This window comes from Kibdelosporangium aridum, assembly GCF_900176515.1.
Lineage (GTDB): Bacteria > Actinomycetota > Actinomycetes > Mycobacteriales > Pseudonocardiaceae > Kibdelosporangium > Kibdelosporangium aridum.
This window is the reverse complement of the sequence record NZ_FWXV01000001.1, coordinates 1,708,699-1,822,441: the sequence shown is the minus strand read 5'-3', so window position 1 is coordinate 1,822,441 and position 113,743 is coordinate 1,708,699. Positions and strand designations below refer to the sequence as shown.

Here is a 113,743-nt window from a genome sequence, read left to right as displayed (position 1 = left end):
AAGCCGCCACCGGACGCCAAGCCATCGACACAGCCGCCGCCGTCACCCCCGACGTCGTGCTGATGGACCTGCGCATGCCCGACCTCGACGGCATCGAAGCCACCCGCCACATCACCGACAACCACCCCGGCGTCCGCGTCCTCGTGCTCACCACCTACGACACCGACGAAAACGTCGCCGCCGCACTACGAGCCGGCGCGAGCGGATTCGTCGTCAAAGACATCCGCCCCGCCGACCTCCTCGACGCGATCCGCGCCGTCGCCGCAGGGGAGCGGCTGCTGTCACCGGGACCAACCGCCACGCTGATCGCCCGGTTCCTCCGCGCCCCCGACCACACACCCGTGACGAAACGCATGGACGGGCTGACCGAGCGGGAACGCGAAGTCCTCACACTCGTCGCCAAAGGCCTCAGCAACCACGAAATCGCCGACACCCTGGTACTCAGCCCGCTCACGGTCAAGACACACGTCAGCCGCATCTTGACGAAACTCCACGCCCGCGACCGCGTCCACCTGGTCATCGCAGGCTACGAATCCGGGCTCGTCACCCCCGGCTCCAACCCCGACAACGCCCGATAGGTCCGGTTGCCCGCAGCCGCCGCCCGGCGTTCCTTCCCCGTGGCCTCAATGTAGTTCTGGCTCGTGTTCAAATTCGCGTGCCCCAACAACGCCATGATCTCCGCCGCGTTCGCGCCATCCTCAGCCAGCCGCGTCGCGAACGTGTGCCGCAACGCGTGCAGGTTCGCCCCCGTCGGGACCTGATCACGGATCCCCGCCCACCGATAACTGGTCTTCACCAGGTAGTCCAGCGCGCCACGACCGATCGGCTCACCCCGATAATCCAGCAGCAGAGCCGAATTCGGGCCGAATCGCTGATGCGGGAACCGCACCGCGCACGACGCCAGGTACGCGTCGATCACACGCTCCATCGACGGCTCGATCGGGATGGACCGTTCCCGGCTTCCCTTGCCGTGCACATGAAGACGCTGCTCCCCAGGCCTGCCGACCACCGAAGACCGTTGCAGCGCACGGACTTCCGCCGATCTGAGACCCGCGACAAGGCCAAGCGCGATCACCAGGACGTCCCGCTCCGGCCACGGATCACGAGCCTTCCGCGCCCCAGACGCCGCCGCGGCAAGGAGTCTCTCCGGGGTGTCCTCACCGCGCAGCGGCTTGGGGGAGGGCGGCGGCGCCTTCGGCCGGACGACCGCGCCCATCGGATTTCCTTCCAGCAAGCCGTCGGCGACACAGAAGTTGAGAAACTGATTCCACGTCGACCAGGCGCGTGCCACGGACGTTTTGGCATGTCCGTCGGCGAACTCGCCGAACGCCGCCCGCAGCGCCGGCACAGTCAGATCCTCGATGGTTAGCTCAGCTATGGATTTGCTGGCGGTGTCGGCGAGTAGGGAAGTGATGCCGTGCAGATCGCGACGGTAGGCGGCTGTGGTGTGCGGGGAGTCCTTACGGGGTTTGCGGGCGAGGAAGAACGCGTCCTGGGCGTGGAGCAGCAGCACATGATCTTGATACCGGGACCCACCGACAATCCACATTTCCACACCCGTTGAATTCATGCATAACAGTCATTATGCATCAAACCGGACAGAACTCCGATCGGCGACGTCCGGACACCCGTCGGACTTACGTCACGGTGACGATTAATAAGAGGTGTTGAACCCGAGCCTGGGGGCCAGGGCGCGGCCGCTGACGGCTGAGCTGTCCGACCAAGTCGAGTGCCATCTGTAGGACGTTGGAACGTCGGGATGCATCCGTTGGCATCTCCAGCCCGCCAAAGAACCAACTCGTCCGCCGGCTCGGCCAGTCCGGCTCGGTTGACCGGTGGAAGGTTCGTCAGGAGCCAACGACAGAGCGTTTGAGTCTTCCGGGCAGCCCGAAACACGGCCCGGCATGCCTCTCTCGGCGCCTGATATTCGATCTTCGCCAAGTTCGATAATCTACATTATGTCAAGTAACGGATGACGGGCCCTCCCCGGAGCCGGAATCGGTGCCGAACCGCTCGGACGCCAGATCCAGCGACGCCTTCTGCAGGATCGCTGGGATGTCCGCGTCCGGGCAGTCCCGCTCGTAGGCCATCGCGACGTCCACGAACGCCTTCACGCATCCGTTGACCATCAGCTGTGCCCGCTTGCTCAACTCCTCGGCGACTTCCTGTGCTATCCGACGGACTGCCTCGTTCTGGTCCGGCGGGACTGCGCTGATGTCGATCTGAAGGTCCAGCACGCCGTGCCGGAGAAGCGACAGCGCCGCTTTGATGTCGGTCTTCTCGGAGCCACGGATGGCGCCGTGGGCGACGGTGAGGATGCCGACCCCGGCCTGCATCGCTTCGATCCTGTTGATCACCAGCTCAGCATGTCACGCGGTGGGCTGTGCTTCAGTCGCCCGACTGGGCGGTGTGTGCTCCCCTGATGTCCACGTAGTGCGGGTTGTACATGATGCCGAGGATGTTGCCGAAGGGGTCGATGACCGATGCTGTCACGAATCCTGCTTCGCGTGGGGTGATCGGCTCGTGCACGGTGGCGCCGTGTGCCACCAGGCGGCGCATGGCTTCCTCGATGTCGTCGACGTGCCAGAAGGTGACTGAGCCTGCGGGTTCGGTTGCTTTGTGGGGTGCGTATTTTCGGTCGATGAAGCCGAGTTCGTGTTCGTAGTCCCCGATTCGGTATTCGATGTACGCGGGTGGGCTGTCGTGTGGGAACTGGTAGTACGACTCGATGCCCAGCAGTTCGGTGTACCAGGTGCGGGCGTCGGCGAGTGAGTCGGCGAAGAAGCTGACGGTGGCGAGTCCTCGTAGCATGGGGTTCTCCTTTCCGGTTGGCTCTGAGCCTGCCGGGTAAAGTGCTCATCAATTGAGCACTTTGTTTGCGAGACTCTCCCCTATGCGTGCTGATCGGCTCGTTGCCGCCTTGTTGTTGATGCAGTCGCGGGGTCGGGTGACCGCGGCTGAGCTTGCTGAGGAGTTGGAGATCTCGGTGGCGACCGCGCGCCGGGATCTTGAGGCGTTGTCGGCTGCTGGGATTCCGGTGTATCCGCAGGCTGGTCGTGGTGGCGGGTGGCAGTTGGTCGGTGGTGCGCGCACCGACTTGAGCGGGTTGTCGGCGGCTGAGGCGCAGGCGTTGTTTCTTCTGGTGGGGCCTGCCGCGGCGATCGCGCCGGAGGCGAAGGCGGCGTTGCGGAAGTTGGTGCGGGCGTTGCCGGATACGTTCCGGGCTGATGCGGAGGCTGCGGCCAGTGCGGTGGTGATTGATTCGAGCCGGTGGGGTGAGCGGCAGAAGGTTCGGCAGGGTCCGGTTGAGGTATTGCAGTCTGCGGTGGTGCGCCGGGTGCGGGTGCGGTTCACGTACAAGCAGTCGGTGCGTGTGGTGGATCCGCTTGGGTTGGTGGACAAGGACGAGGTTTGGTATTTGATCGCCGGTACGGGTTCCGGGCGGCGGACGTTCCGGGTGGATCGGATGACCGATGTGGAGGTGACGGACTCCCCTGCTGATCGTCCGGATGATTTCGACTTGTCGACGGCGTGGGACGAGGTGGTCGAGCAGGTTGAGCGTCGGCGTGGGTTGGTGTCGGCGGTGGTGTTGGCGCAGGCGAGGCATGTGTTCGTGTTGCGGGATCAGTTCGGGCGGCATTGTGAGGTGTTGGAGGAGTTGGCTGACGGGCGGGTGCGGCTGCGTCTTGCCGCGTCGATGCCGATCATGATCGCGCAGGTGTTGGCTGGGTGGGGTGCGTTGGTGGAGGTCGAGGAGTCGGATGCGGTGAAGGCGGAGTTGGTGCGGCTGGGTTCGGAGTTGGTGGCGCAGTACGGGTGAGCAGGTGCGATGGGGTCAGGCGACGCCGAGCAGCAGTGTGACGGTGACGTGTTCGGTGTATGGCTGGTGTGGTTCGAGTGTGTGCTGGAGTTTTGTGGCGAAGGCGTCGCGGTCGGTGGGTAGTTGTTCGGGTGAGAGTGCTGAGTAGATGCCGCCGAGGATGTGGTCGATGTTCAGGTGCCTGGTGTAGCTGACTGTTGCGGTGTGTACGGCGTATCCGGCGGTGGTGAGGCTGTGGGTGTAGCGCTGGTGGCTTTCGGTGTCGGTGCCGCAGGTGGCGGTGACGGGGTGGCCGAGCAGGTCTTCCACGCAGGTGCGCAGCGCGCGGGACCAGGTGGTGTCTTGGAGCCAGAGTGGGGTTCCGTTGGTGATCACGGCTACTCCCCCTGTGTCGCGCAGGAGTGGGCGTGCGTTGTGGAAGAGGGTGTTGTGGTCCATCCAGTGCAGGGCTTGGCCGATGGTGATCACGCCGACGGATCGGTGGCCCAGGAGGGGTATCAGGTGTGGGATGTGGGTGTCGCCGGCCAGTAGCCAGGTGATGGGCCGCTCCCCTGCCGTGGTGCGGGCGTGGGCGAGCATGTCGGGTTCGATGTCCATGCCGATGACGCTGCGGACGCGTTCTGCGAGTGGGATGGTGAGTTGTCCGGTGCCGCAGCCGAGGTCGATGGCGGTGTCGTTGTCTGTCAGTGTGAAGACGTCGGTGAGGGTGTCGAAGACTTCGGCTGGGTAGCCGGGTCGGTAGCGTTGGTAGTAGTCGGCGACCTCGCCGCGGAATCCCCTGCTCATGGGGTCAGCGTGCCGAGTGTGTCGGCTGGTGTGCCAGTGATTCTGCTCAGGGCGTGATGGTCCAGGGGCTCAGGCCGAGTGTGGTGGTGTTGCCGAGGTCGATGCCGCCGTCGGGTTCGATGGTTTGGGGTGCTGCTGTGGGGGTTGGGGTGATGGTGAGGTAGACGCCGAGGGTGGCTTTGCGGTCGGTTTCGGTGACGAGGTTGCGCCAGAGCAGTCCGGCGTGGGCGGTTTGGCCGGGTTGGAGGGTGATGGTTTGGGGTGGGCGGTCGAAGTGTTGGAGGCCGGTGGTGATGCCGTTGGATCCATGGCCGATGGTGGCGTTAATGGGTGTGCGGTCTTTGTCGAGGATGCGGATGTCGGGGTAGCCGTTGATGTGGGTGGTGGCGGGTCCGTGGTTGGTGAGTTGGATGTCCAGGACGCGTAGGCCCATGGCGGCGTCGACGGTGCCGGGGCGGATGATGAGGCCGGTGGGTTGTGGTGGTGTGGTGCTTGGGGGTGGCGGCGTCGGGTTGGGTTTGGGTGTGCTGCATGCGGTGAGCAGCAGCAGGGTCAGGATGATCAGAGGTCGCACATGATCATCCTTTCAGGCGATACTTTCCGTTTACATGTGACCACCGTTCGTAGGTTCTAATCACATGCATGTCACCTCATACTCGCGTTCGGCGCGGCGGTCCGTTCGTCCCCTGCATTGACCGTCGGCCCGTTGTGGAGGTGTGTCGATGAAGGTCCGGATCGGTGTGGTGGCTGCCGCGTTGGCGGTGCCGTTGGTCCTGGTCAATACCCCGTCGAATGCTCCGTCGGCGGCCCAGAATGAAGTGGTACAGCCAGATCCGGCGCCGTATTACTGGCAGGTTCCTGGTGCCAGTGAGCGGGCGTTGAAGGCGGCTGGGTTTGATGTCGAGCACGGTGACGGCGGTGCTCTGCAGGTCGTGGGTGATCAGCGGGTCGCGGATCAGTTGGCTGGGTTGGGTTTCCGGCCGGTCAGGCACGACACGGTTTACAAGGACGTGCTCCCCCGTGTCGCGGATGTGGGTGTGCAGACGTTCTATGGCGGGTATCGCACGGCGGCTGAGAACGCGAAGCGTCTGACGGATGCCGCGGCGGCGTTTCCGGCGTTGACGCAGGTGTACGACATTGGTGACAGCTGGTTGAAGACGCAGGGCCGGGGTGGGCATGACATCCGGGCGGTCTGTATCACCAAGAAGCAGGCTGGGGATTGTGCGCTGAACCCGAATTCGGCCAAGCCGCGGTTCGCGATGATCGCGCAGTTGCATGCGCGGGAGTTGGCGACGAGTGAGTTGGCGTGGCGGTGGATCGATCATCTGACCAAGGGGTACGGGTCGGATCCCGAGGTGACGTCCATTATGGACACCACGGAGATGTGGGTTGTGCCGGTGGCGAATCCTGATGGGGTGGACATTGTCGCCTCGGGTGGGAATTCGCCGCGGATGCAGCGTAAGAACGCCAACAACCCGACGGGGTGCGCGGTGCCGACGGGTGGGGTGGATCTGAACCGGAATTCGACGTTCAAGTGGGGCGGCGCGGGCACCAGTCGGTGTGGTGAGACCTACCAGGGCACGTCGGCGGGTTCCGAGCCGGAGACGAGGGCGTTGGAGGCGTGGTTCAAGCAGTTGTTCCCGGACCAGCGTGGGCCTGGTGACACGGATGTGGCGCCGGTGACGACCAAGGGTGTGATGATCACGGTGCACAGTTACGGCAACTTGATCATGCCGCCGTGGGGGTGGACGTGGAACGCGAATCCGAACAAGGCTGGGCTGGACGCGTTGGGCCGCAAGATGGCGGCGTTCAACTCCTACACGGTGCGGGCTGAGGGTGACACGACCGGGACGACGGACGATTTCACGTACGGCAATCTGGGGATCGCGAGTTACACGTTCGAGTTGGGTTCCAGTAGCGGCAACTGTGGCGGGTTCTTCCCGCAGTACTCCTGTGTGGACAGTTTGTTCTGGCCGCGCAACAAGGGTGCGTTGCTGACGGCGGCGAAGGCCGCGAAGGCTCCTTACGCGAGTTGACCTCAACCGGGGTTGAGGTTGCAGGCTGGGCCGTATGACATCACGTGCGATTCGGCAGTACGAGTTCGGCCCGGCTGAAGTGTTGCGGTTGGAGGAGGTGCCTGCCCCGGTCCCGGACCGGGGCCAGGTGCGTGTGCGGGTGGCGGCGGCGGGTGTGCACCTTGTGGACACGTCGATCCGCAGTGGTGCGGCGGGTGGGCCGTTTGCGTTGCCGCAGTTGCCGATGACGCCTGGGCGTGAGGTGGCGGGTGTGGTGGACGCGGTGGGTGCGCAGGTGGATCAGGCGTGGCTGGGTAAGCGGGTGGTGGCGCATCTGGGGCAGGCCAGTGGTGGGTACGCGGAGTTGGCGGTGGCGAATGTGGCGTCGCTGCATGAGCTCGCGGACGGGGTGGAATTCGACAAGGCCGTGGCGATGATCGGCACGGGTCGTACCACGATGGCGGTGTTGGAGCAGGCGAATCTCACGGCGGAGGATGTGGTGCTGGTGCCTGCGGCGGCGGGCGGTATGGGCGCGTTGTTGGTGCAGGCGGCCAGGAATGCGGGGGCGTTCGTGGTGGCGTTGGCGGGTGGGGCGGCGAAGGTCGAGGCGGTGCGGGGGCTGGGTGCGGACGTGGTGCTGGACTACCGGGTGGATGGCTGGCCGGAGCGGGTGCGGCAGGCGTTGGGTGGCCGTGAGTTGACGGTGTATTTCGACAGTGTGGGTGGTGCGGCGGGGCGGGCGGCGTTCGATCTGCTGGGTGTGGGCGGGCGTGTGGTGATGTTCGGGTTTTCCTCGGGTGAGCAGTTGGAGTTGTCGGCTGGGGATTTGTGGGCGCGGAGTTTGACCGCGACGGCGGCGATCGGGCCGCGGATCCTGCGTCGGCCTGGTGGGATGCGTGACTTGGAGAGCGCGGCGTTGGCTGCGTTGGCGGCGAAGGAGCTGGTGCCGTTGACGCAGACGTTCCCGTTGGCGCAGGCCGCGGCGGCGCATCGGGCGTTGGAGACGCGCGGCACGGTGGGCAAGGTGGTTCTGCTGGCGTGATGCGATGATGTCGCGCATGTCTTCCGCCGAGTTCCAGTCGTTGTCGATCGGTGTCGAGCAGGGCCCGTCGGGTCCGGTGTTGTCGGTGCGGGGTGAGGTCGACACGGTGACGGCGCCGCAGTTGCAGGTCAGTGTGGAGCAGGCGATGCCGTCGGCCGGGCGGGTGCTGGTGGTGGATTTGAGTGGGGTGTCGTTTCTGAGCTCGGCGGGGTTGTCGGTGTTGGTGCAGGCCCATCAGCAGGCGGATGAGGCGGGGTGTGCGGTGCGGATCGTGACCAACGCGAACACCGCGCGGGTGTTCCAGCTGACTGGGTTGACCGAGACGTTGCGGTTGTACGAGTCGGTCGACGAGGCCCGGGGCTGAGCCGGATGTGGGTGTGTCGGGAGCAGCCGGGTGATGTGGCCGGTGCGCGTGCGGTGCATGTCGAGGCGTTCGGCCGGGAGTTGGAGGCGTCGCTGCTGGATGAGTTGCGGGCCAGTGACGCGTGGATCCCGCAGTTGTCGTTGGTGGTGCGGTTCGGGGTCGAGGTGGCGGGGCATGTGGTGGTGACGCGGGCGCATGTGGACGATTGGCCGGTGGTGGCGTTGGGGCCGATCGGGGTGCTCCCGCGTTTCCAGGGCCGGGGGTTGGGTGCCGCGTTGATGCATTCGGTGCTGGGTGCGGCGGACGCGTTGGGTGAGCCGTTGGTGGGGTTGCTGGGTGATCCGCGGTTCTATGAGCGGTTCGGGTTCGAGCTGGGTGCGATGACGCATGTGCTGCCGCCGGATCCGGATTGGTTGCAGCATTTCCAGGTGCGCAAGCTGGCCGCGTACGAGGACAAGATCCAGGGGACGTTCCGGTACGCGGCGCCGTTCGACAACGTCTGATGGTCAGCGCGAAAGGGTCGCATCCCTCCTCGGGTGATCCCGCGAGCGCGAGTCGGAGCTGCCCTGGTTGGCGTTGCTCTCCTAGCTCTGCTCGGTGAGCCAGCCGTCGACGAGGAAGCGTTCGATGGAGTCGCTGTGGTGTTCGGCGTCGCGTAGTGCGCGGACCTCGGTGGCGGTGAACCAGCGTGCGTCGTCGAGTTCGGTGTGGTCGACGTTGATGTCGGGGCTGGCGGCGTGGGCGCGGTAGCCGATCATCAGTCCGGCGGGGAACGGCCAGGCTTGTGAGGCTTGGTAGCGCACGTCGGCGAGCCGCACGCCGGCTTCTTCGCGGACTTCGCGGTGGACCGCGGTTTCGAGGTTCTCCCCCACTTCCACGAATCCGGCCAGCGTCGAGTAGCCGTTGGCGCCGCGGTGGCGGGCGAGCAGGCAGTGGTCCTGCCAGGTGACCAGGACGATGATGGCGGGTTCGATGCGTGGGAACAGCAGTTTGCCGCAGTTTCGGCATTGCCGGTGGTGTCCGCCGTCGCGGGGGTCGGTGGCGCCGCCGCAGGCGCCGCAGAAGCGTTGGTTGCGTTGCCAGTGCAGGATTCCGCGTGCGTAGGCCAGGGTGGCGGCTTCGGCGGGGTCGAGGGTGCTGACTAGGGCGCGCAGGTCGTGGGGTTGGCCGGTGGGGCTCGGCAGGTCGGTGGCGAACACGGCGGTGTCGCCGTCCAGGCCGAGGAATACCGCGTCGGCGTCGGGTTGGGGGTGGGCGTCGGGCAGGAGTTTGTCTTGCCAGAAGCCGATGACGCGGGTGGTGGGGTGTGCTCGCTGGGCGGCGATCCAGTCGGGGTCGGCGCGGCGGCTGGGTGCGCGGTCGAGGGTCAGTCCGTTGTACGCGAGCATGTTGCCACGCTACTCACGGTGCGGCCGTTGACGAGGACTAGCCACGTGCCGCAGACGCATTGGCGGTAGTCGACGACGCCTTCGGAGGTGCGGTGTGCCGATGTGGACAGTTCATCGATGGGCCAGCCGCAGCTGGGGCAGGTGGTGGTCACGCGCCCAGCCTGGTGTAATGGGTTAATGCATTTCAACCCTTACGGTGGGCCGGCGGCGGAGCTGGCCGCGGCCCTGGTCAACATCGACCGGGGCGCCGAGGACACGGTCGAGTTGATCGGGCAGATCGTGCCGAAGTACCACCGCAGCGCCGAGGCGATCACGCCTGAGTCGGCGGCGCAGATCCTGGCGTGGGCCGACCGCCTCTCCCCCGTGTTCGGCCAGGCGGATCTGGATCGGCTGGTGGACGCCGTGAACGGCCTGCTGGCGGACTCAGCGAGCAGGCCGTACATCTCCCGGCATGACGGGCGGGACCCGCACATCCATTACGCGCACGAGCACGACGACATCGTCACGCGGGTGAAGGCGTTCACCGCCGCGGGCCTGGCGCATGTGCTGTGTCTGGATCCGGCCCGGTTGGGCCGCTGTGACAACGACGGGTGCGAGGTGGTGTATGTGGACACGTCGCGCAACGGGCGTCGCAGGTTCTGCTCAACCCGTTGCGCGACAAGGGTGCATGTGGCCGATCACCGGTCACGGGTTGCGCGGGTCGTCTGACAGTTCCGGTGAGTCGGCCAGGTCCACGCCGGGGCCGGGTGGCAGCGGCGGCTCGAGCGGCTGGCGGCCGGCCGGGGTGGGCCGGACCTGCAGCGGGCTGGGGACTTCTTTGCGGGCGACGGCTTCCGCGGCGCGCACGGCTTCGGCGACGTGCGGGTCGGGTGCGGTGTCGAACCAGTCCTTGATCTCCTCGTCGTCCTGTTCGGGCTTGGACAGCGGGATGTCTTCCTTCGGTGGTTCGTAGCGGAACACGCCGTCGTCGCCGGGCGCGCCGAGCATCTTGGCGAAGCCTTCGAGGGCTTTGCCGTAGTCGCTGGGCACCAGCCACACCTTGTTCGCATCGCCCTGTGCCATCTGCGGCAGGGTCTGCAGGTACTGGTAGGCCAGCACTTCCGGGGTGGGCTTGCCCGCCTTGATCGCGGTGAAGACCTTCTCGATGGCTTTGGCCTGGCCTTGGGCCTGCAGGTAGCGCGCGGCTCGTTCACCCTGGGCGCGCAGGATGCGTGACTGCCGCTCGGCCTCCGCGGCGAGGATCGCGGCCTGCTTGGCGCCTTCCGCGGACAGGATCTGGGACTGTTTCTGGCCTTCGGCGGTCTTGATCGCGGCTTCCCGCTGGCCTTCCGCGGTGAGGATCATGGCGCGCTTCTCCCGGTCGGCGCGCATCTGCTTTTCCATCGAGTCCTGGATGGACGGTGGCGGGTCGATCGCCTTGAGCTCGACGCGCGCCACCCGGATGCCCCACCGGCCGGTGGCTTCGTCCAGCACGCCACGCAGCTGGTTGTTGATCTCGTCGCGGGAGGTCAGGGTCTCTTCCAGGCTCATCCCGCCGACGAGGTTACGCAGGGTCGTGGTGGCCAGCTGCTCGACACCGACGATGTAGTTGGAGATCTCGTAGACCGCCGCGCGCGAGTCGGTGACCTGGAAGTACACCACCGTGTCGATGGACACGGTCAGGTTGTCCTGGGTGATCACCGGTTGCGGCGGGAACGACACGACTTGCTCGCGCAGGTCGATGCGGGCGCGGACCCGGTCGACGAAGGGGGCGAGGAAGTTCAGTCCCGGCTCGGCGACCTTGGTGAACTTGCCGAGTCGTTCGATCACCGCGGACTGTGCCTGCGGGATGACCAGGATCGATTTGACCACAATGGTCAGCACGAAGATCACGATGACCGCGACGATCACGATCGCGACGGCGTCCAAAGCTGTACCTCCACCTTCCGCGCGCTACTTGAGGTTCGTTCTACTCGCTGCCGTGCGATCGCGCCGGGTCTTTGAGCGCGTTTCAGGGTCACGGTTCGGGCGCGACGATGGCGGTGGCGCCGGAGATTTCCACCACGACGACCGGTGTGCCGGGTTCGGGGATGGTGTCGTCGGGGTTGTGCACGCGGGCTGACCAGATCTCGCCACCGATCTTGACCTGGCCTTGGTGGCCGTCGACTTTCGTGACGGTCAGCGCGCGCACGCCGATCAGTGCTTGGGTGTTGGTCTTGTGGTCGCCGCCGGCGAGCATTTTGCGTTTCAGCATCGGGCGCAGGCCGCCGACGAGCGCGATCGTGGCGATGGCGAAGATGACAGCGCTGACCACGAGGTTGCCGCCGAGTGCGGACGCGGCGGCGCCGCCGAGCGCGCCGAGTCCGATCATCAACAGCCACAGGTCTCCGGAGAGCACTTCGGCCGAGATCAGGATGAAACCTGCGATCAACCACACCAGCCAGGCCGCCATGGTCACATCCTGGCAGAGAATGGGGTCATTTCGATGGTGTTGTCACCCGAAGTTACCCACGAAGTCGATGAGCCGCTCGACCGAGCCGATCAACGGGGTCTCCAGGTCGCGGAACCCTTTCACGTGGTTGAGCACGTGCCGCCAGCCCTCGGCGGGCTCGCCCCAGCCCAGCTGGGCGCAGATGCCTTCCTTCCACGGCACGCCGCGCGGGATCACCGGCCAGGCCTCGATGCCCACCGCGGCGGGTTTGACCGCCTGCCAGATGTCGACGTACGGGTGGCCGGTGATCAGGACGTTCGGGTCGGTGACCGCCTCGACGATCCGGGATTCCTTGCTGCCCGCGACGAGGTGGTCGACCAGGACACCGAGCCGCCGCTGCGGGCCGGGCGAGAACTCCGCGATCCGGGCGGACAGCTCGTCGATGCCGTTGAGCGGCTGCACGACGATGCCTTCCACGCGCAGGTCGTGTCCCCAGACGCGTTCGACCAGTTCGGCGTCGTGGATGCCTTCGACCCAGATCCGGCTGGCCCGGGCGGTGCGGGCCTTGAGGCCTTCGACTTTCACCGACCCGGACGCCGACATCACGGGTTTCTTCGGCGCGGCGGCGGGTTTGACCAAGGTGACGGGTTTGCCCTCGACGAGGAACCCGGCGGGGTGCATCGGGAACACGCGGTGGCGGCCGTGCCGGTCTTCCAGGACCACGGCGCCGTGCTCGATCTTGACCACCGCGCCGCAGAACCCGCTGGCCGGATCTTCGACCACCAGGCCTGGCTCGGCGGGCAGCTGCGGGACCTGGCGTTTCGGTTTGCCGGCGAGGATGTCGCCGTAGTCCTGGGAGCGCACGCTGGGCACGCTATCGGGTGAGGCGGGCCAGAGCGGTCTCAACTTGCCGGATGCGGCCGGGCAGATTCAGGCCGCGCCACAGCGCGAGTGCCTCACGGTAGGTCTCGGCGGCGCGGCGGTTCTCGCCGCGGCGCGCGTACACCTCGCCCAGGGTCACCAGCGCGCGCCCGGCACGCCACCGGTTGCCGGTGCGCCGGGCGGTGTCCAGTGTTTCGGCGGCCAGCCGTTCGGCCAAGTCGTAGCGGCCGTGTACGACGGCCACGCCGGCGAGGTCACCGCCCGCGTGGCGGGCCATCGACTCATCGCCCAGGTCCCGCACGAGTGTCTCGGCGCGCCGCAGGCACGACAGGGCGTCGTCGATCCGGCGCTGCCGCAGGCAGGTCAGGCCGATGTGTTTGAGCGCCCAGAGTTCCAGCAGCGGTGCGCTACTGGCCCGGAAGGCGTCCCTGGCCTCGTCGAACAGGGCGAGGTAGTCGGCTTGTTCACCGGCCGCGCGCATGCTGACCGCCAGGCGGGCGGCCTCGAACCCGACCGCGAACGCGTCACGCTCACGGCGCGCTTTCTCCAGCGCTGGGCTTGAGCGCGACGGTGCCGGGTGCTGGTGGACCGGTGAGGCGTCCAGTGCGTGGTAGGCCGCGATGGTCAGGGCGGCGTAACGGAGGCTGTCGCGGTGGTCTTCGCCTTCGGCCACCGCGTACATCAGCAGCCCGAGCATGGTCGCTTGTCCTTGCCGGTCCCCGGCGGCGTCGGCATCCCGCAACCCGGCCAGCAGCACCTCGCGCCAGTCCTGGTAGTGGCCGCGCAGCTCGAAGTAGGTGGACATGCGCTGCGCCAACGGCCACGTGGGCGCGGCGTGCACCAGCGTGGCGCGTTCCTCGTCGAACCAGCGCATCGGGTCCGCGGCGGCCGCGGCGAGCACGTCGGGGGCCGGGCGCCACGCCGGGGCCGGTTCGGGGTCCAGGCCGCACCAGTGCGCCAGCCGGTCGTCGGCGGCCGCGGCCAGCGCGTGCCAGCCGCTGGTGACACGGGTGTGCGCGTCGCTGTCGCAGGCCACGTCGCGCACGGCCAGGCGCACCAGGTCGTGGATGCGGTAACGCGGCCCGGTCAGTCCCCGGCCCGCCGGCTCGACCAGGTGTGCTTCGACCAGGTCGTCCAGGACACGCTCGGCCTGGCCGGGTGGCTGGTCGAGCACGGCGGCCGCCACCCAGCCGGGGAATTCGAGCTGGTCGGTGGCGCTCAGGCCGCGCAGCAGCTGTTGCTGCACGGGCCGCAGCACGGCGTAGCTGTCCAGGACCGCGGCCCGTACTCCCTGCTCACCCAGTTGCAGCCAGTCCAGCCGGCACTGCCGGTCGGTCAGGCGGCCGACGAGATCAGCGGGGGTGAAGTTCGACCGCGCGGCCAGGCGTGCTCCGGCGAGTGTGATGGCCAGCGGAAGACCTCCGCACAGCGTGACGATCTGCGCCGCGGGCCCGGGGCCGATCCGGGTGCTGCCCGCGGCGGCACGCAACAGCGCCATGCCCGCGTCGGCGGGCAGGACATCCAGCGGCAGCACCCGCAGGCTGTCCAGTCCGGCGAGCCGTCGGCGGCTGGTCACGATCAGGCCGTTGCCCGCCGCCACGGGCAGCAGGGGGCGCAGGCTGGCCTCGTCGGGTACGTCCTCGAGCACGATCAGCATCCGTGTGCTCGCCAGCAACTCGCCCGCCAGCTCGGCCATCTCGGGCAGTTCGCGTGGCGCGTCGGTGACACCCAGCCGCCACAGCAGCCGGGCCAGTGCGGCGCGCAGCGTGCGGCCGCGGCCCAGCGTCGCGTGGAACTGCCCGTCCGGGAACAGGCCGCTGGTCTCGTGCGCCAGCCGCGCGGCGAACGCGGTCTTGCCGATCCCGCCCTGGCCGGTGATCGCGACGCACGGCGTGGGTGTGGCCATCCACGCGGTCGCGGTGGCCAGCTGCTCGTCGCGGCCGATCAGCACGGGCCGTGGTGCCGGTGGCGGCCGGGGTGCCGCAGGTTCGCTGGCCAGCAGGTCGCGATGCAGCCGCTGCAGGGACCCGTCGGGATCCACACCCAGTTCGTCGGCCAGCAGTCCGCGGATCTCGCCGTACGCGGCCAGGGCTTCGGCGCGGCGGCCGCTGTCGCGCAGCGCGATGATCAGCTGCCGCCACAGCCGTTCCCGCAACGGGTATCGCCGGGTCAACACCCGCAGCTGCGTGATCACCTCGGCGTGCTGGCCGCCGGCCAGGTCGGCCGTCAGTTTGGCCTCCATCGCCAGCAGCCGTTGCTCGTCCAGTCGCGCGGCCGCTTCCTGCACCAGCGGCGTGTCCGGCACGTCGGCGAACGCCTCCCCGCGCCACAACTCGAGTGCTTCGGCGATCTGGCCTGTGTCGCCGCGGCGGATCAGCGCGGCGAAGCGCGTGGTGTCGATGTCGTCCTCGCCGACAGCCAGCACGTAGCCGGGGGCGCGAGTGACCAGCACTGTGGCGGCGCGGTCGTCGAGCAGGCCACGTAACCGGCGGACATATCCGTGGACCAGGTTGCTCGCCGACGCGGGCGGGTCGCCGTTCCACACCTCGTCGGTGATGCGGTCGACCGACACCACCTGCCTGGCGTCGATCAGCAGGATCGCCAGGACTGACCTGCATTTCGCCGAGTTCACCGGCTGCCACGCCGTGCCGTCGAAGACCTCCAGTGATCCCAGTGCCCGAAACCGCATCCGCCACCGCCTCCCCTCGGCCAGCCAGTTCGTGCAGGTCCTACTCGCCCGCGCTTGCAGTCGTCTTTCGATCCAGGTCCGTGCCAGGCCAGTTCCAGGCCACCGGGCCACGGTGGCCGCAGCCGACGAGACGGGCCGAGGGGTGGATGGGGATGGGGATGATCAGAGCGCGGCGGACAGTGCTCATCGTGCTGACGGCGGCTGGGTTGAGCGGGGCGTGTGCCGCACCGGATCGTGCCGCGGACACACCACCGCCTCTAGGCGAGGTCCGCCCGGTGTCCTCGGGAGCCGACATTGTGCTGCCGTTTCGCGACTACCAGATGTCCGCGGCACAGCTGGACATCGTGGAACGGGCGACCACGGTGATGGCGCGGACCTGCGTGCAACGGTTCGGACTGGACTGGCCGCTGCCGCGGACCGAACCCACAGAGGCGGCCGTCGTCGGGGACGCGAACAGGTACGGCATCATCGACCGGGCCGAGGTCGTGCAACGCGGATATCACCCGCCGCCCGAACCACAGCGCGCCCCGGATGACACGCCGCCGTCGCTGGATGCTGTCGCCGTGTACGCCGGCAAGGGCGCATCAGTGGTGGCAGGCCGTCCCGTTCCCGAAGGCGGCTGTGTGGGAGAAGCGCGCCGCCAGCTCGCTCAGGGCGCGCCCGCCGGTTTGTCCGGCGCGGAGTTCGCGGATCTGGACCAGCAGATCTTCCTGCGCGCACAGGCCGACGACCGGGTCAGTGCGGCGATGGCGAATTGGCGTGCTTGCATGGCCACGTCGGGCTACCACTACACGGATGTCTGGGCGGCCAACAACGACGCCCGGTGGGCCACTGCGCAGCCCGCGCCCGGGGAGATCGCCACCGCGACGACCGACCTGGACTGCCGGGACGCATCCAATCTGGTGGCTATCTGGCTGGCGGTGGAGAGCGCCTATCAACGCCAGGCCATCGCCGGGCGATCCGCCGAATTCGACGCCACCGCGACGAAATTGCGAATCATGGTCGAGAACGCGTCGCGAATCGTGGCGGCGCCGATCTCGAATTAAGCGACCCCTCTTGACGAATCAACAGGGGCGTTCTGTATCTGAAAGGAAATTGCCATGAGAATCAAGGCGGCATTTCTCGCCGCGACCGCGGTCGCCGGTCTGACCACCGTCGGACTGGCCACTACCGCGACCACCGCAGCCGCGGCACCGTGCACGTTGAACAACGCCTGCCTGTGGTCGAACCCGGGGTTCGGCGGGTACCGGTTCAACAATTTCTACAGCCAGCCGAACTGGGGTGCGGTCAACTATGACGGCACGACGGTGCGGATGTGGCGCGGCGACGGCGTGGCGACGAACGTCAGCGCCCTGGACAATTGGGATTCCGACTCGAGGATCGCCGTGTACTACAACTCCGGCTACCGCGGGCCGTGCTTCACCGTCGCGAACTTCGGCAGCGCGAGCGACTTCCGCCGAGTCCGCCTGACCGACGGCAGCAATGCCAACGAGCGCATGAACTCGCACCACTTCAACCGCACCTGCGGAACCGTTTACAACTTCTGACTCGCCGGTGTGCCGGCGGTATCCATCCGCCGGCACACCACTGCCCGAGGGGTGGACTCATGAAACTCAGCTCTGTCCTCGCAACCGCCAGCATGGTCGCGGCGTTCACCGCGACCGGCGGCACCGCGACCGCCGACACGGTCGAGTCGCCATGCCAGCAAGGCCACTTCTGTCTCTGGTCACAGCCGAATTTCACCGGCTTGACGCACACCAGCACCCGCAGCGCGCCCAGCTGGGGTGCCCTCACCTACGACAACACACAGGTCCCGCTCACCTCGGCGGCGCATCCGGTCAGCTCGTTGGACAACCGCGGCAACGGATTCCGCGTCGCGCTGTACTACAACTCCGGTTACCGCGGACCATGCTTCACCGTCGCTGCCCACGGCACGGTGAGCGACCTGCGGCACGCACGGCTCTCGGACGGGTCCAGCGCGCACCGGCGGACGACCTCGCATGTGTTCAACCGCTCGTGCGGACCGGTGTACGACTTCTAGCGGGGCCGTCCCACATCCGGGCGCGTGTAGTCGCACACCCCGGTCGGGAAGATCTGCTTGAGCCGTGCCCGTTCGGCCGACGAGGGCTGCCATGGGCCGTACACGCCGCGCGCGATCGCCCACTCGACCGGTTGCAGCGCGCACTTGTAGTGCTGCTCGTCGAACGGTCCGCCCGCCACCGTGCGGGCTGTGCTGTACAGCGGGAACCGCTGGGTGCACGGCCCGGCGGGGCCGGAATCGAGGATGCCGCGCCACGCGTCGGCGCCGCGGTGCTGCAGGGTGCCGTCGGTGGCGAAGCAACTGTCGGCGGCCTCGGCGGGTTTCGCGCCCGCCACGCCGAGCCAGGGCCGGGCGCGCAGTGTGGTCAGCCAGGTGTCCATCACCGTCAACGCCATCGGGGTCTGGTCGAACGCACGGGCCGGGCGGGCGTCGGTGAACCACACGACCTGGTTGTCCGCGCGGTGGTGGCGGTCGAGGATGCGCTGGCGGGTGGCGAAGGACTGCCGCGCGTTGTGCATGTCCAGCTCGGCGTCCAGGTAGTGGCGCCAGTCGATGACCGGGATGCCGATCCGGCCGTCGAACACCAGCCCCGCGCGGTAGGCCGCGCGCATCGCCTCGACCGACCCTTCGGTGCGCGGGGCGACACCGTCGGGGCCCGGCGCGGTCTGGTTACGGGCGCTCCACACGTCGATGTCCGCCGGGCAGGCGGTGGCGATGAACGGGCAGCCTTCCTGGACGTTGTCCTGCGGCGGTTTCCACCCGCCGGCCGCCGCGTTGAGCGACAGGAACTCGGCGGGGCTGATCTTGTTGTCCCGCAACGCTTTCAGCCCGTACTGCACGCCGACGTTGTCCCATGTGGAGCGGGCGTAGCCGGTGTGTGGGTCGCGGCCGTAGACGTTGACCGCGTCGTTCCAGTGTGTCCATTCCACCGCCGCTTGTTGCTCGGGGGTGATGCCTGGCGCGGTGCCGAACTTCGGGTTGAGCGCCAGCGGTGACAACCCGCGCCAGCCGTTGACGCATTCCGACGAACCGGGAGCTCGCAGCCACGGGGTGAGCGGCTGGTACTGGTTGGTCACGGTGTCCGAGGCGGCCAGGCCTTCCAGCAGCGACCGGTTGGACCAGGTGGCCCACTTCGACGCCGGGTCGGCCCGGACCTGGCCGTCCATCCAGCGTTCCAGCAGTTCGCAGTCGCCGACATGGATGGTCTGGGTGACCATGTCCGGGTAGGAGTACTGCGGGATCGCGCCGTCCAGCAGCCCCGGGTGGTTCTGGGCGTAGACGTACTGCTGGATGCCGCCGCCGGACCCGCCGAGCCCGACGGTGTAGAGCGGGTCGCCGTACTCGGTGACGAACCGTGATTTGACCATCAGCGCGGTCTCGCCGCCCAGCACGAGGTTGTAGTGCGTGCTGGTTTTCGTCCCGGTCGACCACGCGATCGCGTAACCCTCGCTCAGGCCGTGGATGTAGCGGGACTCGCCGCGGTTGTTCGAGCCCTGGTAGTGGCCGACGCCCACGCCGCCGCCGAAGTAGTAGATCAGTTTGCGGTTCCACGCCGAGGTGCCTGTGCCCGCGGGGTCCAGCACGGCGATGGTGTAGATGAACCTGTTGATCGTGCCGCGTTCCCAACGGATGACGAAGTCCACGCCCGTGTTGGTGCGGGTCATGTCCGGTGGGCGCGGCGCGGTCCGGTCGTAGGGTTTCCAGGCGCCGCCGGCGGTGAAGTAGTAGTGGCCGGTCTGCGTGGCCAGTGCGCAGTCGGCGTCCAGGAACGGCGGTGCCAGGTCGAATCCGGCCAGGTGCTCAGGCGTGGAGCAGAAGAAGTCCGGCTGCTTCGGCCCGGCGAACATCGGGCCGCTGACCGGGTGGTTGACCAAGGTGAGCTCGGCCCGCCGACCGGACACGCGTGCCTGCACACGGCTTTGCCCCACCGGCAGGCCGCGCAGCACGCCCTCCAACGCGTGCTCGGCCTGGTCGTCGCGGGTGAACGCGGAGCTGACGTCGGTTCCGTTGACCGTGACGGTCGCGCGCAGCGGCGCGGAACGCGGGATCACCACGCGGATACGCGCAGCGCCGCCGCTGACGTACTGCGCCGGCCCGGACAACACCTCTAATCGCAGCCCACCGTGCCTGCTTTCGGACGCCGTGTCGGCGGTCGCGGTGGTGGCGGCCAGGCCGGCCAATGCCAGTGCTGCGATGACGGTGACTCGGCGACGGCCCACGACGTCCTCCCTTGCCGCATTGCAAGAGCTGTTCACGATATCCGCCCCGATGCGCTGTCAACAGCGCCCTTTGGCTGGCACATCACCGGTATCGCGGAAACGAAGTTTTGATTCCGTGTAACTGTCGCGTGCCTACGCCCAGCAGGGACAGGCGCGCATTCGATCCCGGCGCGATACTCGAGGCCACCGGCTGGGTTGAACCTCGCCCAGCCGCGCGGAAAAGAGGAGATCCCCGACATGAGTAGCAGCGACCCGGCGGCCGGCTCCGCGGCGCGATCCGGGCACTGTCTGTGCGGCTCGATCAGCTACCGATTCGATGCGCGACCAGAGATTGTCGTTCTGTGCCACTGCGATGATTGCCAGCGCCACAGCGGCTCGGCGTTCTCGGTCAACGTTCTGGTGGCGCGGGATGCCGTGGACATCAAGGGCACACCGAAAACCGTCCAGACAATCGGATCAGAGAACGGCCACCCGCGGGACAGGCTGTTCTGCGGCGATTGCGGAACCCCGATTTTCACGATTCTCCACGAGCGGCCGGATATCGTGATCGTCAAAGCGGGAACTCTCGATGACCGGACAGGGCTGGCGCCGTCGGCTGAAGTGTGGTGCCGCCGGGCGCAGGACTGGCTGGAACACAGCCCCGCCCGAGCGCGGTTCGACGGCGACGCCGCGTAATCCACGGCGGGCATGACGCGGCCGTCGCTTAACCGTGGTGCTGGGTCAGAACGCCGGCCACGGGATGGGACGGCCGTCCGGGTTGGGTGCCGGATAGACCGGTTCACGCAGCAGCGCGTCGGTCCGCTCGCGCAGAGCGTGGATCTCGCGGCGGGTCAGGTGCGGCCGCAGCGCCTGACCGAGGGCACCGTCGAGGTGTTCACGCATCCGGGTCAGGCCCTCGATCGCCTCCTGCGGCACGGGTTCGCCGAGGAATCCCCACAGCACGGTGCGCAGTTTCGGGTCCGAGTGCAGGCAGATGCCGTGATCGACGCCGTAGACGTTGCCGTCGGTGCCGTGCAGTACGTGCCCGCCTTTGCGGTCGGCGTTGTTGAGCACGACGTCCAGTGCGGCGAGCAGTTTCACGCTGGCGTGATCGGCGTGGGTGAGCACCGCGGGGTCGCCGTAGCGGTCGTGCGCGTGCAGTACCGTGCGCCACCCGTCGGGGACCTCGTCGGGCGGCAGGACGTCGACCAGGTCGTCGCCTTCCTTGGTGTCGATCCACAACTGGACCATGCCGCGCCCGAACGGCCCGGCCCGCAGCACCGTCGGCGGGACCAGGCCGAGCCCGGTCGCCTCGGACACCAGATAGGACGCCACCTCCCGGCCGGCGAGCGTGCCGTCGGGGAAGTCCCACAGCGCGCGCTCGCCGTTGATCGGCTTGTACACGCAGTGCGCGACCACCCCGTTGTGGCTGATCGACCCGTAGAGGGTGGCGTTGGAGGCGTCGACCAGCCTGCCTTCCACGTCGATCTGGCCGTGGGTGATCAGCTCGAGCGCTGCCGCGTCACCCGGGTGCACGCTCAGCCTTCTTCGTTTCTGCGGTAGCCGTTCTGGCGCGGGCAGACGTGGCCGTCGGTGTCCAGCGGTTCACCGCACAGCGGGCACGGTTTGCGCCCGGCGCGCACCACCCGGTCGGCGCGGTCGGCGAACGCCTTGGCCGACGCCGGGGACAGGAACACGCGCACCGCGTCCGGTCCTTCCTCGGTGTCGTCCAGCACGACCGCTTCGTCCACTTCGGCCTCGCTGACCGCGAGCAGTTCGATCACCACCGCGCGGGTCTCGGCGTCCCAGCCCAGCCCCATCGTGCCGACCCGGAACTCCTCCTCCACCGGCACGGCCAGTGGTTCGGAGTCCAGCAGATCATCGGGGGTGTCGGGCGGGACTTCGGCGCCGAACCGGCGGCCGACTTCGTCAAGCAGTGACCCGATCCGTTCGGCGAGCACCGCTACCTGCTGTTTCTCCAGTGCGACGCTGATCGTGCGGGCGTCTTGGGACGCCTGCAGGAAGAACGTGCGGTCACCTGGTTGCCCGACGGTCCCGGCGATGAACCGGTCGGGCTGACGGAAGACATGTATGACACGAGCCATGGCACCTTCGACCCTAGGGCACGCGGCCGGTCACCAGCAGCCCGGCCCGTGACGGATATGTGTCGGTGCCGACCGTTGCCGCGCGCGGTGCACCGGTGCGTCTCGCGTGTCCCGGCGTGTCCGGATACCGACTGTGCCAGGTACTAGGCGTCACAGGGGAATCCGCCTCACGGTCGGTGACCGCGGCAGGTCTGGCCAGTAGGGTCGCTGCTTGTGGTGAAGATCGCTTCCTACGGGACCTGGGCCTCGCCGATCACCGCCGAGCAGGCGGCGGCCGCGGGCCCGGACTGGGTGGACCTGTACGGCGCGGACGTGTGGTGGACCGAGACCAGACCCGGCGAGGGCGGCCGGGTCGCGCTGATGCGTAAACCCGACGGCGGTGACGCGCGGGAGGTGCTGGACTCGCGGTGGAGTGTGCGTAACCGCCTGCACGAGTACGGCAGCCGCTCCTGGGTTGTGCTGCACGACCGGGTTGTGTTCACCAACTGGGCGGATCAACGCGTCTATCAGGTGTCCTGGGACGGCGGTGAACCCGAGCCGATCACCCCGGTGCCGCAGCGGGAACACGGGTGGCGTTTCGGCGACCTGGTGGCTGGGCCGGACGGTCAGGTGTGGTGCGTGCGGGAGACCGTCACCGGCGAGCGGCCCACCGACATCCGCCGTGAGCTGGTCGCGTTGGCCGGCGGCCAGGTGCGGGTGCTGGGCGCGAGCCACCATTTCATGTCCGGGCCGAAAATCAGCCCGGACGGCCGGCACGCGGCGTGGATCGGCTGGGATCACCCGGCGATGCCGTGGGACGCCGCGCACTTGTGCGTCGCGCCTGTGCTGGATGACGGGACGTTCGGCGCGCACCGGGTGGTCGCGGGCGGCCCGACCGAGGCGGTGTGCCAGGCCGAATGGGAGGACAGCGCGGCGCTGCTGGTGCTGACCGACCCGGACGGCTGGTGGAACCTGCACCGCGTCGGCATCGACGGCACCACACGCAACCTGGCGCCGTGTGAGCTGGAACTGGGCGGCCCGTTGTGGCGGATGGGCTGCCGCTGGTTCACCCCATTGGGGTCCGGCCGGTTCGCGGTGCTGCGGTCCGGCGCGCAGCTGGCGATCCTCGACGAGCGCAGCGGCACGGTGACCGATGTGGACACCGACCTCACCGCATGGCGCCCGGATCTCATCGCCGCCGACGGGGTGCTGTACGCCGCGGCGGGCAGCGCGTCACTGCCCACGGCCGTGGTGAGCCTGGACTTGTCACGCGGCGAGGTGACCACGTACACGCCGCAGGAGGCGCCGTTCGACCCGCAGCTTCTGCCCGAGCCCGCCGAGCGGATGGTCGGCGCCGTGCCGGCGTACGTGTATCCACCGTCCAACCCGGACTTCGCCGCGCCCGAGGGCGAGAAACCGCCGTATGTGGTGTTCGTGCACGGCGGGCCGACGGCGAGGTACACACCGACGCTCAACCTGGACTTCGCGTACCTGACCAGCCGCGGTATCGGCGTGGTCGCGGTGAACTACGGCGGGTCGACCGGCTACGGGCGGGCGTTTCGCGAGTCGCTGCGCGAGCAGTGGGGTGTGGTCGATGTGGACGACTGCGCCGCGGTGGCGCTCGCGCTGGCGCAGGAAGGTCTGGCGGACCCGGCGCGGCTGGCGATCATGGGCGGCAGCGCGGGCGGCTGGACCTCGGCGGCGTCGATCACCAGCACCAGCGTGTACGCGTGCGCGACGATCCTGTACCCGGTCCTGGATCTGGCGGGCTGGACGCATCAGGGCGGCGAGGTGCACGACATGGAATCGCGGTACGTCGAGGGCCTGGTCGGTGCCTGGCCTGACGAGCGGGACCGGTACGCCGAGCGTTCGCCGATCAACAACGTGCACCGGCTGGCCGGGCCGGTGCTGGTGATGCAGGGCCTGGAGGACAAGATCTGCCCGCCGGAGCAAGCCGACCGGTTCGTGGCGTTGCTGGCCGGCAAGGGCATCCCGTACGCGTACCTGACGTTCGCGGGCGAGCAGCACGGGTTTCGCAAGGCGGAGAACCAACGGACCGCGCTGGAGGCGCAATTGTCGTTCTACGGTCAGGTGTTCGGGTTCACGCCGCCGGGTGTGCCGGTGCTGGAGCTGCGGTCGTGAAGATCCATCCCGCCCGGTTGCGGCCTGGCAGCCGGGTCGCGCTGGTGGCCCCGGCCGGGCCGGTGCCGCCGAAGCTGCTGACCGCGGGGATCAAATACCTGGAGTCGTGGGGGCTGCGGGTCGAGGTCGGCAAGCACGTGCTGGACCGGCATCCGACGCTGCCGTACCTGGCGGGCGCGGATGCTGATCGGGCGGCGGATCTGCAGCGCGCGTGGTGTGACCCGGCGGTGGACGCGGTGTTCTGTGTCCGCGGCGGGTACGGCACGTTGCGGATGGTGGACTTGCTGGACTGGGACGCGATGGCCGCGGCGGGCCCGAAGCTGTTCGCCGGGTCGAGCGACGCCACCGTGCTGCACGAGGCGTTCTTGCAGCATTTGAACGTCGCGACGCTGTTCGCGCCGATGCTGGCCACGGACGCGTTCGTGCTCGACGCGGCCGCGCGGGAGCATTTCCGGCAGACATTGTTCGAGCCGGAGAAGGTGCAGGTGCTGACCGGCCCGCAGACCGCGACGATGGTGCACGGGGTCGCGCGCGGCATGGTGGTGGGCGGCAACGCGAGCCTGCTGGGCTCGGGGCCGCCGCCGCAGGACGCGATCGTGGTGATGGAGGACATCACCGAGGACACCTACCGGCTGGACCGGATCCTCACCGGGTTGCTGCGGTCGGGCTGGTTCACCGGCGTGAACGGCATCGCGCTGGGGTCGTGGACCGACTGCGGGGATCCGCCGGTGGTGGAGGCGATCCTGCAGGACCTGATCGGGTCGCTGGGCATGCCGACGGTGTGGGAGCTGGGGTTCGGGCATTGCCGGGCGCAGTTGACGGTGCCGTTGGGCGTGCAGGCGGAGCTGGACGCCGACAACGGCACCTTGACGATCCTGCAGCCGGCGCTCAGCCCAGGCGGTAGTCCAGGCTGATCTCCCCGTGCTGCATCCGGCACGTGCCGGTCAGCGTGGCCAGCTCACCTGTCGCGGTGCCCGGCACGATGAAGCCGTACTGCTCGGTGCCGTCCGGGCCGCCGCACGCGCCATGCTGCAGCACGAACGTGCCGGTTTTGCCCTCCAGGGATCCGGTGACGCGTTCCTGGGCCATGTACCCGGCGCCGTCGGAGGGGTTCTCGCCGGTTTGGCAGGCGAGCATGCGGACCTCGCCGGTGCCCTCGAGCGCGCCGGTGTAGGTCTTGCTGAGCTGGGCCTGGATCAGCGCCGGGCCTTCGGCGGGCTCGTCGTAGGCCGTCTGGTCCCAGCTGGTGACCTCGAACTTCGCGGTGAGCTTCATGCCGGTGATCCTGCCGCAGGTACCTGACATCCCCTGTCAGGCGGCCTCTCGCTGAGCTATGCACCGTCGTCGCCGTCGCGCAGGGCGCTCGACGCCTCTTTCAGCAGGTAGCCCAGTGACGTCCGCAGGTCGACACCGGCCTCGTCCGCTCACAGGCCGGACCTGCGCACGCCGTCGTCTTCGAGACGAAGCCGATCGCGTTCGCGCTCCGCGACGTCATTCCCGGCACCGATCTCGCATCCGTTGCGCAGCCCGGCATCGGTGCCGCGATCTGGCTCCACATCCGTTAGCGCTTCGTCTGCCGTGTTGCGGGGGAATGGTCATGGTGCGGATGTCGCCAGGGTGAATGTCCGGGTCAGCTCGCGGGCGATTTCGTCGAGGTCCAGCGCGGGGTTGGCGACGTATTGGCGGGCGACTTCGTCGAGTGCCGCGCGGATCGTCCAGGCCATCAGTCTGGGTGAGAAGGCGCGGAATTCGCCGTCGCGTTGGCCTTGGCGCAGTCGTTCTTCCAGTGGGGTGGTGTCTTCGTCCAGGATGATCTGGGTGCGGTGGTAGATCAGGATTTCCGAGACGGCGGCGACGTGTTTGGGGTGGCTGCGCATGAAGTCCAGGTGGGACTGGATGTACGCGCGCAGCATGCCTGCCGAGGTTGTTTCGGCTTGTACGCGTGGCCACATCAGCGCCGCGCCTGCTTGGCTGACGTCGGCCAGTACTTGCTGGATCAGTTCGTCCTTGCCGGCGAAGTGATACGAGATCACGCTTTTGGAGATGCCTGCCCGCTCGGCGATCTGGTTCAGCGACGCCTGGGCGTAGCCGACGGCGGCGATGGTCTCGATGGCGCATTCCACGATCTGGGCGCGCCGGGCCACCTCGATGAACGACGGGCCGTCGCGGCCGATCGTGCGGGTCTTCGACTGCATCGCCGCAACCTAACACCCATGATCAACCACCCTGTGTGCAGGTCCGGTTACTGCGCGCGTCAGACCGGGTGGCCGGTTTTCCGGCCGTCGGGCCGAGTGGGCCTTGAGGGTGATCCGGTTCGTCCTGAGTGGGGAGGTTTGCCTGCATACGCCGGAGAATCGTCGGTGTCATGATGACAATGCTGCTGGCGGCCGGGTTTGTGGTGGGTTACGCGCAGATCGATACGGCGACCGAGCCGGTGACGGTGTTCGAGTTCGCCGTGGATGCCCGTGACGACCGGGGTGTGGTGTGGATTGCGCACCGCGGCGACACACAGATGGGATGGTTGGTCGCGCGGGTGGACTGTGTCCGCACCGACGACCAGGTGGGTGTGGTGACCGGGGTCGTCAGTGCCGCGCACGATGTTCCCGCTGTGCGTGGGGATCGGATCGCGGTGACGGTACGAGACAGTGTCATCGACCGGGTCAGCGTGGGGCCTTCGACAGGCAGGTGTCATGCCGGGCCTGCGCAGGAGCTTGCGGTCAGCCGGGGCGATTTCCGGGTCCAGTGAACGCGCAAAGCCCCGGCGGGTTGCCGGGGCTTTGCGCGTGTTCTGTAAGTCAGTCCGCGATGGGGTCTTTCCTGGGCGCGGGCCCGACGTCGACCAGTGCGGGGCGTTTGTGGCCGAACGCGTTGAGCGGGTCGATTATGGTCAGTGCCTTGGCCGCGAGGATGGACACCACGATCGCGGCGGCCATGAACGGGTAGTTGTAGAGCTGGTCCTCACCGGCCGGTGAGTAGGTCAGCACCAGGAACACCGACAGGCCCACGACGAACGGCAGCCGGTTGACCTGCCACGGCAGCGCCGCGGCGATGACGAAGCCCCACGTCAGATACCAGGGCAGGGTCGCCGGGGACAGCAGGGCGATGCACAGCAGCACGATCGCCATGCGGCGGATGGCGTCCGGGCCGCCTTCCCGCGCGGCCCACCACTGCCGCACGAAGATGTAGACCAGCAGGACCGCGCCGATGGCCCGGGTGACCATGATGAACGGTTCCTTGGACACGTTGAACAGCAGCGACGTCAGCCAGTGCAGGAATTCGCCGACCGCGGTCGGCGGGGACATCCAGTTGACGATCATCGCGGGTGCGCGCAGCGCGGGGAACCAGCCGAGGTTCACCCCGGCCGCCAGGGTCACCAGCGTGAAGGTGGTGGCGAAGATCCCGATCGAGATCGACGCGGCACGCACGAACCGGCGCCAGAACGTGCCTTTGAGGTGTTTGGCCCAGATCCACACCAGGAACGGCAGCGCGGGCGCGGCCGAGGCTTTCACCGCCATCGCCAGTGTCGCCAGGATGATGCCGATGACGTGCTTGCGGTTGAGCATGCACAGTGTGCCGGCGGCGAGCAGGCCGACCATCAGGATGTCGTTGTGCGGGCCGCCGAACAGGTGCACCACGGTCATCGGGCTGGCCACCGCGAGCCACAGCGCGACCGGCAGTTTCCCGCCGAGGTGTTTGACCAGTCCGGGCAGTGCCCAGATCAGCAGGCCGAGGCCGACCGCGAGGGTCAGGCGCATCAGGATGACGCCGAGGATGGCGTCTTCGCCGGTGATCGACACGACGCCTTTGGCCAGCAGGATGAACAGCGGCCCGTACGGCGCGGGCGTGGTCTGCCAGAACGCGTGCACGTTCTGGGAGATGTCGGGCATGTCCTTCAGCTGCGCCGGGCCGACCACGTACGGGTCGAAGCCTTGCAGCGGCAGCATTCCCTGGCCGAGGTAGGAGAACACGTCGCGGGTGAACACCGGCGGGGACACCAGCAGCGGCGCCATCCAGCACAGGGCGGCGATGAGCACCGCGCGGGCGTCGACCCGGCTGGCCAGCACGTGCCTGCCCAGGCGCACCCAGGCCCACACCACGAGCGCGAAGCCGATGTAGAGGATCGCGGTGGCGAGCATCTGGCCGTGGCCGTAGCGGATCCACGACAGCGGGCCGTCGCCCAGGATCGGGTCGCGAACGAGGATCCCGGCCGCGCCGACGGCCGTGAGCAGGATCAGGAGTGTGCCGAGTGTGCCGAGCGCGATCGTTCGCACCGGCATGCCCGTCGCGGGCTTGCCGACGCTCTCGTCGGTCTTCTCGAAGTCAGCACCCAAAGTGGTATCCAGGTTCGGCGCCGGATCTGTGGTGGTGGCCATGGCGTCTAGCAGGTTACACACCGTCTCTGACCGTGCGATGAGGGCCACCCGTGGTCAACATCACTGTCACTCCAACTGTGCCATTGGTCTTAACACCGGGCTAACACGACTATGCCGGTGTTGCGACAACTGGCACAGCGGCCAGCAGCGATTTGGTGTAATCGTGCTGCGGCGCAAGCAGTACGTCGGCCACGTCGCCCACTTCGACGATATCTCCCTGGTACATCACGGCCACCCGGTCGGCGATGTTCCACGCCAGGCCCAGATCGTGCGTGATGACCAACGCGGCCAGGCCCAGATCGGCGCGCAACCGCAGCAGCAGAGCCAGGATCTCGCCGCGCACCGAGGCATCCAGCGACGCCACCGGTTCGTCGGCCACCAGCAGCCGCGGTTGCAGCGCGAGCGCTCCGGCGATCACCACCCGCTGCCGTTGACCGCCGGACAAATGGTGCGGCAGCACGGACATGAACCGTTCCGCCGGGCGCAGTTCCGCTGCCTGCAACGCCGCGGCGACCAGTTCGCGTTCGTCGCCGGGCATGCGGTGGATGCGCAGGCCTTCGGCGATCGACTCGTACACGGTGTGCCGCGGGTTGAGCGCGCTGGCGGGGTCCTGCAGGACCAATTGGGCTTGTTTGCGGTATTCGCGCAGTCCCCGCGAGGAACGCGGCAATGGTTGCCCGTCGAACAGCACCTGCCCGCTGGTGGGCTGCTGCAGGCCGAGCACGGTGCGCGCCAGGGTCGTTTTGCCGGATCCGGATTGGCCGACCAGCGCGACGATCTCGCCGTGCCCGACCTCGATGCTGACGCTGTTGACCGCGCGAGTCCAGCCACCGCCGCGTTTACGGAAGTCCACCGTGAGGTTCTCGGTGCGCAGCAACGGTTTCCCAGGTTCCGGGATGACTTTCGGTGGCAGCCCAGCAGGGTTGGTGGTCGCCGGCGCGTAACGCGAGGCGGGGTCACCGACCGTCGGGAACGCCGCGGCGAGCGCCTTGGTGTGCTCGTGCTGCGGCTCGTGCACCACGGTGGGCGCGGTGCCCAGCTCCACGATCTGCCCGTCGTACATGACCGCCAGCCGCTGGCACATCGACCCGAGGACCGACAGGTCATGGCTGATCATCACCAGGCCGATGCCGTGCTCGGCGACCAGGCGGGTCATCAGCCGCAGCACCTGGGCTTGGACGATGACGTCCAGCGCGGTGGTCGGTTCGTCGGCGATCACCAGCCGCGGCTGGCACGCCAGGGCCATCGCGATCATCACGCGTTGTTTCTGCCCGCCGGACAGCTCATGCGGATAGGCCTGGGCTTTCTCGGCAGGCAGTTCCACCTGGCTGAGCAGTTCGGCCACCCGCGCGCCGATCTTGTCCTCGGGCACGCTGGCGTGCAGCCGCAGCGGCTCGGCGATCTGCCAGCCGATGGTGCGCACCGGGTTGAGCGCGTGCATCGCGCCCTGGAACACCACTGAGGCCGACGCCCAGCGCACCGCCCGCAACCGGCCCCAGCTCATCGTGCCGGTGTCTTCGCCGTCGAGCAGGATCTCCCCGGTCACCTCGGCGTTCTTCGGCAGCAGCCGCAGCACCGACATCGCCAGGGTGGACTTGCCGCAACCGGACTCCCCCGCCAGCCCGAGGGTCTGCCCCGGCTGCAGCGTCAGATCCACCCCGCGCACGGCCTCGTGCCCGCCGGCGTAGGTCACCCGCAGGTCACGCAGCTCCAACACCGGTGTGCTCATCGGCGCTCCCGCAGTTTCGGGTTCAACACAGTCTCCAACGCGCGTCCCACCAGGGTGAACGCCAATACCAGCAGCACGATCGCGATGCCGGGCGGCAACAGGTACCACCACGCGCCCGCGGTGATCGCGCCGCTGGAGCCCGCCGAGCGCAGCAGACCACCCCAGGTGATCTCGGTCGGATCACCCAGGCCGAGGAACCGCAGGGTCGACTCGGCCACGATCGCGGTGCCCACAGCCAGGGTCGTGTTCACGAACACCAGCGGCAGCACCGACGGCAGCACGTGTTTGAAGATCACGTGCCCGTGCCCGCCACCCAACGCCCGGGCCCGCTCGATGTACGGGCGCGCCTCCACCGCCAGGGTCTGGGCACGCACCAGCCGGGCACTGGTCGGCCACGCCACCAGGCCGATCGCCAGGATGATCGTGCCCGCACCGCCCTCCAGCACCGCGGACAGCGCGATCGCCAGCACCAGCGACGGCATGATCAAGAAGAAGTCGGTGAACCGCAGCAGCACCGCCGAGAGCCACCCGCCGAAGTGCCCGGCCAGGATGCCCACGGTGGTGCCGATCAGCATCGACAGCAACGCCGCGGCCAGCCCGACCACCAGCGAGAGCTGCGTGCCCCACAACGTCAGGGTCAGCACCGACAGGCCGTTCTCGTCGGTGCCCAGCCAGAAGTTCCCGCTCGGGGCCTCCAGCCGCGCCCCGCTCGCCCTGGTCACGTCCAGCGCCGACTCGCTGATCAGCAGCGGCGCCAGGATCCCGGTCAGCACGAACAACACCAGCACGACCAGCCCGGCCAGGCCGCCCTTGTTGGCCGCGAACTCCCGCCACACCTTGCCCGCCGCCGCCCGGCGGCGCGCCCACGCAGGACTGGTCATGACGCACGCACCCTCGGGTCAAGCACACGCAGCAGGATGTCCGCGATCAGGTTCGCGATCACCACGGTGATCACCAGCACGATGAAGATCCCTTGCAGCAACGGCAGATCCTTCGCCGCCAGCGCCTGGGCGGTCAGCTGCCCCAAGCCCGGCCACGAGTAGACCGCCTCGACCGTGATCGCCCCGGACACCACCATCCCCAAGTGCAGGAACACCAGGGTCGTGGTCGGCAGCAACGCGTTGGGCAGCGCGTGCCGGCGCCGCACCAGATCGTCACGCAATCCCTTGGCGCGCGCGGTGGTCAGGTAGTCGGAGTTCATCTCCTCCAACAGCGACGCCCGCATCACCAGCTGGTACTGCCCGTAGACCGCCAGCACCAGCGTGAGCACCGGCAGCACCATGTGGTGCGCGACGTCCAGAGCGTGCGGGAAGAACGCCTCGGGCGAGTCGGGGCTCTGCATGCCGCCGGACGGGAACACCCCGCCCGCGACCATCAGCAGCACCACACCCAGCCACCACGGCGGGATCGACCAGAACACCAGCGCCACACCGCTGGAGCCCCGGTCGAGCGGGCCGTTGCGGCGCCACGCGGTCTTCACGCCCATCCACAGCCCCAGCGCGGCCGCCAGCACCGTCGCGGTGCCCATCAGCAGCAACGTCGGGCCGATCCGCTCGCCGATGACCGCCCCCGCCGGCGCGTTGAACGCGTACGACGGGCCGAAATCACCGTGCAGCAGACCGACCAGGTAGTCCCAGAACTGCACCAGCAGCGGCTTGTCGAACCCGTAGGTGGCACGCAACTGCTCCAGTTGCGCGCCGGACACCGGACGGCCGCGGGTCATGGTCACCACCGGGTCGCCCGGCATCACCCGGAACAAAAAGAACCCCAGCACCACGACCATGAGCACGCTCATGACCGCGCCACCGATCTTCGTGAGCAGATAGCGAACGACCCCGCCACCGCGCTGCGGCGGCGGGGCCTCCGCGATCGACTCCTCGACAGGCGCGAGGAAATCGGTCACCGCTGCCTACTCCCGTTCGTCAGCAGAGCCACGGCGGCGCAGCCGCGCGAACACCAACGCACCCGCGATCAGCACCACCACACCGCCGCCGACCAGGCCCAGCACCAGACCGGTGTTGCCGCCACCACCGTCCTCGCCGGTCGAGGCCGCCGCGCCGTTGGTGCTCTTGCCCGGAGTGGCGCTGTAGTAGCCCCAGTAACCCTGCTGGTTCATGATCACGCCGCCGTCCGCGGGCTGGGTCTGGAACGGCGCCCACCGGTCGGCCCGGTAGGCCTCCAGCGGGTTGTCGTAGCCCAGCAGCACCAGCGTCGCCCGGTCGGCCAGCACCTGCTGCATCTTCTTGACGATCTCCACCCGCTTGGCCCGGTCGGTCTCCGCGACCTGCTGGGCGTACAGCGCGTCATACTCCGGGTCGCACAGGAACGAGTCCGGTGTGGCGCCCTTGCCGTCGGCGTTCGGCCGGTTGCCGCAGGTCTGCAGCGACAGCACGTAGTCCGGGTCGGGGTTGGCGCTCCACCCGGAGAACGCCAGGTCGAAGTTGCCGCCGGTGGTGGCGTCGTTGACCTTCTGGTCGGACACCATCTGCGGCTCGACCGCGATGCCGATGTCCTTGAGCCAGTTGACGATGTACTTCGAGGACTGCTCGTCCAAGTTGGTGCCCGCGTGCCCCAACAGCCGCAGCCGCAACGGCTTGCCGGTCTTGTCCACCCGCACACCGTCCGGCCCCTTGGCGTACCCGGCCGCGTCGAGCATCTGGTTGGCCGCAGCGGGGTCGAACTTCTGCTTCTGCGGCCAGTGGAACTCCGAGAACCCCGGCGGGATGTACCCGGCAGCCTCCACCGCGTACCCGCCCCACACCTTGTCCACGATCGTCTTGGAGTCGACCGCCAACGCGATCGCCTTACGCAGCTGGATGTCCTTGAGCGCCGGGTTGCCGTCCCCGATCGGGCTGCCGTCCTTGGCCGCGGCACCCGGGTTGATCAGGATCTCGTTGAGCCTGCGGCCCGCCCCCGTGTTCAGCTTGACGTTCGGGTCGTTCTTCAACGCGTCGTACTGCGCGGGCACCAACCGGCTCATCAGGTCGATGTCACCGTTCTTGAGCGCCTGCACCTCGGCGTCGACGTTCTTGTAGTAGACGAAGTCCAGCGCGTCGATCTTCGGCGCGCCCCGCCAGTAGTCCTTGTTGGCCTTCAGCTTGATGAACTGGCTGGCCTTGTAGTCCTGCACGATGAACGGGCCCGACCCGACCAGCGGCAGCGGCGGCTCGGCCTTGAAGTCGGTGACCTTCTCCCACACGTGCTTGGGCACGATCGGGATGTCCAGCGCCAGCATCGTCGACCGCGGCTGCGTCGTCTTGATCACCAGCGTCTGCGGGTCCGGCGCGGTGACCGACTCCCAGCCCTGCACGAAGCTGCCGTTCGCGGTGGCCGCCACCGGATCGGTCATCATCTTGGTCAGCGTGAACGCCGGGTCCGCCGCGGTGACCGGCTGCCCGTCGGACCACTTCGCACCCGACCGGATCTTGAACGTCCACGTCAGCTTGTCATCCGAGGTCGACCACGACTCCGCCAGACCCGGCACCGGCCGATAGTCCTTCGGGTCGTACGTGGTCAAGTACTCGTAGGTCAGCCGGGTCAGATCCGTACCCACCCGTGTGATCGTGATGAACGGGTTGAGCGAGTCCAGATCCTGCGTGATCCCCGCCCGCAGCACCTTCTCCCCCTGTGCCTGACCGGCCCCGGCCACTCCCGGCGCGATGACCGCCACCAGCGCGATCACCCCAGCCGCCCCAGCCAAGCGACGTCTGACCAGCACGACGTACCACCTCTCCTCCGCAATTCGGAAAGAAGTAACCATTCATCAACCTGAGAAGTCAATGAGTACCGGCAGATCGTGCCAAGACGTAACTTAAGGCTCTACGGTGTGCCCGTGCGGATCATGATATCGGCCGATATGGAAGGCGCGACGGGGGTCACCTATACCCAGGACGTCGTCCCCGGCACCGAGCAATGGCAACGGATGCGGCGCATGTTCACCAGCGACGTCAACGCCTGCGTCGCAGGCCTGCACGACGGCGGCGCGACCAGCGTATTCGTCAACGAAGCGCACTCATCCCAGCGCAACCTCCTGCTGGAAGACCTCGACACCCGCGCCACCATGCTCACCGGCCGCCACAAACCACTGTCGATGATGCAAGGCATCGACTCCGGCGTGGACGGCGTGGTGTTCCTCGGCTACCACACCGGCGCCGGCGTCGACGGCGTCCTGGCCCACACCTACCTGGAAAACTCCATCACCGGCGTATGGCTGGATGGCGTGCACGCCAGCGAAGGACGGCTCAACGCCGCCATGGCCGCCGAACACGGCGTCCCGGTCCTGCTGGTCACCGGCGATGACAAGGCATGCGCCGACGCACGCGATTACGTGCCCGACGCACGGGTAGCCGTAGTGAAGGAATGCGTCAGCCGGTACGCGGCCATCTGCTCACCGCCGGCCCGGACCGCTGAACTCATCCGCACCGAGGCAGCCGAGGGGATGAAGCACGCGGGCCGCTACGCCGGTGAAGCCACACCGCACCGCGTCGAAGTCGAATTCGACGCCACCCACCTCGCCCACGCCGCCGCGGTCGTCCCGACCGTGGAGCTGACCGGCGTGCGCCGAGTCGGGTTCGACGCGCCCACCATGACCGAAGCCATGAAAGCGTTCAAAGTGGTGACCGCCATCGCGGCGGGCGCCGTGGAGGGAATCTATGGATGACGTTGAAGAGTTGTGCTCACGGCTGATCCGCCTGGACACCACCAACTACGGCGGTGGCGAATCAGCCGGCGAACGCGACGCCGCCGAACTGGTCGCCACCGTGCTGTCCGCAGCGGGCATCGGGTCGAAAATCCTCGAACGCGACACACGCAGAAGCAACGTCATCGCCCGGGTCTCCGGAACAGACACCACCCTGCCCCCACTGCTCGTGCAAGGACACCTCGACGTCGTACCCGCCGATCCCGCCCAGTGGTCACGCGACCCGTTCTCCGGGGAAATCACCGACGGCTACGTCTGGGGCCGCGGCGCCACCGACATGAAGGACTTCATCGCCATGGTCCTCACCGTGCTGTCCACCTGGGCACGGGAAGACCGCAGGCCACGCCGCGACATCGTCCTCGCGTTCGTCGCCGACGAAGAAGACACCGGCGCATACGGCGCCGAATGGCTCGTCAACGAACACCCCGGCCTGTTCCACGGCTGCGGCGCCACCATCAGCGAGTCCGGCGGCTACTCCTACCACGTCACCAACGCCACCGGCGCCCCCGTGCGGCTCTACCCGATCGGCACCGCCGAACGCGGCACAGCCCACCTGCGCCTCACCGCCACCGGACGCGCAGGCCACGGCTCCCGCCGCAACGACGACAACGCCGTCATCAAACTCATCAGCGCACTGGACCGCATCGCCCACCACGACTGGCCCATCCGCCTGACCCCCACCGTGACCGCGTTCCTGCAACGCACCGGCGCCGCACTCGGCGTCGAGGTCGACCTGTCCGACGTGGACGCCACCCTCGCCCGGCTCGGCAAAGCCGCACCACTGGTGGAAAACACCGTCCGCAACTCCACCCGCCCGACCGTGCTCAAAGCCGGCTACAAGGTCAACGTCATCCCCTCCACCGCCGTCGCCGAAGTCGACACCCGCACCCTGCCCGGCACCGAACAGGAACTGCTGTCCACCATCGACGCACTGCTCGGCCCCGGCATCACCCGCGAATTCGTCTACCGCAACCCCGCCATCCAAGCCCCGGTCGACTCACCCTGGTTCGACGCCATGGCCGCCGCCATCCACGCCCAAGACCCCGACGCGGTCGTCGTGCCCTACTGCATGGGCGGCGGAACCGACGCCAAAGCCTTCGCCCGCCTGGGCATCCCCGGCTACGGCTTCGCACCGCTGTCGCTGCCCGAAGCCTTCGACTACCGCGCCATGGCCCACGGCGTCGACGAACGCGTCCCCGTCGAAGGACTGCGCTTCGGCACCCGCGTACTCGACCACTTCCTCTCCAGCGTCTAACCCAACTCCAGCTCGGGGTACCGGGCCGCGGCCGCACCATCACCAGCCGAAGCCCGGTACCAGCCATGCCCACATAACGGCAGGTCAACCACGATCTGACAAACCAGCGGCAATAATCGATTTGAGTCTCCAGTCGCTGGAAGGTTGAGGCTGATCGATGTGACCGAGTTGTTCAGCATCGGGCAGCTCGCCCGAACCACCGGCCTGCCGGTGCGCACCGTACGGTTCTGGTCCGACCTCGGCCTCGTCCCACCCGCGGGACGAACCTCCGGCAACTACCGGATGTACGACGCCGAAGCCGCGGCCCGGCTCGACCTCGTGCGCACCCTGCGCGAACTGGGCATCGACCTCGACACCGTCGAACGAGTCCTGCGCGAACAGGTCACCGTCGCCGACGTCGCCCAAGCGCACGTCCGCGCACTGGACGCCGAGATCCGCACCCTGCGGCTACGCAGAGCGGTACTCAGCTCGGTCGCGAAAAGAGGCAGTACGACCGAGGAGATGAAACTGATGCACGAACTGGCCAAGCTGTCCGCGCAGGAGCGGCAGCGGATCATCGACGAATTCGTCGATGAGGCCTTCGCGGGCGTTGAGAACAGGCCAGAAGGCGCACGCATCGCCGAAGGCATGCGCACCATGCCTGCCGAACTGCCCGACGATCCCACACCCGAACAGGTCGACGCCTGGATCGAACTGGCCGAACTCGTCGCCGACCCGTCCTTCAAAGCACGCGTCCGCGAAATGGCCGTCGCCGGCGCCAGCAACACCGAACCACCCGCACAGGCCGATCCGCAGAAGGTGTTCGAACACGCCGAACCAGCACTGGCCGCAGGCATCGACCCGGCATCACCAGAAGGCCAGGAGATCCTGCACCGGATCATCCCAGCCGACATGCCCGTCGACGAGCGCCGCACGCTCGCCGACACACTGGCCACCTTCAGCGACCGACGCGTCGAGCGCTACTGGAACCTGCTCGGCAAGATCAACGGCTGGCCCCAGCGCCCGCCATCGGTCCCGGTCTTCGAATGGGTCATCGACGCACTGCGCGCCTGACCACGCCAACCCGGGGCGAGCGTCCTTCGCGACGCTCGCCCCGTTTCTTCGACGCACACCCACCAGACGACCTGATCAACAGATACGGGCACTGACCAGCAAGAGGTAATCCCGCCCGGCGTGGCGCCCGATATGCCAGACATGTCCAGCGCCACGCCGCTCGAGCTCCCGGACCCCGCGCGATCCCAAGCGGTCCTGATCGGCACATCCATGGGCCGCCGCGAGCACGACAAGCAAGCCGAACGAGGGTTGCGCCATCTCCGAGAAGCGTTGTGTGACAAGCACATATGGGGCCTGCCGGACAAGAACTGCCACCTGCTGATCAACGCCGCCACGGCAGAAGATGTCGTGAACTACTGCCTCGCCGCCGCGAGTCGAGTAGGCAGCAACGGCAGCCTGCTCCTGTACTTCATCGGCCACAGCGAAACGGACTATGAAGGCTTCCTCCATCTCGGAGTCGACAGGACCGCACCGACCAGGACGCTGTCCATGCAACGAGTGACGCAGTTCCTCGAAGACGAGAAATCACTCAACGTCACGGTAATCCTCGACTGCTCACATGCCGGTGCCGCGACACGCTCAGGACTCTCCCCCAACATCGCCCTACTGGGAGCCACCGAAGCCCACACCCTGGCGGCCATCCACCCCGACGAGCCATACACAACATTCACCGGCAACCTGCTCTGGCTGCTGCGCAACGGAATCGACGACAGACCAGAAATCCTGACCCTGTCCGACATCCACCACGAACTGGCCAACATGCTCGCACCGAACCACCATCCACGGCCAGTCCTGTCTTTCTCCCAGCACGCGCCCAGCCGACCTCTGGTCCGCAACACAGCCAGACACCCCTCAACCAAACGCACCACCCGGGGACCCATCGAACTGGGCATCAAACCGACGCCCACCCGGCGAACACCCACCTACATCCCACGCCAACACGACCGGGCACTCCGGGCTTACCTGCTCGACACCGCATCCAGCAGCGGCCAGCTGATCGTCCTGGTAGGCGACCCCAACACCGGCAAGACCCGCAGCGCCAACGAGGCAGTCAACGCCGCTCTGCCGAGCCGGAAGGTCATCATCGCGCCACACCCTGAAGTGCTCGGCGACCTCGCCGACTTCACGTACGTCGACGAACAGGCCGTGATCTGGCTCGACGACATCGGCGCCTACCTGCCGCCCCATGGCTCTCCTGATGTCCTGGAACACCGGTTACGCACCCTCGCCGATCGCGGACTTCGGTCACCGGTGATCGCCACAGCCACCACCGAAACCTGGGCCAAACTGGCAGCTGCCGGGGGATCCAGCGTCATGTCAGCGATCGTCGTAGCCGTCGAGGCATCCTTCAACGACGAGGAAATGGCACGAGCAGCGGAGATCGCCAACACCGACCCGCAGATCGCCGAAGCGCTGGACAACGTCCAAGGGAACCGTGTCATCCAGGCCCTTATGGGCGAAGAACTGCCGCGTCCGGTTACCTGGGAACTGCGCACCCGCGGCTACGGCGACCGGCCGCCCACCACCGACCTGCTGCACCGCGACGCCATGATCGGCGCACTCACCGACCTCATCTCCCCCATCACCACCGAAGACGACGACAAATCCGGCCCGACCGTGATCGCACTCGACGGTGCGTGGGGCATCGGCAAAACCTCACTCGTCGACCTCGTCGTCCGCGAACTCAAATCAACCCCACGGCCCACACTCCAAGCCACAAAAGCAAAACCACTGAAAGTCCACGAAGCCGACCGCGCCCTCAGCGGACACGGCGATCCACTGTGGACCAAAGAGATGATGCCACGCGCCGACCCCGCGTCAGGCGACCCACCGCTCATCACCGCCCACTTCGAACCGTGGGCGCACCAGACCAGCGAACAAGTCTGGGCCGGACTGACCACCACCGTGCTCGGCGCCGTGGAGAAAACCCTTCTCCCACACCAAACCCCGGCGACCGGACGCTACTGGTTCCAACGCAACCTCGACCGCGTCGACCGGATGCGCCTACGCCGAGCCCTGCGCAAAAGCTGCCTCTCACCGCTGCTGGCCGTGTCCGTCCTCGCACTCGCCATCCCCGTCGTCGCGCAAATGGCCCGATCGACCGACACGTATCGGCTGTTCGACTGGGTGATCGCCGGATCCAACATCGCACTGCTCATCGCGGGCATCGCGTTCATCACCGGGGTAGGGCACTCCATCTGGCGATACCGCACACGCCCAGCCGCCGACTTCCTTCCCGCGGAACTCTTCGTCGGCCCCGTGCCAAGCGGAGCCACCGACGACACCATCCGCGACCCCTACCACAACGCACGCTCAGGCCAGCTTTATCTCGCCCAGCACGACGTCTTCGCCGTCCTCGACGACGTCAGACGCAGCGGCCACCACATGGTCGTGTTCATCGACGACCTCGACCGCTGCACCCCACGCACCACAGCCGAGGTGTTCGAGGCCATCAACCTGTTCGTCACCAGAACCTTCCCGGTCACCCGGTTCGTGCTCTGCCTCGACGCGACCACCGTCGCCGCGCACCTCGACGAGGTTTACGGTGCCCTCAAAGGAAAACCACTGCACGGCGACGACCCCAGCCCAGGCTGGAGCTTCCTGCGCAAACTCATCCAGCTGCCGATCACGATCCCGCCGATCGCCGCCGACAGCATTGACGGCCTGCTCAACAGCCTCCTCGGCGAGGTCGTCCAGCAGCCGCTGCCAGCACGGCCAACCACGCAAACACCGGCCAACGGCCTCCGGAAAATCACGACCGAACCGCAAGTCCTCGCGGCCTCCCCCGCGTCACCTCTGGCCACGTCGATGGTCAACGCCGTCGCCGAAGTCCTCGAACACGACGAAGACATCCGCAAACTGCTCGCCGAACGCCTCAAGGAACAATCCGGCCTCTCAGTCCGCGAAACCAAACGCATCCTCACCATCTGGCAGTACTACGTCCGCGTCCTGATCCGGCTCGATCCCGGAAACCTCGCAGAGCACGCCCGCCACCTCGTCATCCTCGCCGAGATCATCGCCCGCTGGCCCGCAGCCCAACGAGCCGTGCACCGGCGCTTCGACGGCAACCATGGCCTCACCCTGCTGGCCAGCGCCGACGGCGACTGGGAATGGGCCAAGGCAGTCCGCAGAGTCGGCCTCGACCACAAGTGCGCCGACGGCATCCGCGCCCTGCTCGACCGCTACGACGGCAAACGAGTCGCCTCAGTCGCGGAACGGCTGACCTAATACCGCCAACGGATGGCACCTCGGGGTATCCGCTCTTGTCTGCCGCGGCCGTCAAGACAGAGCACCTCGCAGGCTCGAGTTCCTTGTCCAGCACGGGAAGCGTGATACCCACAGAGAGCTGTTCCCGCTGCCGGGACCCGGTCGGGGGCTTGGGTTTTGTTTTTCGTCACGATGAAAGGTACATGGGTTGTAGTATTCAGAGCAGTCATAGGTCAGCGTCCACAGTGACGGGTTTGCCGAGGTCAAGCCCACGGAGCAACCCGCAGCTCTGGCCATTCGCGCTGCCAGCGAACCGCCTTGGCCTCGTAGACCTCGCGTGGTGCCAGCGCCCGGTTCGGTCTCAGGACCAGGTTGAACGCGTCCGCCACCCCGTACGGCGCGTAGACCTGCCACTCCCCTCCCCCATCGAGCCGAACGCCCAGACAGCAGGCAATCGACGGGAACGAGTCGATGGCATCCTCACTGGACGTGTACGGACGGCACGGGATACCGAATTTCTCCTCGTACCACAGGTGAACTCGCGCCTCGTTGCGCACCTCGACCGGAACGTCCCCGAACACCTCCCCCGCCGACCGGATCACCGCGTCCTCCGCCTCCCACGACAGATCCGTGTCGTCGAAGTAGATCAGGTCGTAGTCCTTGATGCCGTTCGTCGGCCGCCGGCCGGTCAGCACGTTCCACACCGTCTGACACACGCACCCGGCCGCCAGATACCACCCAGGCAGCGCCAGATCCGCGGCACGCCCGAGCACTTCCATCAGCGTCTCGTTGCGAGACAACACATCCCGAAGATCCACCGCGCCCCTTGTCTGTGCGTTGTGTTTGCTTTTTCGTCACAAGGTAATTAACTGTGTCCGTAGTCCCGAATGAAGTGTATGCACGTGCTTGCTAAAACCCGACTATGACCTCCCGAATCACCTGCGTGGTGCCTGCGCCAGTAGAGGTACACCCCTCCACCGACAGTTTCCGTATCACCGAGGCCACCAGAGTCCGTATCACCGACGACACCGCCACCGTCGGGCACTACCTCGCCGAAACCCTAGGCCTCACAACAGGTTCGACCGGCGAGATCACCCTGTCCCGGCAGAGCACCGCCCCGGCAGACGGTTACCAGCTCACCGTCACCAACACAGCCATCACCCTGCGCGCCAACACCGAAACCGGCCTCTTCATGGCCGTACAGACCCTTCGCCAGCTGGTGTCGGACGAAGGGATCGTGGACGGCGGCGAGATCCTGGACTACCCGAGGTTCGCCCACCGGGGCGCGATGCTGGACGTCTCCCGGCACTTCTTCACCGTCGACGAGGTCAAGCGGTTCATCGACCAGATCGTCCAGTACAAGATCAATGTCCTGCACCTGCACCTCACCGACGACCAGGGCTGGCGGCTGGAGATCACCAACTGGCCCAAGCTGACCACCATCGGCGGCGCAACCCAGGTCGGCGGCGGGCCAGGCGGGTTCTACACCCAACAGGAGTTCCGTGAGCTGGTTGCCTACGCCACGAGCCGCCACATCACGCTCATCCCCGAGATCGACATTCCCGGTCACGTCAACGCGGCCTTGGTCGCCTACCCGGAACTCACCTGCGACGGCGTCGCGCCACCGTTGTTCACCACGACCGGAACGGCCACCGGATTCAGCTCCCTGTGCACTGACAAGGAAATCACGTACCAGTTCATCGACGACGTCCTGCGTGAGGTCGCCGCCCTCACGCCCGGGCCGTACCTGCACATCGGCACGGACGAAGCCCATGCCACACCCGAAGAGGGCTACGCCAAGTTCATCCGCCGGGCCCTCGACATGGTCCAGCGGTACGGCAAACAAGCCATTGGCTGGCACGAAATCCTGCGCGCCGACCCGCCGACCGGAACCATCCCCCAGTTCTGGAGCAAGGCCGACGACGACCCCCGCGTCGCCGAGGCGGCCGCACGAGGGCACAAGATCCTGCTCTCCCCCGCCAACAAGGTGTACCTCGACATGAAGTACACCCCCGACTCCCCCATCGGGTACAAATGGGCCGGATATCTTGACGTACGCGACGTCTACGACTGGGACCCCGGCACCTATCTGCAGGGCGTACCCGAAGAGGCCGTCATCGGCATCGAAGCTCCACTGTGGGCAGAACACCTCAAACACCGCGGCCACATCGACTTCATGGCCTTCCCCCGCCTGCCCGCGGTCGCCGAGCTCGGCTGGTCACCGCGAGAAACCCATGACTGGCAAGACTTCCGCAGGCGCCTGGCAACCCACGGGCCACGCTGGACGGCCCAAGGCATCGAGTTCTACCCGTCCACCCAGATCCCCTGGGCCGTCTGAGCGTTGTGGAGCTATTTTGTCACATTGTTAATCACATAGGCCGTAGTACTAGCTACTGCACCGCTGCCGAGAACGAGTCGACGGACAGGCCGACGCCTCCGCTCCACGGTTCGAAACCGGCCTGAATGCTGGTGAGGTACCAGGAATTCGTGATCGCCCCACGGGCGCGCACGTCATTGATGAAGTCGAGCACGCTGAACGACCACGACGGGATGGGCGACGGCGCCACATACGAGATGACGTTGTTGGAGCCGTTGCTCCCCTGCCAGACCTGCCAGCTGCGGCCGCCGATCGTGGTCGTGCCGACGACCTGGCCGATCGGCTGGATCGAGCCTTGGCGGTTGAACCAGATCATGATCTCCATCTGGTTCACCCCGTCGCGCCGAGGCGTGGGGTCGAGCCAGATGTCGTAGGACGCGTTGTAGATCCCGCTGGTGTAGCGGTAGTTGATCGACGAGGTGGCGCTGCTGATCCGGCTGACCTGGATCGGCAGGTTCGTTCCCGGCGAGCAATTGGTGTAGTGGCAGCCGATGAACGCCGACGGGTACGACAGCGGCGCGCCGTTGGTCGGCTTCGAACCTTGCTGCTGCGTGATCGAGAACCCGGTCGAGGTCACGTTGATGCACTGGGTCGCCGACGAACCCCACCGGTTGTTCTGCACGACGTAACGACCTTGGATTGTCGTCGAGCCGTACTGGTCGCATATCTGCACGTCAGCCTGGGCTGGACCGGCAGGCAGCACGAGGCCGCCGAGCACGGCCAGGCTCGCCACGATGGCGCGGACTGGTTTGCGCATGGGACTCCTTCGCAGGGGTTTCTCAGGAGTGCCCCAGCATTCTGGGAGCGCTCCCAGAATGGCACAGCCCAGCAGGACTCACCAGTCGGGCTAAGCGATATTGCTATGTCCGTACCCCGCGCGATGCATGCCCAGGACGCGGTACTGGTTCGCCACCAGCAGCTTGGCCACTGGGGCGAACCAGTCCGCGGAAAACGACCCGTGCTACACGCCCGTGTACGCGTCGAGGCGTTTCACGCGTCCGGCAGGCGGTCGCCGGTGTCCTTGTCGAACAGGTGCACGGCACCTGTCCGCGGCCGCACCCCGAGCTGCTGGCCGCGACTCCAGTCCGACATGCCGGGCGTCCGCACCACGACCGGGTGCGGGGCCTCCTTGTGCTCGGTGCTCTCCCCTGCCGCGACCAGCTCCGCGTCCGACGAGCCGTACAGGTACTGGTCTGAGCCCAGTTCCTCGACCGCTTCGATGGTCATCGACAAGCCCTCGGCAGCCGCCACGATGTCCCAGCCCTCCGGCCGGATCCCGACGATCACATCCGAGCCCGTGACCGCGGCCTTCTGCGCCGGTGTCAACTGGATCGTCGCGCCGCCCAGCGCGACACCGGAGTCCGAGACGCGTGCGGGGATCAGGTTCATCGCGGGCGAGCCGATGAACCCGGCCACGAACACGTTGCGGGGCTTGGAGAACAGCCCGATCGGCGTGTCGCACTGCTGCAACAGGCCGTCGCGCATCACCGCCACCCGGTCGCCCATGGTCATGGCTTCGACCTGGTCGTGCGTGACGTAGATCGTCGTCGTGCCCAGTCGTCGCTGCAGCGACGCGATCTGCGTACGGGTCTGCACGCGCAGCTTGGCGTCCAAGTTGGACAGTGGTTCGTCCATGCAGAACACCTGGGGCTGACGCACGATCGCCCGGCCCATCGCCACGCGCTGCCGCTGGCCACCGGACAGCTTGGCGGGCTTGCGGTCCAGGTACTGCTCGAGGTCGAGCAGCTTGGCCGCCTCCTGCACGCGCTCGTCGCGCTGGTCCTTGGGCATCTTGGCGATCTTGAGGTGGAACGCGATGTTCTCGTGCACCGTCATGTGCGGGTAGAGCGCGTAGTTCTGGAACACCATCGCGATGTCCCGCGACCGCGGCTCCATGTCGGTGACGTTCTTGTCGCCGATCCAGATCTGCCCCTCGTCGACGCCTTCCAGCCCGGCGAGCATCCGCAGCGTTGTGGACTTCCCACAACCCGACGGGCCGACCAGTACGAGGAACTCCCCGTCGGCAACCTCGAGATCCAGCCCGTCGACCGCAGGCTTGTCGTTGCCGGCGTAGTACCGGGTCGCGCCCCGGAACGAGACCGTAGCCATCTTGGAGCTCCCTACTTTCCGGCGCCGAGCGTGAGGCCGGTGATGATCCGACGAGCAAGCAGGATGTACATCACGAGCATCGGCAGCACGATGATGGCCACACCGGCCAACAGACCGCCGTACTCCGACTGGTAGGACGCGGCGTTGTAGAAGGTGAACAACGCCCGCGCCAGCGTGAAGTTCGCGTTCTCCTGCAGGAACACGATCGCCAGCAACGTCTCGTTCCACAGCCCGATCGCGTTCAGGATCAACGCGGTGATCAGGCCGCCCCGCGCCAGCGGCAGCATGATCGACCAGAACGTCCTGGTGGCCGACGCGCCGTCGATCGACGCGGCCTCCTCCAGCTCGTCGGGCAGCGACCGGAAGAACCCGGTCAGCAGGAACACCGTGAACGGCAACGACAACGCGATGTAGATCAGCGCCAGCCCGAACAGGTTGTTGTTCAGGTCGATTTCCGCCATCGCGATGAACAGCGGGATGATCACCGTCTGGAACGGCACACCCATACCGATCGCGATGAACGCGGTCATCGGCCCGGAACCACGCACACCCAGGCGCGACAACGCGTACGCCGCGGGCGCGGAGACCAGCACGATCACCACCGAGCAGATCGCGACCAGCAGCACGGTGTTGAGGAACGCGGTCCCGAAGTCCGCGCTGTCCCACGCGTAGATGAAGTTGCGGAACGGCGTGCCGCGCTCGAACAGCGTCGCGGGCAACGACAGCGGCTCACGGAAGATCTCCAGCGGCGTCTTGAACGCCGCCATGATCAGCCAGTACAGCACCAGCAGGTTGAACGCGGTGAACAGCCACACCACGGTCAGCCCGATCACCCGCATCGGGCTGATCCGCTTGGTTCCCGGCGCGGGTTTGGGCCGCCTCGGCGCTTTGCGGCGCGGCGGAGGTTCCACAGTGGATCCTGTGGACGATGGCACAGCGGTGGTCGACACAGCCGCCTCTCAGAACTGGATCGCGTCGCGCCGCAGCAACCTGCGCAGCGCCACCACGAACACCGACACCAGCGCGATCATCACGACCGCGCACGCACAGGCCGTGCCGAAGGCGGGCGTGCCGCCGAACGACCGGTCGAACACGAAGATGCCGAGCGTCCACGTGTGGATCGGCGGCGCGTAGGTCCCCGAACCGGCCATCACGAAGACCAGCTCGAAGATCTTGATCGCGTTGATCGTCCACAGCACACCGGCGATCCCGACCACGTCCCACGTCAGCGGGAGCGTGATGTTGCGGAACTTCTGCCACGGCGACGCGCCCGCGATCGAGGCGTCCTCGTACAGGTACGGCGGGATCCGGTCGACCGCGGCCATCAGGATCGTGATGTAGAAGCCCGCGCTGGCCCAGATGATCGAGCCGAGCACCACCCACGTGACCGAATCGGCTTCGAGGAACTTCACCGCGGACAGCCCGAAGCTCTCCAGCAGGAAGTTCGCCAGGCCCTGCCGGTTGGGCTGGTAGCGGTACACCACGCCGAAGAACATGCCCAGCGCGACCGGCGCGACGATGTTCGGGAAGAACAGGATGGCACGCACCATCTTGTTGCCCCGCATGTCCCGCAGCACCATGGTGAACAGGAACGCCAGCACGAACGTGCCGACACCGCCGAGCGTGATGTAGATCAGCGTGTTGACGAACGCGCTCTGGAACCCGTCGTCGCTGAACATCTGCACGTACTGCGTGAACCCGTTGAACTCCGGCGTGTCGCCCGCACCGCGCCAGTTGGAGAAACTGAGCACGATGGTGGCGATCGTCGGAGCGACCAGGAACACCCCGTAGAGCACCAGAGTCGGTGCCAGGAACGGCCAGAACAGCTTCTTGCGCCGGGCGACGTGCGCGGCGGGTGTACTGGTACCGCCTGCCCCCGGCTTGTGGCCGGAGGCAGGCGGCGTGGCCAAACCAGTCGTCATCCCCTGGACTTCCAGAAGTCGGCGGTCTTCGGGCCGATCTGGTCAATGAACTCACTCGCGGTGATCTTGCCCTTCAGCAGGTCGTTGTTCAGCGGGTAGAAGACGTTCTTGACGTAGTTGCCCTCGTAGAGGGAGTCGATCGAGTCCATGAAGATGACCTTCTCCTTCTTGGGGTCGGTCAGCGCCGTGTTCAGCTGCTTCAGGTCGTCGGGCACCGGCAGTTCGGCCCGCGGGTGCAGGTTGTCGGCCACCGCGGGGATGCCACGGGCGAGGTCCTTGTTGGAGAAGTACGCGATGAACGCCTTGGCGGCCTCCGCGTTCTTCGCCTTCTTGGTCACCGACCAGCCGATCGGCAGGAACTCGATGGTGTCGTGGGTGGCGTCGTCGGGCTTCGGGAACTGGAACGAGCCGTAGTCGATGCTCGCGCCACCGCCCTGCTTGCCGAGGTACTCGCGGGTCTCACTCGGGCCCCACGAGCCGACGAACAAGAACGCCGCCTCGCCGTCCGCCCAGCGCTGCTGGACCTGCGGGAACTTGCTGGCGTCCCAGCCGTCGATGAAGTACTTGCCCTTGGCGAGGCGCTCGACGTACTGCGCGGCCTTGAGGAAGCCGGGCTCGGACTTCCACAAGTTGCCGCTCTTGTCGTCAACAGCCTTCTGGATGCCGCCCGCGCCGACGTACTTCTCGGCGATCTGGGTGAGGAAGTAGGCGTTGTAGAAGTCGATGTCGCCGTCCTGGGCGATCGCGCCGCCCGCGGCCTTGGCCTTGTCCAGCGCCGCGAACAGCTCGTCGGTGGTCTTCGGCTCGACGAAGTCCTTCTGCCGCTTCCTGTCGTACCACCAGCCGTTGGACAGCACCTCGTAAGGAACGGAGAAGAGCTTGCCGTCCTTGTCCTTGGCCTGCGGGATGTCGTAGAGGAACGACGGGATGACGTCCTTGACGGTCTTCTCGCCCTCGCCGATCTTCATCGACAGCACGTCGTCGAGGCCCTGCGTGCCGCCCGCGTCCACGACGGCCGCCTTGACCTGGCTGATGTCCTGGTCGATCAGGTCGGGCACGGTGTCGGTGTTCAGCGCGGGCGCGACGTTCTGGGTGAGGAACTTGCGGCCGAACCACTGGACGTTGACCTTGACGCCGGCCTTCTCCTCGAAGCACTTGAAGGCCTTCTGCAGCACGCGGCCCTGCGGTTCGTCCTTGGTCCACATCGACCAGTAGGTGAACTCCTTCTGGGTGGGCTTGACCGCGGCCTCCGGGCAGGGAGCGTTGATGTACTCCTGCTCGCCGACGAGCTTGCCGTCGTCACCCGCCGGCGCATTGCCCGAGCCGCCACCCGCGTTGTTGTCTGACCCGGAGCCGCAGCCCGCCAGAACGAGCGAGACGGCAGCGGTCAGCACCAGAGCGGACGTGCCTCGTCTACCGCCATAGATCGATCGCATCCAGTCACCACCTATGAAGCCTTGTTGGCAAGACGAACCCAGCCGCCTTGCGCGGATGTGCAACTATTCCGGCAGTTTCAAGCAGAAGTCAACACAAAGATGCACTCTCGTTGCATTGGTCTGTACCAACCTAGCTCGGGGGCAGAGCATGCCTCGCAGGCCCCCACTTGTCCAGTCCTGGGCATCCCCCGCATGAGCGGCCGATTTGCACCCAATGTCCCTCTTTCGCGCCTGTCTGCACGCGTCGATCCTGGCCGCTCAGCCCGCGGCCAGCCACCGCACGCGGAAATCGCAGCCTAACCGTGAAGGTCTGCGCTCTGGCCCATTTCGTTGGGGAATGTCCAACGCGTCGTGCGCGGTAGTGTCAGTCCGTTTGCTGGCCGAAGGGGAGAACGGCTGTGACGCGTTGGATGGGCGGGGCCGCACTCCTGGGCTGCGCGGGCCTGATCATCGCGGTGCTGCTTGGCGAAGGCGGCCTGTCGGTCGCGGCGAACATCGCCCAACTGGTGTCGATCATGCCGATCGGCGTGGCGCTGCTGTTATGGCTGTGGCAACGACCGCCCGCGCCGACCAAGGTCCGGCTGTCCGACCAGATCGACGTGTTGAGCTCCGCAGTGACCGCGCAGTGGAAAGCCGAGAACGCCCTGCGAACCCAGCACGGTCTGATCATGCCGATCCACTGGCGGGTGACCACCCGTGACGAGGTACAGGCTCACCCCGCCACGATCACCAAACGGCCGCTGTTCCTCCTCGACGCGGTCGCCGACGACCTGGCCGGCTTCGTGGACGACTTCCGTGCACTGTCCGCGCGGCGTGTGGTCCTGCTCGGCGACCCCGGAGCGGGCAAGACGACCGCGGCCGTACGGATCCTGTTGGCGCTGCTGGCAGCCAGGACGGCCGACGAACCAGTGCCTGTCCTGGTCACCGCGGCGGGATGGGATCCCAACCAGGACCTCCGGCAGTGGTTCATCACCAAGTTGTCGTCGGACTATCCCGCCTTGCGCGAGGCGAAGGCATTGGTCGAAGGCGGACATGTGCTGCCGATCTTCGACGGTGTGGACGAACTGCCCACTGCCGCGCAGGCCGCGATGATCACGCAGGTGAACCGGTCCTTCGCCGCCGAACCCGTCATCCTCACGTGCCGCACAGCCGAATTCACCGCCGCTGTGCACAACGCCCGGCAGGTGGTCGACCGAGCCGTGGTGCTGGAGCCAGAACCGCTGAACGGCAACGAGATCGCGGACTACTTGGAACGGTGCATGCCCCCTCGGCCGCATCCAGGGTGGGCGGCGGTGTGCCGATCCTTACGCAGCGAAGAGTCCGCACTGCGGGCGGCCACCAGCACGCCGCTCGGTCTCTGGCTCATCTGCGAGGTCTACCTGCTGCCTCGGACAGAGCCGGACGACACGCCGCTCCCCTTTCCCGATCCGATGCCGTTGCTGCGGTTCGATCGCGGTGACGACTTGATCGACGCCCTCCTCCACCAGTTCGTCCCGGCGGTCGTCGCGAGCCGCCCGCCCAGTGCTGATGCGAACGAGCCGTTCCGGCCACGACAGCGCCGTGATCCGGAACGCACCGAGCGCTGGCTGGGTTACCTCGCCACGATGATGGGCACCTCACGAGACCTGATGTGGTGGCGACTGACTGGCGGCATCCCCATTCAGCCTGCACGGTGGCCTGTCTGGGTGCTCGCCTTGATCGGCGGTCTCGCGGTCGCCATCCCGTTCGGAAGCCAAGTGTGGGTGACCTCGCCGTTGTTCGCTGTGCTTTTCGCCGCTCTGCTTGGCATTGTCCTCACGGTTCTGCTCGGCAAGACAACGCTGACAGCGCTTGTCGATTGGCAACTGGAGTCGCCCGCTTCCGCGGAGTTTCGGCTGCGTGGCCGTAGCGAACACGTCGGCAGGCAAGTGCGCGCTGGGGTGCCCGTTCTCGTACTGAGCATCGTGGGTATAGGCGCCATCGGCGCAGTGGTCGCCTCCGTCTCCGATGACCTGTCGGTACCGATATTCGCGGGCGCCAGTGCCCTGGTTCTCGGTCTGCCCCTGGGGTTGTGGGCGGCGGGACTGATCACCTTCACCGGGTACCTTGCCGAACCCGGCGGCGCGGATTCAGCGGGTACGCCGTTGCAGTCCTGGAAAGCAGAACGTGCCCTGCAGGATCACCTGGCACGCAAGTGGCGCGATGACTTTTCCCGGCAGCCCGAGTCCAACCGGTGACCGACCTTCATGAGGAGAACCGATGGACATCATGGCCGCGATCCACGCCGAACGCCGTTCCCTGGCCGACTTCCTGACGACGCTCGAGGAAAGCGACTGGAACGTGCAGTCGCTGTGCGCGGAGTGGACCGTGCACGAGGTCCTCGCGCACATCACGTTGTCGACGCGCCAGTCGCTGCCGAAGACACTGTTCAGGGTCCTCAAGGCGAAGGGCAACTACCCCAAGGCCGAGGCCGGCTGGGCCAAGGAACGCGCCACCCGGTTCACGCCCGAACAGCTCATCGCCCAACTGCGTGATGACGTCCACAGCACGAAGAAGTTCGCACTCAGCGGCACAGTGGATCCCCTGGTCGACCTGCTTGTGCACGCGCAGGACATCGCCAGACCGCTGCACCGCGAGCGGGAAATGCCCATCGAATACGTCGTTCCCGCGCTCAACCACGTCTGGCCGAGCAGTTTCTACGGCGGCAAGAAGCGGTTCGCCGGCATGAAGCTGATCGCCACCGACGCCGACTGGCAAGGCGGGGACGGCCCACTTGAGGTGCACGCTCCTGCGTCGGAACTGCTCATGCTGGCCACCGGGCGCAAGGCTAGGGTCAGTGGTCCAGGTGCGCAGGAAGCGACAGCGAGGGTTGCATGACCGATCCGTGGTCCGAGATCGCCGGGACCTGGGCTGAACTGTGGGGCGGGTTCGCTGGACCCGCCCAGCGGAAGGTCGCCGAGGTGACCGGCATCGGACCTGGGACACGGGTGCTCGACGTCGGCTGCGGCAGTGGCGAGTTCCTTGCCTACGTGCACGAACTGGGCGGTGAGGCGGCGGGGATCGACTCGTCGCCACAAATGGTGGCGCTGGCCAGGAAACGGGCGCCCCACGCGGAGGTCAAGGTCGGTGATGTCGACCAGCCATTGCCGTGGATGGACGACAGCTTCGACGTGGTCACCGCGTTCAACGTGCTGCAGTTCGTCGGCGACCCGGTCAAAACCGTCGACGAGTTCGCCTTCATCGGCAGGCAGGTCGCGCTGGCCGGTTGGGCGGAACGCGCCAGAAACGACTTCAACGCGATCGACGACGCACTGGCCGACGAACCTGCCGAAGACGGCGAGTTCCGCAGGCCCGGTGGCTTCGAAGCCGTGCTGCGTGAAGCGAAACTCGAAGTCACCGCGAGCGGCATCGTCGAAGTCGTCTGGGCCGCACCCGACGACGACACGCTCATCCGCGGCATCCTCCTTGGTGAAGACGAAGACAACGCGCCCGCAGTCCTGCGAGCCGCGCAGCCCTTCAAGACAGCCGACGGCGGATACCGTCTGGTGAACCATTTCCGTTATGCCGTCGGGGTGCAGACTTGACCGGTGGACGGTGAACTGGCGATCACCCGTCTGAGCGGTCGGCGCAGGCGGCGCAGGCGGTCTACGAAGCTCTGGTCGACCGTACCGAGATGACCCCGGCCGACCTGCCCGAGACGACCAACCTCAGCACACACCAGGTCAGACGGGCCTTACGGCAGCTGATCGACCGTGGCCTGGTCACCGCCAGCGCCGACCGGCTCGCGGTGACCCCGCCGGACGTCGCCCTCAACGTGCTGCTGATGGAGGCCGAGACCGAGCTGGAACGGGCGAGGCTGCACGCGGTGCGGCTGGCCGACCGGCACCGGCAGGCGGCGGGCAGCCGGTTTCCGGCCGAGCTGGTCGAGATCGTGCACGGCAGCGCCGAAATCACCCGGCGTGCCGAGCAGATCAGTCCAGACAGAACTCGTTGCCCTCGATGTCCTGCATCACGATGCACGACTCGTTGACGCCATCGGCCTCCAGCAGTTGGAACCGCACCGCGCCGAGCGCGACCAGTCGTGTGCACTCGGCCTCGAGTGCGGCGAGGCGCTCTGCACCCACCAGCCCGGTGCCGGCCCGCACGCAGAGATGCACCCGGTTCTTGACGACCTTGCCTTCCGGGACGCGCTGGAAGTACAGCCGGGGGCCTTCGCCTGTGGGATCAACGCAGACGGCCGCTGCCCCCTGATTCTCAGCCGGCAGCGTGCGGTCGTAATCAGCCCAAGTGGCGAACCCCGCCGGGGGCGGCGGCGGGACGTATCCCAGCACCTCGCACCAGAACTGAGCGACGCGCTCAGGTTCTGCGCAATCGAAGGTGACTTGGAACTTCTTGATCGACCCCATAGGCCCACCCTAACGGCGTGCCCTAGGCGTTTTCGGCGCGGGCGCGGTTCTGCTCCGCGGCTTCCTCCATCGACTGCGGCCGCTGTGGCCAGCCCACGTTCGGCCGGGACAGCAGCGCGTTCAGCGGTTCCGGCCTGCCGAGGTGGAAACCCTGCGCGACCCTGACGCCGAGCCGGGACAGCGCCTGCACCTGCGTCGGCCGCTCAACCCACTCCGCCACCACCGAAAGGCCCAGCCCACGGGCGATGTCCACGATCCCGCTGACCAGCACGGTGTCGCGGCTGCCGTAGTCGATGCCGTGCACGAACTCGCCGTCGATCTTCAGCCCGGTGATCGGCAGCTGCTTGAGGTGCACGAACGAACCGAACCCGGAACCGAAGTCGTCCAGCGTGATCCGGCAGCCGCTGGCCCGCAGTTGCTGCGCGAGGCTGCGGGCGGCGTCCAGGTTGGTCACCGCCGCGGTCTCGGTGATCTCGAACCCCAGCCGTCCCGGCGCCACGCCGGCCGCCGCGATCCGGTCGAGCACGAAGTCGCCGAAGTCCTCGTCTTCCAGGGTCCGGCCGGACACGTTCACGTTGAACCGCAGACCCGGGTACGGGTGCTCGACGAGCGCGTCGATCGCGGTCCCGGCCACCCACCGGTCGATGTCCAGCACCAGGTCGCTGCGCTCGGCCGCGGGCAGGAACTCCCCCGGGCCCAGCCGTGGGTGCTTGTTGTCCTCCAGCCGCAGCAGCAGCTCGTGGCCGACCACGCGTCCGCTGGCGAGCTTGACCATCGGCATGGCGTGCAGCGCGAACCCGCCGTCCTGCAACGCTCCCCGCAGCCGGTCCAGTACGGACACGCGCAACGCCGTGTCCTGGTAGTGGCCCTGTTCGTAGACGGTGACCCGGTTGCGGCCCGCGGCTTTGGACGCGTACAGCGCCAGGTCGGCGTTGGCCAGGATCGCCTGCCAGCTCTCCCCCGAGTCGAACCGGGCAACGCCCGCGCTGATCGTGGTCCGAGTCGCGCCCGAGCCACCGCTGAGCGGGATCGCGGCCACGGCTGTGCGCAGCCGGTCGGCGACCGCGACGGCTTCGCGCTCGTCCGCCCCGGGCAGCACCACCGCGAACTCGTCACCGCCGAGGCGCCCGACGATCTGCCCGTCGGTCAGCCGGTCGCGCAGCAAGTTGGCCAGCGTGCACATCACGCGGTCGCCCGCCGGGTGGCCACGCAGGTCGTTGATGTCCTTGAAGTTGTCCAGGTCCAGCAACAGCAACGCGCCCCGTACACCCAGCGCCAGCTGCCGTTCCAGCTCCCTGGTCAACGCCCGGCGGTTGGGCAGGCCCGTGAGCGGGTCCTCCTCGACCATCCGCAGCAGGTCCTCGTGCCGGTGCCCCAGTTTCGCCGCCCGCAGTTCCTGGTCACGCCAACGGGTCACGTCCACCGCGCGGAACAGCAGATCGGTCTCGGCCATCGCGGTGCAGGAGATCTCCAGCCACCGGTGGTCCAGCTCGTCACGGGAGCGCCACGAGACCACGACGGCCTCGTCGGTCGGCGACTCGGGCGCGCCTGCCAACAGCGCAGGCAGGGACCGGCCCACACTCTGCTCGGCGCTCAGGCCGAGCAGTTCGGCCATCCGGGGGTTGGCCCACTTCACCCGGCACCGCTGGTCGGTGACGGCAAACGCGATATCGCTGGCCGCCAGCACCTCGCCCAATGAGGCGCTGTCGTCGCTCACTAACACCCTCGCAGGATCTCAACAAAGCAGGTTGTCTTCACACGCGCGCACGAAGCGTAGCCGACCGGCTTCGTCAGCGCAGACGCTCCAGCGCATCCGCCGAACGCAGGATCTGCGCCGCCAGACGGCCCAGCTCCGCCGCGTCCGCCCCATCCTGCGCCGCAGTCACCACATCCTCTGCCGCACACCGCAATTGAAACAACCTGTCCTGCAGATCCGCCAGTTCCGCGGTGGACAACACGACCGCGTCGTCCGGCAATCCGCTGCGCTGAAGAGCGGACCGGCGTTCATAGGCACGTTGCCGGCATGGTTGAGCACAATAGCGCCTCGGCCTGCCGACTCTGTCCTCATCGGGCAACCTGCGGCCGCACCAGCCGCAGTGCTTCGGATCCCCGCGCAGCGGGTCCCGCTGCAGGCCGGATTCCGTCCCGGAAACCACCGTCATGACAATTGACCGTATCTGGACATCGCGTCGCCACCCATCCGCCACGCCGCCGGTGCACACTCGTATTGTGCGCGACCACGACTATCTGGCCGGACCCTACCCACGGGCATTCGCCCACCGCGGGTGGCATCTCGGCGATCTGAAGGACATGGAGAACTCCCTCAGTGCGTTCAAGCGGGCGGTGCAGGAGGGCTATCACTATCTTGAGACCGACGTGCACGCCACGTCGGACGGGGTCGTCGTGGTGCACCACGACGACGCGCTCGACCGCACGACCGACAGCCGGGGCATCGTCGCGCGGCTGCCGTGGCGCAGTGTCCGCAACGCCAAGATCGGCGGCAAGGAACCGGTGTGCCGGCTGGAGGACCTGCTGGAGGAACTGCCGGACGCGTTGATCAACATCGACGTGAAGTCCGACGCGGCGGTCGAACCGGTCGTGCGGACGTTGCGGCGAACCGGCGCACTCAACCGGGTCTGCCTCGCGTCGTTCTCCGACTCACGGCTCCAGCGGCTGCGCACCCGCATGGGCCCGCGTCTGATGACCTCGATGGGCCCACGGTCGGTCGCCGCCCTCTGGGCCGCTGGACGGGTATGGGCGCCGCGGGCGTGGCGGGCGATCCGTGGCCGGATGGCCCAGGTTCCGGTGAACCAGGGCCGTTTGACGGTGGTCGACCGCCGCCTGGTCACTGCCGCGCACCGGCGGGGCATGGAGGTTCACGTGTGGACCATCGACGACGCCCCGCAGATGCACCGGCTGCTGGACCTCGGCGTCGACGGCCTGGTCACCGACCGCCCCGAGATCCTCCGGGATGTCCTGCGCGCACGGGGCATGTGGCCGGCGGCCCAGACGGTGTAGCGGACAGCGGGTGATCCACGCCTGACAGACTGCGGCCATGCAAGCTGGGGCGGGGACCTGGACACTCGGCGATCTCACGGTCAACCGCGTCGGATTCGGCGCGATGCGCCTGCCCCAACGCGGTCCTGCGTTCGCGCCGCGGGCCGTCCCCGGCGACCGGGACCAGGCGATCAAGGTGCTGCGCCGCGCGGTCGAACTGGGCGTCAACCACATCGACACGGCGGCCTTCTACTTCTCCTCGTTGCGGTCGGCCAACGAGCTGATCAACGCCGCGCTGTCGCCGTACCCGGACGACTTGGTCATCGCCACCAAAGTCGGTCCGCGCCGGGACACCTCCGGCGGCTGGCTGGCCCCCGCGACGCCCGGGCAACTGCGTGGTGACATCGAGGAAAACCTGCGCCAGCTCGGCCGCGACCACCTTGACCTGGTGAACCTGCGGCTGTCCAGGCAGGACTCCATCACCGACCACTTCGGCGCGCTGGCCGAACTGCGGGACGCCGGGTTGATCCGCCACCTCGGGTTGTCCAACGTCCACGCGGAGCATCTGGCTCAGGCACAGCAGATCGCGCCGGTGGTGTGCGTGCAGAACGCCTACGGCCTCGGCCACCGGGCCGAAGAGGATCAGTTCGTACGCGCCTGCGGCGAGCAAGGGGTGGCGTTCGTCCCGTTCTTCGCGATCGCTGGCGCCGGCCGGGAAGCCGGTCTGGGCGATGGCGAACACGAAGACGTCCTCGCCATCGCCCAGACGCACCGAGCCACGCCCGCTCAGATCCGCCTGGCATGGGCGCTGCACCGCGGACCGCACGTCCTTGTCATCCCCGGCACCGGCGATCTCGGCCACCTTGCCGACAACATCGCCGCCGGTGCGCTACGGCTGACACAGGAGGACCTGACGCGGCTCGACGCCGTGCACTCCGGATGATTCAGCCGATGTACGCCGACTCCGCGTACGTCGGGACGCGCTTGCTGCGCGCGTCGGCGTCCTCACGCAGTTTCAGCTTCTTCGCACAGCCCCACGGGGACCAGCCGCGCATCCGGTAGAGGTACAACGCTCGGTAGTCCTGTTCGTCCGGCGTGGCCAGGTGCGGATGGCCTTGTCCGCCGACACTCCGCCACGTTTCGAGGCTGAACTGGTACGCGCCGTAATACTTCCCTTTCGCGTCATATCTGCCATTCGACTCACAGTTCCGCAGCCGCGCCCAGTCACCGGCCGGTGGATCTGCCCACGCTTGCGGCGCCAGTGCGGTTCCGAACACAAAAGTGGCAATAACGAGCCGTTTTCGCATGGTCACCGAAGGTAAAACACACCGTTATCAATCGCCTGTCCAGTCACTCTGTCGTGAACATTCGGTACCGCATCGACAAGCCGGTCACAGGGCGTGGAAATCGACCAGTACAGTCCGCGTACCAGCCGACTGGGAGGACCTGAGTGAGCACTGAGACAGAGGCCCTGAGCCGCAAGCGGGAGCAGCGGGGCTGGGTGTGGTACGACTGGGCCAACTCGGTGTTCCCGACTTCGGTGACAACGGTCTTCGGTTCGCTCTACCTCACCGCGGTCGCCGCGACCGCCGCCGAGGCGGACACCGCGATGAACGGGCCGACGCCGTGCCCGGGTGGCGACAAACTGCGTGACTGCGACATCTCAGTGTTCGGCTTGCAGTTCCCGGCCGGCTCGCTGTGGGGCTATCTGCTGTCGTTCGCCACAGTCATCCAGGTGCTGATCGTGCCGCTGATGGGCGCGATCGCCGACCGGACCCAGAACAAGAAGCGGATGCTGGCCGTCTTCGCGTTCTCCGGTTCCGTCGCCACCGCGCTCATCGCGCTGGTCGCGGGCGGGAACTGGGAGCTCGGCGCGCTGCTGTTCATCCTCGGCAACATCTGTTACGGCACGTCGGTGGCGATCTACTACTCGTTCATCCCGGACATCGCCAGCGCGGACGAACGCGACGATCTGTCCACCAAGGGCTGGGCGTTCGGCTACCTCGGCGGCGGCGCCGCCCTCGCCGTGCAGCTGGTGCTCGTGTTGTTCGGTGACAGCATCGGCATCTCGGAGAGCAACGCGGCCCGGATCGCGTTCCTGCTTTCGGGCATCTGGTGGGCGATCTTCACGACCATCCCGCTGCGGCGGCTCAAGAAGCACCAGCCCGCGCACACCTCCCCGCGGGACAAATCGGTGCTCACCGCCGGGTTCAAGGAGCTCGGCGACACCTTGCGCGGCGCCAAGGCGTTCCCGCTGACCCTGGCGTTCCTGGGCACGTACTTGATCTTCACCGACGGCATCTCCACCGTCGCCAACGTCTCGGCCCAGTACGGCAGCGAAGAGCTGAAGTTCGAGCAGCAGGTACTGATCACCACGATCCTGATCGTGCAGTTCGTCGCCTACGCCGGCGGCCTGGTGCACGGCCTGGTGGCCCGCAGGATCGGCGCGAAACGCACGATCCTGCTCAGTCTTGGCGTGTGGGTGCTGGTCATCGGCACGGCCTACTTCGTCCAGGCAGGCCAGCAGCTGCAGTTCTACGCGGTGGCCGCGGGCATCGGCCTGGTGCTGGGCGGGACCAACGCACTGGCACGGGCCCTGTTCAGCCAGATGATCCCGCCGGGCAAGGAGGCGCAGTACTTCTCGGTGTACGAGGTCGGCGAGCGGGCCACGTCCTGGCTCGGGCCGTTGTTGTTCGCGTTCATGGCCCAGCAGACCGGGTCGTACCGCTACGCGATCATCTCGCTGGTGATCTTCTTCGCGGTCGGGTTCGTGCTGATGATCTTCGTGCCGGTGAAGCGGGCGATCGAGGCAGTCGGTAACGCCGTGCCACGGACACTCGAGAGCAAGGCGTGACAATCGATAAACGCTGAGTGGTGTTCGTATTCGAGTACGAACGACTACTTCACGTCATCATTTCTCACCCGTCCGATCGACGTTTAGAGTTTGATCGGACTGGGTACCTGCACAACTTGGACTGACCTGTGACATAACTCCTCCGAACGGGTGAGATGTTGGTGTCGATTGTGGGATAACGCGTCACTTTCCCGCGCCGATTGCCTCCCTTAGGAGGAAGCTGTTGTTGACGGGTGAAACATGTCACTGTCTGCGACGAAGTGCCGGGTGGAGGGAATCTCCCGGCCGTTCCGTTCGTTGCAGACGGTGAGCACCACCCTGGCCCGAGGGCACTCGGGCCGAACGAAAGGACACCGCCATGGCCGACCGTGTTCTCCGTGGAAGCCGGCTGGGAGCGGTCAGTTACGAGACTGACCGGAACCACGATCTCGCGCCGCGTCGTACGGTCAGGTATGCGTGCCCGAAGGACCACGATTTCGAGGTGCCCTTCTCGGACGACGCCGAAGTGCCGCCGGTGTGGGAGTGTCGGCTGCACGGCCTTGAGTCGAAGATGATCGACGGCTCCCTGCCGGAGCCGAAGAAGGTCAAGCCGCCGAGGACGCACTGGGACATGCTGCTCGAGCGCCGGACCATTCCGGAGCTCGAGGACCTGCTCACCGAACGGCTTGAAGAGCTTCGTGGCCGGCGCAGCCGGACCGCCTGACAAGCTTGTGACGTAACTCCCACCACGAGACAGCCCCGCCCAGACCTCCCGCCTGGGCGGGGTTTCTTCGTGCCCAGCGTCTGCAGCTTCCTGCAAGAAACGGGGCTATTTCGGTTCGAAAAGCCCGGTCTGCTCATTCCAGACAAGTTCCGCGGCGTGTTCCGCGACCCATGCCGCCACGCCGCGCGGGTCGCTGAGCACGTCGCCACCGGTCGGGATCAACGCGTCCACCGCCCGTGCGAGGATCCGCGCCGGATGCCGGTCCGGCGGCATCCCCGCCACGATGTCGGCGACCACCTCGATGTGCCCGAATGTCAGCAATCCGACAGCGAGCACGAACCGTCCGATCCCCGAGGCCGCCGGGAATTCCCGGACCAGGTACGCGTGCAGTTCCTCATCGCCGGACGGCGCCTGCGACATCCCCTGACGGACCGTCGCCCGCCACTCCTGCGCCGGTGTCACGGCGCGGGTGGGACAGTCAGCGACGGACCGACGCCCGGTGGCGAATCGAACCGCAGCGGCGGAGCCACGGTCGGGCTCATCGTGCGCACCACCATCCCGTTGGGCAGCTGGTGGAAGAACACGATCTCCTGCTCGATCGCCGACTGCATGCCCCAGCCGGCCTGTCCGACGGGCACGCCTTGTCCTCGGGGCACGCGCAGAACATAGATCACGCCCGTGGGCGTCTGCGCGAAATCGGACGCGACGTTCGGCAGGCGTGTCGTGGGGATGCCGACGCTGCCCAGCGGCTGATCGGCCATGCCTGGCGGCGCGTCGAACGCGGGCACCGGCTGGTCGTTCCACCGCGCGGTGTACCCGGCGATCTCCAGGTCGGTCAGGCCTTGGGCCCGCATCGAGTCGTACAACGCCCGCGACGAGTCCACTCCGCCCGCACGCGCAGCCGGGCTCAGGATCTCGGCCGTCGGCGCGCCCTGACCCCGGTACACCACCTGGAACCCGCGCATCTCGGCCCAGCCGTGTGCCATCCGGCCGACCAATCCGGGCTGCTGCAGCTGCAACAGCTCGGCTTCGGCCACTGGACCGGCCAACGCCCGCTGCGCGATTCGCTGGGCGATCTGGACGTCCGCGGCCGTGATCGCCCGCGTCGCCGCCATGTCCATCACGCCCGGCCCCACCGCCGCGATGGTCGCGGCCGCCATGCCCATGTTCAGAACACCGGAAGCCATCATCCCGCCGGCAGCGTCCTGTTGATCACGCGTGAAGACGTTGTTGGCGCCCACACCGAGCTGGTAGGTGCTGCCCTGCTGGAACTGCTGGTAGCCCGACGCGAACTGGATCGCGGCCAGCGCCAACGCCAGCGGCGGGAACACCAACGACAGCAACGACAGGATCAGCGTGCCGCCGATCATCACGATCGACCACGCGTGCTCGTCGTCCTGGTCGTCGCGCACGGCCGCTTGCACTTCGGCGTCCGCAGTCGGCAACAGGTCCTGCAGGATCGGGCCGAGCTGCAGGTAGTCCACGTCGCCGTCGGCGATCCGCGCGCTGAGTTCGGCGTAGTTGGCGCGGCGTATCGCGATGCGCCCGAAGATCGTCTCGCGCAGCTGCTCCGGAGTCAGGCCACCGCGCAGGCTGAACACGTCGTCGGGGATGATCCGATACCCGCTGTCGCCCAACGGCGCGACAACCGGGCGGATCGCGTCGATCGCGGCCTGCACACGCGCGGTCTCCGCACCATCCCCCTGCGGCAGGCCGGCGAATCCGGACAGTCGGTCCGCGGGCGACGTCCAATTCGGACCCATGTGGTCCTCATGCCGGGACAACTCGTCCGCACGGACCATCTCGTGGCATCCCGTGCAGGCACGCCACTCCCCTCGCGCCTGATGCTCGTACACGTTGCGGCGGAACGGATTCGGATCGCCCGCCCACGCGTCGTACGCGGGCATCCCGCTGGTGCGCTCAGCCGTCTGCCGAAGATCCGCGGCGGACTGCGCGAGCACGTGTGCCTGCAACGCCTCCGGCGACATCTGCGCCTCGATCACCGCACGCCACTGCTCGAGGTTCTGCTGGTTCTCGGTGAGCCGATGCTGTGCCGAGAGCAGGACGGCCTGTTTGAACCGCGCGTGCCGGGCCTCGACCGTGTCGCCGCCCGACGAGGTGCCCGGGCCTTCGACCAACCGCCGAACCTGCTCACGCTGCAGGATCGCCTGGTTCTCCCTGGCCGCCTGATATTCCGGGCCGTTCTGCGGCAACGACAGGATGTGCTGCCCGAGCGACCGCAGCTGCTCGGCCAGTTCGTTCTCGGGCAGGCCCTGGGCGAACTGCGGCGTGATCGACATCGTCCGAACGTCCGTGAGCGGGTCACGCTGAACGGTCAACGCCCGGGTCATGGCCCGGTTGCCCACCAAGCCCGCGAGCGCGACTCCCGGCGGTGGCGCGGCCGAGCGAGTTTCCGGCGCTGCCTGGGCGGCGGATACGTCCTGCGTGGCCAGTGGCCGGGTCATCGGGCCTCACCATCCCGGTGAGAGGGAATGGGTGTCAGCCCATCCTGGCCACAATCACGGCGGAGGCTCCTGCCCGATCGGGCACCTATTCGAACAGCCCGCCGGACAGATACTTCAGCCCGCTATCCACCTGCACCGTCAGCACACGATGCCCTGACCCCAGACGCCGGGCCAGCCGCGCGGCTGCCACGAGGTTCGCGCCCGTCGAAGGTCCGGAGAACAAGCCGTACTCCGCGGCCGCCACACGTGCCATCTCCCGCGCGTCCTCGCTCGTCACGCTGATCACCTCGTCGAAGTCGTACGACTCCAGCAGCGGTGGCCAGAAACCGATACCCGCGCCCTCGATGCGGTGTGTGCCCGGCTCGCCGCCTGACAGCACAGGCGACTCGGCCGGCTCGACCGCGACACGAAGCATCGCCGGGAACCGTTGCCGCAGGGCCCGTCCCGCGCCGATCAGGCAGCCGCCGGTGCCCACGGACACGCAGAACGCGTCGATCTGGCCCGGCACCTGCGCGGCCACCTCGTAGCCCAGCGGCTTGTAGGCGTTGATCACGTCCGGGTTGTGGAACTGGTCCGTGGCGAACCCGTCCACCTGGTCGGCGACCAGCTTGGCCAGCTCGATCAGCTGCGGCCACAACTCGGGCCGGAACCCGCCGGGCGGGCTGGTCACCAGGTCGACCTCGGCACCGAACGCCCGCATCGCGGACAGCTTCTCCAGCGCGAACGCGTCCGACGTCACCACCCGCAACGGGTGCCCAGTCACCGCGCACACCATCGCCAAGGACGCGCCCGTGCTCCCGCCAGTCGCCTCCACCACGATCTGCCCGGGACGCAACCGGCCGGTCTGCTCGGCACCGCGGATCATCGCGAGCGCCATCCGGTCCTTGTACGAGCCAGTCGGGTTGGCCGCTTCCAGCTTGACCCAGACCTCGGCGTCGTCCTTACCGGTCAGCCCGTCCAGCCGGACGGCCCGGGTCCAGCCGACGCCGGCGAGTAAGCCCTGCTCCGCCATGACCTCAGGCGGGCTTGCTGCCGCCCTTGACCAGCGAACGCAGCTGGTTGCCGCGGACCCGCACGCCCCACTTGAACACCCGCCACAGCGCTTCGCGGACGATCGCGCCGTCCATCTTGGACACGCCGATCTCCCGCTCGGTGAAGGTGATCGGGGTCTCCGAGATGGTGAACCCGGCCTCAAGGGTGCGCCACGTCAGGTCGATCTGGAAGCAGTAACCGGCCGAGGCGACGTTGTGCAGCTTGACCTTCTCCAGCACCGCGCGGCGGAACGCGCGGAAGCCGGCGGTCATGTCGTTGACCTTGGCCCCCAGCCAGATCCGCGAGTACAGGTTGGCGCCCTTGGACAGCAGGAACCGGCGCTTGGGCCAGTTCACGGTCTTGCCGCCGGGCACGTACCGCGAGCCGATCGCCAGGTCGGAGTCGTGCAGCGCGTCGATGATCCGCGGCAGGTCCTCGGGCGAGTGCGAGCCGTCGGCGTCCATCTCGACGATGACGTTGTAGTCGCGCTCCAGCGCCCAGCTGAACCCGGCAACGTACGCGGCGCCAAGACCGGCCTTCTCGGTGCGGTGCATCACGTGCACGCGCTCGTCGGCCGCGGCGAGCTTGTCGGCGATCTCCCCCGTGCCGTCCGGGCTGCCGTCATCCACCACCAGGACGTGTGCCTTGGGCAGCGCGGCGTGCAGCCGGGTGATGATCGGTGTGATGTTCTCCCGCTCGTTGTACGTCGGGATCACCACAAGCACCGGCTCGAGCTCCGCCATACGTTCCTCTCCTACTCATTTCCTGTTCGGCTCGAGTCACCGACCCGACGCTGACGCTGCTGGATCCGCGAACCGATGGCCCACAGCAACGCCGCGAGACCCCCGAGCACCATGACTCCCTCAGGCCAGGCGCCGATCCGGGTAGCCAGGGTAACGGTCGACCTTTTGGCCACTGTGGCCACCAGCGTGTCAGCTGTGTACAACTCAGTCTGACGGGTGATGGAGCCATCCGGTTGCACGATCGCGCTGACGCCGGTCGTGGCGGACACCACTACCGCGCGACCGTGTTCCACCGCACGCACCCGGGACATGGCCAGCTGCTGGTAGCTCATCTCCGTGCGCCCGTACCAGTTGTTGTTCGTCGGGACGGTGAGGACTTCGGCGCCGTCCCGCACCGCCTGCGTGAGGACGTCGTCGTAGGCGACCTCGAAGCAGATGCCGACGCCGAGCTTGGTACCCGCCGCGGTCAGCACTGGCGGCTCGATGCCGGGTCGCATATCGACCTGACCGTCCACGAAAGGAGTGAAAAATCGCGCGATCGGGCGAACGGGGACAAACTCCCCGAACGGCACGAGCTTGTTTTTCGCGTACTGTTCCCCCGGTCCAGCGGCCGGGTCCCACACGATCATCACGTTCTGGTCGGTGCCGTCGGCGGTTCGCTGCCGCGCCCCGACCAACGTCGGCACACCGAGGTCGGCCACCATCCGGTTGAGTGCGGCGTCACGGGCCGGGTTCGGGCCGAGCCCGGTGAACGTCTCCGGCATGATCACCACGTCCGGCTTGGGCACCCGCCCCGCCTTGATGTTCGCTGCGAGCTCTTCGGCGCGCGCGATGTGGTTGCGCCGCATCTCGTCACCGGAGTTGAGCGCCCCCAATCCTTCCGGCGCGTTGCCCTGCACGATGGCGACCGTCAACGTGCCGTTTTGCGCGTCGGTACCGACGAACGGCAGCGTCGCGAACGCGACGGCGAGTGGGGCAATGGCCATCAACGCAGGAACAACCCGCTTCCGGAAGAAGAATTCGGTGATCGCGCACCCAGTGAGCACCACAGCGAACGTGAGCAGTGGCGCGCCCCCCAGTGACGCCAGCGGCAGGTACCACCCTTCCGGCTGCCCGAAACCCACCCGGGACCAAGGAAATCCGCCGAACGGGAACCTGCCCCGCACCGCCTCGCAGGCGAGGAACAACGCGGCCATCCAGATCGGACCGCCCGGCATCGTGCTGACCACGGCCATCCCGGCCGCCGCCAACGCGATGAACAAGGCCAACACCGCCGACAACGAGATCCACGGCGTCGGCCCGAAGCCCTCCCCGAGGAAGTTCTGCAGCCAGAACAGCGACGGCATGAAGAACGCGACCCCGAACAGCCAGCCGTAGCCGAACCCCGCCCTGGCCCGCCGTCCCCGGATGACCACGGCGAACAGCGCGAACGCCACGATCGCCAGCCACCACGTACTCCTCGGCGGGAAGCTGAGACAAAGCAGTAGCCCGGCGACCACGGCAGTCACTGACCGCCAGATCACCCCATGCCTGCGGACGTACGAGACCGTGCGCTGACCAGGCGTCGGCTCAGGCGACACGGGAGCGGCGATCACCCTGTCAGCCTACGGGCGAGGTGTGAACGCTCTGTGACGACCACGCCCCTGCACGATCTCCGCACACAACCTTCACGCCGTCTAGGCGATCTGTTGTTTTTCGTCACAGGAGTAATCAACTGTGTCAGTAGTACTAGACGAAGTCCAGATGGGAGAGGCCTTGCCCGCGGCGACATCGGCGCCGCGGATGATCTGGATCCGGTACGGCCGGAGTTCCCATGCCGCGAAGTCGGCCGACTGAGGCCCGTCCGGCCACAGGGTCGACGGGTCGTAGCCGGCGGCGAGCCGGTCCCACACCTCCGGCCCAGCCCACGACACGTGACAGTCCAGGAACGCGGCATCGTGCGCTGGTGACCAATAGGCGCAGGTCACCCACGGAGACTTGGCGATGTGCGCGGTCTTGACCGGCGTCCGGCGAGTGCCGACGAAGCCGACGACCGACGCCGGCGTGATCTCCCAGACCGGATGCATGATCCGGACTCGCGGCCGGCCGAGACGGTCGGTGGTGGAGACGGTGCTCCACACGATGCGGCCGGTGATCTCGGCGAGGTCGTCGACGATCGATTCCAGGGTTACGGGACGTCCGGCAACCATCAGTGCACCTCCGAGCTAATATTCAACCTGAGTTGCACAACCATGGTTGCATATCAGAGGCTGGAATGGTGACCGCCCCTGAGCCGATCGCCGAAGATCTGGTCTTGCTGTTCACCGCGCTGGCCGCGACCACACAGGCACAGGTGACCGCCGAGATCGCCGAGGCAGGCTTCGGCGACCTGCGCCCGTCGGACGGATACCTGGTCCAGCACCTGCAGCACGGCGCGCAGACGATCGGGGAACTGGCGGCCAAGCTGGGCATCACGGCCCAGGGCGTGTCGAAGGCCGTGATCGAGATGGAGCGCAAGGGCTATCTCACCCGCACCCCGTCGTCAGGCGACCAGCGCAAGCGGCTCGTCGAGCTCACCGAACGAGGCTGGGAAGCCATTTACGCGAGCCGGACCGCCCGCGCACACGTCAACCGGGAATTGCGGGCCAGCCTGGGGTCGGGTGCCCGCGCGTTCCTCGACCAAGTGCACCACCTCGCCGAGACAACCGGAGCCTTCGCCGCGCTCACCGAACGGCGGCTACGGCCCTAAGTGATCGACTCCCAGACGGTGAAGGATGCCGACACTGTCGGGCGCGAGTCCCCCGGTCAGAATGTGGCGATCGGGTTGACCGGACTGCCGGACGTACCGGCCAAGCGGACCGGCGCGACTGCGAGGTGGAAGTCCCACTGGCCGAGCTCGGCAGCCGTCGTCGCGCACACCTCCAGGTCGCAGTTGTCGAGCATCCACAGACCCATCGCAACGAGGCTCACGGCGTGAACCGGCATCAACACGTCTTTGTACCCCGACGGTTGAACGTCCTGGGGAGTGTCAGCGCCGATCAGCGCGACCTGGCGTTCATGCAGCCACGGCAGGCAGGACGCGTGCCAGCCGGCCTGCGTGAAGCCGCTGGCAGCACCGGCCTCGTGCCGGACGCGGCCATGGCCGGTCCGCAGGAGTACCGCATCGCCGGCTCGCACCCGCACACCTTGGCGTCGCTCGGCTTCCTCGAGATCGTCGGGAAACACACCCTGCCCCGGTTCCAACCACGGCACATCGCGGACCCTCGCAATGTCCAGCAGGACACCACGCGTGATGATCCCGTTCGCCGCCGCCGTGACGGCCGCCCACGCCGATCCCGTTGCGGCGTCGACCAACGAGTGCGACCGCCCGTTGTACATCTTGCCGTCCCAGAAGATGTGGCACGGCGAGTCGAGGTGCGTGACAGTGTTGCCGTGGAACATGATGCCGAGCCGCTCGTTCGAAAAACCCCAGCGCCGGTCGTTGCGGAATTCGGGCACCGGCATGTCCTCGGCACCCGGCATGTCGGCGGCGCACGGGCACGTCGTCGTCGATCGCTCCATCTCCTCCGGTACGGCAACCTCCCACGCGCACGACACGCTCCTGCCGTGGCGCACGGCCCGCGCCGCCGCCAGCCTGACGTCGTCGGTGATGTGGTTCAGAGTGCCGAGCTCGTCGTCGTCGCCCCACCGTCCCCAGTTCGACAACGTGTCGAAGTATCCGAGCACGTCGTCCTGTGCGGGCATCGGTCGCTCTGCCGTCATCCCAGCATCGACTCCTCCGGTCACGCGGTTCGAGGCACCAAGGCTCGCTGAACTGGCATGACACTAGATCAGCGGGACAGCAGCCAGCCGGTCAGGAGGGTACGGCACAGCTAAGCGGCGTCGTGGAACACCAGGCCGAGGGTGTGCCGGATGCCTGAGCGGACCACGCTCACACCGTGCCGAACCGGCGACGCAGACCAGCCACGAGCGGACTGCACCGGGCGGTCGCGCGTGGTGAAGATCAGGCCGTGCCCTTGGGGCAGAAGTGTTGCTGTGCCGCGGGATTGGGCGCGTGGGCGCTGCTCGACGAGCATGAACTCGCCGCCGGTGTGGTCGGTGCCCGGCACGTTCAGGCCGATCACCACTTGCAGCGGGAACACCAAGTCGCCGTAGAGGTCACGGTGCAGTGCGTTCCAGTCGCCTTCCTTGTAGCGCAACAGGATCGGGGTTGGCTTGGTCTGCCCGGCGCGGTGGCACATGTCCAGCCATTCGTCCAATGTGTCCGGCCATGGGGCGGGTTGACGGAGTTTCGCGGCCCAGTCGCGGGCGATCGGCAGCAGGTGCGGGTAGAACGCCTCGCGCAGCTTGGCGACCAACGCCGGGAATGGCGAGTCGAAGTACCGGTATTGGCCGGAGCCGAACCGGTAACGCGCCATGTCGATGGTCGAGCGGAAGCGCGAGACGTCCTCGTACAACGCCGCGATCTGCTGGCATTCCTTCGCCGTGAGGATCTGGGGCGTCAGCGCGCACCCGTAGGTGTTCACCTCGTCGGCGAGGGCCGTCCAGTCAGCTGAAGACACAGATCTCATGTCTCCAGCCTGTGCGCGTGTCCGCCAGGATGCTGGCGGGTTTCAGACAGCGCTTTGCGGGACCACCACCGTCCCCTGCGCGCGGGTGACTGTGATCGGTGGGTCCAGGACGTCCGCCGACGACGGGCCGCGGTCGGGGTTCGCGCGGCAGACCACACGTGCCTCGAACGCGATCTCCCTGGACCGATTGCCGATCCGGACGATGGTTCCGGTCGCCTCGACCACGTCGCCCGCTTGGATCGGCGCGAGGAACTCGACATTCGAGTAGCCCGCGAACAGGCCTTCGTCACCGTCGGTCCAGATCATCATCTCGGTGGCCACGTCACCGAACATGCCCAGGCCGTACGCGCCGTCGACCAAGTTGCCGCCGTAGTGGGCGTGCGAATGCGGCACATATCGCCGCTGGGTGACTGCGAATCCCTCGATCAACGCCCCGCTCAAACCCCGGCTCCTGTCTTCTGTCCCAGTGTTTTGTTTCCCAGGGCGTGCACCAGGAAGCTCGCCACTTCCCCGGGAGTCGTACCACGGCCGAACACCCGGTCGACACCGAGTTCCCCCGCCATCAGCGGGTCGAACCGCGGCCCGCCCGCGATCAGCAGCGGCCGCTTGTCCCCCATCGCCTCACGGAACGCCGCCGACATCTCCTGGGTGTTGTGGATGTGCGCGTCCCGTTGCGTGACCACCTGGGAGATCAGTACCGCGTCGGCTTTCTCCGCCCGGGACCGTTTGACCAGGTCAGGTACGGAGACCTGGGCGCCGAGGTTCACCACGCGCAGTTCGCGGTAGTACTCAAGGCCCTTCTCGCCTGCGAACCCCTTGATGTTCAGGATCGCGTCGATGCCGACCGTGTGGGCGTCCGTGCCGATGCAGCCGCCGACGATGACCATCTTGCGGCGCAGGCTCTTCTTCACCGTCGAGTTCACTTCGGACGGTGACAGCAACGGGTATTCCCGTTCCACCACACGGATTTCGTCCATGTCGACGATGTGCTTGACCGAGCCGTAGACCACGAAGAACGTGAAGTCGGGGCCGATCGGCTTGGAGTGCACGACCATCGCCGGATCCATGCCCATCTTGTTGGCCAGCTGCAACGCGGCACCGTCGGCTCGCGGGCCATGCGGGACGGGCAGGGTGAACGAGGTCTGGATCATGCCGTCGCCGGTGGTGTCCCCATAGGGGCGGATGTGGCGCTTCACTGGCCCTCCTCCAGCATGTCGGTAGCCGGGTTGCGGTACCCGTCGGTCTTCTCGATCACGCCGTCAGCGCCCTTTCCGCCGGTCGGTGGGCGTTTCATCAGGCCGAACGTGCCGTCGGCGATCGCGTTCAGCAGGCCGTCGTCCACGATCCGCTCCAAGAGGTCCACGGCCTCGCCAAGAACTTGATGGGCCCGTTTGACGATGAAGCCGTCCGGCGCCGGCCGGAAGTCCTCACGCAGGTTGCCTGCCGCGTTCAGCACGTACCGGACGTTGGCCAGTGCCAGGTCGCGGTCGGACAGGAACGGCGTGACCACTGCCTCGGTCATCATCCCGACGAGCAAAATGGACTGTCCAGTCAGGACACCGGCGAGGTTGAAGAAGCCGTCGAGCAGGTGGCCGTTGAACACGTCACCGGTCATGTGCTTGGTCGGCGGCATCCACTTCAGCGGCGCGTCCGGGAACAGTTCCCTGGCCAGCAGGGCGTGCGCGAGCTCAAGCCGGAAGGAGTCCGGGATGTCCGGGTTGATCTCGAACGCGTGCCCGAGGCCCAGCAACGGGTCGGGCAGTCCGGCTTCGTGCGCGAAGTGCTCGTTCAACAGCTGCGAAACGGTGACCGTGTGCGCGGCGTCGACCGCGTCGGCGGTGGTGAGGTAGTTGTCCTCGCCGGTGTTGATGATGATCCCGGCGCGGGCGTGCACCTGGCGGGAGAACCGCTGGTCGACGAAGGTCCGGATCGGGTTGATGTCACGGAACAGGATGCCGTACATCGAGTCGTTGAGCATCATGTCCAGCCGCTGCAACCCACCGAGTACCGCGATCTCGGGCATGCACAGCCCGGAGGCGTAGTTGGTCAGCCGAATGTATCGACCGACCTCCTTGGACACATCGTCCAGCGCGGCCCGCATGATCCGGAAGTTCTCCTGGGTCGCGTACGTGCCCGCGAACCCGTGGTGCGTGGCGCCTTCCGGCACGTAGTCCAAAAGCGACTGTCCAGTCGAGCGGATCACGGCGATGATGTCAGCGCCCGCGCGGGCCGCGTTGCCAGCCTGCACAACGTCTTCGTCGATGTCGCCGGTCGCCACGATCAGGTAGATCCACGGCCGCTGGGCCGGATCTCCGAACCGCGCGATCAGCTTGTCGCGCTGGGCACGGTTCCGGTCGACTGTGCGCAGCCCTTTCCTGACTGCCGTGCGGGCCAGCTTGTCGGCACGTTCCGCGTCGCGGCCGGTCGGCACCTTGTACTGGACCTGCCCGGCCGCGGTGGCTTCCGCCAGCTCGGTCAGGTTCGTGAAATCGTGCTCTCGCAAGGCATGGAATGCGGGAAGCACGCCACCGTGCTCGAGTCCGCAGTGGTCTCGGATGGTGTCCACGACGCGGTTGACCCACGGGACATCACCGGCGCGGTGAGCGGTGTCCGCTCCGGTGATGCCCGCCAGACGGAGGGTCGCGCGCTCGACGGCGACCGTCGTGTGCGCTTTGGCCAGTGCGATCACCGGTTCGCTCGCCCTGGCCGCGAGCTGCCGAGCCTTGGCCACGACGCTGGGGTCGAGGTTCAGCAGGTCACCCATCCGCCTATCCCTTCTGGTAGATCGTCTTTCCGCGCAGAACCGTCCGAGTACAGCGAGGCAGCTCCACGCCTGGATCGAGCGCGGGCAAGCCGGGAACGCCGGAGCGCGGGTCGGTGGACCACCGCTGTACCCGGCTGTCGCTGCCCGCGACCACGAGATCTCCGGTCTCCCACACCGCATACGTGGCTGGAGCGCCGGGTTGGAGCGTGCCGGTCACGCCGTCGTCCACGCCCGCCGCGCGCCACCCGCCCCGAGTGTGCGCGGTGAACGCGGCCCGTGCTGACACGCCAAAACCCGGCGTCTTGTGATGAACAGCAGCCTGAACCGAACGCCACGGGTCGACCGGCGTGACCGGCGAGTCGGACCCGAACGCCAGCACGACGCCCGCGCGAGCCAGCATCGAGAACGGGTTCAGCGAGGTGCCCCGCTCCCCCAGGCGCTGCACGTACATCCCGTCCTGGCCACCCCACGCGGCGTCGAACTGCGGCTGCATCGAGGCGATCACGCCCCACGACGCGAGTCGTTCGGCCTGCTCGCCGGTCACCATTTCGACGTGTTCCAGCCGGTGGTGTGCCGCCGCGAGAGCTTCGCGGCCGACGCCTTCTTCCGCCTTGGCGAACCCTTCGACGACCTCGGCGACGGCCGCGTCCCCGATCACGTGGAATCCGGCCTGCAGCGACGACTTCGTGCACGCGATGAGGTGTTCAGCGATCTCGCCCGCGTCCAAGTAGCGCGCTCCGCTAGTTGGTGCGTCTGTGTACGGGTCGTGCAAAGCCGCTGTACGGGAGCCGATCGCGCCGTCCACGAACAAGTCACCGGCCAGGCCGTGCAGGCCCAGCTCACGAGCCAGGTCGAACGCGCCGATCTCGCCCCAGTAGCCCACGACGTCGGGCAGCGTCTCCGACCGCCCCAGCTCAAGCACTTCGGCGAGGTCGTCCTTGCCGGAGATGTCCGGACCAGCGCACTCATGCACGCTCGCGACGCCACGCGAGGCCGCGTGCTCCAGGAATGCCTGCTTGGCTGCGCGGCGCTGGTCGGCTGGCAACTGGCGAAGAGCTACGCGCCGGACGCGGTGATGAGCGTCGCGAGACAACGGCCCGTCCGGATCCCAACCGTCCGCTCCCCTGGCGTCCGGCGCGTGCTCCACCGTGGCCGTCGACACGAGCGCCGAGTGCACGTCGATACGCGACAAATACACCAAGCGCCCGCCCGTGGCCTCGTCTATCTCCGCGCGCGTCGGCGGCCTGCGCTCCGGCCACGCGGTCTCGTCCCACCCATGGCCCCAGAGCGTCTGCCCATCGGCCTTCCGCAGCAGGTCGAGCAGCTCGGCCAGCGACCGGCAACCGGTCAGGTCAAGGCCGGTGAGCAGCAGTCCCGATGCGGTGGAGTGCACGTGCGGGTCGACGAACGCTGGCGCCACGAAGGCCCCGTCCAGCTGGACGATCTCCGCGTCCGGGTACAGCGCTTTCGCCGGGCCGTCCTGGCCGAGCCACACCACGGTGCCGTCCTCGACCGCCATCGCGGTCGCGTCCGGTGCTCCCATCGCGTGGATCCGCCCGCCCAGCAACAACATCCTCATGCCCCGGAAGTCTGCCGTTCGCGGGCTTCGAACAACTGCCTGACCCCGGGTTCGGTGCGCAGCAGGTCCAGAGCGAAGGCGGCGTGACCAGGCACGTACCCGTTGCCGATGATCATCTCGACGTCCGCGGCCAGCCCTTCGGCACCGAGTGCGGCCGCGGCGAAGGACGTGGCCATCGAGAAGAACACGATGGTTCCGCCGTCGGCCGTGGCCAGAATCGCGCCGTGCTCGCATCCGGGCACGTCGACGCACACGATCGTGACGTCCACCTGGTCACCGACCCCCTCGGCGACGGCGACCGGGTCGCGGGCGTCCGCGATCACGACGGAGTCGGCCAAGCCGACCTCCCGTACCGACTTGGCCTCCCCCTCGCTGGGCACCAGCGCGATGAGCTTGCCGGCGCCCGCTCGGCGCGCTGCCGCGAGCGACAGCGAACCCGACTTCCCCCCTCCGCCCAGCACCAGCACTGAAGGTGCCGACCTGCGGCGGACCACGCGATCAGTTAACGCGGGCGCACCACACACATCCAACACGGAAAGCGCGAGGCGCTCGGGGATGTCGCCGGGCAGGACGGCGGCGATGGACCGGCCGAACAGGATCGCGGTCCCCTCGCACGGCACCTGTTCGCTCGTCCCGTCCCACTTGACCAGGTCATCCGTGATCAACAGCGGCGTCAGCGTCAGCGACACGAGCGTGGCGATCCGGTCACCGGGCTTGAGCCCCAGCGGCGACTGCGGGCCGACGGCGCGGACGGCGCCGAGCAGCATGCCACCCGATCCGGTAACGGGGTTATGCATCTTCCCGCGCGTCCGGACGATGTCCAGAACAGCGTTTCGGATCGCGTCGCCGTCTCCGTATTGCTCGCGGAGCTGACGGAAGGACGCGGCGTCGAGGTTGAGGCATTCGACGTCGACGACTACCTCGTCCGGCCCCGGTTCCGGGCTCGTGTCCAGCCTTTGAGCTTGCTGCGGAAGCACGCCCACGGGCTCGGCCACCCGGTGCAGACCGTACGAGGACATCCACACACCTCCGGAAGATTTACGTTGTACTGTCGTTCTGACAGTATATCTTTACGCAACGTTGACAGCGAGGAGGAGATATGACTGCGGCAACCACGGTGACGGCAGCTATCCAAGCCACCGATGAGCAGCCGTACTCCTACACGCGACGTGAGCTGGTCGAGCCCGATTGGCGGCGCTTCCCTGGCTGGCGCGACGTGACCGACGCCCAGTGGCGGGACGCCCAATGGCAGCGCGTGCACTGCCTGCGCAACATCAAGCAGCTGCGGGCGTTGCTCGGCGACCTGCTGGAGGAGCGCTTCTACGACGACCTCGCGGCCGACCAGGAGCACCTGGCCACGATGTCGATGTTGCTGCCGCCGCAGATGCTCAACACTATGGCGCCCGACGCGGGCGACGACCCGGTGAAGTTCACCGAGGCGTTCTACGCCGACCCGATCCGCCGGTACATGCTGCCGGTGCGCAGCGACCGCGATCCGCGCTGGCCGAACCACCCGTACTCGTCACGGGATTCCTTGCACGAAGCGGAAATGTGGGTCGTCGAAGGCCTGACTCACCGCTACCCCACCAAGGTCCTCGCCGAGTTGCTGTCGACCTGTCCGCAGTACTGCGGGCACTGCACGCGGATGGACCTGGTCGGCAACTCGACCGCGCAGGTGGACAAGCACAAGCTGACGCTCAAGCCGGTGGACCGCCAGGACGAGATGATCGCGTACCTGAAGAAGACCCCGGGTGTGCGTGACGTGGTGGTGTCGGGTGGCGACGTGGCGAACGTGCCGTGGCACCAGCTGGAATCGTTCCTGATGCGGCTGATGGACATCGACACCGTGCGCGATATCCGGCTGGCCACCAAGGCGTTGGCGGGGTTGCCGCAGCACTGGATCCAGCCCAAGGTCGTCGAAGGCCTTGAGCGTGTCGCCCGCACGGCGCACCGCCGCGGCGTGAACCTCGCCATCCACACGCACGTCAACCACGCTCAGTCGGTGACGCCGTTGGTGGCCGAGGCGGCCCGCACCGCGCTCGAGGTAGGTGTACGAGACGTCCGCAACCAGGGTGTGCTGATGCGTGGCGTGAACGCGACCCCGTCCGACCTGCTCGACCTTTGCTTTGCGCTGCAAGGGGAAGCGAACATCCTGCCGTACTACTTCTACATGTGCGACATGATCCCGAACGCCGAGCACTGGCGGGTCGCGGTGTGGGAGGCACAGGAACTGCAGCACGCGATCATGGGCTACCTGCCGGGTTACGCGACGCCGCGCATCGTGTGCGACGTGCCGTACGTCGGCAAGCGGTGGGTGCACCAGGTGCACGAATACGACCGTGAGCGCGGTATTTCATATTGGACGAAGAACTACCGGACCGGAATCGAACACCACGACCCGGACGCGTTGACCCGGAAGTACCCGTACTACGACCCGATCGGCACGTTGCCGGACGCCGGTCAGGAATGGTGGTCCCGGCAGGCCTGAACGGCTGCCTTGGGGTGACCAGCGGCCACCGATGATCAGCGGTGGCCGCTGCTTTCGCCCTGCACCATCGCGCTGTACGGCTGGAGCACCAGGTCGCGCTGGTACCACGTGCCTGGCTTTCCGCTGAGGTCGGCCGGGTCGGCTGGACCGACAGGGGTGAACCCGGCTTTCAGCAACACCTTCTGGGACGCGGCATTCTCGCTGGCGGCGGCCGCCCGCAGGATGCGCAGCCCGTGCTGGGCCGCCGCCAGCCGGCACAACTCCCGGACAGTCGCGGTCGCCACACCACGGCCGGCGACGTGCTGCGCGACCCGGTAGCCGAGTTGCGCGGTGTGGTCTTCGATGTCGATCAGATTGAACCTGCCGAGTACCGAGCCGTCGTCGGCGACGAGCACGTGGAAGGCGCAGATGCCGGCATCCTGCTCAGCCAGCAAGGCGTTGTACCGGTCGGTGAACTGGTCGAAGAAGTCGTCGCCGCGATCGGGGACCGAGGCAGCGAAGTAGGCGCGGTTCGCCAGTTCGAAGGCCAGGACCGCCGGGGCATGACCGGCATGCAGCCGCTTCAGCTCGGGCATTGCCAGACCTTACCCAGGCAGTACGCCGCGGCCACCTGGTTTTCCCCAGCGACAGACAGCCGGTTACCCGAACGCGTGGGCGTTGCGTTCGCACCACGCGCGGAAGGTGCCAGGGGCGGTGCCGGTGATGTTCTCGACATCGTCGGTGACGAACCCGGCTCGGCCTGCACGCAGCAGTTCGTTCAGGCGCTCGATGGGCTCAGGGGTGCCGAGTTCGCGCGGGGTGACGTCCTGGTGCTCGATCGACCTGCCGGTCACCTCGGCGATGATCTCGACTTGTTCCCGTGCGGTCAGCGCCTCGGGCCCGGTGAGGAAATACCCCTTCCCCGCGTGGCCGTCCTCGGTGAGTGTGGCGACCGCGACGCGGGCGATGTCCTCCGGGTCGATCACGCCGGTGCGGCCTTCGCCTGTCGCGTCAACGACTTTGCCCTTTCGGATGCCGTCAAGCCACCAGAGGCTGTTGGACGCGAACGTGTTGGGCCGCAGATAGGTCACGGCCAGGCCGGATTCGCGCAGGACCTCTTCGCGGGCGGCGAGGGCCGCCCCGATCGGGTTCGTCTCCAGCGGGAACAGCCGTGCGCCGACCGACGAGAGCAGAACGATCCTCGTCGTGGGCCTGGCGGCGCCGATCATCGTTTTGGTTTGTTCTGTGCCACTGCCGACCTGCATGAGAAAGATGGCATCGACGTCCCGCGCCGCCTTCGCCACGGCCTCAGCATCGTCGAGGTCGCCGACCACGCGTTCGATGCCCGCCGGGAGTTTCGCCGCACGTGAGGGGTCACGTACGAGTGCCCTCACGGTGTGGCCTTGGTCGTGCAGTTGCCGTGCCACGGGGCCGCCGACATTGCCTGTTGCTCCAGTTACGAGGAAATTCACGGTTCGATCGTCACCGTTGGCCAGCCCGGCACGGTGGCACAGTCTGTGCCACCCTTCGCGGCCGTCGAACGGCCACAATGGCCACATGGATCTGCCGGAACTGCTGCGTTCGTGGCGGGCACGCGTCCAACCAGCGGACGTCGGTCTGCCCTTCCGGCCGGGCTCACGCAAGACGCCGGGACTGCGCCGCGAAGAGGTCGCCTGGCTCACTGGCGTCTCAGCGGACTACGTCAAACGCCTCGAACAGGGCAGTGCACGCCCGAGCAGCAGCGTCCTGCGTTCGCTCGCCCGCACCCTGCGTCTGTCGGACACCGAGTACGAGCTGGCATGCCGCCTGGCCGGGCACGCCGCCGACCTCAACGGCGTGGTGCCGCAGCACATCGGCCCGGGTGTCCAGCGGATGCTCGACCGGCTCACGGACACTCCGGTGGCGGTGCACGACGCGGCCTGGACGTTGTTGGAGCACAACGATCTCTGGACCGCGTTGATGGGTGAGATGCGTGGCAGGCGCGGCAGGGAGGCGAACATCGTGTGGCGGTGTTTCCAAGGCGACACCGGGCGCGTGCGGCACCGCAACCTCGAGGAGCACAAGCAATCGCTCGTCGCTGACCTTCGCGATGTGGCGACGCGCTACCCAGCCGACCGCGAGCTGGCCGACATGATCAGCGCGCTGCGGACGTCCAACTCGGAATTCGCCCACCTGTGGGAGGAGTCCACGGTCGCGCACCACGCGACCGAGCGGAAGACCATCGTCCACCCCGAGGTCGGCGACGTCGAACTCGACTGCGATGTGCTGACAGTGCACGGCGCGGACCTGCGCATCATTGTCTTCACCGCGCCGCCTGGCAGCGAAGCGGCGGACAGGCTTCGGCTGTTGGCTGTCCTCGGCACGGAGACCACACTGGACAGGACCGGCCGCAGCGGGTCTAGGACAAGTACGCGGAACCCACCCTGATCAGACCACCTCTTCCACGAAATCGACCAGAACCTGGTACACCTTGTCCCGGTCGATCTCGTTCAGGATGTTGTGCAGGTCGTCGGGGAAGATCACCGCGCGACCGTTCGGCAACAGCCGGGCGGCTTCCTGTGCACCCACGGCCGGTGCCATGTCGTCTTTTTCGCCGTGCAGCAACAGAACCGGCACATCCAGCACCTGGGACTCGAGGACCGCCGACACTCGGGCCGCGGCGATTCCCAACGCCTGCAACGTTTCCAGCCGAATGCCGCCTTGCCACGTCAACGGGTCCTCGCGGATCTGCTGGGCGTAGGCCTCGTCGCGGGACATCTCGCCGGGGTCCTTGCGCAGGTCCATCGGGTCGATCCCGGACGCCAGCATCTCCACCAGCGCACTGTCCGCGCCGGGCACGTGCACGAGCGAAGACCCTGCCAGGACAAGAGCCCGAGGTGAGTGGTGAGTCGGCAGCAACCGCTCGGCCGTCAGCAGCGTGGCCACCGTCGCACCCAGGGAATGACCGGAGATCACCAACGGCAGCGAAGGATGCGCCTCCCGCGCCAGGCCCAGCAACGTCTCGGCGTCATCCAGCAGGTGGTCGATGGAGGAGACCAGCACACGCACGCCGTCGCTTTGGCCGTGACCTGCGTGATCATGGGCCCAGACGGCGATTCCGGCCGCGTTCAGCGCCGCGGCGAAGGACTCGTACAGGCCTGTGTGTTCCCCGAGACCGTGGTAGTGCACGAGCAGCACCCGCGGATCCGCCGGGTCCCAGTGCCGGTAGTGGATCTTGCCGGTGCTCCCGGTGAACTCAGGCATGCAAACCCCGATTCAGGTCCGTGATCAGATCGTCGACGCCTTCAAGGCCGATGGACAGCCGGACAAGACCGGGGGTGACCCCGCTGGCCAGTTGCTGGTCCGGGCTGAGCTGGGCGTGTGTTGTCGAGGCGGGGTGGATGACGAGGCTGCGCACGTCCCCGATGTTGGCGAGGTGGCTGAACAGCTCCACGCTGTCGACGAACTTCTTGCCCGCCACCACTCCCCCGGCCACCTCGAACGACACGACCGCGCCGACGCCCTTGGGCAGGTAGCGCTGTGCCGCGCCATACCACCGGCTATCGGGCAGGCCCGCGTAGTGCACCTGCGTGACGCTGGGGTGCGAGTCCAGAAAACCGGCGATCGCGGTGGCGTTGGCGACATGCCGTTCCATCCGCAACGACAAGGTCTCAATGCCTTGCAGCAGCAGGAAACTGTTGAACGGCGACACCGCGGGCCCGAGATCACGCACGAGTTTCGTGCGCAGCCGCAGCAGGAACGCCAGTTTGCCGAACTCCGGACCGAACACCAGGCCGTTGTAGCTGGGATCCGGTTGCGTCAGCGAAGGCCAGCGGTCCGGCTCCGCGGTGAAGTCGAACTGTCCACTGTCGATGATCACGCCACCGATACCCGTGCCGTGGCCGGACAGGAACTTCGTCGTCGAATGCACGACGATGTCCGCGCCGTGGTCGATCGGGCGCGTCAGGAACGGCGTCGGCACGGTGTTGTCCACGATCAGCGGAACGCCCGCCGAGTGCGCGACCGAAGCGACCGACGTGATGTCCAGGACGTTGCCCAGCGGGTTGCCGACGGTCTCAGCGTAGAAAGCCTTGGTATTGGGACGGATCGCGGCACGCCACGCGGAGACGTCATCCGGGTCTTCCACAAAGGTGACGTCGATTCCCATGTCCTGCAACGTGTACGCGAACAGGTTGTACGTTCCGCCGTACAGTGTCGCGGCGGACACGATGTGATCGCCTACGCGTGCCAGGTTGAGGATCGCCAACGCCGAAGCCGCCTGTCCACTCGCGACGGCCACGGCCGCGTAGCCGTTCTCCAGGTCCGCCAGGCGGGCTTCAACCACCGCCGTCGTCGGGTTGGACAGTCGGCTGTAGGCGTGGGTTTCCAAGTCCTGCAAGGCAAAGGCCGCTGCCGCGTGGTCGGCGTTGTCGAACACGAACGACGTCGTCTGGTACAGCGGCGTCGCTCGGGCACCGGTGGCCGGGTCAGGTTGCGCACCCGCGTGGATCTGGCGGGTTTCGAAGGACCAGCGCGTCATCCGATGACGTCCGCCCACCAGCGCTCGGCCACCTTCGGGTGCGACCGCAGCCAGCCGACCAGCGCGTTCGCCCCGAACTGGGCGTGCAGCGGGTTGTCCTTCTCGTCGCTGACGCCCCGCGCCTGCGCGGCGAGCGAGGGTGGGAGCTGGAGCGGTTCCACGATCGCGTCCAGCCGTGGGCCGAGGAAGAACGGGATGGAGAACCGTTCGACGCCAGCAGGCGGGCTGATCACCCGGTGCCGTGTCGCGAGGAGGTAGCCCTGGGTGGCGATCTCGAGCATCTCGCCGATGTTGAACACGAAGCTGCCCGGGATCGGGGTGGCGTCGATCCACGTGCCGTCCTGGGCCTGGACCTGCAGACCACCCACGGAGTCCTGCTGGAGCAACGCGAGGTAGCCGTAGTCCTTGTGCGCGCCGACGCCTTGCTCGGTGTCGTCGCGGCCGGGATAACGGACGATCTTGACGTGGGTGGAGGCCTCCTCGTCGAACCAAGCGTCGAAGTAGCCCTCGTCCTGGCCCAATGCCGCGGCCAGGGCACGCAGTACCTCGCGGCTCACGCGCAGGGCCTCGTCCTGCCAAGCCAGCACGGTCTCACGCAGTTCCGGCAGCTGAGACGGCCACTGGTTCGGGCCGATCAGCCGCTGCCAAGCCGGTCCGTCGGCAGGCACGACCGCCCGCTCGGGGCCGATGTCGATCTGTTCGCGCCAGTCCTGCTTGCCGCCGGTGAACTCGTAGCCCGTACGCGTGTAGCCGCGGAACTGGGGCGAGTTGATGTTCTCGATGGCCAGCCGCTGCTCCAGCGGCAGCGCGAAGAACTTCTTGGCGACTTCGTAGATGCCCGTGGTCAGCTCGGCCGGGACGCCGTGCCCGACGACGTAGAAAAAGCCGACCTCGTGGGCGGCGTGCCTCAACTCGCTGAGGAAAGCCGCCCGGTCGGCCGTGGGATCACGGAACCGGGACAAGTCGATCAAAGGCAGCGGAGCGTCCGTCACACCTTGCAGCCTATTGACCCTTCGCAACTCCAGTCCCATTCCGTGGACCTAATGTGGAGTCATGACGCGAGTACTGATCACCGGATCCGCTGACGGGCTCGGGCAGATGGTCGCCCGTGAGTTGATCGATCTCGGTCACGAGGTCACCTTGCACGCACGCAGCGAAAGCCGCGCCCAGGACGCGCTGCGAGGCGCGCCTGGCGCCGCGGGTGTCCTGGTCGGTGACCTGTCCAGCATCGCGGAGACCACGTCGATCGCCGAGCAGGCGAACGCGTCCGGGCGCTTCGACGTCGTCGTGCACAACGCCGCGATCGGCTACCAGGAGCGGCGGCGGATCGAGACGGTCGACGGCCTCGCGCACGTGTTCGCGACCAACTCGCTGGCTCCGTACCTGCTCACCGCCCTGATCGAGCGGCCGGATCGGTTGATCTACCTCAGCTCGGGGATGCATCTCGGCGGTGATCCGGACCTGACCGACCTGCAGTGGCAGCGGCGTCGCTGGAACGGCTCGCAGGCGTACTCCGACTCGAAGCTGCACGACGCCATCCTGGCGTTCGCGGTGGCCAGGCTCTGGCCCGACGTGCGGTCCAACGCCGTCGATCCGGGCTGGGTGGCCACCAAGATGGGTGGGCCCGGCGCGTCGAGGGACATGTCTCGCGCGCCGGAGACCCAAGTGTGGCTCGCGACCGCGGACAACCCCGGCAGCGGCGAGTACTACTACCACCGCAAACCACACCGGACCCACCCAGCCGTCTCGGATGTCCGCGTCCAGGACGGGTTCCTCAAAGCCTGCGCCGACCTGACCGGTGTGTCGCTTTAGTCGACGTGTGCCCACGCCTTCTTCAACGCCACCTTGCCGCCGGTCTGCAGCAATGAACCGCTGAACAACCTGCTGGCCAGCTGCACGGCCAGCACGACCGTCGCCATGAGGATGCCCAGTGAGACGAACGCTTCCCACGCCTGGGCGTCATCGGTGAACATCCGGATCGGCATGGCCACAGCCGCCGAGAACGGGATGTACGACATCACGGTCATCAATGGATCGTTGTCGTTGGCGAACACCACGGCCAAGTACGGTGCCATCACCAGCAACACGACCGGGCCTGTACTGGCGCCGAGGTCCTCCTGGCGACTGACCAGCGCGCCCGCGACCGCCCAGATCGCCGCGAGCAGGACGAATCCGACGACCAGGAACGGCACGAACCAGCCGAGTGCGGGCGCGATCATGCTGAGCAACGCGGTATGGCCGCCGATACTCAGCGCGATGGGCGCGGCGATCGCGATCAGCAGCACCTGACCGAGCGTCAGGATCGCGTGACCGATGATCTTTCCGGCGAGCATCGCCCGCACCGGGATCGTGGCCACCAGGATCTCCACGATCCGCGTCTGCTTCTCGGTCACCGTGCCTTGGGCAATGGAGACACCGCCCATGCCGAACATGAAGAAGAACAAGGCGAACAGCTGCGTCACGAGGATCCGCACATCCTGGCTGACCGCGGTCGGTTCAAGCAGCTGTACGGGCGGCGCGGTGGCCAGAGCCGCCACCACGGAGTTCGGCGGGTCGTCCAGGGCGAGCACCCGGGGCCCCGGCACGACCGCGGCTCTGACTTCCTCCGTGCGCACCAAATGCTCGGCCGCCGCCACGTCGGGCACTTCGCGGACGTCGAACACGGTGTTGGCCAGCATTTGCCGCGCTTCGGCGCCCACAGCCGCCACTTTGGTTGGCGATCCGCCGATCACAGTCGGCAGGATGGCCGCCGCGAACAGGCCGACCAGCAGGACCGCGACGCTGATCCAGAAGCCTTTGGTCCGCACATAGGTCTTGATCTCCCGTTCGGCGATGAGTTTGGTCGCCGGCCAGAACGCCGCCATCAGATCGCCTCCTTGAAGATCTCTTCCAACGACGGCACGACCGGGCTGAACCTGCGGACCGCGCCGCGGCTCAACGCCGACTCCAGCACCCGCTGGTCGGTCTGCCCGTTGTCCACTTCGAACACCGCGCGCGGACCGTCCACATCGACCACTCGGACACCGGGGTGGTCACGCAGCCATCCCGCGTCGGAGTCCACGACGAGCTCGAACCGGGTTGTGCCGTACTTGGCACGCAGTTCTTCACGGCCACCGCTCGCCTTGATCTTGCCGCCCGAGATGATCACGAGGTCGTCACACAGCCGTTCGACCACGGCCAGCTGGTGACTGGAGAACAGCACCGGAACCCCGCCGGATGCCCGCTCCCGCAACACCCGCAGCACGGTGTCGACCGCGATCGGGTCGAGCCCGGAGAACGGTTCGTCGAGGATCATCGCGGCCGGTTCGTGCACGAGCGCGGCCGCGATCTGGGCGCGTTGCTGGTTGCCCAGCGACAGCTGTTCGAGTGTGTCGTTGGCGCGTGCGGTCAGTTCGAGCTGCTCGAGCAGATCCGCGGTGTTGGCTTTCGCCTTGGCCGACGACAGGCCATGCAGCTGGCCGAGCCACGCGATCTGTTCGGCCACCTTCATCTTCGGGTACAGGCCGCGTTCTTCGGGCATGTACCCGAACGTCTGCCGCACCTGCTGCGTGATCGGCCCGTCCTGCCACGTCACCGTTCCGCCCTGCGGGGCGAGGACGCCGAGAATGATCCGCATCGTCGTCGTTTTGCCGGCTCCGTTGGCACCGAGGAAACCTGTCATCCGCCCTGGCCGGACGTCGAACGAGATCTCATCGAGGACCCGGTGCTCGCCGAAACTCCGGCTGACCCCAGTCACCTTCAACATGCGGGCAGCCTAGTAATCCGGCGTGCTTCACGGCGTCCGGCGCGAGCCCGATTCGTCCATCCTCCGCGCGGACGACTTACCGGCTAGGACCGTCCCGGAGCGACGATCCCGTTCTCGTACGCGTACACGACCGCATGCGTACGGTCACGAAGTCCCAGTTTGGTCAGGATCCGGGACACGTGTGTCTTCACGGTCGTCTCGCCGAGGAACAACTCGCTGGCGATCTCGGCGTTGCTCACCCCGCGTGCCAACTGGATCAGCACCTCGCACTCCCGCTCGGTGAGCTCCGGCGGGCGGTGCAACGGTTTCTCCGGCTCGTTCCCGCTGAACCGGGCGATCACCCGCCGGGTGACCTCCGGGGACAGCAGAGCGTCGCCGCGTGCCACGATCCGCACCGAGTCGACCAGGTCCTCGGGGGAGGCGTTCTTCAGCAGGAATCCGCTCGCGCCCGCGCGCAACGCCTCGAACAGGTAGTCCTCGCGGTCGAACGTGGTCAGGATGACGACTTTGGCGACGTCCACGACCCGCCGGGTGGCCTCCAGCCCGTCGATCCCGGGCATCTGCACGTCCATCAGCACCACGTCCGGGCGCAGCCGGTTGACCATCTCGACCGCGTCAAGGCCGTTGCCTGCCTCCCCGACGACCTCGATGTCGTCCTCGGCGCCCAGAATCACCCGGAACCCGACCCGCACCAGGTCGTGGTCGTCGGCCAGCACCACCCGCAGCGTCACACACCCCTCCTCAGTGGACAGACGTCGGCAGGCTGACCCGGACGCGGAACCCGCCGTCCCGGCGTGGCCCGGCGTCCAGCTCGCCGCCGTGCACCGCGACCCGTTCACGCATCCCCAGCAGACCGAAGCCGTTTGATCCTTTCACGTCGCCCCGGCCGTCGTCAGTGACCTCGACTTCCAACGCTGTTTCCAAATACCGCACCCGGACGTCGGCCCGGCGCGCACCCGCGTGTTTCACCACATTGGTCAACGCCTCCTGGACAACGCGGTACGCCGACAAAGCCACGCCTTGCGGCACCGGGCGGGGCTCGCCGTAGACGCCGTGCTCGACTTCGAGACCGGCGTTTCTGGCCGCGGAGACCAGTTCCGGCAACTGGTCCAACCCTGGGGAGGACTTCGTGTCGGAGACGTCCGTGTCCTCCGCCCGCAGCACGCCGAGCAGGCCGCGCAGCTCTTTGATGGCACTGCGGGCGGTCTGCTCGACTGTGCGCAGAGCTTCGCTGGCGACTTCGGGATCTTTCTCCAGGACCCGCCGTGCCGCGCCCGCCTGCACGCCCATCACCGAGACGTGATGTGCGACTACGTCATGCAGGTCGCGGGCGATCCGGATCCGCTCGGCCACGATCGCGCCACGTGTGTTCTGCTCCTGCGACAACCGAAGTTCCTCCGCGCGCCAGATCAGCTCTGCCTGACGCCGGGCGGACAACCACGCCATGTTGCCGAAGAAATAGGCCCCGACGAAGAACAACAGGTTGTAGACGATGCCGTAGATGACGCTCGCCAGCATCGGATCCAGCGGTCCGACCGCTCGGCGGAACGCCGTGGCCGGGTCGGCGGTCGTGGTCAGCATGCTGTAGCCGAGCCAGACGAACATCGCCACGATCACGGCGATCCGCGCCCACCGCGCCCAGGCCCGGTTCCGTTCCCAGGCTCCGACCGTGTACGTCGCGAGGAACAGCGCGATCGACGGCATGAGGTTGTCGCCCATCTGCCTGGCCTGGCCCGCGATGAACAACGCGCTGAGCACGGTCAGCACGGCGAGCGGAAACCGCCTCCGTACCGCCAACGGCAAGGACAGCACGACAGCCCACACAAGTTGCTCCCACAACGATGGCGCCGAGCCGAAGACGAACGCTCCCATGCTGTTGATCAGCACCAACGAGACGAGCGCGCCAACGAGTACCAGCAACGCGATCCACACGTCCTGCCGCTGCTCAGCGGGTGTGGGCAGGGGCCGTCGCCAGGTACTCCACATGGGGTCGTCGGCTGCGCTCATGCGGGTCAAGTTAGCTCACCGAGTAGCGGCGCCGCCCCGGAGTCATTCCGGTTGGCTATGACCTATGGCCGAAGTGCCTGCTACCGCGCCCGCGCGTGCGCGTGGACCCTGTGGGCTATGTGGGTTGCGTTGGCGGGTGCGGTGGTGGCGCTGGTGGTGAACCACTTCATCCCGGTGCTCAGTGCGTTGACTGTGGCTGTCCTGATTGGAGTGCTGGTACCGGTCCGGATGGACCTGCAGCAGGTGACGCGCCGGTTCCTGCGCACCGGCGTCGTCCTGCTCGGCCTGCAGCTGAGCCTCGCCGAGGTGACCAGGCTGGGCTTCGGGACCGTGCTCGCCGTGGTGATCACGGTGTCTGCCGGGTTTTTCGGCACGCTCGCGCTGGCGAGGTGGATCGGGGTGTCGCGTGGGCTGGGGCTGATGGTCGCGACCGGGTTCTCGATCTGCGGTGCCTCGGCGATCGTGGCGATGGACAGCGTGGCGCGCAGCGACAAAGAAGACGTCGCCGCGAGCGTCACGCTGGTGACCCTGTACGGCACCGCGGCGATCGCCTTGGTGCCGCTGATCGGCAGCGGCATGGGCAGCGAATTCCTCGGCAAATGGGCTGGTTTGAGCGTGCACGAGGTCGCTCAGGTGGTCGCGGCCGCGTCACCTGCCGGGGCCGCGGCGGTCGGTATCGCGGTGATCGTGAAGCTCACGCGAGTGGTGCTGCTCGCTCCGATCGTCGCGGGTGTGGGGTTCTTTCAGCGGCAGGACGGGCCCAGGCCGCCGATCATGCCGCTGTTCGTGGCGGGCTTCCTGGTCATGGTTTTGGTGCGCAGCACGGGAATCGTGCCCGTCGCCGTCCTCGATGGCGCGAAGCTGACCACGACTGTCCTGCTCGCGGCCGCCATGTTCGGGTTGGGCACGACGGTCCGGATCGGGAAAGTGCTGCGGGCCGGGCGAAAGGGCCTCGTCCTTGGCGCGTTGTCCACGGTGCTGGTCGGCGGGGTCGCGTTCGGTTCGCTCATGCTGATCGAGCCTGCTCCCACAGCGCCGCCGCCGCAGGCGACAGCCGTCGCTCGTTGAGGCACGCCAGGCCGACGCGTCGGGAGAACCGTGGCGTGATCCGTCGATAGACGACGCCTTCGTGCTGATCCGGCAGGGCCAGCGACGCCACGATCGTCACTCCGTGCCCGAGGGCCACGAACTCCAGGATCGAGATGATCTGCTGGAGCTCGTGCGTCACCCGAGGCTGGATGCCCGCCCTGGCGAACATCCGGTTCACCAGTTCCTGCGAGCCCGCGTAGGTCATGATCAGCGGATGGCGGGCTAGCTCGGTGAGCGCGACCGGGTCGCTGCCGGCGAGCTCATGCCCGGCCGGAATCACCGCGACCATGTCGTCCACGCCCAGCAGCAGGGTGTCGAACTGCGGCTTCGGCAACGTGACCACGCCGATCTCCACCCGCCGCTCGATCAGGTCCTGCTCGATCTCCAAGTCGGTCTTCTCGCTGACGTTCACCTCGATCCCGGGATACCGCTGCCGGAACGCCGCCAGCAACGGCGGCAGCAACGTCAGCGACGAGCTGGTGCCGAACGACCCGATCCGCAGCCTGCCGGTCTTCAGCTCGGCGCTCGCGCTGGCGGTGGCCTGGATCAGCCGCAGCCCGGCGAACACGTCCCGGACGTGCGGCAGGATCTCGCGGCCTGCGTAGGTCAGCTCGACGCTGGACGCGTTGCGGTCGACGACTGTCGTGCCGAGCGTGCGCTCCAGCGCCCGCAGTGCGTGGCTGGTGGCTGACGGTGTCATGCCCAGTTTGGCGCCCGCGCTGGCGATTCCGTCCGAGTTGACCAGCGCCAGGAACAGTTCGAGCTGTTTGAGGGTGGGGTAGTCCATGTTGAACTCAGTTTCAATTGTCGATGAATGAGTTGAATCATAGGGTTGTGCCATGACCACTGTCGCCGATCTGATCGGACGACGGCTGTACGAAGCCGGTTGCCGCCACTCGTTCGGGATCCCTGGCGGTGAGGTGCTCGCGATCATGCGCGGCATCGACGCGGCAGGCGTGAAGTTCACGCTGGTCAAGCACGAGAACTCGGGCGGCTTCATGGCCGAGGGCGCGTTCCACCGCACCGGCGCGCCCGGCGTGCTCATCGCGACGCTCGGTCCTGGCGTGGCCAATGCGACCAATGTGGTCGCCAACGCGTTGCAAGACCGTGTGCCGCTGCTGTTCATCACCGGATGTGTCGATGAGGCGGACGCGGCCACCTACACCCATCAGGTGTTCGACCACTCGGCGTTGATGAAGCCGATCACCAAGGCGACCCTGCGGATGACGCCCGAGGCCGCCGAAGCGTTGATCGACAAGGCGATCGCCATCGCGACCGCGGATCCACCCGGCCCGGTGCACATCGACGTACCGATCTCGGTGGCCACGCAGGCGCCCGCGAAGATGCGCACCCGGACGACCGCGGTCGAGCCCAGCGTGCCCGCCGACCTGTCCCAGGCGCGCCGCTGGCTGGCGCGGGCCAAGCGGCCGGTGCTGATCGCGGGCGTGGAAGCCATGCACCACAACGCTTCCGAAGAGCTGACCCGCCTTGTCGACATGGGCATCCCGTTGATCACGACGTACAAGGCGAAAGGCATCGTGGACGAACGGCACGCCTTCGCCCTCGGCGCCGCTGGCCTGTCGCCCCGAGCCGACGAGGTGCTACAGCCACTCGTGCGCGACGCCGACCTGATCCTGCTCGCCGGGTACGACCCGATCGAGATGCGCGTGGGCTGGCGTGACGTCTGGGACGAACACAACCGCGTCGTGGAGATCTCCGCGACGCGGGCCACGCACTACATGCACCAGGCGTCGCAGAGCTTCGTCGGTGACATCCGCCTCGGCCTGCAGGGGCTGACCACAGCACGTCCGGAGTGGACGGCCGAGGAAATCTCCTTTGTCCGCCGCCAGCTCGCGTCGATCTACCGGCTGGATGAGGTGTGGGGGCCAGCGGCAGTGGTCGACGTCGCGCGCCGGATCCTGCCGCTGGACACGATCGCGTCCGTCGACAGTGGAGCGCACCGGATTCTGCTGAGCCAGACGTGGATGTGCTACGAGCCCCAGTCGCTGATGCAGTCCAGCGGCCTGTGCACGATGGGGTGCTCGTTGCCGCTGGGGATCGGCGCGAAACTGGCCGATCCCGCACGGCCCGTCGCGGTGTTCACCGGCGACGCCTGCCTGGAGATGACGCTGGGCGAACTGGCGACGGCCCGTGACGCGAAGACCCCGGTCATCGTGTTCGTCTTCGCTGACGAGTCGCTGTCGCTGATCGAGACCAAACAACGCGCAGCCGGCCTGCCCAACCTCGGCGTGGACTTCTCCGGCACCGATTTCGCCAGTGTCGGGCTGGCCATGGGCGGGCTGGGGTTCGAGGTGCACTCCCGTGAGGAACTCACCTCGGCCATCAAACACTCGCTGGCCGCGCCGGTGTTCAGCGTCATCTCCTGCCACCTGCCCCGCCAGGCCTACGACGGCAGGCTCTAGGCCAGCCTCCGCCGGGAGGCCCACGCACCGGCACCGAGCACGATCGTGCTCAGCACGAGAACCAGCCCGAGCTCGGTGAACTGGAACCGCCAGAACTGTCCTGGCAGGTGTGCCTTCGAGTACGAGGCGACGAAGTTCATCCGGTCGAAACAGGCTTTGACGTCCGGTTCAGCAGCGCAATGCGTCGTCGACAGGAGGGGGATCTGTTTGCCGGTCGCGTCCACGAAGCCGAAATCGACCTGCCAGGACCGTCCGGGTTCCGCCTGGCTGGCGACCTGGTTCACCGGCGCCTCGAAGTACGACGGTTCGGCGTAGTTCTCCCGCACCGACTGGCCCAAAGTCAACAGCACGGCGCCGTACATGATCAACGTGACCACCATCGCGGCCAAAGTGTTGCGCAGCACCAGACCCGCTGTCGCACCGACCGCGAACGCCAGGATGGCGTACCCGCCGACGACCACTCCCTGGGCTTCGAACTGCCCGGTTTCCAGCCGGGTCTGCATCGACGACTTCATGGGTTCGAATGCCCATGCCGCGACCACGCCGAGCACGAACATCGCCGCTGCGAGCGAGCCACATGCCATGACCGCCTTGGTGATCAGCCATCGCGTGCGGCTGACCGACTGGGTCAGCGCGAAGACGTGCGTGCCCTGCTCGATCTCCCTGGCGAACAGCGGCGCACCGAAGAACATCCCGAGCAGCGCGGGCAACGCCATCAGCAGCAACACGAAGTACTGCAGGAAGATGTTGTACCTGTCGCTGACAAGGGCCACGTCCGGCAACAAGGCCGCCGCTTGCGACCGCACGTACACGAGCACCGCCGAGATCACCGCGACGATGCCGAACACAGCGAGGATCTGCAGGCGCTGCTGCCGCCAGGTCACCCAGATCACGCGGCCTCCTTCGCCGAACGCAGGTACGCCAACGTGAGTTCTTCCAACGTCGGCTGGTGCGGTTCCCACCCCGCGTCGGCTGTCCTTGTCCTGGCGAGCAATGTCGCCTGCCGCTCGGTCGTCCTGCTGTCGACAATGGACACGTTCGGCGTCGCGAGCTCGCGTGCACCGATCAGCACCCGGTGCTCGGCCAGGAGGTCGTCGACGTCGCCGTCCAGCCGGACTCTCCCGCCTGCCAGGAGAATCAGGTGATCACAGACGCCTTCGAGGTCGGCGAGCACGTGCGAGGACAGCAACACCGTCATCCCGGTGTCCACCACCTCGCCGAGCAGCGCCTGCATGACTTCGGTGCGCGCCAACGGATCCAGGTCGGCCAGCGGTTCGTCCAGCAGGATCAGGCTGGGCCTGCGACCCAACGCGATCGCCAGCGCGACCCGGGTCCGCTGCCCGCCGGACAACGTGCGGATCTTCGCCTCCAGCGGCACGTCGGCCTCGCGGACCAGTCTGGTCGCATACTCGTTGTCCCACTTGGCGTTCATCGACGCGCCTGCCCGTAACATCTCCGCGACGGTGAAGCCCGTGTACAGCGGCTTGTCCTGGCTCAGGAACGCCACGGTGTCGCGAGTACGGACGTGACCGGTGGTGGGCTCGATCAACCCGACCGCCAGCCGCATCAGTGTGCTCTTGCCCGCACCGTTCGGGCCGACCAGTGCCGCGATCCGGCCTTCGGGCAGGTCGAACGTGCATTCGCGCAGCGCCCAGCCCCGGCGGTAGCGCTTCCCCAAGTCGACCGCCTCAAGTTCGGTAGTCACATATCCCCTTGGTAGTTCTCGTCGAGCGTGGCCTTGACCAGCGCTTCTACGTCCTCACGCGCCAAACCTGTCTGTTTGGCGCGGGCCACCCAGTCCCCGAGTTCGTCGCGCAACGGCCCGTCGGCAGCGGTCTGCGGCATCGCCAGTGACCGGGACACGAACGTGCCCATCCCCCGCCTGCCCTCGACCAGGCCTTCGCGTTCGAGCTCGCGGTACGCCTTGAGCACGGTGTTCGGGTTGATCGCGGTCGCGGCCACCACCTCCTTGGCGGTGGGCAACCGGTCACCTGGCCGCAGGAGGCCGAGCCGCAGCGCGTGCTTGGCCTGGTCAACGATCTGCTGGTAGGTGGCCGTGCCGGAGCGGCGGTCGATCCGGAACTCGATCACCAAACACCCTTTCACTAATTAACTAGTGAAAGCATGCCACGCCGGTCCGCCGGGGTCAATGCAGAATGAGGCCATGAGCAAAGTCAAGCTGCACACGTCGCACGGCCCGATCGTTCTCGAGCTCGACGCGGCAAAAGCCCCCGAGACCGTGGCGAACTTCCTGCAGTACGTGAACAGCGGGCACTACGACGGCACGATCTTCCACCGCGTCATCAAGACCTTCATGATCCAGGGTGGCGGCTTCGAGCCGGGCCTGCGCCAGAAGCCGACCGGCACCCCGATCAAGAACGAGGCCCAGAACGGCCTGAAGAACGACCACTACACCGTGGCGATGGCGCGGACCTCCGACCCGCACTCGGCGACCGCGCAGTTCTTCATCAACACCGCGACCAACGACTTCCTCAACCACACCGCACCGGCCGGCCAGGGCTGGGGCTATGCGGTGTTCGGCAAGGTCGTCGAGGGCACGGACACTGTCGACGCGATCGCCGGCGTGCCGACCGGCAACGCAGGCGGCCATCAGGACGTGCCGAAGAACGACGTCATCATCGAGAAGGCCGAAGTCCTCGACTGAGGCAGCTTGAGGCCGTGCGGGCCACGCGCCCGCACGGCCTCACATCCGTGCCGCGAGCCTGGCCGTGCCCGGGCCGGACAACTCGTCGAGCGCGACGCGACGCCCGGCGACCGCCATCAGCACGGCCTCGCCAGGCCCGCGCACCTCAGGGCCGGATCCACGTGTCCAGTCCACGTCCGTCGCCACAAGCCGCAGGCCGCGTGCTCGCACGAAAGCACGGATCGGCGGCGCTTTCATGGCCAGTCCTAGGGCGATACGCAGGCGCTCCCGGGGAATCTCACGCGGCATGCCCAACGGGCGGCGAATGTCCTGCTGGTGGATCATGCAGTCGAGCAGCGCGACCATCCCGCCGAAAGCGGTGACCAGGCCGCGCGGCCGCAGGTGGGCACGCAGAACCTCGAGCAGCTCCCGCGGCCCGCGAGTGTCTTCCCGAACCCCGACGGCGTTGGTCCCGTTCAGGCCGAACTTGCCGCGGGCGACCCGTTTGAGCGTGCCTGACCAGGTCAGTTCGTCGTAGCTGAGGTGGTGGGCGACGACGTCCCGGACTGTCCAGTCTGAGCACAGGCTCTGCGTCTGCCATTGCTCTTCGGTCAGTGTGTCCAGGAGGTCGGCGAGATCGGCGCGTTCCTGGGTCGCGTGCGTCATCAGGTCCACAGCAGACAATCTAGATAGGGCAGCACCGTCGCGCTGCCCTATCCCGACATTCGTCTACAGGAGTTTGTCCTGCGTGATGGGCAGGTCACGGATCCGCCTGCCGGTGGCGTGGTACACGGCGTTGCCGATGGCCGCGGGTACACCAGTGATCGGCGTCTCCCCGAAACCCTTCGCACCCAATGCCGTGCTGGCCGGGTCCGGTCGGTCGACGAACATCGCGTCGATCTCCGGCACGTCGGCGTTCACCGGGATGAGGTACGTCGACAGAGTGGGATTCACCACCCGCGCGGTCCGCGGGTCGTACACGGTGTGCTCCATCAACGCATAGCCCATACCCCACGTCACGCCACCGATGACCTGGCTGCGCGCCGTCTTGAGGTTCATCACGCGGCCCGGGTCGTGAGCGGTGACAACCCGCGTGACGCGCACACGCCCAACCCGGGGGTCCACCCGGACCTCGACGAACACACACCCCGTCGTGTAACCACGCTCGTTGGGCACGGTCGCCGTGTTGGACACCGGCTGGCCGTGACGGCCCATGACTGCGCGATACGTGTCGTTGCGGTAGCGCCGAGACTTCACGTACATCACGCCGTGGTCGACCGCGATGTCCGCGGGTGCCACGCCATGCAGCGGTGAGCGCGGGTCGGCCACGGCCAGTTTGATCACCGCGTCACGCACCGATGTCGCCGCCTGAGACACCGCGCCCGTGATGCTGTTGATCGTCGCCGAGGCCGCCGAGATGCCCGCTGGCGGGAAGTTCGTGTCACCGAGGTCGAAGGTCACCTCACCCAGGTCGACACCCAGACCGGACGCCACGACCTGGGTCATCACGGTGTACGTGCCCGTGCCGATCTCCTGCGTCCCGCATTGGGCGAGCACTTTGCCGTCCGGGCTCATCGTGACCACCGCGGAGGCTGGCAGGGCGTTGAAGGTGTGGGCTTCAGTCGCCATCCCCCAGCCGATCAGCTCCACGCCGTCGCGCATCGAGCCTGGCCTGGGATTACGCCGTGACCAGCCGAACTTCTTGGCGGCCATCGCGTAGCACTCGCGCAGGTACTTGCTCGACCACCGCACCCGGGTCTCCGGATTGACCTCCGAGTAGTTGCGCAGCCGCAGCTCCACCGGGTCGATGCCGAGCTTGACGCTCAGCTCGTCCATCGCGGTCTCCAGCCCGAAATGCGATGTCGTCTCCGGGGAACGCTGGAAGCTCGCGCCGGCGATGTCCAGTCGTACCGCCTGCTGGCGGACGTGCATGTTCGGCACCGCGTACAGCAGCATGGACGATTCGCTCAGGTTGAACAGGATGTCGGTGTTCGACGACGCCTGCTGGGTGCTGATGTTGACCAACGAGGTCAGCGTGCCGTCCTTCTTCGCGCCGAGTGTCAGGCGCTGGTGGAACTGGGCGCGGTGACCGTGCGAGGTGTACATCTGCGCCCGGCTCAGCGTGAACTTCACCGGTTTGCCGAGTTCACGCGCGATCGCCGCGGTCAGCAGCGTGTGCGGCCAGACCGTCCCCTTCGCACCGAACCCGCCGCCCAGGTACTTCGACACGATACGGACGTTCTCCGGCGGAATCTTCAGTCCGTTCGCGACAGTCAGCCGGGAGAAGCTGATGCCCTGCGCGGTCTCGAACAGGGTCAGCTTGTCGCCCGACCACTGCGCGACCGTGCTGGACGGCTCGATCGGGTTGTGGTGGTGGGTCGGGCTGGTGTACTCCTGCTCGATCCGCACGTCCGCCTGGGCCAGACCGGCCTGGACGTCACCGCGGATGAACTCGTTCTCGCCGTTACGGCTCGGCGGTGGCAGGTACGCGGCGGCCATGTGCTCCGAAAGCAGCGCCTTCGGCCGTTCTTCCTCGTACCTGGCCTGCACCAGGTTCGCGCCCTCGATCGCTTCCTCGAGCGAGCGGGCCACGACGTAGGCGATCGGCTGTCCATTGTGGTGGATCCGGTCGTCCTGCAGCGGGTAGAAGCCTTTGACGTACGGGAACGGGTTCTGCGGCACCAGCCTCGGCGCGTTCAAGTGGGTGAACACCGCGACCACCCCAGGCGCGGCCAACGCCCGGGCGGTGTCGATGGACACGATCCTGCCCCGTCCGATCGTGCTCATCGCCATATGGCCATACAGGACACTAGGCACCTGGAAGTCCGCGGTGTACCTGGCCGCACCGGTCACTTTGGCGCGGCCGTCCACGCGATCGATGGGCTGGCCGACCAGCTGGCTCATCGCAGATCCTCCAGAATCACCGGAATCGCCCGTTTCAACAACTCGATCTTGAAAGCGTTGCCGTGCCGGGCGACCGCGCCACGCAACACCACATCCGCTGCCGCGGCCATCGTCTCCGGCGTCAAAGCCTTGCCCCGCAGCATGTTCTCAGCATCCTGAACACGCCACGGCTTGGTCGCCACACCACCGAACGCCAGCCGCACGTCCTGCACCACCCGGCCCCGCATCCGCAGTGCCGCACCGACCGCGACCACCGCGAACTCGAATGTCGTCCGGTCACGCAGTTTCAGGTAACCCTGCTTCATGTTCAGCAACGGGACCTCGACCGCGACGATCAGCTCGCCGTGGGTCAGCGCGGTCTCCCGATGCGGAGTCGTACCCGGCAGAAGATAGAAGTCCTTGAACGGAATTCGACGACTGTTGGTCACCACCGTCGCGTCCAGAGCGAGCAACGCGACCGCCAGATCAGACGGGTTGACCGCGATACAATGATCACTGCCGCCGAGCACCGCGTGCCCCCGGTTTTCCCCCTCCAACGCCGGGCACCCACTGCCGGGAGTGCGCTTGTTACACGCCGACCCGGCATCCCGGAAGTAACCACATCGGGTGCGCTGCAACAAGTTCCCACCCAACGCGGCCATATTGCGCACCTGCGGCGACGCCGACGCGAGCAGCGCCTGCGACAGCATCGCGAAGTTGCCGCGCACCAACGGATGCGCCGCCACATCCGTCATCCTGGCCAACGCGCCGATCGACAGCACACCATTGCGCATCTGGATCTCGGTCAGCGGCAACGCGTTGATGTCGATCAACCGGTCCTGGCTCTGCGCTCCGTCTTTCATCAGGTTCAGCAGATCGGTGCCACCCGCGATGAACGTCGCACCCGGCGTGCCCGCCACGGACCGCACAGCCTGATCAACATCACGGACCTGCGTGTAACTGAAAGCCTTCACCACGACGCTCCCCTACGCGCCGCAGCCTTCACAGCCGCCACGATGTTCGGGTAACAGGCGCAACGACAGAGGTTGCCGCTCATCCACTCCCGGATCTCGTCGTCCGACCCGGTGTGGCCTTCCTTGATGCACGCCACGGCCGACATGATCTGACCGGGCGTGCACCCTCCACATTGGAAGGCGTCGTGCCGGATGAACTCCTCCTGCACCGGGTGCAACCGGTCGCCCTTGGCCAGCCCCTCGACGGTGGTGATCGACGCACCCTGCCGCATGACAGCGAGTGTCAGACACGACTTGATCCGCTTGCCGTCGACCAGGACCGTGCACGCACCACACTCGCCTCGGTCACAACCTTTCTTCGTGCCCGTCAACGCCATCCGCTCACGTAATGCGTCCAGCAAGGTCGTTCTGGGTTCGACGGTCACGCGCTTGGTCGTGCCGTTGACTTTCAAGGTGATGTCGATCGACCCGGTCGCCTCTGCCGCCACCGCCTCTGGCGCACCCGCCGCCGAGTCCACTGTGACCGCGGCGGCCGCGACGCCGCCTGCTTTGAGCACAGTGCGGCGCTTCAGGTTGTCCACCATCAACCCTCCTGGTTGTCTGATTTCGTGACAACGTAAGCCAGCGCGAAGTCAAGGTCCTGTCCCTGAATTGCTGTACTATTCCCCAAAATTGCTGCCGCAGTCGGTTGCTTGACACTCGGCGGTGTGATTGCCTGCGAATTGTGAAACCCTGGCAGGCTTTGCAGGTCCGTACCGACACGGACGTCGAAGGCGTTGGCTCGTTGCGAAAACCCGCCGCTGACGTGCTCAGCATCGTCGTGATGGTGGACGGGGCGTGCTGGCTGGAGACACGCGAAGGTGCGACATGGCGGTCGGCGACCTACAGCACCGGGGATATCGGAATCACGGTGCCCGGCAAAGAGATCACCATCCGCTGGCGAAAATTCGCCGCCGCCCCGCTGCGCACCGTCCACATAGATCTGCCGAAAGCGCTGTTCGACCCGGACGTCGACCTCACCCCGCTCGACGTCCTGAGCCGCCCGGACCCCGTGATCGCGGCGATGGCGACAGCGATGGCCAAAGCAAAAGCCGCAGGCGCCGAAGAGTTGTACGCCCAATGCGCCGCCCAGTACCTCGCAGCACACCTGCTCGCCCCAGACCGGGCGCGCGAGCCGGAACGGCACGCCCTGAACGACGGCCAGATGCGCAAGGTTGTGGAGTACATGCGCAGCAACCTGCCCGGCCACATCACGTTGGACGATCTGGCGAAAGAGGCGGCGCTCAGCAGGTTCCACTTCCTGCGGCTGTTCACGGCCCGAACCGGCAGGCCGCCGCTGAAGTTCCTCACCGAGTTGCGTATCACGGAAGCCCGTCGCCGACTGCAGAACAGCGATGAGCCGATCGCGGCGATCGGCAGAAAATCCGGCTTCCCCAGCGCAAGCCACTTCTCGGCCACCTTCAGCCGTTACGTCGGCTGCTCGCCAACGGAGTACCGACTGCGCAGCCGCTGAAATCCATAGCAATTCGACAGATGCGGCCGGGCTGATGGACTTGCGGCTCGTCGCTCCCCTCGCCAGTAACATCGCTTGAAGCGATTGATTTGATCGGAAACTATCGCTTTTCGCGATGAGCTGATCGACCTAGCGTGGCTCTCATGACCGATCACCTTTCCAACGGCGAGAAGCTCGTCGGGATCAACGATGCCGAGCTGTGCGTCGAGACCTTCGGAAACCCCGCGAACCCGGCGATCCTGCTCATCGACGGGGCGACCGCATCGATGCTGTGGTGGGAAGCCGAGCTGTGTGAACAGATCGCGCGCGGCGGCCGTTTCGTCATCCGCTACGACAACCGGGACACCGGCAGATCCACCAGTTACCCGCCAGGGCGGCCGGGCTACACGTACACCGACCTGGCCGGGGACGCGCTCGGCATCCTTGACGCCCTGAACGTCGAGAGCGCACACATCGTCTGCCGGTCCATGTCCGGCGGAATCGGGCTCATCATCGGGGTGGACCACCCTGACCGGGTGGAGTCACTGACGTTCGTCTCCACCTCCACGGGCGAAGACGGTCTCCCGCCGTCGTCGGACGAGCTCACCAGCGACATGCCCGCCGAACCAGACCTCTCCGATCCCCGTGCGGCAGTGGACTTCGTTGTCGCATCGGCGAAGGCGTGCTCGGGCGGCTCGCCCTACTTCGACGAGACCGCCACGCGCGCTCTGGTCGAGCGGGACGTGGCCCGCACGCGCGATGTCGCGGCCACCCTCGTCAACCACTACATGATGAGCTTCGAAGGGTCGTCCCGCGATTTCGGGTCCATCAAGGCGCCGACCCTGGTGGTGCACGGCGACCATGACCCGGTTTGCCCGCTGCCACACGGACATGCGCTGCGGGACGCGATTCCCGGCGCGACACTGCTGACCCTGGAAGGCGCCGGGCACGACCTGCCGAAGCCGCTGTGGGACGTGTTCGTCCCGGCTCTGCTCCAGCACACCGCGGGCGGGCGGCCATGACCGGCTTGCGTTCGGCTGTCTGGCTGCCGATCTTCAACGATCTCGCCGAACCGGCAGTGGTGGCACGCCTGGCCGCTGAGGCGGAGCAGGCCGGCTGGCACGGCGTGTTCGTCTGGGACCACCTGCGCTGGCGGGAGCCGGTGCGGCAGGTGGCCGACCCGTGGATCACGCTGGCCGCGATCGCCACCGCCACCGAACGCCTCCGGTTCGGCCCCATGGTCACGCCCCTTGCCCGCCGCCGGCCTGCCAAGGTCGCCAAGGAAACCGCGACGCTGGACCGGCTCAGCGGCGGCCGTCTCACGCTCGGCGTCGGTCTCGGCAGCGACCGCTTCGCCGGCGAACTGCACGCGACCGGCGAGGAACTCGATGATCGGCGGCGGGGCCAGATGCTCGACGAGTCGCTGGCGATCCTGACCGCCGCATGGTCCGGTACGCCGGTGCACCACCACGGCACGCACTACATCGTCGACGGCATCTCCTTTCTTCCCAGACCGGTTCAGCGCCCCGGCGTGCCGGTGTGGGCCGCGGGATTTCCCGGGAACGTCAAGCCGCTGCGCCGCGCCGCCCGGCACGACGGTTTCTTCCCGGTCAATCTCCAGCACCCGGACCAGCTCGCTGACATCGTCAGCACCATCACGGATCTCCGCCAACAAAAGACGACTCCGTACGACATCGCCGTCGCACTCCCGCCCGGCACCGATCCAGCGCCCTACGCCAAGGCTGGCGCCACCTGGTGGCTCGCCGAGTTCGCGCCGGAGACGGTGTCGCTGGACCAAGTGCGGGGCGTACTGCGCGACGGCCCGGCCGAAATCGGCATCGACAGCAACCTGTGACGTGATGTCCGCAGTGGACCAGCCCCCGTGCTGCCTGCGCGGTTGGTGAAACAGGCGAGTCGGCAACTGGAAACCCGTCCTGCGGGGGTGACGGGCGCGGTACCGTGCAAAGGGGAGGTGCGCTGAGTGAACCACGAATTCGGCGCCGAATTGCGGCGACGGCGGGTGCATGCCGAGATCTCCCTGAACGAGATGGCCAGGCGGCTGAACTTCAGCAAGGGCTATCTCAGCAAGATCGAGAACGGCAGGCAGCCGCCGACCGAGCAACTGGCGCGCCTTGCTGACGCCGAGCTCAGGGCGAATGGGGAGCTCGCGGCGTTGGTCCAGCGGGCCGGGCCGGATCCGCCGAACGGCGATTCCCCCGTCGACTTCGCGCACCCGAATCGCCGGGAAGTTCTCGCCTTCGGCAGCTCCTTGTTCCTTCCCTTGGGCATCAACGAGGCTGACGCCGAGACGGCTGCCGAGGATCCGCAGACGCGGCTGTACTACCGCGACCAGTTCGCCCAGCTTCGCAAGCGGGGCCAGCAGAGCGCGCCCGGGTTGGTGCTGCGCACGATCGCCGTCGAGTACTGCACGCTCGTCGAACTCGCTGAGGCCGCGCCGTATCCGTCGAGCCGGGCGTCGTTCGAGATCCTGGCCGCGCGATACGCCGAATACGCCGGTTGGATGGCGCAGGAGGCTGGCGACAACCAGTCGTCGATGGCGTGGACCCGGCAGTCCGCCAAGCTCGCCGAGTCCGCGGGCGATCAGGCGTTGGCGGCGTACGCACTGGTCAGGGAAGCCGAGCTGGCGATGTACGCGCGGGACGCCGCCCGCACGATCTCCCTTGCGCAGCAGGCACAACAGCATCCTGGGGCGGACCCGCGGGTGCTCGCGCTGGCCGCGCACCGGGAAGCGCAAGGCCACGCGATGCTCAACAACAGCCGTGACTGCCGTGCCGCGCTGGATCGAGCCGAAACGTTGCTGGCCAACGGAGTTCCGGACGGCCCTGGCGGATCGCCGCTCGGTTCGACCACTGTCGCCGATTTGAATCTGGCCGTTTCCGGGTGGTGCACCTTCGATCTGGGCCGGCCGAAGCAAGCCGCGGAACTGCTGGAACGAGCGCTCGCCAGGACAGCACCGACCGCGAGACGGGCCCGGGCGATGTTCGGCGCGCGGCTTGCGTTGGCGTACGAGGCAACGAGTGACCTCGACCGGATGTGTGAGGTCGCGTCGCAGGTCATCGCCATCGCCCAGCCGATCGGCTCGGCCACCGCGCGCACCGAACTGCGCAGGCTGACCCGTGCCATGGCACGCAGGCACAACTACCGTCCAGCAAAACAATTACACGTAGAAATCACGGCCGCACTTTTCGGGTTTCCTGTTTCCTGACGGTTTCAGCCACAGGAAACACCTTCCGGGCCAGGCGTGAGCCGACCATTGTGTATATCACCAGCTGGTGGCAGATCCACGAAGGTCGACGTCTTCCTTCACGCAGGGCTTCCTGAAGGAGGAAAAACCATGGAGCCGCACTGATTCCTTGAGCTGTCGGTGACGTCCGGGGTGACGCTTCCCCGGACGTCACCGCCATTGAATTCCGTAGGCACATCCGTTGATGAGATCCCGGAACTGGGCGCTGACCTCGTAGGCCAGGTTCGGTTCCAGCTCCGTTCCCGGCCTGGGCTCGTCGTTGACCGCACTGTGCGGCACGCCTTCGTGCCGCCAAATCCGCTGCGGCACCCGGTCCGGGTGGAATCGGACGAGCAGAGTGAAATACCGGCATTGCCGGTACGGCACGTACACATATCGGTTGACCATTTCCTGACCGGGCGGAATTCGCGCGATCAGGCCGTATGTGTGTCGTTCGCCGCGGTGCAGCGTTCTCGGCAGGGTGATCTCGGTACTGAAATTGGTGCTCGATCCCTGCCCGGTTCCGGCGAGCAGGCCGCCGAACATCATCTCGCGTGTGAGCTCGACCCGCGTGCTGTGGTTCGAGGGGTGCCTCGGCACGTCGATCGACGTGACGATCCTGTCGAGCGACGCGGCCGTCGCCACGATCGTGCGTCGCTCGATCGCCTCCGGGTTCGCCATGTCGAGACGCAGCACCGCGTCGAAAACGTCGACGTACCAACCGATCCCGCCGTGCCCGACACCCGGCATCGGCACCTGCCCGCGATCGGCTTGAGCTGCCATCTGCAGGAAGGCGTCGTCCATCCGCCTTCGTGCAGTCCGTTCGTCGCAATAGAACTCCGCGGCCAGCACCGACAGCCGCTGCTGCAACGTGTCGCCATCGGTCGACGGTGGCAGGTTCAGGCCACATCGCGCGGCCCGGCGCAATTGCTCCGGCAGATCGGCCATCAGCTCGTCGAGGTAGCCGATCACCTTCTCGCGCAACACGCTTCCCGAGTCCGCCGTCGCGCCGAAAAGCTCGGTGAAGTCCGGCCGGACCCGCGATTCCAGGTCCCGTGCCAGCACACCTCGCCCTTTACGCAGCCGGACGAGGTTCTCCTTCACGATCTCACCGACAGTGTGACTGTGCACAGGCTGAAATCTTTCGTCAGATGGCCGGTTTGTAGAAAAAGGAGCGGCGGCGGCAGATCCTGTCGGCTTCGAAAACATACCAGTCGGCGAACAACTCGAACAGGGGTTCACCCGAACGGGAGATGCCTTCGAAACTGCCCCAGCAGAATCCCTGAGTCTGGTCGGTCAACAGGCTTTCCAGCTTGTGCCGCCCGTCGGCGATGACCCTGGTGTGCCGGTAGAAGTCGAGCAGCTGCGCCACTCCGTGAATGGTCGGATAGCCGGGCCGGTCGTAGCGCACGTCGTCGGTCACCAGCGTGCCCAGCTGGTCCCAGTCACGCAGGTCAATGACCTTCAGCAGCCGCTGAACCAGATGGTCCCTCATCATCGGAATTCACCTTGCGCTCTGTCAGATCCGCCGCCCTGATGTCCTGTGAACCCCGGTTGAGCTCGGTGAACCACTGCATGAACCGTGGCACGAGCAAGGCGTCCGGGTCGGTGATGATGAAAACGCCCATGATCCGTTCGAACTCGGTCGACGGCGCGTTCGGATCGTGCATGTTGACCTGCCAGATGATCCGCCCGCCGGAGGAGTTGCGGTCCTTGACGACCACGAACGACGCGGGGAGTTTGGCGGGCACCTTCACGATCTTGACGTCCTTGCTCGGATTGTTCTCGGCGAACTCCGCCATGGCCCGGTAGTGGTCGAGGTACGCGGGCGCGAGCGACTTCGCCAAGTCGTACTTCTCGTCCTTCTTGTCCTTCAAATGACCATTCTGGACCTGGATCAGCCGGTGATACAGCACCGTTTCGAACTTGCGCTCGAATTGTTTGAGGTAATCGCGTTGCTCGCGCAGGTCCTTCTCGGACTCGAGGCTGCCCGCGGCCTTGCGGAACACCTCGACGTACGAGTTCACCGCGTAGATCTGTGCCTGCGAGCCTGCTTGGCTGATCACCTCCCGGCTGCGCTGGTACAGCGTGTCCGGGGCGTCGGCCGGGTAGTACCTGATCGAGAACGCGGCCTTCTCGATCAGATGGTCCACCTTCGTCGATGTCCGTGTGACCACCGCGATCAACAGGATCACGGCCACGATCAACGCGACTATCACCCAAACGACGGAACCTGCGACGCCGTCGATCACCCCGTCCCACGCCAGCTTCGCGCCGACGCCGACGAGCGTCGCAACGACGGTACCTGCGGCAAAAGCCGTGAGATTCCCGCGCGAGTTGACCACCTCTGCTGCCCCCTCTCCCTCGTCCTGCGGTGCCTGCCCATGGACTAGTCGCCGTTACTCCCCCGCGCGCTACAGTCGGGCAGATGAGCCAGAAAAGCTTCGCCTCATCGGCCGACCTGGCCGACAAGGAGCAGACGCTGGAAATCCTCGGCGACGGGATCTACGCACTGACCGCCGAAGGAGATCCGAACGTGGGCGCCATCGAAGGCGAGGACTTCCTGGTCTGCTTCGAAGCGATGGCAACCCCGGTCGCCGCACGGGAATGGCTCGCCAAACTCCGCGAACACACCGGCAAACCGGTCCGTTACCTCGTTCTGTCGCACTACCACGCGGTCCGCACACTCGGCGCGTCCGCGTTCGACGCCGACATCATCGTGGCGCACGAGAACACCAAAGCGCTCATCGCCGAACGCGGCAAACAGGACTGGGCCAGCGAGTTCGCCCGGATGCCGCGGCTGGCCAAGTCACCGGAATCGGTGCCAGGACTGACCTGGCCGACGCTGACCTTCACCGACCGCGTCACCATCGACCTCGGCGGCGAACGCGGCGATCTCGTCCTGCAGTACTGCGGACGCGGGCACACCGAAGGCGACATCATCGCCTGGCTGCCCCGGCACGGCATCCTCTACGCGGGCGATCTCGTGGAGGCACAGGCCGCCCTGTACACCGGGGACGCGTACCACCACGACTGGTCAACCTCCACTTTGGACAAGGTGCGGTCGTTCGACGCCACGACGTTGATCGGCGGCCGTGGCGCGGTCACCCACGGCCGCGACGCGGTCAACGCCGCGATCGACCAGACCAGGCACTTCCTGACCGTGCTGCTGGCCGAGGTCTCGTCGGTCTTCGAAGCGGGCGGGACGTTGAAGCAGGCCTTCGAACGCACCCATGCCGCGTTGTCCCCGCGGTACGGCAAGTGGCCGATCTTCGAGCACTGCCTGCCGTTCGACGTCTCCCGGGCGTGGGACGAACTGGCCGGCATCGAGCGGCCGGTGATCTGGACAGCCGAGCGCGACCGGGAAGTCTGGGACAAACTGGCATGAGCGTCGTCGTCGTCGGGAACGGACCTGTCGGCCAGACGACGGCTTTGCTGCTCGCCCGCTGGGGCGTGGAGACGGTCCTGGTGGACGGCCGGGCCAAGCGGGATCCGATCGGCTCGAAGTCGATCTGCCAGCAGCGGGACGTGCTGGACATCTGGCATTCGGTCGGCGCGGGTGCGCAGATCACCGCCGAGGGCCTGACGTGGACGACCGCGCGGACGTTCTACCAGGACACCGAGTTGTTCGCGATCACCCTGCCGTCCGGCGGGGATCTGCCGCCGTTCGTGAACCTGTCACAGTCACGCACCGAGGAGATCCTGGACTCCTGGATCGCCCGGCAGCCGCTGATCGACGTCCGCTGGAACCACCGCGTGACCGGTCTGGACCAAGATTCATCCGGTGTGACGGTGACATGCGCCGACGGCCAGGTGATCCGGGCTTCGTATGTGGTGCTGTGCGCGGGATCGCACGCCGACGACTTGCGGGCCGCCCTTGACGTCACGTTCGACGGGCAGTCCTTCGACGACCAGTTCCTGATCTGCGACATCCGCGCCGACCTGCCTGGCTGGGCGCACGAGCGACGGTTCTACTTCGACCCGCCGTGGAACCCGGGACGCCAGGTGCTGATCCATCCTTGTCCTGGCTCGACGTTCCGGATCGACTGGCAGGTGCCTGCCGACTATTCGGTAGAGGTGGACGATCTGCACGGACGGATCCGTGCGATCATCGGCGACACGGACTACTCGGTCGTCTGGAAGTCGGTCTACCGTTTCCATTCCCGTGTCGCGTCGCGGATGCGTGTCGGTCGTGTCCTGCTCGCCGGGGACTGCGCGCACTTGATGGCGCCTTTCGGCGCGCGTGGCCTGAACTCCGGCGTGGCCGACGCCGAGAACGCGGCCTGGAAGATCGCCCGTGTCCTGCAAGGGAAATCCTCCCCGGAGCTGCTGGAGACCTACCACGTCGAACGGCACGCGGCAGCGTTGGAGAACATCAGGATCACCACCGAGACCATGGATTTCCTCGTCCCACAGACCGATGTCCAACGCCAGCACCGCCGGATGATCCTGGAGAAGGCACGGCACGACCCGTCGGTGTACTCCCAGGTCAACTCCGGACGGCTGTCGTCACCGTTCCCGTACCGTTGCTCTCCTCTGACCCACGGATCGCACCCGGCCGCCGGATTGCTTGTCCCAGAACAACTCCGCTCTGGTTGCCGGAACGGCTTGCAGGTAGTCGAGCACGAGGACGCGTTCTGGGTGATCCGCCCGGATGCCTATGTCGCCGCGGTGGTGACATCGTTGGCCGAGGCGGACTCCGTGCTTTCCCAGTTCTGACGCCGCCACGGCAACAACAGCGAAGTCAGGAGCATCAACGCGCCGGCGATCCCGATCGCGATCCTGACGCTCGTGACGCTGGCGAGCAGTCCCCACAGCGCGGTCAGGACGGCGATGGCCGCGCGGCTACTGATCGTCCACGCGGTGAGGACTCTGGCGAGAGCGTCGTGCGGGGCACGCTCGAGGCGGTATGTCGCGAACACCGGGGTGAAGATCCCGATGCACGTGATCATGGTGATCTCAACGGCGATGACGACCAACAGGCCCGTCACACCGGGTCCGACGAACGCGAGGCCGGTCAGCCACAGCGTCCGGGCGACGCCGAAGCCGAGCAGGATTGTCCGCTGCCCGAACCTCCTTGCCAGTGGCCGGGACATCCGGGCGCCGACAATCCCGCCGAGACAGGAAATGCCGAGCGCCAGCCCGTACTCCAGCGCGGTGAAGCCCAGTTCACGCAGCATGAGGAACGCCAGCAGCGGCCCGGTCGCCATGATCAGCGCGGACGCCAGCACGTTGCTCGCGAAGAACCGCCGCAGTCCCGGGTCTCGGGCGATCGCCCGCCAGCCTTCACCAAGGCCCACGTTGGCGTGCTTCCGTTGGGGCGGTGCGGGCTCCGGTGCCTTGATCATCCGGATCCCCAGTGCGGACAGCAAATAGCTCACCGCGTTCGACACCGTCGTCACAACCGGCCCCAGCAAGCCGATCATGCCACCGCCGAGCGGCGGGCCTACGGCCGCGGACACCCACAGGACGCTCTCGAACTTGCCGTTGGCGGTCGTCAACTGATCCGGTGCGACGAGACCTTTGAGGTGCGCGCCGCTCGCGCCGACGAAGACGATGTCCGCCGCAGCGACGACGACCGTGACGACAAGCAATTGGTAGTAGGTCAAGACATCCAGGGCGTAAGCGGTTGGAACGGTCATGAGAACGAGGAATCGCACCAGGTCCGCGTGGATCATCAACGACCGCTTACGCCGGAACTCCACCCACGGCCCAAGCGGTACGGCGAGCAACGCACCCATCGCCCCGCCGACCGCCGCGATCAGCGACACCTGCGCCTCGCTGACGTGCAAGGCGAGGATGGCGATCATGGGAAAGGCATCCAAGGCCACGTATGTGCCCAACGTGCTGACCGCGTAAGCCCGCCACAGCCACCCGAAGTCCCTCCCCATGGCGGATGATCAAACCACACGCCTCGACACGACGGCCGCAACCAAGACAGTCGCCGCGCCGACGAACGGCAAAGCCGTCGGACTCGCGACGTTCAGGACAATCCCGCCCGCGAAGCCACCGGCCGCCACCCCGATCTGGACGGCCGAGGAGTTCAGCGTCAGGACCATCGCGCCGTTGTCGGGAAAGACGGTGAGCAGCCGGTTGGCCTGAGCGGGCGTGAACATCCAACCGAAGACTCCCCAGACAGCCAGGCCCACCATCCCGATGAACGGTATGGACACCATTGCGCAGACAGTCACGGCGAGGCTGACAGCCAACATCCGCGACCAGCCGAACCGGTCGACGCCGAACCCGCCGAGCAACGTCCCCGCAGTCGTCCCAATGCCGAAGACGAGCATGGCCAACGCGATGTCGTTGACGAGCAAGGAGATATAGGCGTACACCACGAACTCGCCAGCCACGACGGCGACCGTGAGCAGGACAATCGCCAGCATTCGCCGATCGCCGAGAAACCTGAACCGGTCCCGAATGGACATCCCGCTCACCGGTGCATCGGCACGCTGGAACGCCGCCACGACAACGGCCATCGCGGCAACAGCGACGAGCACCCAGCGCCATCCGAGGTGGCTTGCCACGTACACGCCAAGCGGTGCACCAGCCAGCGTCGCGGCCGTGAAGCCACTCGACATCACGGCCAATGCCCGGCCCTTGCGGTTCTTCCCCAATGTCACGGCTTGGGCGCCCGCGTTGGGAATGAACAGCGCCGCTCCTGCCGCTGATACCAAGCGCCCCAGGGCAAGGACGATGACTGACTGGGCGGATGCGGAGATGAGGTTGCCTGCGGCGAAGACTATTAGGCCGATCGTGCAGGCTCTTCGCGACCGGACAACGAGGGCAAGAAGGGGCGAGGCGACAACGTAGATCACCGGGTACATCGCGAGCACCTGGCCGACCGTGCTCGCGGAGACGGACAACGAGGTGCTCAGCGCGGGGAGTACGCCGGTCAGGGCCGTTCCTTCGACGGCGACGGTGAATGCGCCTAGCACCAACGGTATGAGCCTTCGCCAGGCCAAACCTTCGGCCTCGCCGGACTTCTGCGATGTCACACGGTCCCCTCGCCCGACATCCCACCGCCTCCCCGGTGACCAGCACTCCCCGCCAACCCGGGACTTCCCGTCCCTCCCGGCCCGCCCTTCCTGGTCATCCACACTCCCCCCAGAACCCTGCCGTTCCCTGGCTTTCGTTGCCGCCAAGCAACTGGTACTCCCGCCCCTCCCCCGGCTTTCACTTACCTCTCGGGGAATCGACAGTCCGGCACTACCCCGCACTCCTCAGCCCACGCTCCCAGGCAATCCCGCTCCCTTCAGAACCCCACCCTCCCACCGCCTCCCCCGGTGACCGGCATTCCCCGCCATCCCGAGACCTCCCGCCCTCCCGGCCTTCCTGGACACGCTTCCATTTCGTCACGAGGAAACTAACCTCGTCCGTAGTCCTAAAAGCAGTCTGCCGGGATTTGTCTTGTCCTGAACCAATCTCGGTGTCACATGATGGGTGTCTCGTGAAAATGACAGAAGCCTGTCCGGTCCGTTACGCCGTTTGGCCCTTAACTTTTGTTTACACAATGCATAAGTTGCACGGGATCGACACGAAAGAACACTGGACCCGTCGGACTGAGGCAAGACAACAACATCGGCAGCCGTCCATGCAAGCGCGGCATGGATGGTTTTACCGATAGCTGGGGATGCGCGAGCCGCCACGCAGAGGTCGCGGCGTGCCGCCATGCCCTCGTAGCGCTGTCTAAGGACGCTTCGAGGACCGTTCGGCCGATGTAGCCGTTGACCCGAATGGAGAAGGATGGACAAGCACGCCCAGACCGGCTGGTTGCACAGGCTCGTCACCCGCCGCTCTGTGCTCGCGACCAGCACTGTCGGACTGGCTGTTCCGGCTGCGATGACACTGGGCGCCGGTGGTTCCGGCATGCACACCGCCCAGGCGCAGACCGGCGTGGTCAAGAAGATCACGATGTACGCCGAGAACCTGCCCAACAACGAGGTCGGGTACGGCCTCGAGCCGGGCAAAGCCACGATTCCCGGTCCGCTGCTGCAGATCTACGAGGGTGACACGCTCGAGATCACTCTGGTCAACCGGACCGACAAACGACTCTCGATCCACCCGCACGGCGTGGACTACTCCACCGAGTCGGATGGCAGCCCGCTCAACAACTCCTTCAACGGCCCTGGTGAGACCCGCGTGTACACGTGGCGGTCGCGTGAGATGACGTTCGCGGGCCAGGGCCGCATGTTCATCCCCGGCAGCGCGGGCTACTGGCACTACCACGACCACGCCTACGGCGGCGACCACGGCACCATCGGACTGACGAAGGGCCTGTACGGCGGCCTGATCGTGCGCAGGCGCGGCGACATCCTGCCGGACAAGACTTTCGTCGCGGTCTTGGACGACTCCAGGATCAACAACAAGAAGGCGCCGGACACCCCGATGTTCGAGGCCAACCTCGGCCAGCGGGTCGAGTTCCTCGCGATCGGCCACGGCAGCCTGTACCACACCTTCCACCTGCACGCGCACCGCTGGGCGGACAACCGCACGGGCTACCTCGAGAGCCCGAGCGACCCCAGCGCGATCATCGACATCAAGGACCTCAACCCGGGCACGTCGTTCGGGTTCCAGGTCATCGCCGGCCAGGGCGTCGGGCCAGGCGCGTGGATGTACCACTGCCACGTGCAGAGCCACTCCGACACGGGCATGTCCGGGATCTTCCTTGTCCGCAACGCCGACGGCAGCATGCCGCCGGGTGCGCAGGAGGCGATCGACCGGTTCCACGGCCACACGCACGCCGCCACAGCAGGCGACGTGCCACCACCACCGGCGCCCGAAGGGCACAGCCACAACTGATTCTGGCAACAACTGACCTCCTGGCCTGCCTACGACAAAGGAGTTAGGGATGGGGCGACGGTTCACAGCCGGTCGATTTCGCAGGAGAACGGGGAGACACGCCTTATTGGTGCTGACGGCCGCGGCGGCCATGGTCGGCGGCACCCTGACCACGGCCGCCGCCGCACCGCAGCAACAAGCACCTGCTGCCGCAGTGGAAAGCGCGATCAAGGTCCTTGTCTTCCACGGCCCGTTGGCCGACCAGCAGGACCCGGTGGCCAAGGCCGCCGAGACAGTCAAGGAACTCGGCGCCGCCAACGGGATCGCGGTCGACGCGACCTCGGACCCCGCCGCGTTCACCGCTCAGAACCTCGCCAACTACCGCGGTGTGGTCTTCCTGTCCGCCGAGAAGGCGACGCTGACGCGTGACCAGGAAGCCGTGCTGCAGGCCTACATCAAGGCCGGCAACGGCTTCCTCGGCATCGGCGACGCCGCCAAGGCACAGGCCGGTTCGACGTGGTTCACCGGCCTGATCGGCACCCGCCCGGTCGGCTCCTTCTCCACCCCGGAGTCCATCGGCACGGTCACCGCGAGCGCGGAGAACCCGCCGAACGAGACCAAGGAAAAGGCCGCCGACAACAACCCCGGCACCAAGTGGCTGGCGTTCGCCACCACCGGATGGCTGGCTTACCAGCTGCCCGCGGCCAAGGCGGTCAACCGGTACACGCTCACGTCCGCCAACGACTTCGCCGGGCGTGACCCGAAGGACTGGACCCTCGAGGGTTCCAACGACGGCAGCACGTGGACGCAGGTCGACAAGCAGACCGGCCAGACCTTCGGCGAGCGCCTCCAGACCCGGCTGTTCACCATCGCGTCGCCGGTGTCGTACTCGCGCTACCGGCTCAACATCACGGCCAACGCGGGTGACCCGATCATCCAGCTGGCCGACTTGAGCCTGTTCGCGGGCGACCCGACTCCCCCGCCGACGCCCGGCATCAACCAGGCCGTGGTGAACATCCTCGACCGCCAGCACCCGGCGACCAAGGGCCTGCCGCAGAACATCACGCGCTCGGACCGTTGGTACAACTGGGATCCCAACCCGGTCGGCACCGTGCACACGGTCGCGCAGGTCGAGGAATGGCGCTACAACCCGGGTCCCGGCGCCAACGGGCCGTTCCACCCGGTCTCGTGGTGCCGTGACTACGAAGGTGGCCGGTCCTTCTACACCGGCATGGGCCACACCGAGGGCAGCTACGGCGAGCCCGCGTTCCGCACCCACCTGACCGGCGCCCTGAAGTGGACGACCGGCATGGTGCGTGGTGACTGCCAGGCCACCATCGCGGCGAACTACAAGGTCGAGCGGCTGACCCAGCCCAACCAGACGGGCCAGCTCGACCAGATCGGCGAGTCGCACGGCCTGACCACCGCCCCCGACGGCACGATCTTCTACGTCGGCAAGGCGGCGTGCCCGACCGGCCCGATCGTGTCCTGGGACGACCCGAAGGTCGGCCTTGGCTGTGGCACGATCCACCAGTTCAAACCGGACACCAAGCAGGTCAAGCACTTGGCCACGCTGCCGGTGATGGGCAACCGTGGTTCCGGCGGTGAGCTGATCAAGAACGAAGAGGGTCTGCTCGGCATCGTCGCCGACCCGAAGTTCACCGAGAACGGCTGGATCTACGTCTACTGGATGCCGCAGGACACCGTCGACCGGGTCAAGCGGACCGGTAAGCGGACCATCTCGCGGCTGACCTACGACCGCGCTGCCCAGACGATCGACCTGAGCACGCGCAAGGACCTGCTGCAGTGGGAAGTCCAGCAGCACAGCTGTTGCCACGCGGGTGGCGGTATGGCGTTCGACGCCAAGGGCAACCTGTACGTCGGTTCCGGTGACAGCAACTCGTCCGAGGGTTCGTTGGGTTACTCCGGCAACAACTGGACGGCGGACTGGATGGGTCTGTCCTTCCAGGACGCTCGCCGTACGTCCGGTAACACCAACGACCTGAACGGCAAGATCATCCGCATCCACCCGGAGGCGGACGGCACGTACACCATCCCGCAGGGCAACCTGTTCCCGCCGGGCACTGAGAAGACCCGGCCGGAGATCTACGTGATGGGCGTGCGGAACATCTCGCGCCTGCAGGTCGACCCGGTCACGCAGTGGCTGACCGCCGCGTGGGTCGGTCCGGACGCGGGCAAGCCGAACCCCGAGCTCGGTCCGGCCAAGTACGAGACCGCCACGATCATCACCGAGGCGGGCAACCACGGCTGGCCGTACTGCATGGGCAACAAGCAGCCGTACCGCGACCGCAGCAACACCGACGCGTCGGTGCTGACCGGTTGGTACGACTGCAACGCGCCGAAGAACAACTCGCCGCGCAACACGGGTCTGGTCGACCTGCCGCCGGTGAAGAACAACATGATCTGGTACTCGCCGGACGGCGGCGGCCCGGTCTTCCCGGCACGGCCGGACGGCAGTGGCGTCCCCACGTACAACGAGGCGGATGTCACCTACACCCAGCCGTACCTCAAGGGTGGCAACCAGGCGGTCATGACCGGCCCGATCTACCAGCGTGAGCTGGTGGACACCAACAGCGGTGTGGCGTGGCCGGAGTACTGGGACGGCAAGTGGTTCATCGGTGACGAGGGCAACGACCAGAACCGCGTCGCGGTGACAGTCGACCCGGCTGGTGTGGCGAACGCGGCTCCTCCGGTGTTCGTGGAGTCGCTGCGCTCGATCATCCCGGGCGGCACCGGGAACCTGCAGCTGCAGAACTGGATGGACGCGAAGTTCGGCAAGGACGGCGCGCTCTACCTGCTTGACTACGGCGGCGGTTTCTTCAGCCTGACCCGCAACCAGAAGCTGCTGCGGATCACCTACCAGGGTGGTGCGCCGACGCCACGGCCTGCCGCGACTTCCGTCGCTGTGCAGAACAAGCCGCTGACCGTCGGGTTCACCGGGTCGAAGTCCGGTGGCGTGTCCTACCGCTGGGACTTCGGTGACGGCACCCAGTCGACCGAGGCCAACCCGCGTCACACCTACGCCCGTGTTGGTACGTACAACGCGAAGCTGACGGTGACCTACGCGGACGGTGAGACCCAGGTCGTGCCGGTGGCTGTGAACGTCGGGTGCGCGGTGCCTGACAGTCGCGGCACGGTGTTCATGGGCGACTTGGACTCCGGCGTGCCGAACAAGCAGGTCGGCAACGGCTGCACGATCAACGATCTGGTCGACGACGAGAGCCCGTGGTCCGACCACGGTGCGTTCGTCCGGCACGTCGAGGCCCTGGCCGCGCAGTTGCAGAAGGACGGCGTGATCAACGGCCGGGAGAGCTCGGCGCTGACCCGGGCCGCTGCGGGGTCGAACGTCGGCACCGCCGCGAACACCGGGTACGAGCCGATCTTCGACGGCACCGAGGCCTCCCTGCAGGGCTGGGAGCAGGCGCCTGGCGGATCGTTCTCGATCCAGCCGGACGGCTCGCTGCGGTCCTCCGGCGGGCTGGGCATGCTGTGGTACGCCCAGAAGCAGTTCGGCAACTTCTCGGCGAAGCTGCAGTTCCGCGACTCCTCACCGGGTGACACCCGCGCCAACAGCGGGCTGTTCACCAGGTTCCCGGATCCGCGGATCCCGCTGGAGCAGCGTCCGCCGGGCAGCTGTGGCACGGTCGGCAGCGCGCGTACCTCGCAGGCCTGGGTCGCGATCTACTGTGGACACGAGATCCAGATCTACGACGGCGAGACCGGTGAGCCGCAGAAGACCGGGTCGATCTACAACTTCGACCCGATCGGCCTGCCGGGTGCCGGTGCCACGCCGAAGGGCGTCTGGAACGACTACGAGGTCCGGGTTGTCGGACAGCACTACACGATCATCCGCAACGGCAAGGTGATCAACGAGTTCGACAACACGCCGGGCAAGCAGTCCTCCAGGGCTGGTGACCCGCCGACGGATCTGCGCCAGTTCTTCAGTGGCTTCCTCGGCCTGCAGAACCACGGCAACGCAGATGTGATCGATTTCCGCAACATCCGAGTGCGGTCGCTCTAGCGGCCATGACCGGCCGGTGCGCCCCTTCTCGGCGCACCGGCCGGTCCGGCGCACTCACGGAAGGTTCAGCATGATTCGACGCTTGATCGCTGGGGTGGCCGGCGCGTTGATGGTGACATCGATCGCGGTGGCGATTCCGGCGTCCGCGGTGCCGGCACCGGCTCCGGCGCCCACTCCGCAGCCCGTCCAGGCCCAGGAACAAGTGCTGAAATGGGTCGGCGGCAACGTCACTGACAGGTACCTCGAGCAGCCGAGCACCGCGGTCGCGGGTGTCACGAAGATCATCTTCAGCAACACCGAACAGACCAGCACCATCACCCACACGCTCACCTTCGACACCGAAACCCCTGGCTACAACCACGATGTCGATCTCAACATCACGGCCAACCCAGGCGACCCAGCAGGCGGCTACTACGAAGCGACCGTCACGCTGACCCCCGGCAAGTACCGGTTCTACTGCGACTTCCCCGGTCACACGGCCATGCAGGGTGAGCTGACCGTGACCGAAGGCGGCCCGGACGAGACGCCGCCGACGGTCAACGCGACGGTCACTGGAACCAAGGACACCAACGGCAACTACGTCGGCAAGGCGACCGTGGCCGTGAACGCCTCGGACGCCCAGTCCGGTGTGAAGTCGGTCGAGTACCAGATCGACGACCAGAGCTGGCAGCCGTACACGCAGCCGTTCGACGTGACGGCGATCGGCGATCACTCCGTGCAGTACCGCGCCACGGACAACGCCAACAACGTCTCACCGACCGGTTCGACCCAGTTCCGGGTCGTCGAGCCGCCGCGGGACTCCACTCCCCCGACCGTCAACGCGACAGTCACCGGGGACAAGGACCCGCAAGGCAACTACATCGGCAAAGCCACGGTCGCCATCACCGCCACCGACACCGAGTCGGGCGTGAAGTCCACCGAGTACAAACTCGATACGGGAGCGTGGACGCCTTACACGGCACCGGTCGAGGTGACCGGCAACGGCATGCACATGGTGTCCTACCGGGCCACGGACAATGCGAACAACGTGTCGCCGGAAGGCATGGTGCACATCACCATCGTCGCGCCGCCGGACGCGACTCCCCCGACGGTGAACGCCACAGTCGCCGGGGACAAGGACCCACAGGGCAATTACATCGGCAAAGCAACCGTCACCGTCACCGCAACGGACTCCCAGTCCGGCGTGAAGTCCACTGAGTACAAAGTGGATTCCGGAGCGTGGACGCCTTACACCGCACCAGTCGAGGTGACGGCTGCCGGGGCCCACACGGTCGCCTACCGGGCCACGGACAACGCCAACAACGTCTCGCCCGAAGGCACAGTCAACTTCACGGTTGTCG

107 protein-coding genes and 2 pseudogenes (1 of these 109 cut by a window edge) are annotated in these 113,743 nt (G+C 67.1%); 44 read left to right on the top strand and 65 right to left on the bottom strand.

Going from position 1 to position 113,743, the window contains the following annotated elements; genetic code table 11:
* Positions 1-578 carry the 3' portion of a response regulator gene (locus B9C43_RS07720; protein WP_084425246.1) on the top strand. Its footprint begins 97 nt before the window's first position, so the window shows 578 of its 675 coding nt (coding positions 98-675); its start codon lies beyond the left edge, outside the window; its stop codon occupies positions 576-578.
* Here the strand turns inward: B9C43_RS07720 and B9C43_RS07715 are convergent.
* The 3 genes from B9C43_RS07715 to B9C43_RS07705 form a co-directional block, all read right to left on the bottom strand.
* Positions 527-1,549 carry a tyrosine-type recombinase/integrase gene (locus tag B9C43_RS07715; protein WP_033392199.1) on the bottom strand — a complete coding sequence of 341 codons (1,023 nt, stop codon included), beginning with the start codon at positions 1,547-1,549 and terminating at the stop codon, positions 527-529. The two genes, B9C43_RS07720 and B9C43_RS07715, sit on opposite strands and share 52 nt — an antisense overlap.
* Before the next feature lie 412 nt (positions 1,550-1,961).
* Positions 1,962-2,357: a hypothetical protein gene (locus B9C43_RS07710; RefSeq protein ID WP_033392200.1), complete on the bottom strand. Its 396-nt coding sequence runs from the start codon at positions 2,355-2,357 to the stop codon at positions 1,962-1,964.
* Positions 2,358-2,388: 31 nt separating this feature from the next.
* Positions 2,389-2,811, bottom strand: coding sequence for a VOC family protein (locus B9C43_RS07705; protein WP_084425245.1), 423 nt, complete (start codon positions 2,809-2,811; stop codon positions 2,389-2,391).
* Between the two features lie 82 nt (positions 2,812-2,893).
* On the opposite strand from B9C43_RS07705, the gene B9C43_RS07700 reads away from it, so the two are divergent.
* Positions 2,894-3,820, top strand: a complete 927-nt coding sequence (locus B9C43_RS07700; protein ID WP_084425244.1) for a helix-turn-helix transcriptional regulator — start codon at positions 2,894-2,896, stop codon at positions 3,818-3,820.
* Positions 3,821-3,835: 15 nt separating this feature from the next.
* Here the strand turns inward: B9C43_RS07700 and B9C43_RS07695 are convergent, their stop codons facing one another.
* Positions 3,836-4,606 (bottom strand): class I SAM-dependent methyltransferase, encoded by a 771-nt coding sequence (locus B9C43_RS07695; RefSeq protein WP_084425243.1) that lies wholly within the window; start codon positions 4,604-4,606, stop codon positions 3,836-3,838.
* Between the two features lie 46 nt (positions 4,607-4,652).
* The gene (locus B9C43_RS07690) at positions 4,653-5,180 is read right to left on the bottom strand and encodes a DUF4232 domain-containing protein (RefSeq protein WP_084425242.1); all 528 of its coding nucleotides are present in this window, start codon (positions 5,178-5,180) and stop codon (positions 4,653-4,655) included.
* Between the two features lie 148 nt (positions 5,181-5,328).
* On the opposite strand from B9C43_RS07690, the gene B9C43_RS07685 reads away from it, so the two are divergent.
* Genes B9C43_RS07685 through B9C43_RS07670 form a run of 4 tightly spaced genes read left to right on the top strand, consistent with a single transcriptional unit; the run spans position 5,329 to position 8,530 of the window.
* Positions 5,329-6,642, top strand: coding sequence for a M14 family zinc carboxypeptidase (locus B9C43_RS07685; protein ID WP_084425241.1), 1,314 nt, complete (start codon positions 5,329-5,331; stop codon positions 6,640-6,642).
* 34 nt (positions 6,643-6,676) lie between these two features.
* Positions 6,677-7,663: a zinc-binding dehydrogenase gene (locus tag B9C43_RS07680; RefSeq protein ID WP_084425240.1), complete on the top strand. Its 987-nt coding sequence runs from the start codon at positions 6,677-6,679 to the stop codon at positions 7,661-7,663.
* Positions 7,664-7,679: 16 nt separating this feature from the next.
* On the top strand, positions 7,680-8,027 hold the full coding sequence (locus tag B9C43_RS07675; RefSeq protein ID WP_051897481.1) for an STAS domain-containing protein: 348 nt from the start codon (positions 7,680-7,682) through the stop codon (positions 8,025-8,027).
* Positions 8,028-8,032: 5 nt separating this feature from the next.
* A complete protein-coding gene (locus B9C43_RS07670) occupies positions 8,033-8,530 on the top strand; it encodes a GNAT family N-acetyltransferase (RefSeq protein WP_033392204.1) in 498 nt (165 codons plus the stop codon).
* Positions 8,531-8,611: 81 nt separating this feature from the next.
* Here the strand turns inward: B9C43_RS07670 and nudC are convergent, their stop codons facing one another.
* Entirely contained in the window at positions 8,612-9,415 is an 804-nt protein-coding gene (nudC, locus tag B9C43_RS07665) for an NAD(+) diphosphatase (protein ID WP_084425238.1), read from the bottom strand.
* 177 nt (positions 9,416-9,592) lie between these two features.
* Here nudC and B9C43_RS07660 point away from each other — a divergent pair, with 177 nt between their 5' ends.
* On the top strand, positions 9,593-10,123 hold the full coding sequence (locus B9C43_RS07660; RefSeq protein ID WP_084425237.1) for a CGNR zinc finger domain-containing protein: 531 nt from the start codon (positions 9,593-9,595) through the stop codon (positions 10,121-10,123).
* On the opposite strand, the gene B9C43_RS07655 is transcribed toward B9C43_RS07660, so the two are convergent.
* The 4 genes from B9C43_RS07655 to B9C43_RS07640 all read right to left on the bottom strand — a co-directional run bounded on the left by B9C43_RS07655 (position 10,100) and on the right by B9C43_RS07640 (position 15,396).
* Positions 10,100-11,302: an SPFH domain-containing protein gene (locus B9C43_RS07655; RefSeq protein WP_456077595.1), complete on the bottom strand. Its 1,203-nt coding sequence runs from the start codon at positions 11,300-11,302 to the stop codon at positions 10,100-10,102. The two genes, B9C43_RS07660 and B9C43_RS07655, sit on opposite strands and share 24 nt — an antisense overlap.
* 109 nt (positions 11,303-11,411) lie before the next feature.
* A complete protein-coding gene (locus B9C43_RS07650; RefSeq protein WP_033392207.1) occupies positions 11,412-11,846 on the bottom strand; it encodes an NfeD family protein in 435 nt (144 codons plus the stop codon).
* Between the two features lie 42 nt (positions 11,847-11,888).
* Positions 11,889-12,689 (bottom strand): DUF3097 domain-containing protein, encoded by an 801-nt coding sequence (locus tag B9C43_RS07645; protein ID WP_033392214.1) that lies wholly within the window; start codon positions 12,687-12,689, stop codon positions 11,889-11,891.
* 10 nt (positions 12,690-12,699) lie between these two features.
* A complete protein-coding gene (locus B9C43_RS07640; protein ID WP_084425235.1) occupies positions 12,700-15,396 on the bottom strand; it encodes an AfsR/SARP family transcriptional regulator in 2,697 nt (898 codons plus the stop codon).
* Between the two features lie 152 nt (positions 15,397-15,548).
* Here B9C43_RS07640 and B9C43_RS07635 point away from each other — a divergent pair, with 152 nt between their 5' ends.
* Genes B9C43_RS07635 through B9C43_RS07625 form a run of 3 tightly spaced genes read left to right on the top strand, consistent with a single transcriptional unit; the run spans position 15,549 to position 17,437 of the window.
* A complete protein-coding gene (locus tag B9C43_RS07635) occupies positions 15,549-16,442 on the top strand; it encodes a hypothetical protein (RefSeq protein ID WP_084425234.1) in 894 nt (297 codons plus the stop codon).
* Positions 16,443-16,496: 54 nt separating this feature from the next.
* Complete coding sequence (locus tag B9C43_RS07630; protein WP_033394018.1) at positions 16,497-16,943, top strand: peptidase inhibitor family I36 protein; 447 nt, start codon at positions 16,497-16,499, stop codon at positions 16,941-16,943.
* A gap of 59 nt (positions 16,944-17,002) precedes the next feature.
* The gene (locus B9C43_RS07625; RefSeq protein WP_084425233.1) at positions 17,003-17,437 is read left to right on the top strand and encodes a peptidase inhibitor family I36 protein; all 435 of its coding nucleotides are present in this window, start codon (positions 17,003-17,005) and stop codon (positions 17,435-17,437) included.
* Here B9C43_RS07625 and B9C43_RS07620 read toward each other — a convergent pair.
* A complete protein-coding gene (locus B9C43_RS07620) occupies positions 17,434-19,656 on the bottom strand; it encodes a DUF6351 family protein (RefSeq protein ID WP_143446173.1) in 2,223 nt (740 codons plus the stop codon). The two genes, B9C43_RS07625 and B9C43_RS07620, sit on opposite strands and share 4 nt — an antisense overlap.
* A 195-nt stretch (positions 19,657-19,851) precedes the next feature.
* Between B9C43_RS07620 and B9C43_RS07615 the strand changes: the two genes are divergently transcribed.
* On the top strand, positions 19,852-20,331 hold the full coding sequence (locus B9C43_RS07615) for a GFA family protein (protein WP_200825447.1): 480 nt from the start codon (positions 19,852-19,854) through the stop codon (positions 20,329-20,331).
* 45 nt (positions 20,332-20,376) lie between these two features.
* On the opposite strand, the gene B9C43_RS07610 is transcribed toward B9C43_RS07615, so the two are convergent.
* Both B9C43_RS07610 and B9C43_RS07605 read right to left on the bottom strand, forming a co-directional pair.
* The gene (locus B9C43_RS07610) at positions 20,377-21,177 is read right to left on the bottom strand and encodes an SCO1664 family protein (RefSeq protein ID WP_033394012.1); all 801 of its coding nucleotides are present in this window, start codon (positions 21,175-21,177) and stop codon (positions 20,377-20,379) included.
* Positions 21,174-21,740 (bottom strand): DUF3090 domain-containing protein, encoded by a 567-nt coding sequence (locus B9C43_RS07605; RefSeq protein ID WP_033394011.1) that lies wholly within the window; start codon positions 21,738-21,740, stop codon positions 21,174-21,176. The genes B9C43_RS07610 and B9C43_RS07605 overlap by 4 nt, the downstream gene beginning before the upstream one ends.
* Before the next feature lie 213 nt (positions 21,741-21,953).
* Between B9C43_RS07605 and B9C43_RS07600 the strand changes: the two genes are divergently transcribed.
* Both B9C43_RS07600 and B9C43_RS07595 read left to right on the top strand, forming a co-directional pair.
* A complete protein-coding gene (locus B9C43_RS07600; protein ID WP_084425231.1) occupies positions 21,954-23,861 on the top strand; it encodes a prolyl oligopeptidase family serine peptidase in 1,908 nt (635 codons plus the stop codon).
* Positions 23,858-24,775 carry a S66 peptidase family protein gene (locus B9C43_RS07595; protein ID WP_084425230.1) on the top strand — a complete coding sequence of 306 codons (918 nt, stop codon included), beginning with the start codon at positions 23,858-23,860 and terminating at the stop codon, positions 24,773-24,775. The genes B9C43_RS07600 and B9C43_RS07595 overlap by 4 nt, the downstream gene beginning before the upstream one ends.
* Here B9C43_RS07595 and B9C43_RS07590 read toward each other — a convergent pair.
* A complete protein-coding gene (locus B9C43_RS07590) occupies positions 24,750-25,136 on the bottom strand; it encodes a DUF3224 domain-containing protein (RefSeq protein ID WP_051898292.1) in 387 nt (128 codons plus the stop codon). The genes B9C43_RS07595 and B9C43_RS07590 overlap by 26 nt on opposite strands.
* Before the next feature lie 137 nt (positions 25,137-25,273).
* Between B9C43_RS07590 and B9C43_RS07585 the strand changes: the two are divergent.
* Positions 25,274-25,417 (top strand): annotated as a pseudogene (locus B9C43_RS07585) (VOC family protein); the annotation flags it as partial.
* Between the two features lie 39 nt (positions 25,418-25,456).
* Here B9C43_RS07585 and B9C43_RS07580 read toward each other — a convergent pair.
* Positions 25,457-26,056: a TetR/AcrR family transcriptional regulator gene (locus tag B9C43_RS07580; protein WP_033394004.1), complete on the bottom strand. Its 600-nt coding sequence runs from the start codon at positions 26,054-26,056 to the stop codon at positions 25,457-25,459.
* 170 nt (positions 26,057-26,226) lie between these two features.
* On the opposite strand from B9C43_RS07580, the gene B9C43_RS07575 reads away from it, so the two are divergent.
* Entirely contained in the window at positions 26,227-26,607 is a 381-nt protein-coding gene (locus B9C43_RS07575) for a hypothetical protein (protein ID WP_143446172.1), read from the top strand.
* Between the two features lie 49 nt (positions 26,608-26,656).
* Here B9C43_RS07575 and mptB read toward each other — a convergent pair whose 3' ends face one another.
* The 5 genes from mptB to B9C43_RS07550 all read right to left on the bottom strand — a co-directional run bounded on the left by mptB (position 26,657) and on the right by B9C43_RS07550 (position 33,681).
* Positions 26,657-28,234, bottom strand: coding sequence for a polyprenol phosphomannose-dependent alpha 1,6 mannosyltransferase MptB (gene mptB / locus B9C43_RS07570; RefSeq protein ID WP_084425228.1), 1,578 nt, complete (start codon positions 28,232-28,234; stop codon positions 26,657-26,659).
* A 109-nt stretch (positions 28,235-28,343) separates the two neighbouring features.
* Positions 28,344-29,963, bottom strand: a complete 1,620-nt coding sequence (locus B9C43_RS07565; RefSeq protein WP_084425227.1) for a dipeptide ABC transporter ATP-binding protein — start codon at positions 29,961-29,963, stop codon at positions 28,344-28,346.
* Positions 29,960-30,844 carry an ABC transporter permease gene (locus B9C43_RS07560; protein ID WP_033393999.1) on the bottom strand — a complete coding sequence of 295 codons (885 nt, stop codon included), beginning with the start codon at positions 30,842-30,844 and terminating at the stop codon, positions 29,960-29,962. The genes B9C43_RS07565 and B9C43_RS07560 overlap by 4 nt, the downstream gene beginning before the upstream one ends.
* A complete protein-coding gene (locus B9C43_RS07555; RefSeq protein WP_235038482.1) occupies positions 30,841-31,866 on the bottom strand; it encodes an ABC transporter permease in 1,026 nt (341 codons plus the stop codon). The genes B9C43_RS07560 and B9C43_RS07555 overlap by 4 nt, the downstream gene beginning before the upstream one ends.
* Before the next feature lie 6 nt (positions 31,867-31,872).
* Entirely contained in the window at positions 31,873-33,681 is a 1,809-nt protein-coding gene (locus B9C43_RS07550) for an ABC transporter substrate-binding protein (RefSeq protein WP_200825446.1), read from the bottom strand.
* A 114-nt stretch (positions 33,682-33,795) separates the two neighbouring features.
* On the opposite strand from B9C43_RS07550, the gene B9C43_RS07545 reads away from it, so the two are divergent.
* The 4 genes from B9C43_RS07545 (at position 33,796) to B9C43_RS07530 (ending at position 40,198) form a co-directional block, all read left to right on the top strand.
* Positions 33,796-34,623, top strand: coding sequence for a M55 family metallopeptidase (locus B9C43_RS07545; protein WP_200825504.1), 828 nt, complete (start codon positions 33,796-33,798; stop codon positions 34,621-34,623).
* Positions 34,616-35,917, top strand: a complete 1,302-nt coding sequence (locus B9C43_RS07540; RefSeq protein WP_084425225.1) for a M20/M25/M40 family metallo-hydrolase — start codon at positions 34,616-34,618, stop codon at positions 35,915-35,917. The genes B9C43_RS07545 and B9C43_RS07540 overlap by 8 nt, the downstream gene beginning before the upstream one ends.
* 159 nt (positions 35,918-36,076) lie before the next feature.
* Positions 36,077-36,970, top strand: a complete 894-nt coding sequence (locus B9C43_RS07535; protein ID WP_327221884.1) for a helix-turn-helix domain-containing protein — start codon at positions 36,077-36,079, stop codon at positions 36,968-36,970.
* 141 nt (positions 36,971-37,111) lie between these two features.
* Positions 37,112-40,198, top strand: coding sequence for a P-loop NTPase fold protein (locus B9C43_RS07530; RefSeq protein WP_160096395.1), 3,087 nt, complete (start codon positions 37,112-37,114; stop codon positions 40,196-40,198).
* Positions 40,199-40,440: 242 nt separating this feature from the next.
* On the opposite strand, the gene B9C43_RS07525 is transcribed toward B9C43_RS07530, so the two are convergent.
* Positions 40,441-40,995, bottom strand: coding sequence for a nucleotidyltransferase family protein (locus B9C43_RS07525; protein WP_235038481.1), 555 nt, complete (start codon positions 40,993-40,995; stop codon positions 40,441-40,443).
* Between the two features lie 104 nt (positions 40,996-41,099).
* Between B9C43_RS07525 and B9C43_RS07520 the strand changes: the two genes are divergently transcribed.
* Entirely contained in the window at positions 41,100-42,515 is a 1,416-nt protein-coding gene (locus B9C43_RS07520) for a family 20 glycosylhydrolase (protein WP_084425223.1), read from the top strand.
* A 52-nt stretch (positions 42,516-42,567) separates the two neighbouring features.
* Here the strand turns inward: B9C43_RS07520 and B9C43_RS07515 are convergent, their stop codons facing one another.
* From B9C43_RS07515 to B9C43_RS07495, 5 genes are all read right to left on the bottom strand, one after another.
* Positions 42,568-43,311, bottom strand: a complete 744-nt coding sequence (locus B9C43_RS07515) for a GH12 family glycosyl hydrolase domain-containing protein (RefSeq protein WP_084425222.1) — start codon at positions 43,309-43,311, stop codon at positions 42,568-42,570.
* A gap of 233 nt (positions 43,312-43,544) precedes the next feature.
* Positions 43,545-44,663, bottom strand: a complete 1,119-nt coding sequence (locus B9C43_RS07510; RefSeq protein WP_033393985.1) for an ABC transporter ATP-binding protein — start codon at positions 44,661-44,663, stop codon at positions 43,545-43,547.
* A gap of 11 nt (positions 44,664-44,674) precedes the next feature.
* Positions 44,675-45,574, bottom strand: coding sequence for a carbohydrate ABC transporter permease (locus tag B9C43_RS07505; protein ID WP_235038480.1), 900 nt, complete (start codon positions 45,572-45,574; stop codon positions 44,675-44,677).
* A gap of 48 nt (positions 45,575-45,622) precedes the next feature.
* Positions 45,623-46,585 (bottom strand): carbohydrate ABC transporter permease, encoded by a 963-nt coding sequence (locus tag B9C43_RS07500; RefSeq protein WP_033393984.1) that lies wholly within the window; start codon positions 46,583-46,585, stop codon positions 45,623-45,625.
* On the bottom strand, positions 46,582-48,021 hold the full coding sequence (locus B9C43_RS07495; protein ID WP_084425221.1) for an ABC transporter substrate-binding protein: 1,440 nt from the start codon (positions 48,019-48,021) through the stop codon (positions 46,582-46,584). The genes B9C43_RS07500 and B9C43_RS07495 overlap by 4 nt, the downstream gene beginning before the upstream one ends.
* A 398-nt stretch (positions 48,022-48,419) precedes the next feature.
* On the opposite strand from B9C43_RS07495, the gene B9C43_RS07490 reads away from it, so the two are divergent.
* The 4 genes from B9C43_RS07490 to B9C43_RS07475 all read left to right on the top strand — a co-directional run bounded on the left by B9C43_RS07490 (position 48,420) and on the right by B9C43_RS07475 (position 52,030).
* The gene (locus B9C43_RS07490; RefSeq protein WP_143446171.1) at positions 48,420-50,237 is read left to right on the top strand and encodes an NACHT domain-containing protein; all 1,818 of its coding nucleotides are present in this window, start codon (positions 48,420-48,422) and stop codon (positions 50,235-50,237) included.
* A gap of 22 nt (positions 50,238-50,259) precedes the next feature.
* A complete protein-coding gene (locus B9C43_RS07485; RefSeq protein ID WP_084425219.1) occupies positions 50,260-50,877 on the top strand; it encodes a maleylpyruvate isomerase family mycothiol-dependent enzyme in 618 nt (205 codons plus the stop codon).
* Positions 50,874-51,584 carry a class I SAM-dependent methyltransferase gene (locus tag B9C43_RS07480; protein WP_084425218.1) on the top strand — a complete coding sequence of 237 codons (711 nt, stop codon included), beginning with the start codon at positions 50,874-50,876 and terminating at the stop codon, positions 51,582-51,584. Before B9C43_RS07485 ends, B9C43_RS07480 begins: the two co-directional genes overlap by 4 nt.
* 71 nt (positions 51,585-51,655) lie before the next feature.
* Positions 51,656-52,030 carry a hypothetical protein gene (locus tag B9C43_RS07475; protein ID WP_268811554.1) on the top strand — a complete coding sequence of 125 codons (375 nt, stop codon included), beginning with the start codon at positions 51,656-51,658 and terminating at the stop codon, positions 52,028-52,030.
* On the opposite strand, the gene B9C43_RS07470 is transcribed toward B9C43_RS07475, so the two are convergent.
* From B9C43_RS07470 to B9C43_RS07460, 3 genes are all read right to left on the bottom strand, one after another.
* Entirely contained in the window at positions 51,972-52,406 is a 435-nt protein-coding gene (locus tag B9C43_RS07470) for a VOC family protein (RefSeq protein ID WP_033393977.1), read from the bottom strand. The genes B9C43_RS07475 and B9C43_RS07470 overlap by 59 nt on opposite strands.
* A 22-nt stretch (positions 52,407-52,428) precedes the next feature.
* Complete coding sequence (locus B9C43_RS07465) at positions 52,429-54,123, bottom strand: sensor domain-containing protein (RefSeq protein WP_235038479.1); 1,695 nt, start codon at positions 54,121-54,123, stop codon at positions 52,429-52,431.
* Positions 54,124-54,196: 73 nt separating this feature from the next.
* Positions 54,197-54,568, bottom strand: coding sequence for a hypothetical protein (locus B9C43_RS07460; RefSeq protein ID WP_033391946.1), 372 nt, complete (start codon positions 54,566-54,568; stop codon positions 54,197-54,199).
* Positions 54,569-54,632: 64 nt separating this feature from the next.
* On the opposite strand from B9C43_RS07460, the gene B9C43_RS07455 reads away from it, so the two are divergent.
* Together B9C43_RS07455 and B9C43_RS07450 are read left to right on the top strand one after the other, a co-directional pair.
* Entirely contained in the window at positions 54,633-55,424 is a 792-nt protein-coding gene (locus tag B9C43_RS07455; protein ID WP_143446240.1) for a glycerophosphodiester phosphodiesterase family protein, read from the top strand.
* A 37-nt stretch (positions 55,425-55,461) separates the two neighbouring features.
* On the top strand, positions 55,462-56,346 hold the full coding sequence (locus B9C43_RS07450) for an oxidoreductase (protein WP_084425215.1): 885 nt from the start codon (positions 55,462-55,464) through the stop codon (positions 56,344-56,346).
* 4 nt (positions 56,347-56,350) lie between these two features.
* On the opposite strand, the pseudogene B9C43_RS07445 reads toward B9C43_RS07450, so the two are convergent.
* Positions 56,351-56,710, bottom strand: a pseudogene (locus B9C43_RS07445) (transglycosylase family protein); the annotation flags it as partial.
* A gap of 143 nt (positions 56,711-56,853) precedes the next feature.
* On the opposite strand from B9C43_RS07445, the gene B9C43_RS07440 reads away from it, so the two are divergent.
* Both B9C43_RS07440 and B9C43_RS07435 read left to right on the top strand, forming a co-directional pair.
* Positions 56,854-58,257: an MFS transporter gene (locus B9C43_RS07440; RefSeq protein WP_084425214.1), complete on the top strand. Its 1,404-nt coding sequence runs from the start codon at positions 56,854-56,856 to the stop codon at positions 58,255-58,257.
* A 358-nt stretch (positions 58,258-58,615) separates the two neighbouring features.
* Positions 58,616-58,960 carry an RNA polymerase-binding protein RbpA gene (locus B9C43_RS07435; RefSeq protein ID WP_033391943.1) on the top strand — a complete coding sequence of 115 codons (345 nt, stop codon included), beginning with the start codon at positions 58,616-58,618 and terminating at the stop codon, positions 58,958-58,960.
* Positions 58,961-59,065: 105 nt separating this feature from the next.
* On the opposite strand, the gene B9C43_RS07430 is transcribed toward B9C43_RS07435, so the two are convergent.
* The 6 genes from B9C43_RS07430 to B9C43_RS07405 form a co-directional block, all read right to left on the bottom strand.
* Complete coding sequence (locus B9C43_RS07430) at positions 59,066-59,422, bottom strand: hypothetical protein (RefSeq protein ID WP_033391942.1); 357 nt, start codon at positions 59,420-59,422, stop codon at positions 59,066-59,068.
* Positions 59,419-61,425 (bottom strand): hypothetical protein, encoded by a 2,007-nt coding sequence (locus B9C43_RS07425; protein ID WP_084425212.1) that lies wholly within the window; start codon positions 61,423-61,425, stop codon positions 59,419-59,421. Before B9C43_RS07425 ends, B9C43_RS07430 begins: the two co-directional genes overlap by 4 nt.
* Positions 61,426-61,510: 85 nt before the next feature.
* Positions 61,511-62,437, bottom strand: a complete 927-nt coding sequence (locus B9C43_RS07420; RefSeq protein WP_033391940.1) for a PLP-dependent cysteine synthase family protein — start codon at positions 62,435-62,437, stop codon at positions 61,511-61,513.
* A 4-nt stretch (positions 62,438-62,441) separates the two neighbouring features.
* Positions 62,442-63,200, bottom strand: a complete 759-nt coding sequence (locus tag B9C43_RS07415; protein WP_033391939.1) for a polyprenol monophosphomannose synthase — start codon at positions 63,198-63,200, stop codon at positions 62,442-62,444.
* Between the two features lie 11 nt (positions 63,201-63,211).
* Complete coding sequence (gene lnt / locus B9C43_RS07410) at positions 63,212-64,795, bottom strand: apolipoprotein N-acyltransferase (protein WP_235038478.1); 1,584 nt, start codon at positions 64,793-64,795, stop codon at positions 63,212-63,214.
* An 81-nt stretch (positions 64,796-64,876) separates the two neighbouring features.
* Entirely contained in the window at positions 64,877-65,389 is a 513-nt protein-coding gene (locus B9C43_RS07405; RefSeq protein WP_084425211.1) for a pyridoxamine 5'-phosphate oxidase family protein, read from the bottom strand.
* Positions 65,390-65,457: 68 nt separating this feature from the next.
* On the opposite strand from B9C43_RS07405, the gene B9C43_RS07400 reads away from it, so the two are divergent.
* Complete coding sequence (locus B9C43_RS07400) at positions 65,458-65,928, top strand: MarR family winged helix-turn-helix transcriptional regulator (protein WP_200825445.1); 471 nt, start codon at positions 65,458-65,460, stop codon at positions 65,926-65,928.
* A 56-nt stretch (positions 65,929-65,984) separates the two neighbouring features.
* On the opposite strand, the gene B9C43_RS07395 is transcribed toward B9C43_RS07400, so the two are convergent.
* The 7 genes from B9C43_RS07395 to kdd form a co-directional block, all read right to left on the bottom strand.
* Positions 65,985-66,941, bottom strand: coding sequence for a cyclase family protein (locus B9C43_RS07395; RefSeq protein WP_235038477.1), 957 nt, complete (start codon positions 66,939-66,941; stop codon positions 65,985-65,987).
* Between the two features lie 110 nt (positions 66,942-67,051).
* The gene (locus B9C43_RS07390) at positions 67,052-67,750 is read right to left on the bottom strand and encodes a 2OG-Fe(II) oxygenase (protein ID WP_084425209.1); all 699 of its coding nucleotides are present in this window, start codon (positions 67,748-67,750) and stop codon (positions 67,052-67,054) included.
* A gap of 42 nt (positions 67,751-67,792) precedes the next feature.
* Positions 67,793-68,191 carry a 3-aminobutyryl-CoA ammonia lyase gene (kal, locus tag B9C43_RS07385; RefSeq protein ID WP_033391933.1) on the bottom strand — a complete coding sequence of 133 codons (399 nt, stop codon included), beginning with the start codon at positions 68,189-68,191 and terminating at the stop codon, positions 67,793-67,795.
* The gene (gene kamE / locus B9C43_RS07380) at positions 68,188-68,946 is read right to left on the bottom strand and encodes a lysine 5,6-aminomutase subunit beta (RefSeq protein WP_235038476.1); all 759 of its coding nucleotides are present in this window, start codon (positions 68,944-68,946) and stop codon (positions 68,188-68,190) included. The genes kal and kamE overlap by 4 nt, the downstream gene beginning before the upstream one ends.
* On the bottom strand, positions 68,943-70,514 hold the full coding sequence (kamD, locus tag B9C43_RS07375; RefSeq protein WP_084425208.1) for a lysine 5,6-aminomutase subunit alpha: 1,572 nt from the start codon (positions 70,512-70,514) through the stop codon (positions 68,943-68,945). The genes kamE and kamD overlap by 4 nt, the downstream gene beginning before the upstream one ends.
* A gap of 4 nt (positions 70,515-70,518) precedes the next feature.
* A complete protein-coding gene (locus tag B9C43_RS07370; RefSeq protein WP_084425207.1) occupies positions 70,519-72,093 on the bottom strand; it encodes an amidohydrolase in 1,575 nt (524 codons plus the stop codon).
* Entirely contained in the window at positions 72,090-73,112 is a 1,023-nt protein-coding gene (gene kdd / locus B9C43_RS07365) for an L-erythro-3,5-diaminohexanoate dehydrogenase (protein WP_084425206.1), read from the bottom strand. The genes B9C43_RS07370 and kdd overlap by 4 nt, the downstream gene beginning before the upstream one ends.
* An 80-nt stretch (positions 73,113-73,192) precedes the next feature.
* On the opposite strand from kdd, the gene B9C43_RS07360 reads away from it, so the two are divergent.
* Positions 73,193-74,581 (top strand): KamA family radical SAM protein, encoded by a 1,389-nt coding sequence (locus tag B9C43_RS07360; RefSeq protein WP_143446170.1) that lies wholly within the window; start codon positions 73,193-73,195, stop codon positions 74,579-74,581.
* A 35-nt stretch (positions 74,582-74,616) separates the two neighbouring features.
* Here B9C43_RS07360 and B9C43_RS07355 read toward each other — a convergent pair whose 3' ends face one another.
* Together B9C43_RS07355 and B9C43_RS07350 are read right to left on the bottom strand one after the other, a co-directional pair.
* On the bottom strand, positions 74,617-75,156 hold the full coding sequence (locus B9C43_RS07355) for a GNAT family N-acetyltransferase (protein ID WP_084425205.1): 540 nt from the start codon (positions 75,154-75,156) through the stop codon (positions 74,617-74,619).
* A 63-nt stretch (positions 75,157-75,219) separates the two neighbouring features.
* Positions 75,220-76,032 carry an NAD(P)H-binding protein gene (locus B9C43_RS07350; protein ID WP_200825444.1) on the bottom strand — a complete coding sequence of 271 codons (813 nt, stop codon included), beginning with the start codon at positions 76,030-76,032 and terminating at the stop codon, positions 75,220-75,222.
* 85 nt (positions 76,033-76,117) lie between these two features.
* Here B9C43_RS07350 and B9C43_RS07345 point away from each other — a divergent pair, with 85 nt between their 5' ends.
* On the top strand, positions 76,118-76,987 hold the full coding sequence (locus B9C43_RS07345) for an MmyB family transcriptional regulator (protein WP_084425203.1): 870 nt from the start codon (positions 76,118-76,120) through the stop codon (positions 76,985-76,987).
* Here B9C43_RS07345 and B9C43_RS07340 read toward each other — a convergent pair whose 3' ends face one another.
* Genes B9C43_RS07340 through B9C43_RS07330 form a run of 3 tightly spaced genes read right to left on the bottom strand, consistent with a single transcriptional unit; the run spans position 76,988 to position 80,071 of the window.
* Positions 76,988-77,803, bottom strand: a complete 816-nt coding sequence (locus tag B9C43_RS07340) for an alpha/beta fold hydrolase (protein WP_084425202.1) — start codon at positions 77,801-77,803, stop codon at positions 76,988-76,990. It abuts the gene before it with no gap.
* Entirely contained in the window at positions 77,796-79,079 is a 1,284-nt protein-coding gene (locus B9C43_RS07335) for a bifunctional o-acetylhomoserine/o-acetylserine sulfhydrylase (RefSeq protein ID WP_084425201.1), read from the bottom strand. Before B9C43_RS07335 ends, B9C43_RS07340 begins: the two co-directional genes overlap by 8 nt.
* The gene (locus tag B9C43_RS07330; RefSeq protein ID WP_033391924.1) at positions 79,076-80,071 is read right to left on the bottom strand and encodes an isopenicillin N synthase family dioxygenase; all 996 of its coding nucleotides are present in this window, start codon (positions 80,069-80,071) and stop codon (positions 79,076-79,078) included. Before B9C43_RS07330 ends, B9C43_RS07335 begins: the two co-directional genes overlap by 4 nt.
* A 61-nt stretch (positions 80,072-80,132) precedes the next feature.
* Here B9C43_RS07330 and B9C43_RS07325 point away from each other — a divergent pair, with 61 nt between their 5' ends.
* Positions 80,133-80,891: an SDR family NAD(P)-dependent oxidoreductase gene (locus tag B9C43_RS07325; RefSeq protein ID WP_084425199.1), complete on the top strand. Its 759-nt coding sequence runs from the start codon at positions 80,133-80,135 to the stop codon at positions 80,889-80,891.
* Here B9C43_RS07325 and B9C43_RS07320 read toward each other — a convergent pair.
* The 4 genes from B9C43_RS07320 to B9C43_RS07305 form a co-directional block, all read right to left on the bottom strand.
* Complete coding sequence (locus B9C43_RS07320) at positions 80,888-81,943, bottom strand: ABC transporter permease (protein WP_084425198.1); 1,056 nt, start codon at positions 81,941-81,943, stop codon at positions 80,888-80,890. The genes B9C43_RS07325 and B9C43_RS07320 overlap by 4 nt on opposite strands.
* Positions 81,943-82,824, bottom strand: coding sequence for an ABC transporter ATP-binding protein (locus B9C43_RS07315; protein WP_033391921.1), 882 nt, complete (start codon positions 82,822-82,824; stop codon positions 81,943-81,945). The genes B9C43_RS07320 and B9C43_RS07315 overlap by 1 nt, the downstream gene beginning before the upstream one ends.
* A gap of 83 nt (positions 82,825-82,907) precedes the next feature.
* Positions 82,908-83,555: a response regulator gene (locus B9C43_RS07310; RefSeq protein ID WP_235038475.1), complete on the bottom strand. Its 648-nt coding sequence runs from the start codon at positions 83,553-83,555 to the stop codon at positions 82,908-82,910.
* Between the two features lie 10 nt (positions 83,556-83,565).
* Positions 83,566-84,831, bottom strand: coding sequence for a sensor histidine kinase (locus B9C43_RS07305; protein ID WP_143446169.1), 1,266 nt, complete (start codon positions 84,829-84,831; stop codon positions 83,566-83,568).
* A 117-nt stretch (positions 84,832-84,948) separates the two neighbouring features.
* Between B9C43_RS07305 and B9C43_RS07300 the strand changes: the two genes are divergently transcribed.
* Complete coding sequence (locus B9C43_RS07300; RefSeq protein ID WP_235038474.1) at positions 84,949-85,899, top strand: YeiH family protein; 951 nt, start codon at positions 84,949-84,951, stop codon at positions 85,897-85,899.
* On the opposite strand, the gene B9C43_RS07295 is transcribed toward B9C43_RS07300, so the two are convergent.
* Positions 85,838-86,707, bottom strand: coding sequence for a LysR family transcriptional regulator (locus B9C43_RS07295; protein WP_084425196.1), 870 nt, complete (start codon positions 86,705-86,707; stop codon positions 85,838-85,840). The two genes, B9C43_RS07300 and B9C43_RS07295, sit on opposite strands and share 62 nt — an antisense overlap.
* A gap of 52 nt (positions 86,708-86,759) precedes the next feature.
* On the opposite strand from B9C43_RS07295, the gene B9C43_RS07290 reads away from it, so the two are divergent.
* A complete protein-coding gene (locus B9C43_RS07290) occupies positions 86,760-88,343 on the top strand; it encodes a thiamine pyrophosphate-binding protein (protein WP_084425195.1) in 1,584 nt (527 codons plus the stop codon).
* Here the strand turns inward: B9C43_RS07290 and B9C43_RS07285 are convergent.
* The 3 genes from B9C43_RS07285 to B9C43_RS07275 are packed head-to-tail and all read right to left on the bottom strand — an operon-like array spanning position 88,340 to position 90,434.
* A complete protein-coding gene (locus tag B9C43_RS07285) occupies positions 88,340-89,236 on the bottom strand; it encodes an ABC transporter permease subunit (RefSeq protein WP_084425194.1) in 897 nt (298 codons plus the stop codon). The genes B9C43_RS07290 and B9C43_RS07285 overlap by 4 nt on opposite strands.
* Entirely contained in the window at positions 89,233-90,048 is an 816-nt protein-coding gene (locus tag B9C43_RS07280; protein WP_033391913.1) for an ABC transporter ATP-binding protein, read from the bottom strand. Before B9C43_RS07280 ends, B9C43_RS07285 begins: the two co-directional genes overlap by 4 nt.
* Entirely contained in the window at positions 90,045-90,434 is a 390-nt protein-coding gene (locus tag B9C43_RS07275) for a GntR family transcriptional regulator (RefSeq protein WP_033391912.1), read from the bottom strand. Before B9C43_RS07275 ends, B9C43_RS07280 begins: the two co-directional genes overlap by 4 nt.
* 73 nt (positions 90,435-90,507) lie before the next feature.
* On the opposite strand from B9C43_RS07275, the gene B9C43_RS07270 reads away from it, so the two are divergent.
* Positions 90,508-91,008: a peptidylprolyl isomerase gene (locus tag B9C43_RS07270; protein ID WP_143446168.1), complete on the top strand. Its 501-nt coding sequence runs from the start codon at positions 90,508-90,510 to the stop codon at positions 91,006-91,008.
* Positions 91,009-91,047: 39 nt separating this feature from the next.
* Here B9C43_RS07270 and B9C43_RS07265 read toward each other — a convergent pair whose 3' ends face one another.
* The 4 genes from B9C43_RS07265 to B9C43_RS07250 form a co-directional block, all read right to left on the bottom strand.
* Entirely contained in the window at positions 91,048-91,653 is a 606-nt protein-coding gene (locus tag B9C43_RS07265; RefSeq protein ID WP_084425635.1) for a maleylpyruvate isomerase family mycothiol-dependent enzyme, read from the bottom strand.
* Positions 91,654-91,716: 63 nt separating this feature from the next.
* Positions 91,717-93,891 carry a xanthine dehydrogenase family protein molybdopterin-binding subunit gene (locus B9C43_RS07260; protein WP_084425193.1) on the bottom strand — a complete coding sequence of 725 codons (2,175 nt, stop codon included), beginning with the start codon at positions 93,889-93,891 and terminating at the stop codon, positions 91,717-91,719.
* Positions 93,888-94,844 (bottom strand): FAD binding domain-containing protein, encoded by a 957-nt coding sequence (locus B9C43_RS07255; RefSeq protein ID WP_084425634.1) that lies wholly within the window; start codon positions 94,842-94,844, stop codon positions 93,888-93,890. Before B9C43_RS07255 ends, B9C43_RS07260 begins: the two co-directional genes overlap by 4 nt.
* On the bottom strand, positions 94,841-95,428 hold the full coding sequence (locus B9C43_RS07250; protein WP_084425192.1) for a (2Fe-2S)-binding protein: 588 nt from the start codon (positions 95,426-95,428) through the stop codon (positions 94,841-94,843). Before B9C43_RS07250 ends, B9C43_RS07255 begins: the two co-directional genes overlap by 4 nt.
* 140 nt (positions 95,429-95,568) lie before the next feature.
* On the opposite strand from B9C43_RS07250, the gene B9C43_RS07245 reads away from it, so the two are divergent.
* The 4 genes from B9C43_RS07245 to B9C43_RS07230 all read left to right on the top strand — a co-directional run bounded on the left by B9C43_RS07245 (position 95,569) and on the right by B9C43_RS07230 (position 99,562).
* Complete coding sequence (locus B9C43_RS07245) at positions 95,569-96,357, top strand: helix-turn-helix domain-containing protein (protein ID WP_084425191.1); 789 nt, start codon at positions 95,569-95,571, stop codon at positions 96,355-96,357.
* Positions 96,358-96,500: 143 nt separating this feature from the next.
* A complete protein-coding gene (locus B9C43_RS07240; RefSeq protein WP_084425190.1) occupies positions 96,501-97,358 on the top strand; it encodes an alpha/beta fold hydrolase in 858 nt (285 codons plus the stop codon).
* Positions 97,355-98,191, top strand: coding sequence for an LLM class flavin-dependent oxidoreductase (locus tag B9C43_RS07235; RefSeq protein ID WP_084425189.1), 837 nt, complete (start codon positions 97,355-97,357; stop codon positions 98,189-98,191). Before B9C43_RS07240 ends, B9C43_RS07235 begins: the two co-directional genes overlap by 4 nt.
* Positions 98,192-98,317: 126 nt before the next feature.
* Entirely contained in the window at positions 98,318-99,562 is a 1,245-nt protein-coding gene (locus tag B9C43_RS07230; protein WP_084425188.1) for a helix-turn-helix domain-containing protein, read from the top strand.
* Between the two features lie 189 nt (positions 99,563-99,751).
* Here the strand turns inward: B9C43_RS07230 and B9C43_RS07225 are convergent, their stop codons facing one another.
* The 3 genes from B9C43_RS07225 to B9C43_RS07215 are packed head-to-tail and all read right to left on the bottom strand — an operon-like array spanning position 99,752 to position 101,925.
* Entirely contained in the window at positions 99,752-100,711 is a 960-nt protein-coding gene (locus B9C43_RS07225; RefSeq protein WP_033391904.1) for a hypothetical protein, read from the bottom strand.
* 16 nt (positions 100,712-100,727) lie between these two features.
* Positions 100,728-101,078 (bottom strand): nuclear transport factor 2 family protein, encoded by a 351-nt coding sequence (locus B9C43_RS07220; RefSeq protein ID WP_033391903.1) that lies wholly within the window; start codon positions 101,076-101,078, stop codon positions 100,728-100,730.
* On the bottom strand, positions 101,035-101,925 hold the full coding sequence (locus B9C43_RS07215; protein ID WP_033391902.1) for a hypothetical protein: 891 nt from the start codon (positions 101,923-101,925) through the stop codon (positions 101,035-101,037). The genes B9C43_RS07220 and B9C43_RS07215 overlap by 44 nt, the downstream gene beginning before the upstream one ends.
* An 83-nt stretch (positions 101,926-102,008) precedes the next feature.
* Between B9C43_RS07215 and B9C43_RS07210 the strand changes: the two genes are divergently transcribed.
* Positions 102,009-102,968 carry an MBL fold metallo-hydrolase gene (locus tag B9C43_RS07210; RefSeq protein ID WP_033391901.1) on the top strand — a complete coding sequence of 320 codons (960 nt, stop codon included), beginning with the start codon at positions 102,009-102,011 and terminating at the stop codon, positions 102,966-102,968.
* Positions 102,965-104,299 carry an FAD-dependent monooxygenase gene (locus B9C43_RS07205; RefSeq protein WP_084425187.1) on the top strand — a complete coding sequence of 445 codons (1,335 nt, stop codon included), beginning with the start codon at positions 102,965-102,967 and terminating at the stop codon, positions 104,297-104,299. Before B9C43_RS07210 ends, B9C43_RS07205 begins: the two co-directional genes overlap by 4 nt.
* Here B9C43_RS07205 and B9C43_RS07200 read toward each other — a convergent pair.
* Together B9C43_RS07200 and B9C43_RS07195 are read right to left on the bottom strand one after the other, a co-directional pair.
* Positions 104,239-105,471: an MFS transporter gene (locus B9C43_RS07200; protein WP_084425186.1), complete on the bottom strand. Its 1,233-nt coding sequence runs from the start codon at positions 105,469-105,471 to the stop codon at positions 104,239-104,241. The genes B9C43_RS07205 and B9C43_RS07200 overlap by 61 nt on opposite strands.
* Before the next feature lie 9 nt (positions 105,472-105,480).
* Positions 105,481-106,578 (bottom strand): MFS transporter, encoded by a 1,098-nt coding sequence (locus B9C43_RS07195; protein WP_160096393.1) that lies wholly within the window; start codon positions 106,576-106,578, stop codon positions 105,481-105,483.
* Between the two features lie 748 nt (positions 106,579-107,326).
* On the opposite strand from B9C43_RS07195, the gene B9C43_RS07190 reads away from it, so the two are divergent.
* The 3 genes from B9C43_RS07190 to B9C43_RS07180 all read left to right on the top strand — a co-directional run.
* A complete protein-coding gene (locus B9C43_RS07190) occupies positions 107,327-108,382 on the top strand; it encodes a multicopper oxidase domain-containing protein (RefSeq protein WP_084425184.1) in 1,056 nt (351 codons plus the stop codon).
* Positions 108,383-108,431: 49 nt separating this feature from the next.
* Positions 108,432-112,403 carry a ThuA domain-containing protein gene (locus B9C43_RS07185; RefSeq protein ID WP_084425183.1) on the top strand — a complete coding sequence of 1,324 codons (3,972 nt, stop codon included), beginning with the start codon at positions 108,432-108,434 and terminating at the stop codon, positions 112,401-112,403.
* A 70-nt stretch (positions 112,404-112,473) separates the two neighbouring features.
* Positions 112,474-113,743, top strand: a 1,270-nt coding sequence (locus tag B9C43_RS07180) for a cupredoxin domain-containing protein (protein WP_235038473.1), incomplete at its 3' end; no start/stop codon positions are given.

What these genes read in the sequence shown, in the direction of transcription:
- B9C43_RS07715 (WP_033392199.1), bottom strand. Translation starts at nt 1,549, where the DNA reads ATGTGGATTGTCGGTGGGTCCCGGTATCAAGATCATGTGCTGCTGCTC.
- B9C43_RS07705 (WP_084425245.1), bottom strand. Translation starts at nt 2,811, where the DNA reads ATGCTACGAGGACTCGCCACCGTCAGCTTCTTCGCCGACTCACTCGCC.
- B9C43_RS07700 (WP_084425244.1), top strand. Translation starts at nt 2,894, where the DNA reads ATGCGTGCTGATCGGCTCGTTGCCGCCTTGTTGTTGATGCAGTCGCGG.
- B9C43_RS07695 (WP_084425243.1), bottom strand. Translation starts at nt 4,606, where the DNA reads ATGAGCAGGGGATTCCGCGGCGAGGTCGCCGACTACTACCAACGCTAC.
- B9C43_RS07685 (WP_084425241.1), top strand. Translation starts at nt 5,329, where the DNA reads ATGAAGGTCCGGATCGGTGTGGTGGCTGCCGCGTTGGCGGTGCCGTTG.
- B9C43_RS07680 (WP_084425240.1), top strand. Translation starts at nt 6,677, where the DNA reads ATGACATCACGTGCGATTCGGCAGTACGAGTTCGGCCCGGCTGAAGTG.
- B9C43_RS07675 (WP_051897481.1), top strand. Translation starts at nt 7,680, where the DNA reads ATGTCTTCCGCCGAGTTCCAGTCGTTGTCGATCGGTGTCGAGCAGGGC.
- B9C43_RS07670 (WP_033392204.1), top strand. Translation starts at nt 8,033, where the DNA reads ATGTGGGTGTGTCGGGAGCAGCCGGGTGATGTGGCCGGTGCGCGTGCG.
- nudC (WP_084425238.1), bottom strand. Translation starts at nt 9,415, where the DNA reads ATGCTCGCGTACAACGGACTGACCCTCGACCGCGCACCCAGCCGCCGC.
- B9C43_RS07660 (WP_084425237.1), top strand. Translation starts at nt 9,593, where the DNA reads ATGCATTTCAACCCTTACGGTGGGCCGGCGGCGGAGCTGGCCGCGGCC.
- B9C43_RS07650 (WP_033392207.1), bottom strand. Translation starts at nt 11,846, where the DNA reads ATGGCGGCCTGGCTGGTGTGGTTGATCGCAGGTTTCATCCTGATCTCG.
- B9C43_RS07640 (WP_084425235.1), bottom strand. Translation starts at nt 15,396, where the DNA reads ATGCGGTTTCGGGCACTGGGATCACTGGAGGTCTTCGACGGCACGGCG.
- B9C43_RS07635 (WP_084425234.1), top strand. Translation starts at nt 15,549, where the DNA reads ATGGGGATGATCAGAGCGCGGCGGACAGTGCTCATCGTGCTGACGGCG.
- B9C43_RS07630 (WP_033394018.1), top strand. Translation starts at nt 16,497, where the DNA reads ATGAGAATCAAGGCGGCATTTCTCGCCGCGACCGCGGTCGCCGGTCTG.
- B9C43_RS07625 (WP_084425233.1), top strand. Translation starts at nt 17,003, where the DNA reads ATGAAACTCAGCTCTGTCCTCGCAACCGCCAGCATGGTCGCGGCGTTC.
- B9C43_RS07605 (WP_033394011.1), bottom strand. Translation starts at nt 21,740, where the DNA reads ATGGCTCGTGTCATACATGTCTTCCGTCAGCCCGACCGGTTCATCGCC.
- B9C43_RS07590 (WP_051898292.1), bottom strand. Translation starts at nt 25,136, where the DNA reads ATGAAGCTCACCGCGAAGTTCGAGGTCACCAGCTGGGACCAGACGGCC.
- B9C43_RS07580 (WP_033394004.1), bottom strand. Translation starts at nt 26,056, where the DNA reads ATGCAGTCGAAGACCCGCACGATCGGCCGCGACGGCCCGTCGTTCATC.
- B9C43_RS07575 (WP_143446172.1), top strand. Translation starts at nt 26,227, where the DNA reads ATGATGACAATGCTGCTGGCGGCCGGGTTTGTGGTGGGTTACGCGCAG.
- mptB (WP_084425228.1), bottom strand. Translation starts at nt 28,234, where the DNA reads ATGGCCACCACCACAGATCCGGCGCCGAACCTGGATACCACTTTGGGT.
- B9C43_RS07565 (WP_084425227.1), bottom strand. Translation starts at nt 29,963, where the DNA reads ATGAGCACACCGGTGTTGGAGCTGCGTGACCTGCGGGTGACCTACGCC.
- B9C43_RS07560 (WP_033393999.1), bottom strand. Translation starts at nt 30,844, where the DNA reads ATGACCAGTCCTGCGTGGGCGCGCCGCCGGGCGGCGGCGGGCAAGGTG.
- B9C43_RS07540 (WP_084425225.1), top strand. Translation starts at nt 34,616, where the DNA reads ATGGATGACGTTGAAGAGTTGTGCTCACGGCTGATCCGCCTGGACACC.
- B9C43_RS07530 (WP_160096395.1), top strand. Translation starts at nt 37,112, where the DNA reads ATGTCCAGCGCCACGCCGCTCGAGCTCCCGGACCCCGCGCGATCCCAA.
- B9C43_RS07520 (WP_084425223.1), top strand. Translation starts at nt 41,100, where the DNA reads ATGACCTCCCGAATCACCTGCGTGGTGCCTGCGCCAGTAGAGGTACAC.
- B9C43_RS07515 (WP_084425222.1), bottom strand. Translation starts at nt 43,311, where the DNA reads ATGCGCAAACCAGTCCGCGCCATCGTGGCGAGCCTGGCCGTGCTCGGC.
- B9C43_RS07510 (WP_033393985.1), bottom strand. Translation starts at nt 44,663, where the DNA reads ATGGCTACGGTCTCGTTCCGGGGCGCGACCCGGTACTACGCCGGCAAC.
- B9C43_RS07500 (WP_033393984.1), bottom strand. Translation starts at nt 46,585, where the DNA reads ATGACGACTGGTTTGGCCACGCCGCCTGCCTCCGGCCACAAGCCGGGG.
- B9C43_RS07495 (WP_084425221.1), bottom strand. Translation starts at nt 48,021, where the DNA reads ATGCGATCGATCTATGGCGGTAGACGAGGCACGTCCGCTCTGGTGCTG.
- B9C43_RS07485 (WP_084425219.1), top strand. Translation starts at nt 50,260, where the DNA reads ATGGACATCATGGCCGCGATCCACGCCGAACGCCGTTCCCTGGCCGAC.
- B9C43_RS07480 (WP_084425218.1), top strand. Translation starts at nt 50,874, where the DNA reads ATGACCGATCCGTGGTCCGAGATCGCCGGGACCTGGGCTGAACTGTGG.
- B9C43_RS07470 (WP_033393977.1), bottom strand. Translation starts at nt 52,406, where the DNA reads ATGGGGTCGATCAAGAAGTTCCAAGTCACCTTCGATTGCGCAGAACCT.
- B9C43_RS07460 (WP_033391946.1), bottom strand. Translation starts at nt 54,568, where the DNA reads ATGACGGTGGTTTCCGGGACGGAATCCGGCCTGCAGCGGGACCCGCTG.
- B9C43_RS07450 (WP_084425215.1), top strand. Translation starts at nt 55,462, where the DNA reads ATGCAAGCTGGGGCGGGGACCTGGACACTCGGCGATCTCACGGTCAAC.
- B9C43_RS07435 (WP_033391943.1), top strand. Translation starts at nt 58,616, where the DNA reads ATGGCCGACCGTGTTCTCCGTGGAAGCCGGCTGGGAGCGGTCAGTTAC.
- B9C43_RS07425 (WP_084425212.1), bottom strand. Translation starts at nt 61,425, where the DNA reads ATGACCCGGCCACTGGCCACGCAGGACGTATCCGCCGCCCAGGCAGCG.
- B9C43_RS07420 (WP_033391940.1), bottom strand. Translation starts at nt 62,437, where the DNA reads ATGGCGGAGCAGGGCTTACTCGCCGGCGTCGGCTGGACCCGGGCCGTC.
- B9C43_RS07415 (WP_033391939.1), bottom strand. Translation starts at nt 63,200, where the DNA reads ATGGCGGAGCTCGAGCCGGTGCTTGTGGTGATCCCGACGTACAACGAG.
- B9C43_RS07405 (WP_084425211.1), bottom strand. Translation starts at nt 65,389, where the DNA reads ATGGTTGCCGGACGTCCCGTAACCCTGGAATCGATCGTCGACGACCTC.
- B9C43_RS07395 (WP_235038477.1), bottom strand. Translation starts at nt 66,941, where the DNA reads ATGACGGCAGAGCGACCGATGCCCGCACAGGACGACGTGCTCGGATAC.
- B9C43_RS07390 (WP_084425209.1), bottom strand. Translation starts at nt 67,750, where the DNA reads ATGAGATCTGTGTCTTCAGCTGACTGGACGGCCCTCGCCGACGAGGTG.
- kamD (WP_084425208.1), bottom strand. Translation starts at nt 70,514, where the DNA reads ATGGGTGACCTGCTGAACCTCGACCCCAGCGTCGTGGCCAAGGCTCGG.
- B9C43_RS07370 (WP_084425207.1), bottom strand. Translation starts at nt 72,093, where the DNA reads ATGAGGATGTTGTTGCTGGGCGGGCGGATCCACGCGATGGGAGCACCG.
- kdd (WP_084425206.1), bottom strand. Translation starts at nt 73,112, where the DNA reads ATGTCCTCGTACGGTCTGCACCGGGTGGCCGAGCCCGTGGGCGTGCTT.
- B9C43_RS07360 (WP_143446170.1), top strand. Translation starts at nt 73,193, where the DNA reads ATGACTGCGGCAACCACGGTGACGGCAGCTATCCAAGCCACCGATGAG.
- B9C43_RS07355 (WP_084425205.1), bottom strand. Translation starts at nt 75,156, where the DNA reads ATGCCCGAGCTGAAGCGGCTGCATGCCGGTCATGCCCCGGCGGTCCTG.
- B9C43_RS07345 (WP_084425203.1), top strand. Translation starts at nt 76,118, where the DNA reads ATGGATCTGCCGGAACTGCTGCGTTCGTGGCGGGCACGCGTCCAACCA.
- B9C43_RS07340 (WP_084425202.1), bottom strand. Translation starts at nt 77,803, where the DNA reads ATGCCTGAGTTCACCGGGAGCACCGGCAAGATCCACTACCGGCACTGG.
- B9C43_RS07335 (WP_084425201.1), bottom strand. Translation starts at nt 79,079, where the DNA reads ATGACGCGCTGGTCCTTCGAAACCCGCCAGATCCACGCGGGTGCGCAA.
- B9C43_RS07325 (WP_084425199.1), top strand. Translation starts at nt 80,133, where the DNA reads ATGACGCGAGTACTGATCACCGGATCCGCTGACGGGCTCGGGCAGATG.
- B9C43_RS07320 (WP_084425198.1), bottom strand. Translation starts at nt 81,943, where the DNA reads ATGGCGGCGTTCTGGCCGGCGACCAAACTCATCGCCGAACGGGAGATC.
- B9C43_RS07315 (WP_033391921.1), bottom strand. Translation starts at nt 82,824, where the DNA reads ATGTTGAAGGTGACTGGGGTCAGCCGGAGTTTCGGCGAGCACCGGGTC.
- B9C43_RS07305 (WP_143446169.1), bottom strand. Translation starts at nt 84,831, where the DNA reads ATGAGCGCAGCCGACGACCCCATGTGGAGTACCTGGCGACGGCCCCTG.
- B9C43_RS07300 (WP_235038474.1), top strand. Translation starts at nt 84,949, where the DNA reads ATGTGGGTTGCGTTGGCGGGTGCGGTGGTGGCGCTGGTGGTGAACCAC.
- B9C43_RS07295 (WP_084425196.1), bottom strand. Translation starts at nt 86,707, where the DNA reads ATGGACTACCCCACCCTCAAACAGCTCGAACTGTTCCTGGCGCTGGTC.
- B9C43_RS07290 (WP_084425195.1), top strand. Translation starts at nt 86,760, where the DNA reads ATGACCACTGTCGCCGATCTGATCGGACGACGGCTGTACGAAGCCGGT.
- B9C43_RS07270 (WP_143446168.1), top strand. Translation starts at nt 90,508, where the DNA reads ATGAGCAAAGTCAAGCTGCACACGTCGCACGGCCCGATCGTTCTCGAG.
- B9C43_RS07265 (WP_084425635.1), bottom strand. Translation starts at nt 91,653, where the DNA reads ATGACGCACGCGACCCAGGAACGCGCCGATCTCGCCGACCTCCTGGAC.
- B9C43_RS07260 (WP_084425193.1), bottom strand. Translation starts at nt 93,891, where the DNA reads ATGAGCCAGCTGGTCGGCCAGCCCATCGATCGCGTGGACGGCCGCGCC.
- B9C43_RS07250 (WP_084425192.1), bottom strand. Translation starts at nt 95,428, where the DNA reads ATGGTGGACAACCTGAAGCGCCGCACTGTGCTCAAAGCAGGCGGCGTC.
- B9C43_RS07240 (WP_084425190.1), top strand. Translation starts at nt 96,501, where the DNA reads ATGACCGATCACCTTTCCAACGGCGAGAAGCTCGTCGGGATCAACGAT.
- B9C43_RS07235 (WP_084425189.1), top strand. Translation starts at nt 97,355, where the DNA reads ATGACCGGCTTGCGTTCGGCTGTCTGGCTGCCGATCTTCAACGATCTC.
- B9C43_RS07220 (WP_033391903.1), bottom strand. Translation starts at nt 101,078, where the DNA reads ATGATGAGGGACCATCTGGTTCAGCGGCTGCTGAAGGTCATTGACCTG.
- B9C43_RS07210 (WP_033391901.1), top strand. Translation starts at nt 102,009, where the DNA reads ATGAGCCAGAAAAGCTTCGCCTCATCGGCCGACCTGGCCGACAAGGAG.
- B9C43_RS07205 (WP_084425187.1), top strand. Translation starts at nt 102,965, where the DNA reads ATGAGCGTCGTCGTCGTCGGGAACGGACCTGTCGGCCAGACGACGGCT.
- B9C43_RS07200 (WP_084425186.1), bottom strand. Translation starts at nt 105,471, where the DNA reads ATGGGGAGGGACTTCGGGTGGCTGTGGCGGGCTTACGCGGTCAGCACG.
- B9C43_RS07190 (WP_084425184.1), top strand. Translation starts at nt 107,327, where the DNA reads ATGGACAAGCACGCCCAGACCGGCTGGTTGCACAGGCTCGTCACCCGC.
- B9C43_RS07185 (WP_084425183.1), top strand. Translation starts at nt 108,432, where the DNA reads ATGGGGCGACGGTTCACAGCCGGTCGATTTCGCAGGAGAACGGGGAGA.